Here is a 115,343-nt window from a genome sequence, read left to right as displayed (position 1 = left end):
ATTTATTCCTTCAAAATCTAAATGCTTTTGCAATAAAGGCTCCACAATGATTCCGTCTAAGTAAGGCTCTTTATTTAACTCTTCAAATTTCTTTCCTATCACTTTGCTATAGAAAATTGCCTGTTCAAAACTATTGTTCTTATCGTTCAATCCTTGTTCTAATCCAGCCATGTGAATTAGTACAATCTTAGCAGATATACGTTTTGCAATTGTTGCGCCTACTTCAAGAGCTTTGTGACTAGTTTTTGAAAAGTCTATAGGAATAAGGATGGTCTTCATGGTGTTGCTATTTAATTATTTAACAGCAACAAAATTATGTGAGATGATCTGTTTAAAAGATGACAATAATCAACTTTTCAAATAAATCTAGAAATTATAAAAATGTTTACTATCTCTTTACAATCCAAGCAAAGAGTAATCAAAGTCACTTTTAGGTTTGTCAGTTTTTTTCAAAACCCATAAACCTTCGGCAGGTGGGATTTCTAGATCAAGTTGTGATTCTATCTCGTTTTCCATATACCACAAACCATGCATCGCTTTTTTCTGGAAATCTATCGTACCATTATAGTTAATAGTAAATTCGTGTTCTATTTCTTCAGTGGTAAAACCGTCTTCTAGAAATACTGGGTTTGTAGAATACTGAACCTGAAGTGAAATCAAAAAATCTTCTATGATTCCATTTATAGCAACCGTTTTGCCAGTTGAGAATGGCCCTTTTTCTTCAGTTAACGTTCCTATTATTTCGGTTTCATCAAAGCTTAGTTGTGCATTCATTTTAACTCGCTCACCAAAGAAAGGCAATTCAAAACCCAATCCATAAATAAAATATCCTTCCCAATAGCCGCTTAGTTCTTGCATTAATTGATTGATTTTTTTGATATTGAAAAGTTGATACTCTATTTTTTAATCAATTTATAAACTGAATTTTGATTTGTGTTCAATTGTAAAAAGTATATTCCTGAAGTCAAATTAGGTGTTTCCACCTTAATTATTCCAGATTCATTTATTGGATAGCTTTTAGTTAAAACAGAAGCTCCATTCATATTGTAAAGCGTTGCTTTAAGTGTATTGCTATTGCTATTAGAATATCTTATTTCAAAATTATTTTCATAAAATGGATTTGGATAAATAACAAATGCATCTCTTGTTATAGAATCTATACTTAATGTTACAGTACTTTCTAAAAAATCAGGAATACCACTTCCATCTGTATCATCATCAGTAGGGTCTCCATTGCCGTTGTAGTCTTCATCTTCAGTGAGTACTCCATCGCCGTCATCGTCATTATCTAAATAATTTTCAATACCATCGCCATCTGTATCAATAAAAGTAAAATTGGTTCCTCTTGCGCCTACACCAGAAGTCTCCACAGCTGTAGGGACTCCATCGCCGTCGTCGTCGTCATCTAGATAATTAGGAATTCCATCACCATCTGTATCATCATCAGTCAAATCTCCATTACCATTAAGATCTTCACTTAAATCTGGAATCGTATCGTTATCAGAATCTGTCACTGGTTGATTAGTTAAAATCAAATCAAAGTCAACGATTACATTTTGACAAAGTAAGTTGGAATTGTTTACCGAAGCATAAATAGTTTGCGGATTTGTAGTGTTTGCAAAAGAATCAGTGTTAAAAATAGGATTGCTTTGGTTTTGAGCATCTGCGAGTGTGTTGTAGTAAGTAACGGTTGTAGTCGCAGCGTCCATATTGCCTATTAAACGATCTGTATTAAAATCTAGATTAAAATCCTCAGTTCCATTTGCATCGCTGTCATAAATATAAAGATCTACAGTTGGAAAATCAGTTTGAGGATCGCGTACCTCGATGCAATATTGATTAATAAATGTACAACCGCTGGCATCTGTAGTAGTATAGTCATAACAGTTAATACCAGTTTGTGAAGGAGTTATGGTAACGCCACCAGTAGATAGTACGGTAATGTCTGGATGTGCAGCCCATGACTCACTTACTATTATAGGAGAAGTATAGCCAGTAGTAAATTCTAAATTGGATCCAAATTTCATAAACCAACTGAAAATATAACCGTTATCAATAAGCAAATTATCTGTTATTCTTAAACTCCATGTTCCATTTAGAGGAACACCTAGTAGATTGCTGAATGGATCACTGGTGCTATAATCTCCAGCAGGGATAGTAGTATTTCCGCTCGTAGCATTTGCAAAACTTTCTAGTGCGTCAGTAGTAAAACAATAGTCGTAACCTATTCCTGGACTTAGATCATTATCATCGTCTATAGGTTCGCCCAAAAATACATTACCTCCAAAATTGTTAAATAATAAGGTTAGTACCGTTCCATCAGGAGCAATAAGCTCGATGTCCAGATCACCTGCATAAGAGTGTTCTATATTCATACAAACTCCTAAAAAACTAGTCGTATTATTTAATACAGAACCATCAGGAAAACAATCTATATTGATAGAAGTCTCATAACTTACACCGCTTCCATCTGGTAGAAATGTCGTGCCAGCCACAAAATCAGCATCATTACAAACTAAAATAGGTGCATTTGAACTCTCTGGAATAATATCTAAAGAATCTCCTAAGCATATTACAGGAGCGTCTATTGAGTCATAATTGATATCTGGATCTTCAGAAACAACAACCGTAACATAGTCTACAGGATCGCTAGGACAAGCATTTTGATCTGTGGTTAAAAGTCGTATAAAGTAACCACCAGACTCATTAAATTGTTGCGTAACTGTGCGGCCAGTTTGTGTTCCCAAAGATTCAAAGTCCCAAGTGTAGTTATAGTTAGGATCAAAAACTGCTGTAAATGTTACTGAATCGTTGGGGCAAATCTCTATGATATTATTTACGGTAACTGGTGATGTAGTTTCAATTTCTGATAACACAGTCGGACACTGTCCAAAAGCATTTGCGGTAAAAAGTGTAAATACTATAAAGTAAAAGTTTTGCATAGATAATAAATTAAGGTCTTAAAAATTAAATATAGGTTTTACATTTTTAGAAAAAAAAAGATATAATTTCAAAAGGAATGAGCTTTATAAGGTTTCTAAATATTACCCTTTTTACAAAGCCTTCTTTACCACTATCTTTAATTTCTAACTTCAACCATTTTTAGCTATTGTTTTTTTGAAAAACAATTCAGCTAATAAGTTATAAACGATGAAGCATACGAATTGCAATAAGGCCAGATTTATATAATTTTCTATATTACCTAACCTAATTTCTATTCCTAAGATGTAGCTAACACTAAAAGTAAAGATTCCCGCAATACAGTAATCAATATACCAAGCGATCGCTCTACGAATAATCAATGGTCTCATCAATCTTCTTCCTTCTCAATCACTAAGTAATCCAATTGCAGCTTATTAAAAGCTTCATTAAATTTTTTAATATCAGAATTTAAAACCTCATCAAAAATACTAAGCTGCTTTTCAATCTCAGCTGTCAGTTCATTTTTCACTTGAATACTTTGTGAAGTAGGAGCAAAGTCGCCTATTTGTGCGAGACTGTTTAAATGTGCTAGTTTATTTGTTAATCGAATAGGGAAATTTAAAGGATCCTGACCACTTCTGTTTTTAGTCTGGTACAAGGCTTTTTCTACCTCGCTAAATTTCTCTTTCATTTCCTTCGACATCTTGATCATGTCTTTGATTCCTTTTTCTTCACGATCGCCGTAGAGAGATTCAAAAGCGCTGAGTTTTTTATTAAATGCACGTATGTTTTTAATGGATTTGTGCGCTTTATCTACTGTTGCGTTCACTTCTTTTACAAAATCAAATTGCGCCTGCATGTCTGCAACACTAGCCTCTGCATTAGGAGCTGGTATTATTGTAATAGGTTGTGATTGTGTCTCACCATTTACGGTAAGTTGTACCTTGTAATTACCAGGAGTCGCTTGCGGTCCAGAAAGATTTGCCCACCAAAGGATCATTCCAGGAAGTTTTTCAGCACCATCGTATTGTGTGTCCCAATTGAATAAATTAGCTCCTTTTTTAATTTTCAATTTATCTTTCTTATTATAACTGGCGTATGTTTTTATCAGTTCATCTTTAGCATCATAAAAACTTAAGGAAACACTGTCTTTCTTTGTTACTTGTGGTAAATAATAATGCACTTGCACACCAGCTGGATGGTTTGCTCCAGCCGTTAATGATCCAGCACGACCACTTCCGCCCATGCGATAAGCTGTTTTAGGTTTAAAGAGTTGGTTGCTGTTTTGCTTTCGCGAAAGCGTGCTACTAAAAGCATCTCTTACAAGTCCCAAATCATCATGAATCCATAAACTTCTTCCTTGGGTTGCTATTACTAGATTATTGTCTTTCACTGCAAGGTCTGTAATAGGTACGATAGGTAAATTCATCTGGAAGGATTTCCATGTTTTTCCATCGTTTGTAGAGATATATAATCCAGTTTCAGTTCCTGCATATAACATTCCTTTAACCTGATCGTCTTCTCGTATCACACGACTAAAATGCTCAGCAGGAATTCCATCGGTTATCTTTTTCCAGCTTTTACCGTAGTCGGTAGTCTTATATAAATAAGGAGCAAAATCACCTAATTTATATCGAGTAGCAGCCATGTAGCAAGTTGCGGCATCATAACGACTCGGCTCGATGCTATTGATTTGTGCCCATTCTGGTAAACCTTTAGGAGTAATATTGCTCCAGTTCTTACCGCCATCTTTAGATAAGTGTACAAGACCATCGTCACTTCCTACCCAAAGCTCGCCAGCTTTTAAAGGTGATTCTGCTGCAGCAAAAATGGTACAGTAATATTCTACACTGGTGTTATCTTGTGTAATCGGTCCACCACTAGAAACTAATTTAGTAGGATCGTTTCTAGTCAAATCTGGCGAAATGGTTTCCCAACTCTGACCTTCGCTTGTGGTCACATGCACGTTGTTTGAAAAGGCGTATAATTTATTAGGCTCGTGCTTAGAAAACAGAATCGGGAAATTCCACTGAAAGCGGTATTTCATTCCTTCGGCGCCATGTCCCATTGGATTGTCAGGCCAGACGTTTATTGCACGTTGTGACTTTGTTTTATGATTGTAACGCGTTAAATAACCGCCATAACTACCGCCGTAAACGATGTCATTGTCCTTAGGATCTACTGCGATGTGCGCGCTCTCGCCACCAGCAGTTCCTTCCCAATCGTTATCTGTAATACTGCGACCAGTTGTACGATGTGGGATTCTAATCGTCCCATTATCTTGTTGTGCCACATAGATTCTATAAGGAAAAGAATCATCAGTGGTAACACGATAATATTGTGCCGTCGGCTGATTGTGATACGTACTCCAAGTCTCGCCACCGTCATAAGTGACCTGCGCGCCACCATCATCTCCCATAATCATACGGTTAGGATCTTCTGGTGCGATCCATAAATCATGATGATCGCCATGTGGTGCTCTTGCGCCTGAAAATGTTTTACCACCATCAGTACTTTTATGATAATTCACATTTACTACGTAAAGTTTATCGATGTCTTCCGTATCGGCATAGATTCTAGTGTAATACCAGGCTCTTTGTCTTAGACTTCTAGAATCGTTTGTTTTTTTCCAGGTGAGTCCAGCGTCGTCACTTCTATAAACTCCACCTTGATCTTTGTTTTCTACAATGGCATATAATCGGTCAGAGCTTAGTGGCGATACGGTAATTCCCATAATACCTAAAGTTCCTTTGGCAAAACCTTCATTAGTAGAAATCTCTTTCCATGTTTCACCATAATCGGTACTTTTCCATATCGCACTGCCGTCGCCACCACTTGATAAACTATAAGGAGTTCTTTGTACACGCCATGTGGTAGCATATAAATTACGAGGATTACTAGGGTCAATGATTAAATCTACTGCACCAGCAAGATCGTTTGAATACAATTTTTTAGTCCATGTTTTACCTCCATCGGTGGATTTGTACACACCACGATCTGTGGTAGGTTTATAAATATCTCCTAAAACTGCTGCATAAACGATGTTATGGTCATTAGGATCAATAGCTATTCTAGGGACGTGTCTACTTTTAGGTAACCCAGCTTGCGTCCATGATTTTCCTGCATTTTCTGTTTTCCAGATGCCGTAACCGCTCGATACGTTACCGCGCAGTGTCTTCTCGCCACCACCTACATAAATCACGTTATGATCGCTAGGCGCAACACTTACTGCACCAATAGACCCACCAAAATAACCATCAGAAATATTACTCCACGTGCGTCCACCATCCATCGTTTTCCATACGCCACCACCAGTACTACCAAAGTAGAACAAGTTGGGTTTTCCAGGTACACCAGTCACTGCTGCACTTCTTCCGCCTCTAAATGGACCTAATTGTCTGAACTCTTGTGATTCATAATACTTTTGCTCTTCTGGTGGCTCTGGTAATTGCTGTGATTCCGCTTTCGCGAAAGCGAGAACAGCAAAAACGATAAGTAGATAATAGAGTTTATTCATGGTGAGATAATTTGTCATAAAGATAAAGGATGAAATCCTATTTAAGAAAAAGAATGAATATTGATTGCGCATTTTAAATTGCTGAAAAATGAAAGGCATGGTCCTTGATGAATGCAAATGACCAATCTCATGCTATGAAAAAGCTTTTACTTTTATTATTATTCGTTCCATTAATAGGTTTTTCTCAAGGAAAATTAAGTGGTGCTAAGGAAAATTTATCTTCTAATTCTTCCTCTTCTAGCAGCTCTAGTTCTAGCAGTTCTAGCTCAAGCGATGACGATGATGATTTTGTAGGTGGATTGTTTGCAGAAATATTTTTGGATCTTTTTCTTTTTATAGGTTATGAAGGACTTTTTGGTAGTCTAGAGGAGCGTCACTTTTCACCATATCCGTATTATTATGATAATGTGAATGGCGAGTATGATTTTGGAGCATTAAAAGGAGATAAAAGAAGTCTTGTGAAAGTTAATGCTAACTATTTTGCAGCCAATTCTATTCGAGGTTTTGAAACAACTATCAATTATCGCTTTATACCTATTCTAGGACTAGGAGTATCGCATACTAGTTTATTTGAAGATAATCTTTCTGGTAATACGGATCACTTTAATATGTCTTCTTTGATGCTCAATTATTATCGCATTAGAGAACGATCTGTCACTGGATATTGGGGAATAGGAGCGACCTATGTAGGAGATGATGTGAATACTACTGGTTTTTCTTATCAAGTAGGACTAGAGGTATATGCTTTTAGACCAATAAGTCTGCACGGTTCTTATCAGCAGTCTTTTATTAATGATAGTAGTATTGATCAGCTGCAGTTGCAGGTTAAATACCATCGAAAGAAGATGGCTTACTTTGCTGGTTACCATGATTATTCTTTAGGTGGTGTTAGTGTGAATGGTTTTGTTTTAGGTGCTGAGATTAGGTTTTAGCGTTATATCATGCATAAAATTGGGCGCGATTACACATATGTATTCTTGTTACTTTATTAAGTATGCAAGCGATTTATTTAGGGAATAATCAACCAGCAATCAGGAAAAAACTTTCTGTTTTCAACTTAATAGATGCCGCATCTTTGTCATGTCCTAAGGGATTAAAAATAATAATAATTTAATTTATATATCATGACAACATTTAATGTACCGAGTAGAGCAGAAGTGAATGAAGTAAATCAAGGGATTTTTGATCATCTAGAAAAGCAAGTAGGTTTTGTGCCTAATTTGTATGCGACCTATGCACTTTCAAATAATGCCTTAAACAACTACCTAACTTTTGCAGGATCTAAAACATCACTTAATAATAAAGAAAAAGAAGTGGTTAATCTTGCGGTAAGTGAGGTCAACGGTTGTTCTTATTGTCTTGCTGCGCATACGGCTATTGCAAAAGGGAATGGTTTCACAGAAGAGCAAATCTTAGAATTAAGAGCTGGTAAAGCTTCTTTTCAAAGTAGTTATAATGCACTAGCACAATTGGCAAAAAACATTACAGAAAATAGAGGTAAAGCAGATGAGGCTGTTGTAGATGCCTTTCTTGCAGCTGGTTATACTCGAGAAAACTTGATTGATACTATTGTTTTAGTTGGTGAAAAAACAATTTCAAATTACATCCATAATCTTACGGATATACCAGTAGATTTTCCAGCAGCTCAAGCTCTAGAATTAGAAAAAGCATAAAAAGTTTAGAATTAGTTTTTCAAAGTTGGTTAGTTAGAAACAGGTTGAGTCTTTTAGATTCAACCTGTTTTGTTTTATCTTTAAATGACTGAATTAAAAAGATGAAAAATACGATAATTACTTTATTTGCTTTTATTGTTTTAACCGCTTGCGGTTCTCAAAAGGCAATGGTTTCTAAAAAGCCTAATGAGACATCATCCAGTAATGGGAAACATCCTCAAATTCTAGTGAATAGTTATGCTTTTCTTGTAGAAAAGTATGCTGATGACAAAACCTACGGATTTGAACCACAAAATGCCATTAAAGTAGGTGGAGCTGCTGAAAGTGAAGGCCCAACAAATGAACGCAGGTTTCTCAATGCGCTGGCAGGTCCTAATGGTGAGGAATTAGATTATCATAGATTAGGTAGTTGCTGTCCACAACCATCAAAGAACTCTTCCTTTGGTCAGGCAATGCTCGATAAATATGCTTTGTACTATGAAGGTAGCAACGATACTCTAGTTATCTATATTAATATGTATGATTCTGAAAAATTAATGATTCCTAAAGGGTTTAAAGCAAGGAATTTTCCTAATTAAGACTTCCTAAATGTAAGAGGAGAAGTTCCTGTTTGTTTTTTGAAAAATTTAGAAAAGTGACTAGGTTCATTGTAACCTAAATCATATGCTATTTCTTCTGCACTTTTGTCTGAATATAACAGGAGTCTTTGAGCTTCAGCAGTAATGCGTTCATTGATAATTTTTAACGGTGATTTTGCATCGTGCTTTTTAAAAAAATTGGATAAAGTCTTAGGAGACTTGAAAAGCATCTCTGCATAATCTGCAACTTGATGTTTTTCTTTGAAATGTTGTTCTACTAATATGTTATATTTTCTAATTAGATCCACCTGTTTTACGGTAAGTTCTTCAGTGTAATTGTCGTTTTTTATAAGTCTAGTTGCGGTGATTAACATTCTCTTTAATAGGGTGCGCAACATTTCTCCTTGAATATGATCTTTAGTTTCAAACTCTTCTTGAAAAAGAGTAAGCATCGCATTAAAACTTTTGACATGCCTTTCACTTAAATTTGCAATAGGCGCATTGGAAGAACCATAAAATAACATTCCCATGCAGGAAACTTCAGAATCATTGTGCTGTATGCAGTAAAATTCTCTGTTAAAAACAAATGCAATCAACCCAAAATTATCAGTAGGAACATCCACCACATTTACTGGTGTACAAAAAAGAACCTGGTTTTCTTTAAGAGTCACTTCATAACCGTCGACAGTTAATTGTGTTTCTCCTGTAGTACACCATATAATTTTATAAAGTTCTTTTTCTTGTAGTAGTTGAAGTGATGGACCGCACTGAAAACTAGTGACTATAAAACGGCCTTCATCCTTAATGTTATGGTATTCTAATTTCATGCATTAAAAATAGGAATAATATATAATTAAAGTATCACGATTTCAAATGCTTTTTTACAGTTCCTATTCCCATTGCGTTTACTACTTTAAATCCATTTGATTTTAATTTGCTAGCAGCAACATTACTTCGTCCACCCATTGCACAATAAACGATTACTGGTTTATTCTTATCAAGTTCCTTCATTTTTTGATCTATCGTTTGAAAAGGAATGTTGTGAGAACCTTCTATATGACCATTGTTAAATTCAGAAGCTGATCGCACATCTACTAGTTGTGCTCCTTCTTCTAGATATTTTTTTATGGTTTCATTTTTCTTACTCTTAAATAATCCGAACATAGTTTTCTTTCTTAAGACGTTTCTTCATGAATTACTTACTTGCAATTTAAATTAATAATTGGTGTGGTGTTCCGCTTTCGCGAAAGCGGAATCATTTATTTGATAGCAACATTAAAAATACCCCAATCCATTATGATCAGTCCAGTAATGTTTTGATTAAATAAAAGTTACTAGATGATTTGTATATCATTAGAACATATTAAATCGATGTTTAATAAATTACTAATATCACTATGAGCAGCATAAAACTAAAATAATAAAAGTTATGATTAAAGATGATTTTTATTTTTAGGTTCAAAAATATAGAGCCTTATTATTGAATTTGTGGATCCTATTTAAGTTGGCAATAAATTAACTATTTTAGTTCAATGGATAATTGGTTTTTTTACGTTGTTTTAGGCTTGCTTATCGGTGGTATTATAGCTTTTGTATGGGAAGAATTGAATCATTCTGGTGCATGGAGCGATGCAAAAAGTAGAATTTCTATAGTAAGGCAGCAAAGAATCGATATTTTAAAACAATTAGATCAGAAGCCTCCAGAAAAAACAGATATTAAAAATGAGGCCGTTACACTAGTCTATAAATTTGCAGCATCTCAAAACCACTTTAGTTTAAAAGATATAGAAACTTTTACTAGGCAAATTCAAAATTATTATTTGAATAATTTAAATAGTCCTTCCACCTTCAAAATGAACTTTCCAGAAAAGAAATTATTAAATTTTGATCCCGCACAAACTTTAATGCTTTTAACCATAATAAACGAAGGACTTCATAATGCAGCCCTTTATTCAAATGCAAATTTTATTTTTAACATCGCATACATAGAGGATGATAAGCTACACATAATTACTCATGATAATGGAATAGGTTACGATCGAAATAAAAATATAGATGCCGGCGGAATCAACAAGATTCTAAAAGCAATCACAACGCTGAAAGGTGATTTAAAATTAACGAGTACAGCTGGAAATGGTACGGTGGTAAACACACAAATACCGCTTTCTTAAATTGTGTTAACTTATTAATTCCTCAATTTCTTCAATCAATAACCATTGTTCTGGATAATCAGATGCCACTTCATTCTTTAACTTATTGAGTAAAGGTTGATTGATTTTATCTTCTTCTCTAAAGTGGCGCACTTTCTCATATAAACCTTGAATTAGGATCTCTCTTTTTGAGAAAACAGGTTGAATCGTTTTAGTATCACTTTCATGAAAAACCAGGTCAAAACTGTAATAATCTGCAGGACCTGCATAAGCGCTTACTATTTCTTTACCTACCGCTAGATTTAACATGCCGTCGTCTGGAGAGAATAATACTTCATCTTTATAAGTTACCGTGCAGTCGGTAAACTGTATGAGCATCAATTTACCATTTATATTACGTTGTCCTGTAACGTTTAAGCCTTCTACTCTTATACCACTCTCATAAGTGAACTCAATGCGCTCATTATCATAAAAATTATAAGCTTGTAAATCACGAGGGCCCATATCTTCTATAGCAAGATTGATTCCTTTAAGTTTTCCTAGAGGTGATAAAAATCCTTGTTTATGAGTAGCTCTTCCATGACCTATCAACTCTTTTTCCCGATAAGCAAGAGCACTTTCTCCAGTAGTTTCAAAATATACCACATCATTATCATCATTAGTAATCATGCGTGTAAAAACACCACTCACTTGCAATCCTGTACTTATTTCTATCGTTCCTAAAGACTTAGAGTTAATCAATTTTTGTAGCCCACGATGTCCACCTTTACGCACTGCCATAGTGTTTGCAAACTCTTCCAGTACTTCACTTAAATGCGCAAAATTAGGCGTTACGTAGAGATGTGGTTGCTTGCGTGTAATGTCAAAATCTTGATAAGCCGCATCAATAGAATAAGGTCTTTTTTCAACCTCTGGTTCGAGACAACTTTTGCTTTCGCCTAAACTAGAGAGTAATCCAGCACCATAAAGTTTTGGGTTTTCCAGTGTTCCTACCAGTCCATATTCTACCGTCCACCAGTGTAGATTTCTTATGAGAGACATTTCACTAGGTTCTACTTTTTTGTTTTGTAGGCGTTCTATATCAGCTTCGGCAGCTTCAATTTCGGCATCTAGTGCGGCATCTTTTTTCTCGCTACACACTTCTTTAAGAATAGATATTTTGCGCACAGCTTCATACATCTCATGATCATGAGCACTAGAAATAGCTTTGCTTCCTATTTCGCCAAAACGTCTCAAATATTCTGCATAATCTGGACTTGCAATGATAGGCGCATGACCAGCTGCTTCGTGAATAATATCTGGCGCAGGAGTGTATTCTATATTATCGAGCTTTCTAATATCTGCAGCAATAACTAGAATTTTATACGCCTGAAACTCCATAAACGCCGCTGGCGGAATAAACCCATCCACAGCCACAGCAGCCCAACCTATTTCTTTTAAAATGCGATTCATTCCGTACATGGACGGAATATTATCTATAGAAATCCCTGTTTTTTTCAATCCAGCGAGGTAAGAACCATGCGCTACTTTGCTCAAGAAATCAACATTCTTGCGCATTACATGTCGCCATACCGCTTGATCTTGATAGGTGTAAAGCTCATAATTTTGAGGCTTTATGAACTGTTTCAAGTGTGGTGGTAATCTTTCAAGAAGCGGATTAATTTCTATATTCTCTAGCATTATAATAGGGTAAAGTCCAAAGCTAGTCTAAAATCGATAATTTTAATATGTAAGCTTGTTTTTTTAATTAATTTTAAGATAGTAAGCATCTATTATATTTGCAGTTCATGACACGCAAAAAACAGATCTTACAAACAGCAGCGCAACTTTTCAAAGAACGTGGTTATAGCGCGGTAACCATGCGTGATCTTGCTGCAGCTATGAATATGAAAGCAGCAAGTTTGTACAATCATATTTCTGGTAAACAAGAGATACTCGCAACGCTTATTTTAGAAGTAGCTCATGAGTTTACGGCAGGAATGGATGCGGTAGAGGCGTATGATAAGTCCGCTTTCGCGAAAGCGGAACAACTCATACTTCTTCACATTACAATAGCTCTTGAATACACCAATGCACTTGCAGTATTAAATACCGACTGGATGCACCTTGAAGGAAAAGCTTATCAAGAATACATACTGTTGCGCAAAACCTACGAGCTGGATTTTAAAAAGATTTTACAAAGTGGTATTTCTACCGGCGAGTTTAAAAATATAAGTGTAGAAACCATGCTTTTTAACCTCTTGAGTACGTTAAGATCCATATATTTATGGATACCAAAAAAGTCGACTACCGAAGTAGCCGACCTTAAAAAAGAGTTGCCTCAAATATTGCTTACAGGTATTAGCTCTTAGCTTTTTCTTCTTTTAATGTGGGATAATCAGTATATCCTTCACGTCCTTGAGAATAAAACGTTTCTTGATTCCAGTCTGCAGTGTTAGCATTCAATTCAAAACGTTCAGCTAGGTCAGGATTAGAAATAAATAACTTTCCATAGGCTACTAAATCTGCATGTCCATCTTCTATCACTTGATTACCTGACTCGCGATCAAACTCATTATTGATCATAAGATTTCCTTTGTAAATAGGACGGTAATGTTTTGCAATGTCTGATTCTAAAAAGTCAACACCACTCACATCTGTAAAAGGTTCTGATAAATGAAGGTAAGCTAGATCGCGATCATTTAATTTGTTTACGAGATAATCAAAAAACGGAATGGTATCTGGTGTTCCATCGATTCCAAAAACGCCGTGCAAGGATGGATTTAATCTACAACCTATTCTGTTTTCTGGGAAAGATTCTTTTACTGCTTCTATAACTTCAAAGAAAAAACGAGCTTTGTTTTCATTACTACCGCCATAATCATCTGTTCGTAAATTAGATTGATTATTGAAAAATTGATGAATTAAATATCCATTAGAACTATGGATTTCAACCCCATCAAATCCTGCTTTTTTAGCATTTGCAGCTGCATGACCAAATTCTCTTACCGTTTGTTTAATTTCTTCAACGGTCATCTCATGAGGTACTTCTGTCATTTTTTTTTCACCGTATTGATTGCGCAGTTCTGCCTTTGGATTTACAGCACTTGGCGCCCATGGCAGTTGTCCGTTGTGGTAATCAGGTAAAGAAGTACGTCCTACATGCCATAATTGGAGAAATATTTTTCCATCTGCTTTGTGTACACTATCTACTACTTTTTTCCAGCCTTCTACTTGAGCATCATTGAAAATTCCTGCTACAAATGGATAACCTCTCGCTTTTTCTGATACTTCACTTCCTTCTGTAATGATTAAACCTGCTCCTGTACGTTGTGTATAATAATCAATATGTTTTTGATCTGGTGCTTGATGTTCGTTAGTTGCTCTGCATCTGGTCATAGGAGCCATGATAACTCTATTCTTTAATTCTACTGCTCCTATAGTTATAGGTTGTAATAATGGCTGACTTTTACTCATAATAATTTTTATTTTAAAAGTAATACCATGTGAATAGATTAAGGTTAAATAGCCGTTAATTACATTTTTTTTAGAATTTTAAATCCTCAAATAAAAAAGCGATGATATCCATATTTTAGATATCATCGCTTGAATAAATTGCAGAATAATTTAATAGTACTATTGATGCCTTGTAGCTAGTTCAGCTTCAATATCTTTTAATGAAAAACCTTTAGCTTTCAATAAAACTAGGTAGTGATACATCAAATCACCAGCTTCATATAGAAAATCTTCTTCTTTACCATTAATGGCATCGATTACCGTTTCTACAGCTTCTTCACCTACTTTTTGAGCTACTTTATTAATCCCTTTTTGAATTAAAGAATAGGTGTAAGAACCTTCCACTTGATCATCAATACGCTGGTGGATGATCATTTCTAAATCGTTGATAGTAAAATTCTTCTCGCTTTCGCCAAAGCGAGATTCATCACCATCATCAAAACAACTTACCGTACCAGTATGACACGTAGGACCTTGCGCATTTGCTTTTATAAGAATGGTATCTTGATCACAATCGATTTTGATATCGACCACATCCAGAAAGTTGTCAGAAGATTCTCCTTTAGTCCAAAGTCGTTGTTTACTGCGTGAGTAAAAAGTAACACGATTTTCAGTTTGAGTTTTTTCAAAAGCCTCTTCATTCATATAGCCTAACATTAACACTTCTTTACTAGTAGCGTCTTGTACAATTACAGGCAATAATCCGTTCTCTCCTTTATTCCAATCTAATTTCATATCTGTTCCCACGAAAGTGGGAATCTCTTCGATTCAACACTTTCGATTTTATTTGCGCAGGCAGAAATTCTTATTTTCCCACCGCAATGTTTTTATTTTGTCAAGCTGTCGTAGGACGGCTTTGCTTTTGTTTTCCGCGCAGGCGGTAATCTTTAGTTTTAATCGTAAAGCTAGTTACTAACCAGCTAGATTCCTGCATTTGCAGGAATTCTCACAGCAACTCCAGCTGCCGTCAGCTGTTTTTTCAATTCTGGAACGGGCAACTCTCCAAAATGAAAAATACTCGCAGCTAGTCCAGCACTCGCTTCTGTGTCTTTGAAAAGTTCTTCAAAATGAGCACTAGTTCCTCCACCACCAGAAGCAATGATAGGAATGTTTAACTTTCTAGAAATAATATCAGTAAGTTCTAGAGCAAATCCATTTTTAGTTCCATCGTGATCCATGCTGGTAAGTAATATTTCTCCAGCGCCTAATCTTTCAATTTCTTGACACCAAGAAATAGTTTCTAGTTCTGTTTCTACACGTCCACCAGCTACATAGACTTTGTTTAAATTCTCGCGTACGCGGGAATCTGCAGGTAAGGAATCGCTAGCCTTATCATTTGAATCAGCTAGATTCCCACTTTCGTGGGAATATTTTGTATCCACCGCAACCACCACACATTGACTACCTAATTCTGCCGCTAATTCACTAATTAGCTCAGGTCTTTTAACAGCTGCGCTGTTGATAGCAATTTTATCAGCACCAGCTTTGATGATTTCTTTGGCAAGAGCTACGTCGTTAATTCCGCCACCTACGGTAAACGGAATATTCAACACCGCTGCGATTTCTTTTACAAGTAGTACTAAAGTGTCACGTTTTTCAATAGTAGCAGTAATGTCCAGAAAGCACAATTCATCAGCTCCTTGCTGTGCATATTGTTTTGCCAGTTCTACAGGATCACCAGCATCTCGCAATCCTACAAAGTTGATTCCTTTTACCGTACGTCCATCCTTAATGTCTAAGCATGGTATGATTCTTTTTTTTAAACTCATAATGTCAAGCCGTCGCAGTACGGCTTCGCTTATTTTAAATTCAATCTAAATAAATTCTCTCAATTCCTTAAATGTAATTCTACCTTCATAAAATGCTTTTCCTACAATAGCTCCTTCACAACCCATTTCTTTCAATCTGTGTAAATCATCAGCCACGGCAACACCACCAGAAGCGACGAGTTTAATTCCTGCGTAGGCAGGAATCTCATCCTGCAAAGCATTGTCTTCATTCAACGCAAGTATCTCCTTATACAATTTATAACTAGGACCAGCAAGCATTCCATCTTTTGCAATATCGGTACAAATGACGTATTCAATTTCTTTTTTATTCCATTCTTTAATGAACTGAACAACCTCAAGTTTGCTACTTTCTAGCCAGCCGTGTGTCGCGATCATTCCATCCTTAGCATCAGCGCCTAGAATGATTTTATCACTACCGTATTTAGAAATCCAGCCTTCAAAAGTGCTAGCATCTTTAACCGCAATACTGCCACCGGTGACTTGTTTTGCACCACTTTCAAAAACGATTTTAATATCCTCATCGGTTTTCACACCACCACCAAAATCTACTTGTAATCCTGTTTGTCCAGCGATGCGCTCCAGCACTTTCCAGTTCACCACGTGACTACTTTTTGCTCCATCAAGATCTACTAAGTGCAAGTGTTTAATTCCATTTGCTTCAAACTCTTTGGCTACTTCTAGTGGGTCTTCATTATAAACCGTTTTCTGATTATAATCGCCTTGTGAAAGTCGTACACACTTTCCATCTATTATATCTATTGCTGGTATTATTCTCATAAGCCAAATTCCTGCGCAGGCAGGAATCTCTTTGAATCCTTCACCTACATTTAATTTATTGTCATTCCGCTGCATAGCGGAATCGGTTATTGTAATATCTAAAGCCAGTTAACAAACCAACTAGATTCCTGCGTTCGCAGGAATTTTTATAAAGTTCTCTAATATCTGCTCACCTATTCCTGCACTTTTTTCTGGATGAAACTGCGTGGCGTAAAAATTATCTTTTTGTAATGCGCTACTGAAAGGTAATATGTAATCACAAACAGCAATACTATTCTCACAAACATCTGCGTAGTAGGAATGAACGTAATACACATCTGAATCAGACGTCAAGCTAACTAATAGTTTAGAGTTTTGAATTTGCTTATTTCGGTGTTCATTATTCCCTAATCGAAATTCGTTATTTAAACTGTTCCATCCCATGTGCGGTACTTTCATACCGCTAGTTTCAGGGAACATTTTTACATCTGTATCAAAAATCCCAAGACATTCTGTATCACCTTCTTCACTGTGATTGCACATGAGTTGCATACCTAAGCAAATTCCTAACACAGGTTGTTTTAGGTTCTTGATCACTTCATCTAGACCACGATCTTTCAAGTATTTCATAGCGGTTCCCGCTTCGCCTACACCAGGAAAAATCACCTTATCAGCATTTTGTAATTCTGCAGGATCATCTGTGACTTTGTTTTCCACACCTAGTCTATTCAGTGCATTAGTCACACTTCCTATATTACCAGCGTTATATTTTACAATGGCGATCATAGTGTTCCTTTTGTGCTAGGTAATTTTCCATCACCAGTTTGTTTTACGGCCATTTTTATGGATTTAGCAAATGCTTTAAACAAGCTCTCAATCTTGTGGTGTTCATTATCGCCTTCTACTTTCATGTTGAGGTTACATCTGGCAGCATCGCTAAATGATTTGAAGAAGTGAAAGAACAATTCGGTAGGCATATCGCCCACATATTCCCGTTTAAATTCGGCTTCCCAAACGATCCATGGTCTACCACCGAAGTCTATTCCTACCTGTGCCAGCGAGTCGTCCATAGGTAGCAAAAAGCCATATCTATTGATTCCTTTTTTTGAAGATAACGCTTTCGCGAAAGCGTCACCTAAAGCAATCGCCGTATCTTCTATGGTGTGATGTTCATCTATTTCAAGATCGCCATTTACTTTAATATCTAGATCTAATGATCCATGACGTTGCAACTGTTCCAACATGTGATCATAGAACTTCAAACCAGTATCTATTTTTCCGTTTCCAGAACCGTCAAGGTTTAAAACGATGTTGATATCGGTTTCATTTGTCTTGCGACTTACAGTGACCTTGCGAGGTTGACCTCTTAAAAACTGGAAAATCTCTTTCCAGCTATTTGTTTTGAGCACTACAACCTCATCATCAAATTCACTATCATCAGTAATGCTAGGCAGCTGGATTCCTTTACAACCTAGATTTTTGGCTAGTTGCATGTCGCTATTGCGATCACCTATGACAAAACTGTTTTCAAGATCATAATTACCTTTAATGTAATGCGTTAAGAGGCCAGTTTCAGGCTTGCGTGTAGGTGCATTTTGCTCAGGAAAAGAGCGATCAATCAATACCTCGCTGAAAGTTACGCCTTCATTTTCTAGCACATTCATCATTAAATTATGAACAGGCCAGAAGGTATCTTCTGGAAAGCTGTCAGTTCCTAATCCATCTTGATTAGTCACCATAACGAGTTCATAATCCAGCTCACGAGCGATCCGGTGCAACTGTGTAATTGCCATAGGCAAAAACTCCAGCTTTTCAAATGCGTCCAGTTGATAATCTACTGGTGGCTCTTTTACGATGGTGCCATCGCGATCTATAAATAATACTTTTTTCATGCTTCTATACCTGCGCAGGCAGGAATCTCTGTGAGTCCATCACCTACTTTTGATTTATGCCATCTTATTGGATGGCTATTTTATTAGTTAAGCCATCTCACAACGGCTTTGTTTTATTACTTTCTCTTTGTGATCTTCTAATATTTTTTCAACCAGCTAGATTCCTGCGTTCGCAGGAATTTGTCTCAACGCTGTAATCAGCGCTTCACACTCCATTCTCGTCCCAACCGTAAACCTTAAGGTATCCTCAATCTGACTGCTACGATTACGGATGATGATTCCTTGATCACGCAAGTAATTATATACTTGTGTTGCGTTTTCTACTTTAGCAAGTATGAAATTTGCTTCACTAGGATAAACTTCCGTTATAAAGTCAAAATTACTTAATTGCGTTGCAAGAACATCTCTATTGTTGATGATCTCTTGAATATCAGTTTTTGTTTGTTCCTGATGTTCCAGAGCTTTTAAAACTGCCTGTTGAGACAATTCGTTCACATTATAAGGTGGCTTTGTTTTATTAAACAATTCAATAATTTCTGGCGATGCAAATGCAAAACCAACTCGCGCACCTGCAAGACCTTGAGCCTTAGACATGGTTTGTAAAACAACCAGATTAGGATAGTCTTCTAATCGTTTGATGAAACTCATGTTTTCTGTAAAATCTTGATAAGCTTCATCCACCACAATGATCCCATTAAAATTACCAAACAATCGATCTAACTGTCGTTGATTTTCTAATAATTCTGCTTCAAATTGTGGTGCAAATGGCATATCCATCATACCGCCACGCGTATAGTTTTGCGCTTGCCAGTCGTGTTTTAAATCTGCTTTAAGTATGGCATTTCCTGTAGGGTTGTTAGGTGAACATATCCAGAGGATTTTGATACCATTGTCATCCTGAACTTGTTTCAGGATCTCTTCTACATCTAACGCAAAATCACTATTCAAAGGCACTTTCAATACTTCTACATCATTAATTCCAGCACTTACTTCATACATTCCATAGGTAGGTGGACATATCAATGTTTTATCCTTTCCAGGTTCACAGAATATGCGGTACAGTAAATCAATAGCCTCGTCACTTCCATTACCTACAAATATTTGATTCTTAGCGACTCCTTTTTGTTGCGCTAGTTCTTCCTTTATAGCAGATTGTAATGGATCTGGATACCTATTTAAGTCATGAGTTAAGAGTTCAGAGTTATGAGTTGCTGAACTCTGAATTCTGAACTCCGAACTATTATTTGGATTCTCGTTTGCATCTAACAAAGTCAGATCATTCTTTCCAGAACTGTATAAATCAAATTCACTGCGCGCACTAGAATAAGGCTTCAAATTCCAGATGTTCTTGCGGACTATATTCTCTAAGTTAAATTCCATTTTTGTTATGTCATTCCGTCGCAGGACGGAATCGCTTATTAATTATTCTCTATACTTTTCAATCGCACACTCACTGCATTTTTGTGCGCATCTAGACCTTCGGCAGTTGCCATTATTTCAACGGCTGGCCCTAGGTTTTTCAATCCTTGTGGCGTTACTTTTTGATAGGTCACTTTATTCACAAAACTATCTACAGAAACACCGCTATAATTACGCGCATATCCATAGGTAGGTAAAGTGTGATTCGTGCCACTAGCATAATCACCTAAACTCTCGCAAGTGTAAGAACCTATAAAAATGGATCCAGCAACTTGAATTTGTTCTGCTACATTATCGGCATCTTCTGTATTAATAATCAAATGTTCTGGTGCATATGCGTCTGACCATTTGATGCATTCTTCTATGTTTTCTAGAACGATTGTTTTACTGTTTTCTAAAGCTTTTTCTGCTGTTTGCTTTCGCGAAAGCGTGCTCAATTGAACTTCCAGCTCTTTATTCACAGCATTACTCAATTCAACCGAATCCGTCAAAAGAATCACCTGAGAGTCTGGTCCATGTTCTGCCTGTGCGAGAAGATCCGATACCACAAAAGCAGGATTTGCATTAGCATCTGCAATTACCAAAACCTCTGATGGTCCAGCAGGCATATCAATAGCGACACCTTGTTGTTGAGCCAGTTCTTTAGCACGAGTTACAAAGGCATTCCCTGGTCCAAAAATTTTATCTACTGCTGGAATACTTTCTGTTCCATAAGTCATAGCAGCAATAGCTTGCGCGCCACCAGCTTTATAGATTTCAGTAACCCCACATAAGTTAGCTGTGAAAAGTACCGCTGGATTGATGTTGCCACTTGAGTCTGTAGGACTACAAAGAACCACACGTTTATTGCCGGCAATTTTGGCTGGAATAGCGAGCATTAACACGGTAGAAAAAAGAGGAGCAGAGCCACCAGGAATATATAAACCTACTTTTTGAATAGGTAAAGATTTTCTCCAGCAAGTCATGCCAGGCATGGTTTCTATAACCGGATAATCTTTTGTGTAACAAGCCTCATGGAATTTGTAAATGTTTTGATAAGCAGTTTGTATCGCTACTTTTAATTCAGGAGAAACGAGTGTTGACGCCTGTTCAATTTCTTTTTCTGTAACTCTAAGAGTGTCTAATTTTGCTTTGTCAAATTTTTCTGCAAAGGCAAATAATGCTTGGTCACCATTTTCTCTAACCAGCTGTATAATATCATTTACAGCTGTTTCTACATTAGCACGTTCTTGTTGTGGACGTTCTAACAGCTCTTGTTGTTGAGAATAATCTGGGTTAGAAATAATTTTCATTATGCAATCAATTTTTCAATGGGACTTACTAAAATACCTTGTGCACCAGCATCTTTTAATTGGTCAATGACATTCCAGAAATCATTTTCTTCAATAACCGAGTGTAAGCTGGACCATCCTTCTTCGGCAAGTGGTAAAACAGTTGGGCTTTTCATTCCTGGTAATAAGGCAGATATTTCTGCTATCTTATTATTAGGCGCATTCAATAAAATGTATTTGTTTTTTTGTGCGTTTTGCACGGCATCTATTCTGAAAGTAAGCTTTTCAAGGATTTCTTTCTTCTCTGCACTTAAGTTAGGATTAGAGATTAAAACAGCTTCACTATACATGACTGTTTCAACTTCCTTAAGACCATTCATGATAAGTGTTGATCCTGTAGAAACGATATCGCAAATACCTTCTGCAAGGCCTATTCCTGGTGCAATCTCTACAGATCCGCCTATTTCTTCTGTCGTTGCATTAATACCTTTGTCAGCAAAGAATTTTTTTACAATAGTTGTGTAGCTACTAGCTACTTTTTTACCATTGAACCACTCTATTCCAGTATAATCAACGTCTTTTTGAACGGCTAGACTTAAGCGACAGCCTGCAAAACCTAGTTGTTTGATAACATCTACATTTTGATCTTTTTCTTCAACTTCATTAAGTCCTAGAATTCCAAGGTCTGCGACACCATTTGCCACATATTGTGGTATATCATCATCTCTTAAGAAAAGAATTTCCATAGGAAAGTTTTTTGCCTGAGTGGATAATTTGCGACCACCATTGTCAAATTTGATTCCGCAATCTTTTAAGAGTTGCAAAGATTTGTCTGATAGTCTTCCTGATTTTTGTACTGCTATGCGTATACCTGCGAAGGCAGGTATTTGTTTATTATTATCCAAATCTTTTGAATTTAAGTCGTTGTTCATTTTTTTATTAGTTATTCTGAATCAGGTAGTTTAGGCTCTTCATTTATGAGATTTCCGCCTGCGCGGAAACAAAAAAAAACCGCCTGAAACAGACGGTTTTTAAAATATGTTTGAGTTACATCAATACATTTTTAGCTCGCCTGACGGTAAGTGAAAAAATGATGATGATGTAAGTTTAGTGTTTTCATTGTGATGCAAATGTAAGTGGTGTTTTGCTTTCGCGAAAGTGAAACACTTAAAAATCACATTTAATTAACTTTTAATCAAATTTACATATTGAGTTGCTGCAGCTGTTATATCATCAACGTCCGTGATCTGTCTTATGAATTCACTGCCTATGATCGCGCCATCCACATATTTACAGGCGTCTTCAAAGTTCTGTTTGTTTTTAATGTTAAAGCCTGTAAGAACAGGAGTCTTTAATTTCATATTCTTCAGTTTTCCCAAGTAATCTGCCGCTGCAGAAAAGTCTGTTTTTGATCCAGTTGTACTTGCAGAACTCACCGCATAAATGAAACCGTTAGAATTTGTGTCTATCTCTCTTATACGCTTTTCAGAAGTCTGTGGTGTAACTAAGAATATATTGCTGATGTTATATTTTTCAAACACCTCTTTAAATTCTGTTTCATAAATGTACATAGGTAAATCAGGAACTATTAACCCATCAACGCCTACTTCCTGACACTTTTTACAAAACTTCTCTAATCCATATTGCATCACTGGATTCAAATATCCCATCAAAAGAACAGGTACTTTAGGGGTATGATTCTCTAATTGAGAAAATAATTTTTCTATGGACATTCCATTCTCTAAAGCAATTTTACTGCTTTCTTGAATAGTAGGGCCATCTGCTAGCGGATCACTAAAAGGAATTCCTATTTCCACTAAATCTACGTTTGCATTTTCAAGTGCATTTAGTAGAGTAGTGGTGTCTTCTAATTGAGGATAACCAGCGGTAAAAAATATATTCAACAAGTTTTGAGGCTTGTTTTTAAGTAGTTCTGTGAGTTTATTTTTCATAGTATTCCTGCGCAGGCAGGAATCTCTTTAAGATAATCACCTGCGACTGATTTATACAAGCCTCATAGTCTTGCGGACATTTCCCCATAGGGGAAACTTGATTAGACTAGCGTTGCTTCTTTTATTATTTTAATTTTAAAGTAAATTCAGCTCTTCCATATACGTATTCATATCCTTATCACCGCGACCAGATAGGTTGATGACTACACGATCTGTAGGTTTTAAGTCTAGGTCTTTTAATACAGAAAAAGCATGAGCGGTTTCTAATGCAGGAATGATTCCTTCCAGACGACTACATTCTACAGCAGCTACGAGAGCATCTGCATCTGTAACGGCCATATATTGTGCTCTGTCAGATACTTTTAACCAGGCATGTGCTGGTCCTATTCCGGGATAATCCAGTCCAGCACTGATACTGTGAGGTTCTACCACCTGGCCATCTTTATCTTGCATCATTATAGAACGACTAGCATGCAAAACACCGGGAGTTCCTAGGGTTAATGTAGCAGCTGTTTTATCAGTGTCAACACCTAAACCAGCCGCTTCTACACCTATTAATTTCACATCCTTATCATCTAAAAAATGATAAAAAGCTCCCATGGCGTTAGAGCCGCCGCCTACACATGCAATCACATAATCTGGTAAACCGTCCATTTGATTCTTGATCTCTTCAGAAATTACAGATTGATATCTTGCTACCATGTCAGGATATGGATGCGGTCCCACAACAGATCCTATAATGTAATGTGTGTCATTTGGATTATTGATCCAGTCACGCATCGCTTCATTTGTAGCATCTTTTAAAGTTTTAGAGCCACTAGTTGCTGGTCTAACTTGAGCTCCCAACATTTTCATGCGGGCAACATTAGGCGCCTGACGTTCTATATCTTTTTCACCCATGTAAACAATACACTCAAGACCTTTTAGTGCACAAACAGTTGCTGTTGCTACACCATGCTGTCCAGCACCAGTCTCTGCAATAATTCTTTTTTTACCTAATTTTTCAGCAAGTAAAATTTGACCTATGGTATTATTAATTTTATGAGCGCCGGTGTGACATAAATCTTCGCGTTTTAACCAGATTTCTGCACCATACTTTTCGGATAGTCTCTTAGCTAAAAATAGTGGAGTAGGACGTCCTACATAATCTTTTAGTAATTGATGGAATTCTTCTTGAAACTCTGGAGATTTTTCGATCTCAAGGTAATTTTCCTGTAATTCTTCAATATTAGGATAGAGCAATTCTGGAATGAATGCACCACCAAATTCTCCATAAAATCCTTTTTCATTTACTTGATAGCTCATTTTCTTAACTTTTCTATGAATGTTTTTATTTCTTCTATGTTTTTAACGCCTGGTTCTTTCTCAAATTTTGAGTTGAGATCCACTCCTAAAAGCATGTCGTGTTTAATTTCTTTTACTGCTTTAGCGTCATCTTTTGATATGCCACCGCTTAATAAAAAAGGGACTTCTCCATTATAGGAGTCGAGAATAGACCAGTTAAATTTCTTACCGCTACCTCCATAATTAGGAGTTGCCGTGTCAAAAAGGAAAAATAGTTTCCCTGTAAATTCAGAAGCTAACTTTTCCCATGGTTCTAAGCTCTTAAAATCAAATGTTTCATTGATTTGAAACGCCTTGAAAACTTTGATGTCTATTTCTAGTAACGCTTTCGCGAAAGCGGGATCTTCATCACCATGTAACTGAATAACATCCAACTGTAATGGAATAAAATCTTGTAAAATATTCTCTAAAGTCTCGTTGACATACACGCCAACGGTTCCTTTATTCATGGTTTGCAGAGCAACTTTTTCTTTTTGAGAATCATCCACAAAGCGCTTTGATTTTGAGTAACGAATGATACCCATAAAATCAATATCCAGTTCTTGTAACAGGTTGATGTTTTCTATGTCACGCATACCGCACACTTTAATCATCATGATTGTATGGCTTTTATAAATTGGTCACAACTTGTTCCTGGAAGATCTGTTTTCATGAAGTTTTCTCCTATTAAAAAACCTTCAAAACCTAACTTTTTAAGTTCTTTTACTATGTCAGGATCAGATATACCGCTCTCTGATATGGCTAGCACATCTTTTGGGAAATGAGGTAAAAGGTTTTTACTATTTTGAATATCTGTTTTAAATCTCTTTAAATCTCGATTGTTAACACCAATCACATATTTTGAAGCATTGAAGGATGCTGTTACTTCTTTGACACGATTCAGCTCTTCTAGATCATGGACTTCAAAAAGAATTTCTAAACCAATATTCATGGCCTCTAACGACATTGTTTTTAACTCTTCGTTATTTAAACAGGCTGCGATTAAAAGTATGGCATCTGCCCCATAAGCACGTGCTTCATGAATTTGATATAAATCAATCATAAAATCTTTGCGTAGAATAGGGATGTTGACCGATTTTCGTGCATCAAGTAAATCTTTTAAAGTACCACCAAAAAACGGCTGGTCAGTCAAACAACTTATCGCGCTTGCACCAGCTGATTCGTACCCTTTAACCACATCTTGCAAACTAGCTGGACAATTAAAAGATCCTTTACTAGGACTTTGCCTTTTATGTTCAGCAATAATACCGCTGCTGTTTTTTAAACTTGTATGAAATGAAACTGTTTTTCTATCGTAAAACGGCATCGCTTTTAAGTCAGAAATAGAAGTTTTATCTTTTCTAGCCTTTAAGTCTAGGGTAGTTTGAGTTGTTATTTTCTTTAGTATGTCTTCCATGAGAACTTGAAATTGAACTTTAAATGCAATTTTGAATTGATGATTAAATTAGGCTTTGAGTTTCATAAGTTTTTCAAAGCTTTTCAAGGCCTTACCAGATTCTAAAGATTCCCTTGCTACAGCTATTGCTTTTATTATAGAGATATCTTTTGCGACCGAAATAGCAGTCGATGCATTTGCTATGACTACATTTTTTTGTGCTTCGGTCGCTTTGTTTTCTAGTACTTTCATGAATATTTGTGCAGCTTCTTCTACAGTTTCACCACCGTAAATATCAGATTGCATTAAGGGTTTCATCCCAAAATTAGCAGCAGATAAATCGCTAACGCCATTATTTCTTGCTAATCTTACTTTACCGGTCAGACTTACCTCGTCATAGCCTTCATGAGCATGAAGAATAGCATATTTCTTATCACTTTCAGACTGAAATAAGTACTCGTAATTACGAGCCAGTTGTAAATTAAAAACACCAACACTTTGTAATCTTGGTTTAGCTGGATTTACTAAAGGGCCTAACATATTGAAAAAAGTTTTTACACCTAATTGTTTTCTAATAGGTGCAACAGCCTTCATCGCGGGATGAAAAAGTGGTGCGTGCAAGAAGGTAATATTTGCCTCAGTGATTTGTTTTCTTAAGACCTCATGATTGTTTGTAAATGTAAATCCTAAATACTCCATCACATTACTAGATCCACTAACTGAGCTTACTCCATAATTACCGTGCTTTGCTACTGGTATTCCAGCTCCCGCGGTCACAAAACTTGCTAGCGTACTTATATTAAAAGTATTCTTTCCATCACCACCAGTTCCACATAAATCTATAGGATTAAAATCAGATAGGTCAATTAGGTTTGCTTGCTCGAGCATTGCGTCTCTAAAACCAGCTAATTCTTCAACGGTTATGCTACGCATTCCATAAACAGTTAAGAATGCTGCTATGTGAGCGTTATTAACTTCTCCACTAGTAATAGCCGTTAGAATGTTGTAAGCTGCTTTACGCGATAGCGTACCATGATTAAATAATTTGTTTAGAATTTCTTTCATTCTATAAAGTATCTATAAAGTTTTTAAGCATTTGTTTTCCTTGTGGTGTCATGATGCTTTCTGGATGAAATTGTAAGCCATAAATAGGCAACTCTTTATGTTTAAGAGCCATGATTTGACCGTTTTCATCTGTAGCCGTAATTTCTAGTGTGTCTGGAAAACTACTGCTTTGAGCTGCCCAAGAATGGTATCTACCTGCTTCAAAGTGAACATCAACATCATTGAAAATATCGTTACCAGAATGTGTCATTTGCGTGGATATGCCGTGATAGACTTTATCAAGGTTGATAATTTCACCACCAAAAACTTCAGTAATCGCTTGATGTCCTAAACAGATACCCAAAAGAGGCTTTTTATCTTTAAGAAAATCAATAATCGGTAACAAATTACCAGCCTCACTTGGTATTCCTGGTCCAGGAGATAGAACTATTGCGTCATAATCAACACATTCTTGAGGTGTGATTTTATCATTACGTACAACGGTAACATTTACATCGAGATCCTCCAGATAATGGACTAAATTGAAGGTAAATGAATCGTAATTATCGATGAGTAAGATGCTTTTATTCATTTTCAATAAGTTTAATACTTCCATCGTTTTCAATTTGAGCTACCGTTTCGTAACCTTCTGGACAGGTTGTAATAATTTTTAGATCGGAAGTCACTTTTCCTTCACAACGTAAGTCCCCAGAAGAAGATGCTATTACTTTTTCATCTTTGATTTTACCATCTTTGGTATAGGTTCTCACTAAAAAACCAAATTCATTGGAATCACCCACAAAAGTTTTCCTTACAAAAACTCGTACTTTAAATACGTCATTTTGAAAAATAGGAGGAGACACTTTAATTTCACTAGATAAGATTCTATAATAATCTTGTTCATCAAATAAGAACTGTGCACTATCGGTTACTACATTAAAAGCTGTTCTTGGTAACACGTTGAAGTTGTCAAGTCCGTTTTCTTCAAAAATAGTTATGTCAATTAGTTCTTTTTTTTCGTTTTGACATGAAAAAAATAAAGATGTAAAAAGTATAAGCGTTGTTGTGATTTTAATAGTTTTCATAATTTTAATTTGCTTGATTAATAGCGCTTCTCAGTGCGTTAGTTTTGTGATAAACTTCTTGTGTTTCGTTTTCTATATTGCTTTCTACTACCACTCCTGCGCCAGCTCTGAAAATCAATTTATTTTCTCTTGATAGGATACTCCTGATTATGATAGCATGGTTAAAATTACCGTCAAATCCTAGAAAGCCGATGGCGCCACCATAAAATTCTCTGGAAGATTTTTCATATTGATCGATAATTTGCATTGCTCTATACTTGGGCGCACCACTCAACGTGCCAGCAGGAAATGTATCACCTATCAATTGAATTTTATCTTTTTCATTAATGATACCGCTCACTTTGCTTACCATATGAATTACATGAGAATAAAAGTGTATGTTTTGGTAATCTTCTACTTGGACCTGTCTAGCATGACGGCTTAAATCATTTCTAGCAAGATCTACTAACATAATATGTTCTGCAGCCTCTTTAGGGTCTTTTTTTAATTCTTCAGCAGCTTCTAGATCTGCAATATCATTACCTGTTCTTTTATATGTTCCTGCTATGGGTTGTATACTTGCTTTTGCACCTGAAATTAGCAATTGAGCTTCTGGGGAAGAACCAAAAATCTTAAAGTTTCCATAATCAAAATAAAAAAGATAGGGGCTGGGGTTTATAGCTCTTAACTGTCTGTAAACCTTAAAATCATCACCTAGAAAAGGTTGCTCAAATTTTCTAGAAAGCACGATTTGGAACACATCACCTCTACGACAGTGTTCTTTACCTTTTTTTACTAGTTCCCTGAAATCATCATCCTCCATTTCTGACGATTCTTCTGTGGTACATTTAAAACTGTAATCTGCTACATCACGATGATTAATAACAGCAATAATCTCTTCTAGTTTGCTTTCATAATTTTCATACTGATTATCAAAAACGTATAGCTGATTATGATAGTGATCAAAAATCATCACGTTTTGAAAAACTTGATAATGCGCTAAAGGGATGTTGTTAGTCTCGCTTTCGCGAAAGCGAAATTCTAAATCTTCAAACAGTTGTACAGCATCATAACTTAAATAACCAAAAAGGCCTTCTGTGGGAAAAGGAAAATTATGGAGATTTTGTACAAAAGAATTTTTGAAAGCATTCAAGCCAGAGGTCAGGTCATAGGCAGAATTAAAACCTTGAGCCGTGGTTGTACCATCAGGAAAACTAGTTGCTATTTCTTTCTTATTCACTTCAAAAGTAGCGACTGGATTACAGCAAATAAATGAATAGCTATTACTGCGCTGTCCATATTCATTACTTTCTAGAAGAATACTATTGGGATACTTATCACGCAGTCGCATATAAATAGCTACCGGAGTGAGTGTATCTGCAAGGATTATTCTATGTGTTGATTTAGACGTGTATGTTTTTTTATTTGTACTCATTCCTGCAAAGGGTTTCAAAAATAGTTAAATGAAAAAAGGTCTACCGTTAAGTAGACCTTTTTGTTTATGATTAAACACACGGGCGACTTTACGGCTGTTGAGCTGTATTATTCCACCACCAAGTATGATTAGTATTTTTCATCAATTACAAAAGTAAAGCTTATTATGTGCAGATACAAATAATAAAATGTTATAGAAATCAAAATAAATCTTATTTTTTTGATGCAAATTTATTTTTATGCATTTAGTAAACATTGTATATTTATGAAATATTAAACCAATTTAAATACTTATTTATGAAAAAAATTTCAATTTTAATTCTTTTGGCATTATCATTATCTTTAGGAAGCTGCTCAATGAGGCTAGTTGATTTTACAGTTATTAGCTCAAAAAACGTAAATCTTAATATAGATAAAACTCAAGGGAAGTCAGTAGAGGCTAGCCAAGGTTATTTCTTAGGTATAGGATGGAACATCAAAGATGCTATGGATAAAGCACTTGAAGAAGCAGGGCCAGGATATGATTTGTTAGTTGACGGTGTTGTGTCTTATTCTAGTTATCCTTTCTTTGCGTCAGTTAAAGTTAAAGGTACAGCAATGAGTACCAGTAAAATGAAAATGAGCATGACAGAAACTGAATACCAAGAGTGGTTGGCAGGGCTTAATATTTTAGATCCTAACACTGCTGAGGTGGTTACTGAGGACTAAAAATCTCTTTTTAAATTGCAAATAAAAAGGCTGCCATTTGGCAGCCTTTTTTTTGATCTCACTAATAACTTTCATCATGAACACCGCTAACAGCGCGTCCAGATGGATCGTTTATATCCTTAAAGGCTTCATCCCATTCTAATGCAACAGGAGTAGAGCAGGCTACTGACTTTAATGAAGGTACACAGTTTGCTGCCGCATCACTTGGGAAATGTTCTGAAAAAATACTGCGGTAATAATATTCTTCTTTATTTTGTGGTGGATTGATTTTAAATTTGAATGCAGCTGCATTCATCATCTCGTCAGAAACAATCCCTTCAACAACTTCCTTAAGTGTGTCAATCCAGCTGTATCCTACGCCATCACTAAATTGTTCTTTCTGTCTCCATGCGACACGTTTAGGAAGATAGTCTTCAAATGCCTCTCTTAAAATATGTTTTTCCATTTTGCCGTCACCGCACATTTTATCTTTAGGATTAAGACGCATTGCCACATCCATAAATTCTTTATCTAGAAAAGGTACACGACCTTCAATTCCCCATGCAGCGAGAGATTTATTTGCTCTTAAATTATCATAAAGGTGTAGTGTATCTAATTTACGCACAGTTTCTTTATGAAATTCTTCTGCATTAGGTGCTTTATGAAAATATAGGTAACCTCCAAAAATTTCATCGCTTCCTTCTCCAGAAAGTACCATTTTAATACCCATAGATTTGATGACTCTTGCAAGTAAATACATAGGGGTAGAGGCTCTGATGGTAGTCACGTCATAAGTTTCTAAATAATAAATCACATCTTTTATGGCGTCTAATCCTTCTTGAATGGTAAAATTAACACTGTGATGAACTGTTCCTATATGATCTGCTACTTCTTGTGCAGCCGCAAGATCTGGGCTTCCATCTAGTCCTATAGCAAAAGAATGTAATTGTGGCCACCATGCATCTGCATGATCGCCTGACTCTACTCTACGGGCAGCATATTTTTTTGCTACAGCACTTACTATAGAGCTATCTAGTCCACCAGAAAGTAAAACACCATAAGGAACATCACTCATTAAATGCCTATGAACTGAATCTTCCATTGCTTGTTTCAAGTCTGCGACAGAACTTATATTATCTTTTACTTTCTTGTAATCTTTCCAGTCTCTATTATACCATTTTGTCATTTTTGCTGTTTCACTACAATAATAATGTCCTGGAGGGAAAGGGCTTATTTCATTGCAAGTTCCTTCTAGTGCTTTTAATTCACTCGCAACATAAAATTGACCCATTTCATCATAACCATAATATAGAGGTATCATTCCTTGATGGTCCCTAGCGCATAGAAAAACGTCTTTTTCACTGTCGTAGAGTGCAAAACCATACATTCCTGTAAGTTGATCCATAAAGTCTACACCTTTATCTTGATATAGAGCAAGTATCACCTCACAGTCTGATCTTGTTTTAAAATTATAGGTGTCTTGATAATGGTTTCTTATCTTTTGATGATTATAGATTTCTCCATTTACAGCAAGAACTATTTTACCATCTGGACTATATAGTGGTTGTCCACCAGATTGTGGATCTACAATAGTCAATCGTTCGTGAGCCAGAATAGCATTCTCTCCACAATAAATTCCCGACCAATCTGGTCCTCGATGCCTTAATTTTTTAGATAATTCTAAGACTTTTTCTCTTTGATCTTGGCTGTCTTTTTTTAGCTGAAACACACCTACAATACCGCACATACTTTATTTTTTTAAATGAAAAAAGGCCTACTTGATAAGTAGACCTTTTAAATATTTTAAATATCAGAGACTACCCTACATGGTTAGAGGATTATTATTAATAGTTCTGAAATTATTGTTTTGTAACATAACAAGACAAACTTAATTGTTTTTCTAAAGTAAACAAGTATTTACTATTTTTTTTAATCAAATAAAGTAACTACATCGCTTTCGAGAAAGCATTAATGCAGCCCTTATTTAAAAGTTTATCAATTTAAAAATTTTGTCACTTGTTTTTGTCAACCGATTTAAAGTTTTGAGAATTAATGTTTTGCACTTTCCTTAATTACTTCTGGCATTTTTGCAGCAAATCTTTTAAATCTTGGGATGGAAACACCTCTAATGTATCCTTGCGTAGGATGCAGTTTTGCATAGTCTTGATGGTAGTCTTCTGCAATCCAGAATTTTTGAAATGGCTTTACTTCAGCTGCAACTTTGTATCCTTCTTTTTCTAATGTAGCAATTTTAGTTTCAATCACTCTCTTTTGATTGTCGTTTTGATAAAAGATAATACTTCTATATTGAGAACCATTATCAGGACCTTGCCCGTTAACTTGTTCAATATTTTGAGATGCAAAATAAACATCTACTAGGGTTTTAAATGAAACGACCTTAGGGTCATAAATAATCTCATTTGCTTCAGCATGTCCAGTTTTTCCAGTATTGCTATCTTCATAAGTAGGGTTTTCTGTATGACCTCCAGAATATCCAGAAATAGACTCTTTTACTCCTTTTACTCCTTCATAAATCTCTTCCACACACCAGAAACAACCACTTGCAAAATAAGCTTTTTCCATTCCCTCTTGACTAGGTACTTCAATAGGGTCGATGTTAATTGTTTGTTCTGTTTCGGTTTTAGATTCGTTACAGTTAGATGTTATTAGCAACATCATTAGAAAAGATATGATTTTCATATTAAAATTTTTAAGGAGTCCAAAAATATGCCTCGCGTGCCATGTTGTGTATTAAAATAGGGTTAAATAAAAAATCCCTTTATCTAATCAGATAAAGGGATTTTATAAAGAGTTTGCGGTCTGCTATAATTTAGCAAATACTTTTTCCATTTTTTCAACCTGTTCATAAGCTAATGCAGCGTCTACAAGAATTCTTCCTGAGTGTTCGTCAGTTATAATCTTTTTTCGACTTGCAATTTCTACTTGAACCTGTGGTGGGATAGTGAAGTAAGAACCTCCAGAAGCACCTCTTTCAATAGGCACGACTGCTAGGCCATTCTTTACACTAGATCTTATACGGGTATAAGCTTTAATTAACCTAGGTTCTATAGATTTTGCATGATCATCACTCATTTTCATAAGTGCTTCTTCTTCTTTTTGAGTTTCTTTTAGAATTTCATCAAGTTCAGATTTCTTATGTTTTAAGTGTTCAGATCTATCAGCAATACGCTGTTTGCTTTTATCGATCACTTCTTTTTGTTGATCAATTTGAGCTTTGAATTCACGAATGTGTTTCTCTGCAAGCTCCATTTCAAGTTCTTGAAATTCAATTTCTTTAGAAAGAGAATTAAATTCACGATTATTACGTACGTTCTTTTGTTGCTCTGTATATTTTGCGATAAGGGTTTTAGATTCTTCGATCAAATTCTTCTTATCCTTTACTTTTTGTGTAAGTTCTTCAGAGTGAGCGTCTAATTTAGACATACGAGTTTTTAATCCTTCCACTTCATCTTCAAGATCTTGTACTTCTAGAGGTAATTCACCACGCACATTGCGTATCTCGTCTACTCTAGAGTCGATTAATTGTAGATTGTAAAGTTCTCTTAACTTATCTTCTACAGTAGCCTCGGTCTTTTTTGCCATCTTTTAAAAATAATTAACTGGGTTTGTTCGCGCTTGTGCACAAAGGACTGCAAAATTACTAAATTTTTCTCTAAGATATTCATGTAAAAGGTTTTTTGTAAACTGCTCGCTTTCATAATGTCCCACATCGCATAATAGGATGTCTTGACCTTGAAAGAAATCATGGTATTTCAGATCTGCTGTTATGTAGGCGTCAGCACCTGCTTGCAGAGCATTTTTAATAGCAAACGCTCCAGATCCGCCTAGTAAAGCCACTTTTTTTATTTCTCGCTTTCGCGAAAGCGAGCTTCTTACTACACCTGTTTTAAATACAGACTTTGTTTTTTCAAGGAAATCTGGTACGATTAAACTATCATTTAATTCTCCTATGACACCCATTCCTATGTTTTGATAACTGTTTTCTAGAGTAGAAACTTCATAAGAAACCTCTTCATAAGGATGTGAAGCCATTAAAGCTGCCTTTATTACATTCTCTAAATGAGGTAAAAATGTTAAGGAAAGTGATTTTTCTTTTAAGGTCTTTCGTTCTAAACGTTGACCTATTTGTGGATTACTTTCTTCATTGCCTTTAAATGTTCCAGTTCCTAATGTGGCAAAACTACATTCTGAGTAATTACCTAATTTACCTGCGCCAGCCGCAAATAAAGCTTCCTTTACTTTTTCAAAAGCATCTACTGGAACATAAGTAGTTAGTTTTTTTATTAATTGTGATTTAGGAATTAAGGTTTTTATATTTTTAAGTCCCATTTCTCTAGCCATTCTATAACTGACACCATCTTTTGCATTGTCTAAAGCTGTATGTGTTGCATATATAGCTATATCATTTTTTATAGCTTTAACTATAGTCTTACGGACATAATCATTAGGTTGTAGATGTTTGAGTCCAGAAAAAATTATAGGATGGAAGCTAACAATAAGATTGCAATCATTTTCTATAGCTTCATCAACCACGTTTTCTAGGCAGTCTAGAGTAACTAATATTCCTTTTAGAGCAGTAGTTTTTTCTCCTGTTAGTAGTCCAGTATTATCAAAATCTTCTACATAGAAGCGTGGAGCGAGCACTTCTAAATATTCAATAACATCTTTAATCTTCATAATTATTCATTTATCTCTGTTGTAAAATTAACCTACTTTTGAGCTCATGCAAGAATTAAGACTTTTATTATATCCGTTTTCTATTATTTATGATGGCATTACTTCTTTGCGCAATTGGGCATTTGATAGTGGTATTCTTGATCAACAAGAGTTTGATGTGCCTATTATTGCAGTGGGCAATTTAAGTACCGGTGGCACAGGTAAAACGCCTATGATAGAGTACTTGATAAATCAACATGTTGAGAAAAGAATAGCTGTTTTAAGTAGAGGATATGGTCGTAAAACCTCTGGTTATATTGAATTATCAGTTGATGATTCTCCAGAAAAAGTTGGCGATGAACCATTGCAAATTAAACGTAAGTTCAAAGATTTGATTATTAGTGCTGTTTGTGAAAAAAGAGTTGACGGAATAAAACGATTATTAAAAGATCACTCCATTGATCTTATTTTGTTAGATGATGCCTATCAACACCGACATGTAAAAGCCAGTCATTATATCTTGTTGACTAGTTATAATAGTTTGTACGTTCATGATTATTTATTACCAGCAGGTAACTTGAGAGAGTCTCGCAGCGCAGCAAATCGCGCGCAAAGTGTTGTTGTAACTAAATGTCCAGAAAATATTTCTAAAACAGAAAGAATTGCTATTGAACAACGATTAAAATTATCCTTGAATCAAAAGCTTTACTTCTCTTTTATAGGTTATGGAAACATACTTCATGGAATTAATGAGAATATTCACCTGGCAGATATTGAAGGTCAAGAAGTAACCGTTGTTACTGGAATTGCAAAACCAAAACCTTTTGTAGACTTTCTAGTAAAACAATTGAAAGTAGATCACCTAGAATTTAATGATCATCATGACTTTACCACCGCACAAGTAGAGAATATTAGGAATAAAAAATTAGTAATTACGACAGAGAAAGATTTTATGAGGTTAAAAAGCTATCGCCTTACTAACCTCTTTTATTTATCCATTGAAACTAGGTTTATAGATAGTTCCCCAGTTTTACAGAATCTCATAATTTGAAAAGGCAGTTTGAATTTTTTCAAAAAACTCATCCATTTTAAAAGGCTTAGGTATGATATCATCAAAACCTATCTCGTAAAACTCTTTATCTGATTCACTTAAGGTCACCGCTGTTAATGCGACAATAGGAATCTCACTGTCAAAACTTCTGATTTCTTTTGTAGCTTCTTTTCCGTTTTTAATGGGCATATGAATGTCCATTAGAATAAGGTCGTATTTTTTGCAGCGTACAGCGTCAATGGCTTCTTGTCCATTATTTGCTACATCGCAAGTGAAATTCCTTGCTTCAAGAATTTTTCTTGTGATCATCTGGTTGATCTTGTTATCTTCAGCGATAAGTATCAACTTTTTAGATAATTCTGCAGGAGTAGCAGGTTTAGAGCTTATTACTCCTTCTTTCATCGCTTCATTTTTTATAAATTTATTTTCTAGACTCTTTGAATTGGGTAATGATTTTAGCTCTTCTTTAATACTTTTATTTTTGATATCCACGTTTTCTATGGTTGAACTGGTTGATTCTTCAATAGAAGTGCATGGCACATGTTTTTCTGTAAAGAATTTATTCGAGTTTGGAAAATCAAACCATATGTCAAAAGAAAATTTACTGCCTTTACCTACCTCACTTTTTAGTGTAATGTTACTACCCATCAAAGTAACTAGATTCTTTACAATAGCGAGTCCTAATCCAGTGCCGCCGTATTCTCTTGTAGTGTTATTTCCTTCTTGTATAAAGTTTTCAAAAATAGCTTCTTGCTTCTCTATAGAGATTCCTTTACCGTTATCTTCTATTTCAAAATTAACCAGACATTTGTCAGAAGTCGTGCTTACCTTATTTGTCCGTATATAAATATCACCATCCTTAGTAAACTTGATAGCATTACCGATTAAATTAATTAAAATCTGAGACACTTTAACTGGGTCGCCTTGAAGTATTGAAGGTATACTAGAATCGTATTCTATATGGATTATGTTATTTTGATCTGAAGCTTGACCTTTAAGAGATAAACCTATGTCGTTCATTCTTTTATTTAAATCAAAAGGAATAGTTTCTAGTTCTACTTTATTAGCCTCTAATTTGTTGTAGTCTAGAATATTGTCAATAAGAGATAATAGGTAATCTCCAGATGATTGTAAAGTTTCTAAATATTCTTTTTGATCTTTTCTAGGTTTTGTTTCTAAAAGTAAGTAAGTAAGCCCTGTTACTGCGTATAACGGAGTCCTCAATTCATGAGTAATCGTTGAGAGAAAATCTGCTTTTACTTTAGCTGCATCTTGGGCTCTATCTCTTTCGTCGATAAGGGCAGAATTTTTATCCTTTAAAACATTATTGCTTTTTGCCCTTAATTTGTTGTTTTTAAACAATGATAGAGTAAGTAACGATAATAACGTGATTAACACATAGAGTAAAATATAAGTTGTATCTATACCTTTAAGTTCTTTAGTTTTTTCTTTGTTTGAATCGAATAAGGTTTTATGTTCTTTCTTTAATTTATCTAATTCTAGCGATGCAGTCAGATTTGCTAATAGTTCTTCCTCCATTTTAACTAAGTCTGTATATTTTTCTAAATAGAACACACTGTTTTTAAAATCGCCTTCTATTTTATACATTGTTGCAAAAAGTTGGTAACTTTCTTTGAGTAAGAGGTTAAGTCCAATTCTTTCAGAAATACCTATACTTTCTGTTAGATAGGCTTTAGAAAATTCGTAGTCTTTGTTATCGTATGCAATATTAGCAAGATGCAAGCCTACCTGTGCTGCAGAGTAAAATTGACCTTTATTAATTAATGACGGCAACAATTCTTCAAAAGAAGCTTTTGCTTTCTCATAATTTTTAATTTTTAAGTTAAGTTGTGCTTTAACTAACTTTACTTCTTCATTTAGATTATTATTTTGGCTAGTGATAAGAATCAATTGAGCCTTAGTAATTGCCATGTCAGCCTCTATAATTAGGCCTGATTTAATAAGCACGTCTGATTTTAAGAGCAATAATTTAGCAGCGTTTTCAGAGTCTTCTTTAAAGTAAGGAGCGATTAAATCTATCAGGCCTAAAGCTTCCTCTAGTTGTTGTGTTTTTGAAAAAAAGGAAACTCTAACCAGTTGTGTTTGTGCATAAATTGCAGAGTCTTTTGCTATCTCTGTCGCACTAGAAACTAACCTGTCTGCTTCTTGAAATCGAGCACTTTCTATTGCGTGTTGAGCCCTTTCTAAAATTATATCTACCGCCAGGCTTTGACTTGATTTAGATACATAGAAATTTTGTCCATAAACGTAGCTTTGTACGCTTATAATTATAAAGAATATGAATATTTTATTTAAATCCCGAATACTCAATAGACTATATTATATTGCAAATATATCTTTTGTTCATAGCATTTCTAAGAAATATGGATAATTATCTTCATAATCACGTTGTTAACCAGTATTTACACTAATATTCTTATTTAAAGTGTTAGCATATATGATTATGTCTTTTAATCGATTAGAATAGCCACTTTCATTGTCATACCATCCTATAATTTTCACCATTTTCCCGATAACACTGGTCATTTCAGAATCGTAAATGCATGAATAAGGGCTACCGGATATATCAATGGAGACTAACGGGATATTTGTGAAAGAAAAGGTTTTAGGGTTCGCTTTCGCGAAAGCGAGAAAAGCATCGTTAATCTCTTCAACGCTTACATCTTTTTTTACATTAATCGTGAGATCTGTTAGACTGCCATTAGGAACTGGTACTCTAATACCACAACCACCTATAACATCACTTAAGTCTGGAAATATTTTAGTTAATGCTTTTGCTGCTCCTGTAGTGGTAGGAACTATGGATTGACCAGCAGCGCGAGCACGACGTAAGTCTCTATGTGGCTGATCGTGCAGACTTTGATCTGTTGTATAGCTATGCACGGTGGTGATATAGGCCTGTTCAATACCACAAAGTTCTTGCATTACTTTTATGAGTGGTGCAGCGTTGTTAGTAGTACAACTGGCATTTGAGAAAATCAAGTCACTGTCTTCAAGAATGTGTTCATTAACACCCAAAACAACAGTTTTAATATCATCCTCTATAGGTGGTGCGCTTAAAACCACCTTTTTTGCACCTGCTGTAATATGTTTTTGTAAATCTTTACGAGTCTTAAATTTACCAGTAGATTCTAATACTACATCAACATCTTTCCAATTAAGATCTTCTAAGTTTTTATGATGGGTGAAGGATATAGGGTTATTATTAACTATTATAGAATGGTCATCAAAACTAATATTTGCATCTAGAACACCATGAATAGAATCATATTTAAGTAAATGTGACATAACTTCAGTAGAGGCAAGGTCGTTTATTGCTACCACATCGATATGTGGATCATTAAAAACCGTTCTCATAAAAGTACGTCCTATACGTCCAAAACCGTTTATAGCTACTTTTATTTTTACCATGTATCGTGTAAATTGGTTTTGATGTTACGCTGTTTACTATTGAAGTGTTGATCTAGAGTAACACCTATTGCCATACCTATAAGTAAACCAAATAAAATGCTGATTCCAGAAACTAATGGAAGCAATAACCCTCCAAAAGTGCCTATTGTCGTATATTGAAGAGAATCTTTAATATGAAGCATGTTTTTTAAAAAGCTCAAGGTAGACCTTAAACTCTCTTTGATTACCTTTTTATCTTGCCTAGCGCTCTCTATGCGTTTCATTTGGACATCTAATTCATTTTCAATTAAACTTTGTTCTTTGTAAGTCATTTCTAAAGCATTTAACTCTAGGAGTAACTCATTCCATTTATCCAGTAGTTTAAGAGATTTTGAATCTGTCGTTATGATTCTGTAGGAATTGATTTTTTGTAATGCTTCTTCAATGCTCATAGTAATGTTTTAATTCATGAGTAGTTAACTGAAATTACTTGTTACATTTCAATCTCTTATAATTAGAGTAAAAGTGAAAACTGCAACATATACCAGAAATTAATATACTCCAGAATACGAAACCAAATTCTCTAAAAATTTATTAATGATCCTGTTAGAAACATAATCAAACCTATTAAAGTTATGATCAATAACAGATAGTATGTTCTAGCAGTAAATTTTATGTTATTACAAAATATGCTTGTGTGCTTTGTAAGAACTTCTCACCAATGCACCACTTTCTACATGTCTGAAGCCCATTTCTAGACCAGCAATTTCATATTTCTTAAACTGTTCTGGCGTTATAAATTCTTTAACTGGTAAATGCTTTTTAGAAGGTTGTAAGTATTGGCCAATGGTAACAACGTCTACATTGTTATCATGTAAATCGCGCATAGTTTCTAGTACTTCTTCCTCAAGTTCACCCAATCCTAGCATGATTCCTGATTTAGTTCTATTAATACCTTGTTGCTTTAAATAACGCAATACTTCTAGACTGGTATCGTATTTTGCCTGGATACGTACTTCTCTTGTTAAACGACGGACAGTTTCCATATTATGAGAAACTACTTCTGGATTTGCTTCTACAATACGATCTATATTTCTAGTATTTCCTTGAAAATCCGGAATCAATGTTTCTAAAGTTGTTTCAGGATTCATACGTCTAATAGCAGCAACGGTTTCTTTCCAGATGATGGATCCCATATCTTTTAAATCGTCTCTATCCACACTTGTTATAACACCGTGTTTAATACCCATCAATTTAATAGAACGCGCCACCTTTTCAGGCTCTGCCCAGTCCACAGTTTCTGGGCGACCTGTTTTTACACCACAAAAACCGCAAGATCGTGTACAGGTATTTCCTAATATCATGAAAGTTGCAGTTCCTTCTGTCCAGCATTCTCCCATATTTGGACAGCTTCCAGAGGTACAAATGGTATGAAGGTCGTATTTTTCTACGGTACTTCTAAGTTCTTTATATTTTTGACCAACTGGTAACTTAACACGTAACCATTTTGGTTTTCCTTTCGCAGGTGGCGCGACTGATGTTTTTACTGATTCCATTATACAAAGTTAGTGATTAAGTAGTCGTATCAATAAAGATAACTAACTAGTTCCATTGTTTCGGTCGATGGACCATGTTAGAAACATATAGTGCTAATTGTGTTCCTATTAATAGTATTTCTAAAAAAGGAAGCAGGATAATGATATCGCTTTCGCGAAAGCGAAACAAACCCTTACCAACAACGATCCAAAAAAATAAATATCGCAACAAAACAACACTTAAAACAAGTATCCAATTCATTCCAAATAGTAATGCTAAAATAGCCGAGACTAAAAAGCCAATTTGAGAAAAATAGAATAAGCCTAATAGTAGTTTATGTTTGCTTTTATAATGACTTGCAGTATTGATATGCCGTTTTTTCTGTTTCCACCATGTGGACCAACTTGTTTTAGGTTGACTTACTGTAAATGATTTTTCATCTAAGGAAACGGCTGTGTTAGTTTTAGTTGCAGCCTCATTAACAAATAAATCATCATCGCCACCCATAATTTTCATATGACTCATAAAACCGCTAGAGGAATAGAACTGAGTAGCTGTATAAGCAAGATTACGACCTACGCCCATATATGGATTACCGCGCATGGCATAACTAAAATATTGTATGGCAGTTATTCCTGTTTCAAAACGAATTAATGCATTAATAAGAGAGTTTTTGATTTTTTGATATCCACCGTACCCTAATACTATACTTTTTTGTTCAGATAAATGCATTGCCATGCTAGATAACCACTCGTTACTGTTAGGAACGCAATCTGCATCTATAAAAACCAAATGGTCATTTACCGCCTTTTTGATTCCTAGGGTAAGTGCATATTTTTTATTTCCCCAGAAGCTCTCGTTGTTGACAACGTTCACCATTTTTACTCTTGTGTCTAGTGCCATAAAATCTTCAATGACATCTCTAGTATCATCATGGCTGGCATCATTTATTAAAATGATCTCAAAGTTAGGGTGGTTTTGTTCCTGTAATAAAGGAACTAAAATTTTGAGGTTTTCTTGTTCGTTTTTGGAACACACAATAACAGAAACAGACTGGTTTAGATTACCAGTAGGTTGATCTATTTTGCCAAAACCTACTTTTGATAAAAATAAATAATATATGATATTAATAAGGGCAAATCCTGCCAGAACATAGAAAAAAACGCCTATTTCCATCTAAATGATTAGGCTTTTACTTGATCGTTTTTACACTCTTGTTCTTCAGGTAATTTACCGCACATGCCGCAGGCTTCACCATTTTTATTAAGAAAAGGACTTTGACTTGCACAGGTTCCGGCAAATTTACCATCCTTTTTACCCCATATTTTTATAGCTATACCGGCAAAAGCAAGGCCTAGTACTACAAACGTGATAAGAATAAGTTTTAAATCCATGCTGCAAAGATAAGGTTTGGGAAACTCTATTTAGAATCTGATTAGATAATTTTAGTAATTGATCTAGATGTTCAAAATACTGATTATTGATCGATTAAATTGACCTCTGTATCGATGTTTATACCATAACGATCTTTAACCGCTTTTTGCACTTTATGGGCAACAGCTAGAATCTCCTGACCAGATGCATTTCCGTGATTTACTAGAACAAGAGCTTGTTTATCATGAATGCCAGCATCACCATATCGTTTGCCCTTGAATCCTGATTGGTCGATTAACCATCCTGCAGGAACTTTTACATGATCTTGATCAATATCATAAAAAGGCATTTCTGGATGCATTCTTACTAGATCTTCATACAGTTTTCTTTTGATAACAGGATTTTTAAAAAAGCTACCGCTATTTCCTATTACCTTAGGATCTGGCAGTTTACTGGATCTAATGTTTATAATTGCTTGTGAAACCTTTTGAATTGATAATTCTCCATCTAGTCTTTTCAGTTCTTCTTGAATAACACCATAACTAGTTTTGAATGGATAATCATTTGATTTACTAAGATCTTTTAATTTAAAGGTTACTGAAGTTATGACATACTTACCTAGCGCTTCATTTTTAAATATCGAATCGCGATATCCAAAATTACAATCATCTAGAGAAAGTGTTTTTTCTTCTAGTGTTTTTATATCTATGACGTCACAGCTGTAAAAACTATCTTTTAATTCTACACCATATGCACCTATATTTTGAATAGGCGATGTCCCAACATTTCCAGGAATGAGAGATAAATTTTCTAGCCCTGCAAAGTTGTTTTCAATAGAGTAAAGAACAAAGTTATGCCAGTTTTCTCCTGCCATAACTTTGATCCAAACATTGTCATCTTCGGTTTTTGTAATCTCTATCCCTTCCAGTAATACATGTATTACTGGTTTTTGTACATCATTAATAAGTAGCATGTTACTTCCGCCTCCCAAAAGAAATACCTCTTCATTATGGTAGAATCCTAATGCTTCTTTGAGTTGTGGTAAAGATTTTGTTGCTGTGTACGCTTTCGCGAAAGCGGAAATACCAAAAGTGTTATGCTTCTTTAATGAAAAATGATGTTGTATCTCTATCATGCATTATAAGCTTTCAAAGCATGATCTAAAATACGAACAGCCTTCTTAAGAGATTCTTTTTCAAGAACGTAAGCAATTCTTATTTGATTCTTACCCATTCCTGGTGTGCTGTAAAAACCTGCTGCTGGTGCAACCATAATAGTCTCGCCATCTAGATCAAAGTGTTCGAGTATCCACTGTGCAAAAACGTCTGTATCTTCTACTGGAAGTTGTGCAACGCAGTAAAAAGCACCACCAGGATTTGCCACTTCTACACCTTCAATATTTTTAAGACCTTCTATCAAAATATCTCGTCTTTCAATATATTCTCCTATCACCTCGTTAAAGTATTCTTGCTTTGTGTCTAGTGCAGCCTCGGCAGCGATTTGAGCAAAAGTAGGTGGGCTTAATCTAGCTTGTGCAAACTTCATAGCAGTTGCCATCACTTCTTTGTTCTTAGAAACCATGCAACCTATTCTTGCACCACACATACTATATCGTTTTGAAACAGAGTCGATCATAATGGCATGATTTTCTAATCCTTCAATATTCATCACAGATAAATGCTTGCGCCCATCATATGCAAATTCTCTATATACTTCATCAGATAAAAGGAATAAATCGTGCTTTTTTACTAAAGCAGTTAATTGATTCATTTCTTCTTGTGTATATAAATAGCCAGTTGGATTACCGGGATTACATATAAGAATAGCTTTGGTTTTGTCCGTGATCAACTTTTCAAATTCACTAATAGCTGGTAGGGCAAAGTTGTTTTCAATGGTTGTAGAAATAGGCTTAACTGTTACACCACTAGCGGTTGCAAATCCATTGTAATTAGCATAAAACGGTTCTGGTATAATTACTTCATCTCCATAGTCACATATACTTCCCATAGCAAAGAGTAAAGCCTCGCTACCACCAGTAGAAACAATAATGTCTTCACTGGTCAGATTCATGTTTATCTTATTGTAATATTTAGCTAGTTTATCCCTGTAGGTTTGGTTACCAGCACTATGGCTGTAAGATAGAACCTGCATGTCAGTGTTTTTAACGGCACTAATAGCTTGCTCTGGAGTTTTTATATCTGGTTGACCGATGTTTAATTGGTAAATATGAATTCCACGATTTTTTGCAGCTTCTGCATAAGGAACTAATTTTCTAACAGGAGAGGACGGCATTTGAAGTCCTTTTTCAGATATTTTCGGCATGATAAATTTTTGATTGACAAATGTAATACTTGAGTAAGGATGTGCAATACACTTTGACAAAACCTTATATTAGGCATATGAAATTTATTAAACTTTTTTTAATCGCTTTCTGTATTCCAGTTTCAGGAATTGCACAAGAAGGCTTTATTTTTAAAGAAGGTTATACAGAAGAAAAAATTTCTTTTGAGCAGCATTCTAACTTAATCGTTGTACCAGTAAAAATTAATGATGTTGATTTTAATTTTTACCTAGATACTGGTTCTTCCCGTACTGTTATTTTTAATTTAAAAGGTATCGATTCATTAAGTATCAATAAAGGAAAATATATTAAGCTATCTGGATACGGCGATAACGAGCCCTTGTCTGCATACTACTCTTCTGGAAATAAGATACAAATAGGCGATCACATCACAAATGATGTTGCTGAGGTGATAGTTTTAAGTGATAGTGAAATTGATTTGTCGCCTAAATTGGATATTGAGATTCATGGTATTTTAGGAGTTGATTTTCTAAAAAATTTTGTCACACATATAGATTATGAAAATGGTTATTTGAAGTTGTATAGAGATTTTGAGCTGCTCCCGTCAAAATTGCGCAATGGAAAACAATTTGATTTAATCTTAAATAACGGCAGGCCTTTTGTAAATATAAAAATGGATAATGATCTTATTCAAGGTGATTACAATATGCTTATTGATACTGGTAGTGGTGATGCTTTATGGATTCTTAATGAGATCGATACTACTTTTGTAATAGATAACAGTTTTGAAGATTATCTAGGTTTTGGAATAAATGGAGAAATTTTTGGATTGCGTACAAAAGTTAATTCTATAAACCTGTTCAATTATCAAATGTTCAAAGTAGCGGTTTCTTATCCTTATAAGAAGTATCATAATATTAATAAAACAGATTCTTCTCATGATGGTAGTATAGGAGGAGAGGTTTTAAGAAGGTTTGATCTCGTTGTTGATTATAATAATAAAAAGATGATAATGCTCCCTAATAAAAGTTTTAAGGAAGGTTTTTATTATAACATGAGCGGTTTAGGAGTTAAAAAAGGTGAACTAGAATTGTTTACAGAAATAGATAGAGATTTTAGTAAACAAGAAGGAGATAGGCTTAATCCATCTAGTAGTAAAATTACCTTATCCAGTTTCTCTAGAGTATCCTACGAGTATATTCCCAAAATATATGTTGATTATGTGAGGGAAGGCTCGCCAGGAGATAAAGCTGGAATCAGAATAGGAGATCAAATTGTATCTATAAATGGTTATAAACAGAAACAGCTCACTTTGAATAGAGTAAGTGAACTTTTTTATAAAAACCCTTATAGAAATTTAAAGATAAAATTAAAGAGGAATGGAGAAGAATTTAAAGTTAAATTTAAAAATATTCCTTTAGTCTTTTAATTTTCTATTCTGATTTTGTTAGAACTTCACCCTTCAGACGTAATGTGAATAATTTATTTTTAAGGTTCGCATTTCCGGTAATTGTTTTAACAATAGGACCTACTTTTTGTGTGTCGTATTTCACTTTAATGACCCCAGTAGCTCCAGGTGCTACAGGTTCTTCTGGTTTGGAAACGATATCACAATTGCAAGAAGAGTATATTTGGTAAATTTTAAGTGGATAATTGCCAGTGTTTTTAAAAATAAAAGATCTAACGCCATCGCTTCCTTTTGCTATTTTACCAAAGTCTATAATTGTAGATTCAAACTCTATAGTTGTGATAGGGTCTAAAGAAGAATTATTTTGGCCTACTATACTGTTAGAAAAGATTCCAGTAAACAAGAATAGGAGTAGCAATTTTTTCATCATTTTATGTTGTAAGTAATAAAAGTAAACTATCGAGCTTAAAGTCACAGTTAATGCTGTGTAATTTTTAAGTTAATAGTACTTTTGTTTTTGAATTTCAAAAATTAAGCCAAACATGTCCTTAGCATCAAAATACGATTCTAAAACTACCGAAGAAAAATGGTATAACTACTGGATGGAACACGATTTCTTTACATCTGTACCAGACGAAAGAGAAAGTTATACGATCGTAATTCCACCACCTAACGTGACAGGAGTATTGCACATGGGACACATGTTAAACAATACCATTCAAGATGTATTGATACGCCGTGCTCGTTTAAAAGGATACAACGCTTGTTGGGTTCCAGGCACAGACCATGCATCTATCGCTACAGAAGCTAAGGTGGTAAAGAAATTAAAAGAGCATGGAATTGATAAAAATGATCTTTCTAGAGAAGAGTTTTTGAAACATGCATGGGATTGGACAGATGAATATGGTGGTATTATTTTAGAGCAACTCAAAAAATTAGGAGCTAGTTGTGATTGGTCTAGAACTAAATTTACTTTAGATGACGATATGTCTGCGTCAGTAATTAAGGTTTTTATCGATCTTTATAATAAAGGTTGGATATATCGCGGTTACCGTATGGTAAATTGGGATCCAGAAGCTAAAACAACTTTAAGTGATGAAGAAGTTATTTATGAAGAACGCAATGGACATCTATACCATTTAAGATATCAAATTAAAGGAACTGAGGAGTTTATTTCTATAGCTACAACACGTCCTGAAACTATTTTAGGAGATACGGCTATTTGTGTACATCCAGAGGATAAGCGTTATACTAACCTTGTAGGTAAAACGGTAATTGTACCTATTGTAAATCGCGAGATTCCTGTTATTGCAGATGAATATGTAGATATGGAATTTGGTACAGGAGCATTAAAGATTACTCCTGCACACGATGAAAATGATAAGAAGATAGGAGAAACGCATCATCTTGAGGTCATTGATATTTTTAATGCAGATGCTACTTTAAATAGTTTTGGACTTCATTATGAAGGCAAGGACCGCTTTGTTGTACGTAAGGAAATTTCTAACGAACTAGAAGAAAAAGGGTTTTTGATTAAAAAGGAGGATCATGTCCATAAAGTAGGTACTAGTGAGCGCACAAAAGCAGTTATAGAACCTAGACTTTCAGATCAATGGTTTTTAAAGATGGAAGACCTGGCAAAACCTGCAATCGACGCCGTAAGAAATGATATTGTAGAATTGCTACCACCTAAATTTAAAAGCACTTATTTTCACTGGATGGAAAATGTGCGAGATTGGAATATTTCTCGACAATTGATGTGGGGACAACGTATTCCTGCTTACTATTTTGGTGATGGAAAGGATGACTTTGTAGTTGCAAATAGTCTAGAAGAGGCTGTTACGCTTTCGCGAAAGCGAACTAATAATCCAAACCTAAACCCAGAAGACCTACGTCAAGAAAATGATGTGTTGGATACCTGGTTTTCTAGTTGGTTGTGGCCTATCAGTGTCTTTAATGGAGTGCTAGACCCAGAAAATGAGGAGATCAATTATTATTATCCTACACGTGATCTTGTTACTGGACCAGATATTTTATTCTTTTGGGTAGCTAGAATGATCGTTGCTGGATATGAATTACGTGATGAAAAACCATTTGATAAAGTATATTTAACTGGATTAGTAAGAGATAAACAACGTCGTAAGATGTCAAAGTCCCTTGGTAATTCTCCAGATGCCCTAGGATTAATTGATAAATATGGTGCAGATGGCGTACGTGTCGGTTTACTTTTAAGTGCCGCCGCCGGGAATGACATTATGTTTGATGAGGATCTTTGTCAGCAAGGTAAAGGCTTTGTGAAAAAAATGCACAGTGCTTATTTTGGTTTAATTGACGCATGGAATGTAGATAAAAGCCTACCACAACCACAACATAGTGCTCAAGGTATTGCGTGGTATAGAAGTCGTTTCAATGAAACTCTAGCTACTATAGAAGATCACTATTCTAAATATAGAATAAGTGATGTATTAATGACTTCATATAAATTGATTTATGATGATTTTTGCGGTTGGTTGTTAGAAATTATCAAACCAGAATATCAAAAACCTATCGACGCACAAACACTTGCACAGGTTATTGAGCTCTTTGAAGATAACTTGAGGTTAATGCACCCATTTACTCCATTTATTACGGAAGAAATCTGGCAATCCATCTCTGATCGTAAAGTGAAAGAGGCATTGTGTGTCAATACATGGCCTGAAGGTGGCGCTGTTGACCAAGACTTATTGTCAGATTTTGAACTCGTACAAGATGTGATTTCTGGAATCAGAACGGTTCGTAAAGAGAAGCAAATTTCTTTCAAGAACGAGATAGAGTTAAAAAGTATTAATAACGAAAACTTAAGTGAAAACTATAATCCATTGATTCAAAAAATGGGAAATGTTTCTAGTGTTGAGGTTATTGACGAGCAGCTGTCTGGTGCAGCAAGTTACCGTGTAAAATCTAATGAGTATTTTATACCATTAGAAGGAAATATTGATGTTGCTGCCGAGCTTGAAAAACTGGCTACCGAATTGAAAAGAGCAAAAGGTTTTTTAACTGGCGTGCAGAAGAAATTGGGTAACGAGCGTTTTGTTAGTAGTGCTCCAGAAGCGGTTGTGGCAATAGAGAAGAAGAAAGAAGCAGATGCTCTTGCAAAAATTGAAACAATTGAGGCAAGTATGAAGGCTTTAAATTAATGTGAAATGAATTCTTTAGATATAAAAGCACTAATCATACTAGGTGTATCTATATCCTTTTGATCCTCTTGATCAAAAGTATGATTAGTTATATGAATTATCTATTGAATAAAAGGAAGTAATTTATGAATCCATTAGTAACCATAGTCATTGTCTTAGGAGCAGTTGTTTTATGCTTAATAGCATTAGCAATTTATATTCTTAGAAAAAAATAGCAGCTCTGTTTTTAATTAAATTTAAAAGCCTCAAAAGAATAGTTCTTTTGAGGCTTTTAGATATAACAAAGAAATCACCAAGGCTTAGGGTAAAGTTTCTCTATTATTTCAATGTATTTGCGTTTAGCTTCTTTTTTTGATATGGTTTGCACTTGAATCAATGCATTCATTTTGAAAGCGCTCCTCAAATCATTAGATTCAAAACTTCTATTGCTTACATACGGTTCATCTATAGCTCTTTTATAATATGCATAGAGATGTAGTTGTAGGTCTGGTGGCACTAAAGATTGTTCTTCAGAGGACGCTTTCGCGAAAGCGTTATTAAATTCTATATCGAGTTCTTTATCTGACATTTAGAAATGAGCAAGTACGGTTTCTCCTCCTTTTACTTTTTGATCTAAAGTAACAGAAACTGGAGTGTCTATAGGAAGGTAAACATCCACACGACTTCCAAATTTAATAAATCCGCTCTCACTTCCTTGTACAATAGTGTCTTTTTCTTGAGCATAATTCATAATACGCTTTGCAAGAGCACCTGCTATTTGTCTGTGCATGACTTGTTCTCCGTTTTTATGATCTACGACCACGGTGGTGCGTTCATTCTCTTCACTGGCTTTAGGATGCCATGCCACAAGGTATTTACCTGGATGATATTTGCTATAAGAAACTTTTCCACCAATAGGATATCTAGTTACATGCACATTTATAGGTGACATAAATACAGATATCATCAAGCGTTCACCTTTGAAATATTCGTTTTCTTGAACCTTTTCAATGACTACTACTTTTCCATCTACTGGTGATACGATTGAAGAATCACTTAAAATGGTATTTCTTTTAGGATTTCTAAAAAATTGAAGAATAATAAATAATAACCCTATGGATACTACTGATAAACCTATTTGTAACCACTGTGGCATCTGTATAAGCCATATAGCACTCATGGTCACTATGGTGAAAATGAAAGCAATTATAATGGAAGCTTTTCCTTCTTTATGAAACATAATTGATAATTAAAAAAGTTGCGTAGGCAAATGGTGCTGCAAATATAATACTGTCCATACGATCAAAAATACCACCGTGTCCAGGCATTATACTGCCACTATCTTTTACTTCTGCCTGACGTTTTATTTTACTTTGTATTAAATCTCCAATAGTTCCAAAAAATGCAACTACAAAAGCTACAATCATCCAGTCCCAAATAGTATAATTTATAATACCTATGGATTTGAGGTAATAATACAAACCTGCACCAGCTGCTATAGCCATGACTAAACCTCCTAAAAAACCTTCAATAGTTTTTTTTGGAGAAATACGTTTCATGAGTTTGTGTTTACCAAAGTTTTTTCCAAAAATATAAGCAAAACTGTCATTAGTCCATATAATTGCAAAAATACCAATGAGCAACTCTGGTTGGTAACTAGTGGTTACTAAATCTAAGTGTAAGACTACATCTGGAATAAGGGCTAGAAATAAACTACTCCCTATTAGATATAATAATGCAATGACGTGCTTTTTAGTATTAAACAATGCAATGCGATCCACTAGAACAAGGTCTCTAATTAAATATATGTTTACTAGTAACGTCGCTCCTAACAGAGCATATGTAAATTCGATGGATACACTTTTCCAAACTATAAAATAATAAGCAATAGGGAGAATAGGGTAGATGAGCCATTGCCTTAACCTTATCATAGGCATTAATTCTAACAAGCAAATGAATGCAAATGCACAGAATAATAATATAAAAACATCTCTAGAATACAAAGCGCTTAATACCACAAGAGATACATAAACGATTCCAGATATGGAACGAGTAATTAATTCTCTCATGTTATAAGTCTTCTAGAAGTAGTAGGTATAACCTTTTGTTAGGTGCTCCGTAATTCATTAAGTCTTTCTCTTGTTTAGGAGCAGTTTCTTTGAAATTTTTTAATGTTGTAATGTTTGTAGGTATGTGTCCTTTACTTTGATGTTTAATACCTCTTAGACCTTCGCCTATAGATTCTACAATCTGGCTTGTACTTGCGAGAATCACATAAGTCCCTGGTAAATCTGCAGGTTTTGTCTCCTTTACTTGTCTCGAAGAAAATAGTATTGCACCATTGTTGGATATTACATATTCACAAGTTCCTAAAAAGAACTCTGATCTCAGCTCGTTATTGGAAAAATTAAGATTAAACCCATCAAAACGTTTGCTAAGTTGTTCATCAAAACATAAAACATTCTTTTCAAAATAATCGTGTTCTACGAGAATGTCTTCAAAATGTTGCTGAATTTCATTTTCATTAATAGCATACAAAAATCTACCACCTTGATGCTGAAAGTTGTGAATAAACTCCTCATCAAGAGGTGGCTTTTCATCTGGCATATATTTAGAGCGCTCTTTTCCAGAACTCTCAATAGATTCAGAATCAGAAGATTTCTTAAAGAATTTTTTAAATATGCTCATTGCCTTTAGACAGCATTTAATTTAGGGTCGACGTAAATATACTTACTTAAATCAATGCTAGCAAACTATTCTTCTTCATCAGCAGGAGTAGCACCATTTAATACAGGTCTGGTAGATGATTTTAATGCAACAGCTTCTTCTTTAATAAATGTTCTTTTTCCAAAAATTTTCTCTAAGTCATCTTTAAAAATTACCTCTTTCTCAAGAAGTATTTCTGCAAGTTCTGTAAGTTTATCTTTGTTTTCTTCTAGAATACTTATGGCTCTTTGGTATTGAGCTTCTATAATCTTTGAAATCTCTTCATCAATAACTACAGCGGTTTGCTCGCTGTATGGTTTAGTCATAGAATATTCTGACTGGCCGCTAGAATCATAATAAGTAATATTACCTACTTTTTCATTTAATCCATAGATGGTTACCATAGCCCGCGCTTGCTTAGTAACTTTTTCAAGATCACTTAATGCGCCTGTAGAGATATTATTAAAAATAACTTTCTCTGCAGCACGACCACCCATAGTAGCACACATTTCATCTAGCATTTGCTCTGGACGCACAATTTGTCTTTCTTCAGGTAAATACCATGCAGCACCTAATGATTGACCACGTGGTACTATGGTCACTTTAATTAATGGCGCAGCGTGTTCTGTCATCCAGCTTACTGTGGCATGTCCGGCTTCATGAAATGCAATTGTTTTCTTTTCTGAAGGTGTAATTAATTTATTCTTTTTTTCAAGTCCACCTACTATACGGTCTACAGCATCTAAGAAATCTTGTTTACCAACGGCTTTTTTTCCATTCCTTGCAGCAATAAGAGCCGCTTCATTACAAACATTTGCAATGTCAGCACCAGAAAATCCTGGAGTTTGCTTTGCTAAAAAAGCAGTGTCTAATTCATCTGCTAACTTTTTAAGAGGTCTTAGATGTACTTCAAATATTTCTTCACGTTCTCTTACATCTGGAAGATCAACATAAATCTGTCTGTCAAAACGTCCTGCACGCATTAATGCTTTATCAAGAATGTCTGCACGGTTAGTTGCAGCAAGTACAATCACATTAGTATTGGTACCAAATCCGTCCATTTCGGTTAGAAGCTGGTTCAATGTGTTTTCTCTCTCATCATTAGATCCTGACATGTTTGATTTTCCACGGGCACGACCTATTGCGTCTATTTCGTCAATAAAAATAATCGCAGGAGATTTTTCTTTTGCTTGTTTAAATAAGTCACGCACCCTACTAGCACCTACACCTACAAACATTTCTACAAAATCAGAACCGCTTAAAGAAAAGAAAGGAACTTTTGCTTCACCTGCAACAGCTTTTGCTAGAAGAGTTTTACCTGTTCCTGGTGAACCTACTAGTAAAGCGCCTTTAGGTATTTTTCCACCCAAAGAAGTATATTTTTCAGGATTTTTAAGGAAGTCAACAATTTCTTGTACTTCTTCTTTTGCTCCTTCCAGACCGGCTACATCTTTAAAAGTAGTTTTAACGTCTGTTTTTTGATCAAATAGCTTTGCTTTAGATTTACCTATGTTAAAGATTTGGCCACCGCCGCCGCCAGCGCCGCCGCCACTCATGCGCTTCATTAAAAATAACCAAATACCAATTATTAATATAAAAGGTAAAATAGAAAGAAGTAAATCCATTAAGCCTTCATCTTCTCGATCAAAAACAAGTTTGGTCTCTGGACTATAATTATTTATAGCAAGTTTCAACTGCTCTTCAAAAGCTTTTGCATCACCAAATTCTACTGTATAATTAGGCAACTTAATACCGCCGAATGAAGGCTTTTTTCTACTCGCCTTATGTTCTGCTAGAGCAAGTGCCTCTTGTGTCATGTAGACTTGAGCAACACCTCTGTTACTTACCACTACAATACTATCCACTTCTTTATCTTCTAAAGCTTCAAAAAATGCGTTGTAGTTTAATTTTTTAGTCTGATTAACAGAACCGTTAAACAAATAATATCCTACAAATAGCAACGCAATAGGAGCAACGATCCACCAAATATTAAATTTAGGCTTTCCTGGTCCGGGCATTAAATTAGGACGTTTTTTATCTTGATCTTTATTTTTATTTTCTGACATGGTGCTTGTGTGATGTGGTTAATATGTACTTTCTATGACAGTAGACTTTGCATCACCCCATAGCTCTTCTAAATCGTAGTATTCTCTAATGTGCTTTTGGAAAACATGGACTACTACATTGACATAATCCATAAGAACCCATTCACCTTGACTTGTACCTTCTACATGCCATGCGTTTTCTTTAAGTTCTTTGCTTACTTTTCTTTGTATTGAATTTACTATCGCATTTACTTGAGTATTTGAAGAACCGTTACAAATAATAAAGTAACTGGTTACGGTGTTTTCTAACTCTCTTAAATCTAATATAGTGATGTTGTTACCCTTTACATCTTCAATACCAGCAATGATTTGTGATATAAGTGCGTCGGTAGAAACTTTTTCTTTAGTCATTAAATATTTTTTGTATTCACAAATTTATTCTTTTTTTGAGCTTGTTTTATTAAATAACCCATAAACTCGCAAATAAATCTTCCTTTTGAACATAGTCAAATTACATGCCACTACATCTACTAATGATGAGTTGAAAACTCGCTTTCGCGAAAGCAAACTGCCACATCTAACTACAATTTACACTATTGAGCAAACTCAAGGTAAAGGACAACAAGGAGCAAAGTGGATTTCTGAAAAAGGCAAAAACCTGACATTTAGTATTTTACTTTCTGATTTGCCATTGAAAATCACTCCTTTTCAAATAAACAAACTGATTTCTGTAACAATAGTCGAGTGGTTAAAAATTCAATTACAAATTCAGGCAAGGATTAAATGGCCTAACGACATCCTGTCAGTACAACACAAGCTTGCAGGAATTTTAATTGAAAATAGCTTTTCAGGAAGTCAACTATCACATGCTATAGTCGGAATAGGTTTGAATGTAAATCAAGAAGTTTTTGACGGTTTACCTAAAGCAATTTCACTTAGAAATCTTACAGGAAGAGAATTTGACCTAGAAGAACTTCTGATCTCTTTCTTAAATATGCTCGAAAACAATTTGCGCAACTCATCAGAAGTCGCGCAAAATTATAATAATTACCTCTTTAAGTTTAATCAATCAACTTCATTTCAATCTAAAAAAGGAATATTTGAAGGTGTTGTTAAGGGAACAGACGAAGAAGGGAAACTTATTTTGGAAGTCCAAAATGAGCGTCTCACTTTTGCTCTAAAAGAGTTGAAATGGATTTATTAGAGTTGATCTAATCCGTTTGCTAGCTGTTCTAAAAATTTATTGATGGGTCCCTTAATCATCATTGCCATCATGGCATTAAAGTCACCATCAAATAATAATTGTGCCTCAGAGCCATTACCATCTGGTTTTATATTACACGTTAATGTAAAGGCAAGTTTGTCACTAGTAGATCCTAATACCACTTGAGAATGAGGTGTTTTATCTTTAAGTGATAAAGCTATTTCTGGCATTCCTTTTAGCCCAAAAAGAAATTTGTCTTCTCCTTTTAATTCAAATTTGGTGTCTTCAGGCATTAATTTTTTAAAATTCTCTACTTGTGTTAGGAAATTATAAAGTTCTTCTGGGTTTTTTTGTGTTTTTGCTACACGACTTTCTAAATTCATTTTACAAATTATGCGTTCCAGTTGCTAGGATCTTTTCTCCAGCTTTTTAATAATTCTATTTCTTCTTCTTTAAAATGGCCAGCTTGTTTAGCTTGTTCAATAAGATGGTCGTAATCACTTAATGTTGTTAGTTCCAGATCATACGTTTTAAAGTTCTCTACAGCAAAATCAAAACCATAAGAGAATAAGGCTAACATTCCTTTTACGTCTGCACCAGCAATCTTTAAAGCATCTACGGCGTTTAAGCTGCTTTTACCAGTGCTTATAAGATCCTCTACAACAACCACTTTTTGTCCTTTTTCAAGATGGCCTTCAATTTGGTTTTGACGGCCGTGCTTTTTTGCTTCTGGTCTTACATAGATAAATGGCAAATTCATATAATCTGCTACTAGCATACCTATACCTATTGCACCTGTTGCTACACCAGCTATTACATCTGGTTTTCCATATAAATCTTCTATGCGTGCAGCGACGTGTTCTCTTAAAAAGTTTCTAATCACTGGATAAGAGAGTGTTACTCTATTATCACAGTAAATAGGAGAATTCCATCCACTAGCCCATGTAAAAGGTTCTTGTGGTTGCAATTTAATTGCTTTAATTTGCAACAATAACTCAGCAGTTTTTATTGCTATATCCTTATCTCTTACCATGGGACAAATGTATAAAGTTTTTGTGAAAGAGGTTGCCATTATCGTAACCTCTGATAAAAATGCTTTTAAAGATCATAATACCTTTAATATTAAAAAGGTAAACTTTGAAGATCTTATTAAAAAGATTGAAAAGAAAGAAATCACTAACGTGGTTTTATATTCAAAAAATGAATCTAAGCTTTTAAAAAGACTTCATAAGCTTCTTCCAGTAGTAGTTGCTGGTGGTGGATTAGTACTCAATCAGGATAACGATTTTTTATTTATACATCGCAATGGGAAATGGGATTTGCCTAAGGGGAAAGCCGAAAAAGGAGAGTCCATCGAGCAAACATCAATTAGAGAAGTAGAAGAGGAGACAGGTGTGCGCCGTTTAGAGATTACTAATTATTTAGGGCATACTTATCATACTTTTTCAAGAAAAGGAAAGGTGAAATTAAAACTTACGCACTGGTTTATCATGGAAACGGATTTTAATAAAAAGCTGAAACCACAAAAGAAGGAAGGCATTGATAAAGCGGTATGGTTGAATAAAGAAATGGCGACCATTGCCTTAAAAGAATCTTATGCAAATATAAGAGAGCTTTTTCCTGACGATATGTTACTCGATAATGTTAGATAGTTTTAAATAATGAGTTAACTGATAGGCATCTATTTCTATCACAACAGTATTGTTTAAAAATTCAAAGCCTTTAGGTAAATCAACTTTTTTAGCAAGTCTTAGGTTTTTTGAAATCTTGCTGTTAACTTGAAAAGAAAGATCACAAGTTTTAAAATCTTCTGGATCAAATTGAAAAGCCGTGTTATTTAAGTAAACGATAAATTTATCTCTTAATTCACCAGTTGGTATATCGGTAATCAGATTTGCTACCGCTTGCTGTAAGTTAGCATTAAAAATAGTTAATACGTCATATTCTTTTCCCTCAGGAATAAGGTCTGCAAGCTTAATTTCTTTCATATCTGGTTTTAGGAATGTTTTTAAAACTCTTCCTTTATGATCATTACGTGTAAATTCAAGTTCGTAACCAATAAATTTTTCAGTGTCCGAAACAAATATGGTTTTTACATCTAGTAAACCTTCATTTTTACTTTCTTCACATAAAACACGCTCTCTTCTATTCAAGAAGGTTTCATAAATAGAATTTAGCGACGCATCTTTCTGATAGGTAAGATCAATAAAATCTTGAGTTATTAATTTTGTGATATCATAATTTAGCACTTTGTCTGCATCTGTTTGAGAGGTAAAGTTAGGTATGGAGAATGAATAGTTTTTATCTCCACAAGAGACTTTCTTGTTCAGAATGTCATGAGAAACACCAGAGGTTATAGAAACATTTACTACTGGTTTTTCAGTGCTTTTTTTTGAATCATTACAAGCTATAAAAGCAATACAACTTAAAACTAAAACACTCTTTTTTATTATTTGTTCCATTTAAAAATAGGGTAAGTTAAATGTGCAGGTTCATAGTTAGGACTGCGTTTATGAATCCAATTCAATTGTTGGGAATTACTTTTTCTGAAATTGTCATTTGTTCTTTTCAACGAATCAAACTCTTTTTTCAACGCTTCATCTTTATTTAAAAGTTCTCTAGCCGTCGATTCAAAAACATAGCTTGAAAAACCTTCTTTTTGTTGAAGTATGGTGTCAAAATAATTCCACTTAAAGAAGGAATCTTGTCCAGTAGGTTCTAGTGTTTCTAAAATATACTTGAATCCTGGTTGATCCGTTGGAATAATGATATCGCTTTCGCGAAAGCGTAACTCCACAACTTCTTCTTCTACATGAACATTAGAATGTGGATAATGTCCTTCGTAAGCGTTTTTTGACGTGTCGTAACCAGCAATACGGTATTTAGAAACTGTTAGTGTAGTGTCTTGCGTTAAAAATTCCATTTGAATCTTGTTATGACGCATTAGTTCTAGTACTTTCCACTGGCCTTGTGGTATGACATAATACTTGGGAACGACCACGCTGTCCGTTCCTTTGAAGTAATTTTGGAAAGGCGTTTTTGTGTTAAATGGCTGGTTGCGATCATAAGTCATTAAATCGTTTCCAGTAAGTTCATTTTTACTAATGACAGCTTCATAACCTAGAAAATCTAAAGTATCTGCTTTTGACCTATCCAGTTGATAATTCATTGTATAATGAGATGAATTTTTAAAACCTTTGAAAGAGTCTGACCTTGCTTTTTTAATATCAACAATGTTTTCAGATCCTATAGAAATCATTTCTTCCATGATCGCTTTGGTGCCTAAAACGCGGTCTTTGTAAGGCTTTAACATATGTGTTTCTACCATCATTCCTAGTGTATTCCAAAGACTGGTATATCCAGTAGAATAACGAGGATAATCCATAAACTGAGAGAAACCTTTTTCTGGCGAGTTGTTCCATACATTTACGTAAGGAGTTATGGGTAAATCTCTTTTGGCAAGTCTAGATTCTAGCTCTGGTTGTAGCTTTGTATGCAAATATTGACCAGCTGCACCACCTAATTTGTTATGTTGTGTAAATAAATGAGTTAAGGTGTATTGATAATCTGCGCCATTACTTACGTGGTTATCAATAAAAATATCTGGATTAATTTTATGGTAGACTTCATAGAAAGCGATCGCATTACGAGAGTCTGCTTTTATAAAATCACGATTAAGATCATAATTGCGCGCATTACCTCTGAAGCCGTAAGATTCTGGCCCATTTTGATTGGTTCTAGTAGAGGTATTGCGATTTAAAGAACCACCTACATTATAAACAGCTATTGCGCTAAATATTAAATTTTCAGGCGCTTCTATTTTTCCGGTTGCCAGATCTCTCATGAGCATCATGGTAGCGTCTATTCCGTCACTTTCTCCTGGATGGATACCGTTATTGATTAGAATTTTAATTTTATCTTCATTTGCACTTGACCAGTTGATGGTGTTTTTTGAGTAACTAATCAAATGCAATGGTTTACCGCTATCAGTTTTACCTACTTCTTCTATTTCAATGTTAGAAAAACCTGCTGCAAGATCTTGATAGAAATTAATCACTTCTTCATAGGTTGCTGTTTGATTACCATTGCCATTTTCAAAAGGTGTTGTGTACTCTTTGGCTTCTTGGATAGCTTGTTTTTTAGAATTTTCTTTACATGAGAAGAGTAGAAAAATACAAGATAGTAATAGGATAGTTTTTTTCATATTATATTCTAACTGTGTCAGGTACTAAACTGGTATAATCACCATTATTTCTAATCACATCTCTTACAATTGAAGAAGAGATATAACTTTTTCCTGAACTGGTGAGTAAAAATACTGTTTCAATTTCAGATAGTTTTCTGTTAGTGTGCGCGATTGCTTTTTCAAATTCAAAGTCGGCTGGATTGCGCAAGCCCCTTAGAATAAAGGCGGCATCTTGTTCTTTACAAAAGTCGATAGTAAGACCAGAATAGGTCATGACTTTAATTTTTGCATCTTCTCCAAAGGCTTCTTCAATAAAGCGTTTGCGTTCTTCAAGAGAAAACATATATTTCTTATCTGCATTGACGCCTATTGCAATAATTATCTCGTCAAAAAGACCCAAACCTCTCTCAATTATATCGTAGTGACCTAAGGTTATTGGGTCAAAGCTTCCTGGAAAAACTGCTCTTTTCATGATGTATGGTGTTTAATAGTGTTTTCTATTATATATGTTAGCACGTTTTGTAAAGAAGCTCCAGAGGCTTTTATTTGTTGTGGTATGATACTTTCTTTGCTCATTCCTGGATTAGTATTTACTTCTATAAAATGTGGTATTCCTTTATGAAAGATAAAGTCTGCCCTTGCGAGGCCTTTTAATTTTAATACCTGATAAATCCTTCTGGTTGTTTCTTGAACTGCCAGCATGTTTTCAGGGGTAATTCGTGCAGGAGTAATTTCTTGAGATTTACCCTCATATTTTGCCTCATAGTCAAAGAAATCATTTTCGCTAACTATTTCTGTAGGAAGCAGTACATTAATTTTATCATCTATTTGATAGGCACCTACAGAAACTTCAACGCCATTTAAAAAAGATTCAATAATAATTTCTTCATCTACTTCAAAGGCAGCATCTAGAGCGGCATCCATTTCTTTAACTTTATAAACCTTAGAAACGCCAAAACTACTACCGCTGCGATTAGCCTTTACAAAACAAGGTAAGCCTATGTTTCTTGCAATCATCTCTGCATCAATTACATCACCTTGGTTAATATACAAGTGTCTTCCAGTAGTTATATTCCATGGTTTTAGCACAGCGATACAATCACGTTTGTTAAAGGTAATGGCACTTTGATAAGAGTCACAAGAGGTTTGAGGAATTTCTAAAAGTTCTAAATAGGCTTGAATTTTTCCGTCTTCTCCAGGAGTACCATGAATAGTGTTATAACAGCAATCAAAAAGGATTTCATGATCATTAATGTTTAAACTGAAATTGTTTTTATTGATTTCGTGTCTACTATCCATGCCATCTATGTAATACCAGCCATCTTTTAAAATATGAATGGGATATACATTATATAAGGAAGTATCTAGATTTTGAGAGATGACCTCGCCACTCTTTAAGGATATTTCCCATTCATGAGAATAGCCACCCATTAATACTGCGATGTTTTTCATTAGTTTCGTTTTCACCTTGAGCTGTTTTAAGGTCTGTATTTATTTCTTAAAAGTAAAATAAATGCACGACAACAAAGTTAAAAAAGATGTCGTTCAAAGAAGGTATTCTATCCTTATCTTTGGACTTATTATTTACAGCTTATAATTAGTACTTTTTAAGGCTTTTTAAATCAACAAATCCCTATGAATTTCTTTAGATTCATTTTTACCAAAACATTTTGGATTCAAGTAGTTATCGCTGCTGTTGTAACTGTTGTACTTTGTTTTGCCTACTTGTTTTGGTTAGACTGGTACACAAATCACGATCAAAGAATCCAAGTACCTAATCTAGAAAAACTTTCTTATTCTGATGCAAAAAAGCAACTAGAAGATCTGGATTTGCGCAGTAAAATCATTGATAGTTCTAGTTTTAATCCAGCTTATGCGCCTAGAACAGTTATCGAACAGGATCCACTAGCAAACAAATTTGTTAAGGAGAACAGACAGATTTATATCAAATTAAATGCATCCGGTTATGGAAAAGTAACGGTTCCAAATTTGATTTATAAAACTAAAAGACAGGCTATTCCTACATTAGAGGCGTTAGGGTTTAAGATAGGAGAGATCACTTATAAACCTAATATTGCAGAAAATACCGTATTAGAAATGCGTTATAAGGGAGAGAAATTAGAACCAGGAACACAATTAAGCAAGACTTCTACAATTGATCTTGTTCTAGCAGATGGTAATAATCCAGATGCTGTTGTACGACCTAATGATAATGAATAACGAGGTGGAAAACGACGAATTAGAAGGACAACAAAAGCACGAACATTATCATTTTGTTGCTGGTAGTGGTCAGGACCCTTTGCGCATTGATAAATATTTGATGAACTTTATCGAGAACGCAACTCGTTCTAAGATACAACAAGGTATTAAAGAAGGCGCTGTTACCGTTAATGGAGACGTTATAAAGTCCAATTATAAAGTAAAGCCCAACGATGATATTAGGGTTTCTTTTGATCATCCACCACACGAGTCGTTGCTAGTTGCAGAAGATATTCCATTGAATATAGTTTATGAAGATGATTATTTAGTCGTCGTGAATAAACCTGCCGGTATGGTGGTACATCCAGGACATGGTAATTACTCTGGAACGCTAATTAATGCGTTGATTCATCACTTTGAAAACCTTCCTAATAATTCTAGTAATAGACCAGGATTAGTACATAGAATAGATAAAGACACAAGTGGTTTACTGGTTGTTGCTAAAACAGAAGAAGCAATGGCATACCTGTCTGCTCAATTTGCTGCAAAAACTAGTGAACGAGAATACATTGCTATAGTTTGGGGTAATTTTAATGAGAAATCTGGAACTGTAGAAGGTAATATAGGACGTCATCCTAAAAATAGATTACAAAACACGGTATGGTTAGATGATGATTCCTATAAAGGAAAGCCTGCTGTTACTCATTATCAGGTTACAGAAGATCTAGGTTATGTGTCTGTTATTAGTTGTCGTCTTGAAACAGGTCGTACGCATCAGATACGTGTTCATATGAAATTCATAGGTCATACACTGTTCAATGACGAGCGTTATGGTGGTGATCGTATTTTAAAAGGAACTAATTTTACTAAATACAAGCAATTTGTAGATAACTGTTTTAAGGTATTACCGCGACAGGCTTTGCATGCAAGAACTTTAGGTTTTGAACATCCGCACACTAAAGAATGGATGAGTTTTACCAGCGACGTCCCTCAAGATATGGTAGAATGTATCGATAAGTGGCGTGTTTATGCAGAGAATTCTAAGGATATGTAGAGAGAGTTGGTGTAGGTATCGCTTTCGCGAAAGCGGAATCATAACCACTAATTTTTTAAGTTCCAGTTCTATTTATTTTTATAAACACCTTGCACAAGGTGCCATGATGATTCTAGGATCGAGAAAATTCATAGTGATATAAGTAACTTAACTAGATTTTGAGACAGATTCTCTATACTCCATAGTATTTTTACTCTTTTAAATGAGTTTTTATGAAAATCTTACTTTCTCCAGCAAAATCTTTAGATTATGAAACGCAGTTGCCTACAAAAAGAGGCACGCAACCCATCTTTGCAGAAGACGCCTTGCAAATCAATGCAAAATTAGAGCGCATGAGTAAAAAGGAAGTAGGAGAGTTGATGCATATTTCTGATTCTCTAGCTGACTTAAATTATCAACGATATAAGGATTTTAAGGAAAATTTTACAAAAGAAAATGCACGTCCAGCGATCTATGCTTTTGCAGGAGATGTCTATACTGGTTTTGATGCTTATTCTTTGCAAACAGATCTTTTAGATTATGCTCAAGATACTGTCCGTATTCTTTCTGGTATGTATGGTTATTTAAGGCCTCTTGATTTATTACAACCGTATCGATTAGAGATGGGAACTAAATTACCTATTGAAAGAAATAAAAACCTTTATGAATACTGGAAGGATAAAATCACTCCAGCTTTGAATAAAGAACTTAAGAAAGATGAGTTGCTTGTTAACCTTGCCAGTAATGAATACTTCAAAGCAATAGATAAGAAAAACCAAGAAGGGAATTTAATAACCCCAGTTTTTAAAGATTACAAAAACGGCAAGCTTAAAGTTATTTCTTTCTTTGCAAAGAAAGCTCGAGGTTCTATGGCTAGATATTTAGTAGAGAATAAGGTAGATTCTCGAGAAGGAATTCAAGGTTTTGCCATAGATGATTATAAATTTTCTGAACAAGAAACCAGTAAAGAAAACGAACCAGTTTTTGTGAGATAAACTCTATCTTTCGTTCATGGAAGAAGAAAACTCCCATTTTTCAATTAAAGACTGGTCATTGAGTGACCGACCGCGTGAAAAGCTTTTACATAAAGGAAGCGCATCACTCTCTGATGCCGAGTTAATTGCAATACTTATAGGTAGTGGTACACGCAAAATGAGTGCCGTAGAATTGAGCCGTATTATTGTAAATGATGCTCAAAACTCTCTAAATAGTCTCGGTAAAAAAAGCTTAAAGGAATTGATGAGGTATAAAGGAATAGGAGAGGCAAAAGCCATTACTATTGCGGCAGCTATGGAATTGGGAAAACGTCGCGCTATGGAAATGCCTGTAGAACTTCCTAAAATAAAATCTAGCAATGACGCATTTAGAATCATGCAACCTGTGTTAGGTGAATTACCACATGAAGAGTTTTGGGTAATGTTGCTTGATAATAGTCATAAAGTTCTAGAAAAGAAAAATATAAGTATAGGTGGCATCACAGGAACTTTAGTAGATACTAGGTTGGTGTTTAAGAAAGCTATTGAAGCTGGTGCTGTAGCAATGGTGCTTGCTCACAATCATCCTAGTGGGAATTTAAAGCCAAGTATGCAAGACAAAGCCTTAACCATGAAACTGATTGAAGCAGGTAAATTGCTTGACATTAAAATTTTAGATCATTTAATTATAACACAGCAAGGCTTTTATAGCTTTGCAGATGAAGGCTTGATGTAATGATTTTAGTTTATTGTTCAAATATTACCACAAGAAAGGAATATATTTTCAAACATATCTTCCGCAGGTTGATGCATCAAGAATTTAAATTTACTACAGATGTTAGTGAGTTTGTAAGTCACTCTGGCGTTAAATTAAGTTATGGTATCAAACCATTAGGAGAAGAGTTCTTTATTTGGTCTCAAGGTTTATTAGATGAGAATGGAATAGATGATCATGATATTGAATTTTATAAATGGGACGATCTTCCAATGTTTTTTAAGGCACCAGAACGTAGTGATGTTCCTTTTGATGTTTTTTCAGCTTCTTTTTATTTAATTACTAGGTATGAAGAATACTTACCACAAGTAAAAGACGATATAGGTCGTTACAGTTCTAAAGAAAGTATTGCTGTTCAAGGAGAGTTTATATTGTTACCACTTGTTGATTTATGGGTAAAAAAACTACTAGGATTATTAAATAGAGAATCTAATACATTAATCAAAAAAGTACAAAAGGTTAAAACTACTGTAGCTATTGAAGTTACTTCATTTTTCAAATATAAAAGTAGAGGTATAGTAGACAACGGTCATTTTTTTTATGGTGATCTAAAAAGATTCAAAATTCGTAATGCTTTAACGCAGATCATAGTTTTACTTGGTTTTAAAACAGATCCTTTTCAAAACTATGATTTGCTCATAAATACGATTAGAAGTAGGTGGCAACACGGTCGTAAAATGGCTTCTTCATTAGATAATATGATTTTCTTTTTTCATTTAGGAAACTATAATCGTGTTGATAATGGAATAAGTTTTAGATCTAGAAAGTACCGAGAAGCCATTAAGCAAATAGGAGATTATTTAGATATTGGTCTGCGCTATTCTTTTCATTGTAATGATAAAGAAGTTAAACAGCAAGGAAAGAAGTTTGAAGAAATTTCAAATCGTCCGTTACAAAAGACAATGGTCGCATATTCAAAAATATCAACACCAGGTCACTATAAAAGATTGGTAGATCTAGAAAAGCTAGAAGACTATAGTATGGGATATGAGAGTATGCCAGGATTTAGGGCTAGTACCAGTCACCCTTTTTATTTTTACGATTTGGATTATGAAGTACAGACTCCATTATTGATTTATCCTTATGCCTTGCATTATAAAAGCATAAGCGGCAAGATGCTTAATGGACAAAAGCAAATTATACAACAATTAAAAAGAAGCATAGAACAGGTGTCTGGTCATTTTATTACAATGTATGATTATGCACAATTTGAGCAAGGCTTAAAAAGTCATGCGACAACCATCTTAGAATATATATATGAGAAAGAAGTTTAAGAATATCGAGCATATATTTTTTGATCTAGATCACACTCTTTGGGATTTTGATTTGAATAGTAAATTAGCTTATAAACAGATTTTTGAGGAGAACGGTATCACGTTGGACCTAGATAAGTTCATAAGTATTTATGAGCCATTGAATTTAGAATTTTGGCGCATGTTCAGAGAAAATAAAATCTCTAAGGAAGATTTGCGATACCAAAGACTTAAGACTGCATTTGATGCTTGTGATTATGAAGTAAATGATGATAAAATCAACCTATTTGCAGATTTGTATATAGAGTATTTACCTAATAATAATCACTTGTTTGAAGGATGTGTGGACTTATTAGATCAACTACAGGATAAATTTCAGTTGCATTTAATCACTAATGGTTTTAACGGTGTACAACAGGATAAAGTTAAAAACGCAGGGCTTTCTAAGTATTTTAAAGTCGTGTTAACTGCCGAAACTGCAGGTATAAAAAAGCCAGCGCCTCAAATATTTCATCAAGCTTTAGATATGGCAGGTGCGACTGTAGATAATAGCATTATGATAGGTGATAGTTATGAAGCAGATATAAAAGGTGCTCAAAATGTAGGTTTATCTACTATCTGGTTTCATATTACAGATCAAGAGATTCCTCAAAATGAGGTAGTAGTTCACCGTTTAAAGGATATTTATCCTTTATTATCATAATCATAGTGATTTTTCCATCGTTTCTGTAAAAATTCTTTTTGCGCATTTTCTCTTGGATTATCACCTGGTTCGTAGATTTTGGTCTTACTTATTTCGGTTGGTAAAAAATCATAATGTGCAAAATTACCAGAATAGTCATGAGCATATTTATACTCTTCGCCGTAACCTAACTCTTTCATAAGCTTTGTAGGAGCATTACGTAACCCCAAAGGTACAGAAAGGTCTCCTGTCTCATTTACAAGTCTCTGTGCATTTCCTATCGCCATGTAACTAGCATTACTTTTTAATGAGGTGGCAAGATATATCGCGCATTGGCTTAGAATAATCCTTGATTCTGGATATCCAACCGTAGAAACAGCTTGAAAACAATTATTTGCCATGATTAATGCAGTAGGATTTGCGTTTCCTATATCTTCTGAGGATAAGATCAACATTCTACGAGCTATAAATTTAAGATCTTCGCCACCTTCAATCATTCGGGCAAGCCAGTAAACAGCTCCATTAGGGTCGCTGCCTCTTATGGACTTGATAAATGCACTTATTATATCGTAATGTTGCTCGCCAGTTTTGTCATATCGTGCTGGGTTAGCCTGCACTTGAGAATAAACTAGATCATTTGTAACTGTAATTTTGTCGTCTGTTTGAGAATTGACAACAAGTTCAAAAACATTTAATAATTTCCTAGCATCTCCACCACTTATTCTTATAAGCGCTTCTGTTTCCTTAATAGAGATATTTTTTTTAGATAATAGTTCGTCTATTTTTACTGCTCTGTGAAGTAAGTTTTCTAAGTCCGCTTTCGCGAAAGCGTCTAAAATATAGATCTGGCAACGTGATAGGAGTGCAGGGATGACTTCAAAACTAGGGTTCTCTGTGGTAGCCCCAATTAGGCTAACCCAGCCTTTTTCTACTGCTCCTAGAAGAGAATCTTGTTGGGATTTACTAAAACGATGAATCTCGTCTATGAATAGAATAGGGTTTTTGGCAGTAAACAGTCCTCCTGAGCTTTTTGCCTTGTCAATGACTTCTCTTATATCTTTTACTCCGCTATTAATAGCGCTTAAAACATAAAATGGGCGTTTACTTTCTTTTGCTATAATATTAGCCAGAGTAGTTTTTCCAGTTCCAGGTGGTCCCCATAAGATAAGAGATGGAGTAGTGCCGTTAACAATGTGTTGCCTTAAAGTCCCTTGATTGCCTACGAGATGCTGTTGACTCAAGTATTGATCAAGATTATTAGGTCGTATTCGTTCTGCCAAGGGTATATGTTGCATAGTGTAAAATTAAAGATAATTGAAATGACCTACAATGAAAGTGTTCTTAGTATTACTTATTCTGTCATGACAGCTTTACCATGTGTAAAACTGGTTCTTTTTTTGATATATTGTAATTAATGAAAGATTCTGACTATTTTACTTTTAATTTATGGACGGTTTTACCTGGATTGGTATTTGTCTTTATGATGTGGTTGGCCTATTGGCTTGAGGTTAAATATAGTTTTAGATTCACAGATAATGGTATAAGACCAGATAGGTTTTCAGGGCTGCAAGGAGTAGTGTTTGGCCCTTTCATCCATGGTAGCCTGAAGCATTTATGGAGTAATACGCTGCCTTGCTTCATTCTCATTACAGCTCTAAGTTTTTTCTACAAAAATATCAGCTTTAAAGTACTTGTTTTAGGAATATTAATTACTGGTGTTTTAACCTGGTTCATAGGACGACCATCTTATCATATAGGAGCCAGCGGTGTTGTATATATGTTAGCAGCATTTCTTTTTTTTAAAGGTGTGCTTACAAGACATTATAAAATGCTTTCTTTAAGTTTTTTAGTGGCTTTTTTCTATGGTAGTTTAGTTTGGTATGTGTTACCAATTAAAGAAGGAGTTTCTTGGGAAGGACATTTAAGTGGTGCTATAGCAGGTATTGTTCTAGCTATTGTTACTGGTAGTAGTTTACCAGAGAAAAAAAAATACGCTTGGGAATTGGAACAGTACAATGAAGATGAAGATCCTTTTATGAAACATTTTGATGAAGATGGTAATTTTATAGAATTCATTGATGAAGAGGAGTAGACCAATTATAATCTTTGTCTTACTGCCTCATAAAGCATTGCTCCACATGCTACTGATACATTTAAGGACGCGATGTCTCCTTGCATAGGTAATTTGACAATATGGTCTAAAACTTTTAAGGTAGACGGATTGATACCTCTATCCTCGCTACCCATAACAATCGCAACCGGAATATTAAGATCTACATCATAAAGTAAATTAGAGGTCTTTTCATTTGCGCCTACACTTTTTATTCCAAAAGCTTGTAACAAATAAATAGCATCTTTGATATGGTTTACTTTACATATGGGTATGTTAAACACTGCACCAGCACTAGTTTTTATGGTAGCAGCATTTATTGGAGCACTTCCCTTTTCTGAAACGACTATGGCTTTAACACCAGTACATTCGGCAGTTCTTATGATTGCACCAAAATTTCTTACATCAGTAACTCCATCAAGTAATAGGAATAAAGGATTAATCTCTATATCCGTATTTTCTAAAACAGTCTCTAGATTGTGAAATTTTACTGGAGATATGCTTGCTGCTGCACCCTGATGATTTCCTTTTGCGAGGTGGTCTAATTTCTCGACAGGCACATATGATACGGCTATATTATTTTTGCGTGCTGTATTTTTTAATTGTTGCATTAAAACGCCATCAGCGTCTTTTAATAAGTACACTTTAGCAATTTCTTTTTTACTTTCAATAGCTTCTATAATTGCTCTAATACCGTATATATAAGTTGTCTTTTCCATACTGCAAATGTAGTAGTAATTATTTGAGATTATACCATAAAAAAAACCCAAGCTCAAGCTTGGGTTTTATAATTATTAGTCTATGTAAAGGCTATTATTGACCAACACAGAAGTTAACTACATCGTCTCCAACAAATGCTCCACCACCTGCTGCAAATGTAAGTATAGAACAATCAATTGACCAGCTACCAGTCGCTACAGTAGAACCAAAATTACCATCTGATACTTGACCGTCATTAAACTGATCTGTCATTGTTGCTGTATAACAACCATCAGCTAAAAAGATATCTGCTGTAAAAACTTGTTCTCCTTGAGCTAATGTTCCTTGTGGAAATCCGAATACTTCGTTTCCTGAAGAATCTACGATACTAAAACCTGTTTCTTCAGCCCAAAAGTCAGTAATTATTGTTAATGTAGCATCATTACAAACAACAGCTTTGAAATATTCAATCTCTAGTTCTGTTCCAAAAATATCCGTGTTATCACTTTTTGCTCTTATAGTAAATGTGTCAGTTTCACCATCTCCTAGGTTAATTGCATCAAAGTCAAAATTAACAGTGGCAGTTCCATCATAAGAATCTGCTGGTACAGTAATGCTTCCTAAAGAAACACCGCCTGCTGCAGGTGCATCACCTACAAATTCCAGACTAAAAGTTCTTGCTTCTGCTGATGGAGAAGTAATTGTAACTGGAAAAGTTTCTGATGTTCCAGTAGTAGGAACTGATACTTGTGCATTTCGTTGATCTAGTCCAACTGCAGTGCCGTTATATATAACAGCATCTTCTTCACAGCTCGTAAATAATACTGCCGCAATTAGCGTAAATGTTATTAATATTTTTTTCATTGTATTATATTTTAAAAATTAGTAACCTGAATTTTGAGTGATTCCTGGGTTTCCTTGAATTTCATTTAAAGGAATTGGTAAAGCACGAGCTCTAAAATCAGTAACACTTAAATCACATTCTGCAGAAGGATATAGGCTACAATCAGTCTCGTTTCTATCGTAGTTCTGATTTGCAAGAGTACCTAATCTCTTCATATCAATATAACGATGTCCTTCAAAAGCTAGTTCTATCTTACGCTCTAACAAGATATCAGCCCATGCTTCTGTAGCACTAGCGTAAGTAGGAAGTGGCGCTGGAGTAGTATAACGTGCGTCTCTAACTATTTTTATCTGAGTTGCAACATTACTTAATTGATTTGCTTCTGCTGCTGCTTCTGCAAGAATGAAGTGCATTTCTGCAGTTCTAAACACTTTCTGATCGTTTGTTAATCCACCGGTTAATCCAGGTAGTGCAGGATCTCCAGGGTACTTGTCAACTACCAGACGGTCATTGAAAAGTGGATTAGGATCATTGTCATAATCTGCCACAATAGTTGAACTTGCATCGATGAACACATTGCGACGAATATCTCCGTTACTTGTAGAATTATCTTCTAATGTTTGATATAAGTTACGGCTTACTTCATATAGAGGTGAACCTGCAGCTGTACTATTATTAGTGTTGTAGATGGATCCAATATTATTTCCATTAGTCAAAGTATTATTGAATTTGAAAATAACTTCGTTATTAGTTCCAGCCCCAGCAACATCTTGCCAAACTTCTCTATAAGAAGCTTCATTAGCACTTGTTGGTAATGAAAATTGTGCTAAAACATTGTTTGCAGAACTAGTCGCAGTTGCATAATCACCAACGTATGCCGCAACTCTTGCTCTTAATGCTCTAATAAATTGAATAGATACAAAATCATTCGTATAAGCAGTACCTGCACTAGTTAAAAGTGTTTCAGCTTGAGTAAGATCATCATTAATCTTTGCAACAACTTCGTCTACAGTATTACGTCTAGGAGCAAATGATGAACCTGGTACGTTGTCAAAAATTGGAGTAGCTAAACTACTACCATCAGATAGATCTTGCGAAAAATAAGCTAATAACTGAGAATAAGCATATGCTCTCAATGCGTGATTTTCACCTAACGCTTCATCATATAAAGCCTGTTCTGCAGCATCAGCAGGTGTTACCTCTTGTGCTCCTATGAAAAGGATGTTTGCGTTTCGTATTACAGAATTGTAACTGGACCAAAGTCCAGTTGCAAATCCATCAGTAGGGTTTAGTTGTAACCTGTGTGTTGTTGAACCTTGGTTACCTGAGCTACCCAAAGCACATTCATCTGTGAAATGTGATGTAAAAGAGATTCCAGTTGTTACATTGGCGCTTCCATAAATCTGGAAAATACCAGATTTTACATCTTCTACACTTTGAAATGCAATACCAGCGTTAAATTCACTTGGCTGGGTTATTTCAGTCGCGTCCTCACAGCTTATAACTGCAAACGCAATGGCGATCGTTAAAAATATTTTTTTCATTGCTTTTTTTTTAAAATGTTAAATCAAGTCCTACACTTATTGTTCTTGGAGTAGGGTATCTATTATATTCAGATATTCTTTGACTCTCTGGATCACTACCTAACCATTCTGTCCACGTAATTAAGTTTTCACCGTTTACATAGATTCTAGCAGAGTTTAAGAATGTTTTATCTAACATTACACTGTCAAAATTGTAACCGAATTGTAAAAATCTTAATCTCACAAAGTCTGAATCTTTTAAGAAACGGTCTGTCGCAACACCAGGAGAAAGATTTGTAGCTGTAAGACTAGGTATATCAGTAACACGATTTGTAGGAGTCCAAGCTCTGTCTAAATCGCTAGATAGATTAAATATACCTAAACTTGAGATGTCATAGTAATCAGCAAGGTTGTTGTCAAATCTTTGTAACCCTGTCATGAAATTGAATTGTGCTTCTAAAAAGAAGTTTTGATATTGTACGTCAAAACCAAATCCTCCTTGGAAATCAGGCACCGTATCAGTCCCAGTCAATCTTCTATCATCAAGAGTAGGGTTTTCAGTTAGGTTACCATTAATATCTTCAAACAATAAGTTACCATTTGCTGGGTTTACTCCTCTGTATGGTACAACGAAGAATTCGTTTAATTGAGCTCCTTCACCAATAATAGTAGATCCGTTGTCTTGTCTTCCATCAGGAACATCAACAAAAGTTACTTCATTTTTATTGTAACTTACGTTAGCAAAAATATCAATATCCACTTCGTTTTTAGATCCTGCAACTAATAAATCATATCTTAAACCTAATTCAACACCTTGGTTGAACATGTCTCCTAGGTTAGCGTTAATTTGACCACTTGGGGTAACTAAAGGTGATACAAATCTATTAAAGAATAAATCGCTTGTTTCTCGTTTGTAGTAATCCAATGAACCTCTCAGTCTTCTATCTAACAATTGGAAATCAACACCAACGTTTGTAGTTGCTATGGTTTCCCATCTTAAATCTGTGTTACCTAATTGAGTTCTGAAGAATGTTAATTGATCTTGGTAAGCATTACCTGTACCGAATAAAGTTCTCGTGTTGTTCAACGATCCGTAGTAAGTTGACCCAATTCTTTCGTTACCAGTGGTACCATAAGATGCTCTTAATTTTAGATCATTAACCCATGTAATATCTTTCATGAAGTCTTCTTCAGTAAGATTCCATCTACCTGCAACAGACCAAAACGTTCCCCATTTATTATCTCCTGTAAATCTAGATGATGCATCACGACGAATGGTCCCTGTAAAACCAAACTTATCAGAATAATCATAGTCAAATTCTCCAAAGTAAGAGAATAGCCCTGTAGATGCTTTCGAAGAATTTACAGTTGGTACAAATTCATCATTTGCGGCGTTATCGTCAACAAATGCACCACCATCGTTTCCAGGTGAAAAAGTTCTTGGGTTCAAACCAGTCTGTGAAAAGCCAAAGCTTTTAAAGTGTGCCTTTACATATTCAACATAACCATTTGCAAGAATTGTATGACCACCTTCACCATTCTCATCTGCACCAAAAGTTTTATTGTAACCTATGCTTGCTGTAGAGTTGAATCTAAAGTCTCTGAAGAAAGATTCAGTTTGAAACCCTTCTACTTCTCCTGGTCCGATAAATGAAGCTCTCACTCTAGCTAAAGCAGAATTAGGACTAGCAAATCTTAAAAATGTCTCTTGAGTATAGTCCATACCAATGTTATATCTAGCGGTCCAATTTTCAGAGATTTTGTAAGCACTATTAGCACCAGCAACAATTTTAATCTCATCTTCTTGATTTCCGTTTTGACGAACGTTGTCCAATGTTACAAATGGAGAGTATCTAGCCTGAAGTGTACTTTCCCATGCAGCTAATTCTGATGCTATATTATTCGGATCAAAATAAGGTAGACCGTTATTAGAGTTGAAAATAGAGTTAAAATAAATTGCATTGTTCCTAGTTTCTGGCTCTTGTTGACTTAAGTTTTTAGAATACCCTACTTGTAAAGAAGTATTCATTGTGAATTTTTCGTCTTTTGATCTTATATTCAAGTTGTTACGAACGGTAAATCTTTCAAGTTTTGAAGCTAACAAAGAACCTTCAGTACTAGTGTAGTTAATAGAAGTAAACTGACTTAAATTTTTACCACCAGAACGAAATCCTAAGTTATGCAACTGACTTACACCTGTGCGGTAGAAAGTATCACTCCAATCAGTATCAACCGAAAAGTTTGCTATTTCTGCAGCAGTTAAAGTTGCTCCTAAACCTGTGTTTCTGCTGTTCTCAAGAGTCAAATACTCTCTGGCATTGTAAAGCTCATATTCTGTATCAATCAATTCAGTAAAAGCAGTTTGAGTCGTATAGCTTACCGTTAAAGGCTGATCAAATGAACCACCTTTAGTTTTTATAATGATTACACCGTTTGCACCTCTATTTCCGTATATCGCAGTTCCAGCTGCATCTTTCAATACAGTTGTACTATCAATATCTAAAGGGTTGATAGTTCTAAATGCGTCTTCATCTACTGGTATACCATCGATAATGATTAATGGCTCTGTGTTACCGTTGATAGAACTTACACCTCTGATTTGAATCAAAGAGTTTGCACCAGGTTGTCCTGTAGCTGTTTGCACAGTTAATCCAGGAACCTGACCTTGTAATCTTTGAATAGCACTTGCATTAGGTCTATCTTCAATTTGCTTTGCTGTTATAATAGATGAAGCAACGTTACTACGTTTTGTGGTTGTAGTTCGGTAAGCTTGTATCACAACTGTATCTAAAGCATCTGTTTTTAATTGAACGTTGATGCTTGTTTGATTTCCAACAGTAATTTCTTGCGTCGTATAACCGGTGTAAGAAATAACTAAAACACTTTCTGGTGATGCTTGAATGGAGTAATTACCATCAAAATCAGTAGAAGCGAATGTTGAAGTACCTTTTACAGATACAACAGCACCTATTACTTCGTCCCCATCGGGACCAGTTACTTTTCCAGTAACAGTTTGTTGTGCAAAAGCTACTTGCACAACTAACGCTAGTAAAAGCGTCAAAATTCCATTTAATTTTGTTTTCATGTTTAGATTTATTTGAATTAGCCAGCTCCAAAAATCAAAAAAAGAAGTTAATAAAACAACTTTTTGAGACTCTATTTATACTATTTCTTAAGATCGGCTTAACTATTAGCTAACATTCTAAAAGTAAATTTTTAAATTAATGTGAGCTACTGTACTGGATAGGTCCACTTTAGCTTTGTTGAATTTGCCGTTTGCAATACTTAAATTTAATATACCAGCCTGTGTTAAAATAGCAATTCCTCCTCCATAACCGACTAAACTTTCTGTCTTTTTTGTGTTAAAATTCTCAAATATCCCAAAATCAAGAATGCTGTGAACATAGATTTGATCGTTTAAACGGTATCGGTACTCTGTTGCGAGCGTCGTGTAAAAAGAGCTGTCTATGCTATTTTGGTTAAAACCTCGTATACTTCCTAAACCTCCGAATTGATAAAGTTCGTTGAATTGAATAGTATTTGATTCTAAATAGTGAGTTATCAGTCTGTTTAAAACTTTACTTCTACTGTTTAGATGCCATAGTTTTAAAAAGGTTGCGTGAAAGTTGAATTGATTTTCTGATTTATTCGAAAGTTCTCTTTTGTTAACTCCTACTGATGTGTTTAGATATAAATCTTCTGGCATGAGTTGATTTGTTGTTTCTTTTCTTACTTCATAAAATAATTCGATTCCATTTTTAGTAAAGTCTTCATTATCTATTGTTTCACCTGTTGCGTTAGATGTTGTGTTGGTATAGTTGATACCTACATTACTTTGCCAGTTGGGTTTGTAAAATAATCCAGTTTTGAATTCAGTACGTTGATAAGTGCTATCTCTTCTTTGGATATTAAGATTGGATTTATTTCCTAATGGACCGTTCCACAAATACGGTATGCTTAAACTGGTACTAATTAGTGTTTGATCGTTGTTATCGTTTCTATACTGTAGAAGGAATGTTTCAGCTCGGTTTAGGTTGTTTTGTAATTTTAAATTAATAAACCCATTTAATTCCAACTTTCCGTTATCAGAGTTGTTGAATCCTATAAGCCCATCAGCTGTGTTTGTGTTTATTTTTTCTAGGTATAAGAATATTTGCGTGCTATCTTTTTTAAATAAAACTTCTGATTCTTTAATCTTTTTGACAAAAGGCATGTTAGCGATACTTTTTTCTAGTTTATTAGTTATTTGGTTATTGAAGGTGTTTTTGTTGTTTGTGAAATTTCTCAATAACGAGATCGGAAATTTTTTGTAACCTTTTATAACTATTTTGTCTATATGTCTTTTGTTCGAGATATTCGTATTGATTTGCGCTTCGATGGTGTCGCTAGCAGTGATTTTGATTCGTTCTAAATTTATTTCGGTAAAAGAATATCCTTGTTGAGTCAGTTCTTTTTTTAGCTTATTTAAATAATTCTCAATATCATTTATTGGGATGATGTTTCGCTTTCGCGAAAGCGAGAATAGATTATTTGTGTTCCTTTTGGTTTTTATATACTCATTTATTTTGATATGCGTGTATCTTTTGTTGAGCGTGAATTCATACCTTATAACACTATCATTTCTTAGTGTTTTTTTTAATAAATGGTCGTAGTACCCTTTTTTTAATAATTTATTTGCGATGCTATCTGTTTTGAGGTTGTGGTTATCTTTAGGTATGTTCATATATGTTGTAGAGTCAATAGGTGATTTTATACTGTTTTTATAGATCACTGCTATCTGTTCATGTTGACCTGAAGCAGGTATAGAAATTAGCATATATATAATAAGGACAAGACCTTGTTTCACGGTGCAATTATTTTTGTTGGATTAAACCTAAGGAATAACGTGTGGTTTTATGTTGTTCTTATTCTTTTTTTTAAATATATTCTAAATATTTGAAACTGAGGTTTGAATAACTCAATTTTATTCATACCTTTGCCGACCCTTAAAATAGGGATTAATTTATTAGCGTAAAACAATATGCCAACGATTTCACAATTAGTACGTAAAGGAAGAGCCAAAATAACCAAGAAGAGCAAATCGGCTGCCTTAGATTCTTGTCCTCAACGTCGTGGAGTGTGTACTCGTGTTTACACTACTACGCCTAAAAAACCTAACTCAGCAATGAGAAAGGTGGCGCGTGTTAGACTTACCAATGGTAAGGAGGTAAACGCATACATTCCAGGAGAAGGACACAATCTACAAGAGCACTCGATAGTATTGGTTAGAGGTGGAAGGGTAAAAGATTTGCCAGGAGTTAGATATCATATCGTGCGTGGGGCACTGGACACCGCTGGTGTTGCAGACCGCACACAACGTAGATCTAAGTATGGTGCAAAACGCCCAAAGAAGTAAACAATTTTTAAAAAGTCTAAGCATACTTTGTTTAGGTTTTTTTAATTAACAATTTCAACAAGAAGAAATGAGAAAAAGACAGGCCAAGAAACGTCCTATCCTTCCGGATCCACGTTTTAACGACCAGCTAGTGACACGTTTCGTTAACATGATGATGTTACACGGAAAGAAGTCAACTGCTTTTAAGCTTTTCTATGATGCAATGGACATCGTAGAAGAGAAAAAACAAGATGAAGAAAAGACTGCATTAGAGGTGTGGAAAGATGCATTGTCTAATGTAATGCCGCATGTAGAAGTACGAAGCCGTCGTGTGGGTGGTGCTACTTTTCAAATTCCAATGCAAATCAGACCAGATCGTAAAATATCTACCGCTATGAAGTGGTTGATAGGTTATTCTCGTAAGAGGAATGAGAAGTCATTTTCTGTACGTCTAGCATCAGAAATTCTTGCAGCTGCAAAGGAAGAAGGTGCTGCTGTAAAGAAAAAAACAGACACACATAAAATGGCCGAGGCGAATAAGGCGTTTTCACACTTTAGATTCTAAGGAAATGGCAAGAGATTTAAAATTAACAAGAAACATAGGAATTGCTGCTCATATTGATGCTGGTAAAACAACTACAACTGAGCGTGTTCTTTTTTATACAGGGGTTTCACATAAAATAGGTGAAGTGCACGATGGTGCTTCTACTATGGACTGGATGGAGCAAGAAGCTGAAAGAGGTATCACAATTACTTCGGCAGCTACAACATGTGAATGGGTTTTTCCTAAAGAAAATGGCGAGCCTACTCCAGAAGCGCAAGAGTATCATTTTAATATTATTGATACTCCTGGTCACGTAGACTTTACTGTAGAGGTAAATAGGTCTTTACGTGTACTTGATGGTTTAGTATTTCTTTTTAGTGCAGTTGATGGTGTTGAGCCTCAGTCTGAAACTAACTGGAGATTAGCTGATAATTACAAAGTGCCACGTATTGGTTTTGTAAATAAAATGGATCGTCAGGGAGCTAATTTTTTAGAAGTTTGTTCTCAAGTGAAGACAATGCTTAAATCAAATGCGGTGCCTATTGTTTTAAATATAGGTGAAGAGGATGGTTTCAAAGGTATTGTAGACCTTGTGAAGAATAGAGCCACTGTATGGCATGAAGATAACTTTGGGTCTACATTTGATGTTGTGCCTATTCCAGAAGACATGAGAGAAGATGTTCGTAAATATCGCGCAAATCTCATTGAAGAAGTAGCTAGTTATGATGAAAATCTTCTAGAGAAATTTATGGAGGATGAAGATTCTATTACAGAAGAAGAAGTGCACAATGCATTGAGAGCTGCTGTAATGGATATGGCTATTATCCCAATGGTTTGTGGTTCTGCATTTAAAAATAAAGGCGTTCAGTTTTTGTTAGATGCTGTATGTCGTTATTTGCCATCTCCATTAGATAGAGAGAGTGTAATAGGTACAAATCCTGATACTGATAAAGAGGAAAGGCGTAAGCCAAGTGTAAAAGAGCCTTTTTCAGCTCTTGCATTTAAGATTGCAACCGATCCTTTTGTAGGTCGTTTAGCTTTCTTCCGTGCTTATTCTGGCCGTTTAGATGCTGGTTCTTATATATTAAACAACCGTTCAGGTAAAAAAGAACGCATCTCTCGTATTTATCAAATGCATTCTAATAAACAAAATGCAATTGATTTTATAGAAGCAGGTGATATTGGTGCGGCTGTAGGCTTTAAAGATATTAAAACTGGAGATACCATGTCGGATCAAGATCATCCTATTGTTCTTGAGTCTATGGATTTTCCTGATCCTGTAATTGGTATAGCTGTTGAGCCTAAAACTAAGGCTGACGTTGATAAGATGGGTATGGCTTTGGCTAAGTTAGCGGAAGAAGATCCAACGTTCCAAGTTAGAACTGATGAGGCTTCTGGCCAGACCATCATTTCAGGTATGGGTGAGCTTCACTTAGATATTATTGTTGACCGTATGCGTCGTGAGTTCAAGGTGGAACTTAATCAAGGTGCACCTCAGGTGGAATATAAAGAGGCTATAACTCGTGCGGCTGATCATAGAGAAACCTATAAGAAACAATCTGGTGGTCGTGGTAAATTCGGTGATATCGTTTTTACTATTGAACCTGCAGAGGAAAATGAAGATGGTAAAGTAGAAGAAGGACTTCAGTTTATCAATAAAATTAAAGGTGGTAATGTTCCTAAAGAATTTATACCTGCTATTGAAAAAGGTTTTCGTGAGGCAATGAAAGCAGGACCCTTAGCTGGTTTTGAAATGGATAGTATGAAAGTAACCCTTACAGATGGTTCTTTCCACCCTGTGGATTCTGATGCCTTATCATTCGAACTTGCTGCAAAGATGGGTTATAAAGCAGCTGCTAAGTCTGCAGGAGCCGTTATTTTAGAACCTATGATGAAGCTTGAGGTAATTACTCCAGAGGAAAATATGGGTGATATAGTAGGGGATTTGAACCGTCGTCGTGGTCAAATGAATGACATGGGTGACCGTAATGGTGCTAAAGTTGTAAAGGCAGATGTCCCTCTTTCAGAAATGTTTGGTTATGTAACTACATTACGTACATTGTCTTCAGGAAGGGCAACTTCTACAATGGAATTTTCTCATTATGCGGAAACTCCAAGTAACATTAGCGAAGAAGTAATAGCTGCAACAAAAGGTAACAACTAATTTTCAAACGATGAGTCAAAAAATCAGAATTAAACTTAAATCTTACGATTATATGCTGGTAGATAAATCTGCTGAAAAAATCGTAAAAACTGTAAAGAGTACGGGAGCTGTTGTAACTGGTCCTATTCCTTTACCTACGCATAAAAAAATATTCACTGTATTAAGATCTCCGCACGTGAATAAAAAATCTCGTGAGCAATTTCAATTAAGTTCATACAAGAGACTATTGGATATTTATAGTTCCTCTTCTAAAACAATTGATGCTCTTATGAAGCTCGAGCTTCCTAGTGGAGTTGAAGTAGAGATTAAGGTGTAGAGTTACGTTTCAATTTAAATTTGTAAGGTTCCGCTTTCGCAAAAGCGGAATTTTACTAAAGTATTATAAACAATAATTAATTTTATAAATATGTCTGGGTTAATAGGAAGAAAAATCGGAATGACTAGCATTTATGACGAAAATGGTAAAAATATACCATGTACGATTATAGAAGCAGGTCCTTGCGTTGTTACCCAAGTCAGAACTGAGGAAGTAGATGGTTATGCTGCTTTGCAATTAGGTTTCGATGACAAATCAGACAAGAATGCTTCTAAAGCTGCTCAAGGGCACTTCAAGAAAGCAGGAACTGCTGTCAAAAGAAAGATTGCCGAATTCAAAAGTTTTGATGAGGAGTACAAATTAGGTGATTCGATCACTGTGGATATGTTCACTGAAGGTGAGTTCATTGATGTATCAGGTACATCTAAAGGTAAAGGTTTTCAAGGTGTTGTTAAACGTCACGGTTTTGGTGGTGTTGGACAAGCTACTCATGGTCAACACAACCGCTTAAGAGCTCCTGGTTCTATAGGTGCTGCATCTTACCCTGCACGTGTATTCAAGGGAATGCGTATGGCAGGTCAAATGGGTAACGAAAAAGTTAAAGTTCAAAATTTAAGAGTTTTAAAGGTAGTTTCTGAAAAGAATCTATTAGTTGTTAAGGGTTGTATCCCAGGCCACAAAAATTCTTATGTAATCGTACAGAAATAATGAAGGTAGCAGTAATAGATTTAAAAGGAAAGGAAACTGGACGTCAGGTAGAATTATCTGATGATATTTTCGGTATCGAGCCTAGTGAGCATGCTATATATTTAGATGTTAAGCAATACTTAGCTAATCAACGTCAAGGTACTCACAAAGCTAAGCAACGCGCTGAGATTACAGGTAGTACGCGTAAGATAAAGAAACAAAAAGGTACAGGTACTGCACGTGCTGGATCTATCAAGTCTGGTGTTTTTAGAGGCGGTGGACGTATTTTTGGACCTGTGCCTCGTAGTTATTCGTTTAAATTGAATAAAGGTCAGAAAAGGTTAGCGAGAAAAAGTGCGCTCAGCAAAAAAGTTTCAGAAGGTACATTATCTGTTGTAGAGAATTTCAATTTTGACTCTCCAAAAACAAAGGATTTTATACAAGTTTTGAATAGTTTAGGACTTAATAATAAAAAATCCCTTTTTGTGTTGGGTGAATCAAATAATAATGTATATTTGTCTTCGCGAAATTTAAAGGGTACTGAAGTTATAACTAACTTGGAATTAAGTACTTATAAGATATTAAACGCAACAAACGTAGTTCTTTTAGAGGGTTCTCTAGAAGGAATACAAGAAACTTTAAGCAAATAGTCATGAGTATTTTAATAAAACCTATTATAACTGAGAAGGCAACTAGAGATAGTGAATTATTAAATCGTTTTGGTTTTGAAGTTTCTCCAAGGGCTAATAAAGTTCAGATTAAAAAAGAGGTTGAGGCGACTTATGGTGTAACTGTTTTGAAAGTTAGAACTATGAATACTCGCATTAATCGAAATACAAAATATACTAAATCAGGGATTCAAGTTGGTAAAATAAGTGCTCGTAAGAAGGCGTTTGTACAGCTTAAAGATGGTGAGACCATTGATCTTTATAGTAATCTATAATTAAAAGACAATAATGTCAGTAAGAAAATTAAAACCTGTAACTCCTGGACAGCGATTTAGAGTTGTAAATGGCTACGACGCCATTACAACTGATAAGCCGGAGAAGAGTTTACTCGCTCCGAAAAAACGTTCAGGTGGTCGTAATGCTAGTGGTCGTATGACTATGCGTTACAAAGGTGGTGGTCATAAAAGACGCTATCGTATTATTGATTTCAAAAGAAATCGTCATGGAGTTCCTGCTACTGTTGCTTCTATTGAGTATGATCCTAATCGTACTGCGTTTATAGCGTTAGTGAATTATCAGGATGGAGAAAAGAGTTATGTTATTGCCCAAAATGGTTTAAAGGTTGGCCAGAATATAGTTTCTGGTGATGCTGCTACTCCTGATGTTGGTAACGCAATGAAGCTTTCGAAGATTCCGTTGGGTTCTATCATTAGTTGTATTGAGTTAAGACCTGGACAGGGAGCTGTTATCGCTCGTAGTGCCGGTTCGTTTGCTCAGCTAATGGCAAGGGATGGTAAATATGCTACTGTCAAGATGCCTTCTGGTGAAACAAGGTTGATATTGCAGGAATGTCTCGCCACTATCGGTGCTGTTTCAAATAGTGATCATCAACTTGTTGTTAGTGGTAAGGCGGGTAGATCTAGATGGTTAGGTAGAAGGCCTAGAACTCGTCCGGTTGTTATGAATCCTGTTGATCATCCAATGGGTGGTGGTGAAGGAAAATCTTCCGGTGGGCATCCAAGATCTCGTAATGGTATTCCTGCTAAGGGTTATCGTACGCGTGATAAGAATAAAGCTAGTACTCAATATATAATAGAACGTAGAAAGAAATAAATTATGGCTCGTTCACTTAAAAAAGGACCTTACGTATTTCATAAACTTGAATCTAAGGTGGCTCAAAATGTTGAGTCTGGAAAGAAAACTGTTATCAAAACTTGGTCGCGTTCTTCAATGATTACTCCTGACTTTGTAGGTCAAACGATTGCTGTTCATAACGGTCGTCAGTTTGTTCCTGTTTATGTTACGGAGAATATGGTAGGGCACAAGCTAGGTGAATTTTCACCAACTAGATCTTACAGAGGTCATGGTGGTGCAAAGAACAAAGGTAAAAAATAAGCTAAGCTATGGGAGTTCGTAAAAGACAAACGGCTGAAAGGCTGAAAGAAGAAAGAAGTAAAGTGGCTTTTGCTAAATTAAATAATTGCCCTACATCACCTCGTAAAATGAGGTTGGTTGTTGACAATATTAGAGGTAAGAAGGTTGAAGATGCGTTAAATATCTTGAAGTTTTCATCGAAAGAGGCTGCTAGAAGACTTGATAAATTAGTTCTTAGTGCTATTTCTAATTGGCAGGCTAAGAATGAGGATGCTGATGTCGCCGACGCAGGATTATTTATTAAGGAGATAAGAGTTGATGGCGGCTCAATGTTAAAAAGGTTGCGTCCTGCGCCACAAGGTAGAGCGCATAGAATAAGAAAAAGATCAAACCATGTAACTCTTGTTTTGGGTCAAACTAATAAAACAGAGGCTAACTAATTTATTATGGGACAAAAAACAAATCCAATAGGAAATCGATTAGGTATCATCAGAGGATGGGAGTCTAATTGGTATGGTGGAAATGACTATGGAGATAAGTTAGCTGAGGATGATAAAATACGTAAGTATATTCATGCTCGTTTATCTAAGGCTAGTGTTTCACGCATAATAATAGAGCGTACTTTAAAGCTAGTGACTGTTACTATTACTACTGCAAGGCCAGGTATAATTATCGGTAAAGGTGGTTCGGAAGTTGATCGTTTGAAGGAAGAGCTTAAGAAAATATCAGGTAAGGATGTTCAAATTAACATTCATGAAATTAAGAGGCCTGAATTAGATGCTCACTTAGTTGGTTCTAGTATTGCTCGTCAAATTGAGAATCGCATTTCTTATAGACGTGCGATCAAGATGGCTATTGCTGCCGCCATGAGGATGAATGCTGAAGGTATTAAAGTTCAGATTAGTGGTAGGTTAAACGGAGCTGAGATGGCTCGTTCTGAGTCCTATAAGGATGGTCGTATTCCACTTTCCACATTTAGAGCGGATATTGATTATGCTCTAGTCGAATCTCATACTACCTATGGAAGAATAGGTGTGAAGGTTTGGATCATGAAGGGTGAAGTTTATGGAAAGCGTGAGTTATCGCCATTAGTAGGTCTTGCTAAAAAACAACAAGGAAATAAAGGTGGTGGAGCCAGCAATCGTGGTGGTAATCGTCGTCGTAGAAAATAATAATAGCTAGAAATGTTACAACCTAGAAAAACAAAATTTAGAAAACAGCAGAAGGGCCGTATGAAAGGTGATTCTGGTCGTGGTAATCAACTAGCCTACGGTACCTTTGGGATTAAATCTTTGGATTCTAATTTCATCAACTCTAGACAAATTGAGGCTGCACGTATTGCCGCTACTCGTTTTATGAAGAGAGAGGGGTCTTTATGGATTAAAATTTTTCCGGATAAGCCTATTACTAAGAAACCACTAGAGGTTCGTATGGGTAAAGGAAAGGGTAATGTTGAATATTGGGCAGCCGTTGTGAAGCCTGGTAGGATAATGTTTGAAATTTCTGGTGTTCCTCAGGCTGTTGCTCAAGAGGCTCTTAGGCTTGCCGCTCAGAAATTACCTGTTAAAACTAAATTTGTAGTCGCCCGCGATTATCAAGAATAGATTTGAGTTATGAAACAATCAGAAGTTAAAGGATATTCCCAAGAGGAATTAGTAGATAAACTTGCAGAATCGAAGGCAATGTATGGTGAACTGAAAAGGTCTCACAGTATGTCTCCACTTGATAATCCGTCACAGATAACTAAGTTGCGTAAAACTATTGCGAGGATTAAAACTGCTATAAATAATAAATAGTACGATAATGGAGACTAGAAATTTAAGAAAAGAACGTGTAGGTGTCGTTAGAAGTAACAAAATGGACAAAAGTATTGTTGTTACTGAGGTTAAAAGACAAAAACATCCTATGTATGGTAAGTTCGTTTTGAAGACAAAAAAATATGTTGCTCATGATGAAAAGAATGAATGTAATGAGGGCGATACTGTCCGCATTATGGAAACTCGTCCTTTGAGCAAGTCCAAGAACTGGAGATTAGTGGAAATAATAGAAAGAGCTAAGTAATGGTACAACAAGAATCTAGATTAAGAGTAGCCGATAATACCGGTGCAAAGGAAGTGCTTTGTATTCGTGTGTTGGGTGGTACTAAGAGAAGGTATGCCTCCGTAGGTGATAAGATAGTTGTTTCTGTAAAAGAATCGACACCTAATGGTAACATTAAGAAGGGTGCCGTGTCTACAGCTGTGGTTGTTAGGACTAAGAAAGAGGTAAGAAGACCTGATGGTTCGTACATACGCTTTGATGACAATGCTTGTGTCTTACTTAATCCTACATCAGACATGAGAGGCACTCGTGTTTTTGGACCGGTGGCGCGCGAATTACGCGACCGTCAGTTTATGAAAATTGTTTCATTAGCTCCCGAAGTATTATAATATTATGGCAAAGTTGAAAATTAAAACAGGAGATATCGTAAGAGTTCTTGCTGGTGAGCATAAAGGTTCGGAAGGTAAAGTTTCCAAAGTTTTTATAGAAAAAAATAAGGCTATCGTTGAGGGTGTAAATTTGGTTTCTAAGCATGAGAAGCCTAGTGCTACAAACCCACAGGGTGGTATAAAAGAAAAAGAGGCTCCACTGCACATTTCTAACCTTTCTTTAATAGATGGGAATGGTAAAAGTACCAGAATTGGATATCAGTCTAAGGATGGTAAAAATGTGCGTTTTGCTAAAACAACTAAAGAAGTTATATAAACATGTCGTATTTACCAAGACTAAAAGGAGAATATAAGGAACGTATATCTGCGGCTCTTCAATCTGAGTTTGCATATAAAAACGTTATGGAAATTCCTAAGCTGCAAAAGATAGTACTAAGCCGTGGTGTTGGTGGTGCCGTTGCGGATAAAAAATTAATCGATTACGCGCTTGATGAGTTCACAACTATAACTGGTCAAAAGGCGGTGGCGACTTTATCTAAAAAAGATGTTGCGTCTTTTAAGTTACGTAAGGGTATGCCTATTGGTGTTAAAGTAACACTTAGAGGAGATCGTATGTATGAATTTTTGGATAGATTCGTCACTGTTGCTTTACCAAGGGTTAGAGATTTTCAAGGCATTAAGGCTAATGGTTTTGATGGTAGAGGTAATTATAATTTAGGTATTACTGAACAAATTATTTTCCCTGAAATTAATATTGATAAGGTTAATAAGATCTCTGGTATGGATATAACGTTTGTTACCAGTGCTAATACGGATAAGGAAGCAAAGTCTTTGCTTTCCGAGTTAGGATTACCTTTTAAAAAGAACTAATAAGAGATGGCAAAAGAATCAATGAAAGCGCGTGAGCGCAAACGTCAAGCCCTAGTAGACAAGTATGCTGCTAAGCGCAAATCACTAAAGGAGGCAGGAGAGTACGAGGAGTTACAAAAGCTACCTAAGAATGCTTCCCCTGTACGTTTGCATAACCGCTGCAAGTTAACAGGTCGTCCAAAGGGTTACATGAGACAATTTGGTATTTCGAGGGTAATGTTTAGACAAATGGCAAATCAAGGTTTAATTCCAGGTGTTAAAAAGGCTAGTTGGTAATAGCTTAAAGATATAATTATGAATACAGATCCAATCGCAGATTATCTAACTAGAATTAGAAACGCTGTTAGAGCAAATCATAGAGTTGTTGATATTCCAGCATCTAGAGTTAAGAAAGAGATAACTAAGATCTTATTTGATCAGGGTTATATTCTTAGCTATAAGTTTGAAGATAATTCAGCACAACAGAATATTAAGATCGCCTTAAAGTACGATCGTGATACCAAGGAATCAGTTATTAAGGATTTACAGCGTCTATCGAAGCCAGGTTTGCGTAAGTATGCTGGTGCTGGTGAGTTGCCAAGGGTTTTAAACGGCCTTGGTATAGCTATCATATCTACATCTCGTGGTGTGATGACTGATAAGCAGGCTCGTTCGGAGAATGTTGGTGGGGAAGTTCTTTGTTACGTTTATTAATAAAAAGTTATGTCAAGAATAGGAAAGAATCCAGTTGCAATACCTTCAGGTGTTTCAGTGAAAGTGGAGAATAATGAAATAATTGTGGAGGGAAAGTTAGGTAAATTGTCTCAATCTTTTTCCGATGTTTCAGTAGATGTGGACGGTGATACTGTCATTGTTAGTAGACCTTCTGACGCTAAGGATCATAGAGCAAAACACGGTCTTTACAGGTCGCTTATTAGTAATATGGTATTAGGTGTTAGTAAAGGTTGGACCAAGAGTTTGGAATTGGTCGGTGTTGGTTATAGGGCATCAAATCAGGGTCAAAAGTTGGATCTAGCATTAGGCTTCTCTCACAATATTGTTCTAAATATAGCACCTGAGGTAAAGGTAGAAACGATATCTGACAAAGGTAAAAATCCAATTGTTAAATTAACTTCACATGACAAACAGCTTGTAGGTCAGGTTGCGGCAAAAATTAGAGCGTTCAGATCACCGGAACCTTATAAGGGTAAAGGTGTGAGATTCGTAGGAGAAATAATAAGAAGAAAAGCTGGTAAATCAGCATAATTTATAACATTATGGCAATTTCAAAGTCAGCACGTAGATTAAAAATACGAAAGCGTATTCGTAAAACGGTTAATGGAACATCATCGCGTCCTAGGTTATCTGTTTTCCGAAGCAATAAGGAAATTTATGCTCAGATTGTGAATGATGTTGATGGTGTTACCATCGCTTCATGTTCGTCTAGGGAGTTAAAGGTTAATGGTCCAAAAATTGAAGCTGCAAAACAGGTTGGTAAAGTAGTTGCGGAAAAAGCGGTTGCCCTTGGAGTGGACGCTGTATCATTCGACAGAGGTGGTTATTTGTATCATGGCCGTATACTATCACTTGCAGAAGGTGCTCGCGAGGGAGGTTTAAAATTTTAATTAGAAACATTCAATATAATGTATCAAAAATATAAAAATGTAGAAACAGTGAAGCCAGGTGGTCTAGATCTTAAGGATCGTCTTGTTGGTGTTCAACGTGTAACTAAGGTTACGAAAGGTGGTAGGGCTTTTGGTTTTTCAGCGATTGTTGTAGTAGGGGATGAGAATGGCGTTGTAGGTCATGGTTTAGGAAAATCTAAGGAGGTATCTGAAGCGATTTCCAAATCAGTAGAGGATGCTAAGAAAAATCTTATTCGTATTCCTTTAAGAAACGGTACTATTCCTCATGAGCAAAAGGGTAAATTTGGTGGTGCAAGAGTGCTTCTAATGCCTGCTTCTGCTGGTACTGGGGTTATTGCTGGTGGTGCGATTAGAGCGGTGCTTGAGGCTGTTGGTGTTCATGATGTTTTAAGTAAAAATCAAGGTTCTTCCAACCCTCATAATGTTGTTAAGGCTACATTTGATGCTTTGTTGCAATTGCGTAATGCTGAAACAGTTGCAAAACAGAGAGGGATTTCATTAGATAAGGTTTTTAACGGTTAATTGTATATTATGGCTAAGTTAAAGGTAAAAAAAGTGCGTAGTGCTATCAATAGAACTGCTAGGCAAAAAAGGACTCTTGAATCCCTAGGTTTAAGAAAAATGAATCAGGTTGTAGAGCATGAGGATAATTCTGTTATTCAGGGTATGATTTCTAAAGTTCAACATCTAGTCTCCGTCGAGAAGGCTTAAATATATTTATAATGAGTTTACATAATTTAAAACCAGCTGAGGGTTCAGTTAAAAGTTCTGCTAAGATTATTGGTCGTGGTCAGGGTTCTGGTAAAGGTGGTACTGCTACTCGTGGTCACAAAGGTGCTAAGTCGAGATCTGGTTATTCTAAGAAAGTTGGTTTCGAAGGCGGTCAAATGCCACTTCAGAGACGTGTCCCTAAGTTTGGTTTCACCAATATTAATAGAAAGGAATATGCTGGTGTTAATCTTGATGTAATTCAGGCTTATCATGATGCAGGTCGTTTATCGGATGAAATCACAATTGAGGATCTTGTTGCTGAGAGGCTTGTTGGCAGGAAGGATTTAGTTAAAATTTTGGGTAGAGGTGAAATTAGTGCCTCTATTAATATTTCTGCAAACAAGTTCACAGCATCCGCTAAATCGGCTATCGAAAAAGTGGGTGGTAAGACACAAACAGTTTAATATTTTCCAATGAAGTTATTTGATAATTTAAAAAACGTCTGGAATATAGAGGAATTGAGAGATCGTATAATAATGACTTTCAGTTTGCTTCTTGTTTACAGATTTGGTGCTCAAATTACTCTTCCTGGTATTGATTCCACTCAGTTGGTGGGGTTAGCTTCGAATTTTAAAGATGGTATCGGAGGTATTCTCAATGCGTTTACGGGAGGTGCGTTTGCTAAAGCTTCTGTTTTTGCGTTGGGTATCATGCCATATATTTCTGCCAGTATTGTTGTACAGTTAATGGGTATTGCTATCCCTTATCTTCAAAAGTTGCAAAAGGAAGGAGAGTCTGGACGTAAAAAGATTAATCAAATTACTAGATGGTTAACTATTGGTATTTGTTTAATCCAAGCCCCTAGTTACATGTTGTCACTTACTTCACTAGGAGTACCTGAATCTGCTTTTATGATGCAGGATCAACAAACTTTGTTTCTCGTTCTTAGTACTATAATTTTGGTAACTGGTTGTGTTTTTGCAATGTGGCTTGGTGAAAAGATAACAGATAAAGGTATTGGTAATGGTATATCCTTATTAATTATGGTCGGTATTATAGCTACACTACCTCAGGCGTTCATTCAAGAGATTGGTTCGAGAGTTGACGGTGTTGGTGGATGGTTTCTTATCATCGTTGAGATAGTGCTCTGGTTACTGATTATAGCTGCATGTATCATGTTGGTTATGGGTGTTAGAAAGATTCCTGTGCAATATGCAAGACGATCTGCCACTGGTGGATATGAAAAGAATGTATTCGGCTCTCGTCAATACATACCATTGAAATTAAACGCTTCAGGTGTGATGCCTATCATATTTGCTCAGGCAATTATGTTTGTTCCTTCTGCTATATCTCAAATTGATGCTTCGTGGGCTAAATCAATTGGTAATGCTTATTCAGATATTTTTGGGTTTTGGTATAATCTTACTTTTGCTTTATTAATCATTATCTTTACATATTTTTATACGGCGATTACAGTGCCTACTAATAAAATGGCTGATGATTTGAAAAGAAATGGTGGTTTTATACCGGGAATTAGACCTGGGACAGAAACTTCTGAATATTTGGATCGCATTATGTCACAAATCACTCTTCCCGGTTCTTTATTCTTAGCGGCTGTAGCGATTTTTCCTGCTGTTATTTCGTTGATTGGGGTTACACAATCGTGGGCTCTTTTCTATGGTGGTACTTCGTTACTAATAATGGTTGGCGTTGCTATCGATACGATGCAACAAATTAATTCCTATTTGTTAAACCGTCACTATGATGGTTTAATAAAAACTGGCAAGAATAGAAAAGCGGTAGCATAATGGCAAAACAATCGGCAATAGAACAAGACGGATCAATCATAGAAGCTCTTTCCAACGCCATGTTTAGGGTAGAGTTAGAGAATGGACATGTTGTAACAGCGCATATATCTGGTAAAATGCGTATGCACTATATTAAATTATTACCAGGAGATAAAGTAAAATTAGAAATGAGTCCTTACGATTTATCAAAAGCAAGGATAACTTATAGATACTAATATGAAAGTAAGAGCGTCAATTAAAAAAAGAAGTGCTGACTGTAAGATAGTCCGCCGTAAGGGTAGACTTTATGTCATTAACAAAAAGAATCCTAAATTTAAACAAAGACAAGGTTAAGCTATGGCTAGAATTGCAGGGGTAGATATACCTAAAAATAAACGTGGAGAGGTTGCTTTAACCTATATATATGGTGTGGGAAGAAATCGTGCCAAGGAAGTTCTTTTATCAAGTGGTGTTAGCATTAACAAAAAGGTTAGCGACTGGGATGATGATGAGATTGGTAAGATCCGTGCTGCTATTGGAGAGTTTACCATAGAGGGTGAGCTTCGTTCGGAAGTCCAACTTAACATTAAACGTCTTATGGACATTGGTTGTTATCGAGGTATCCGTCATAGATCTGGCCTTCCATTAAGAGGTCAACGTACTAAAAATAATTCTCGTACACGAAAAGGAAAACGTAAGACTGTTGCTAACAAGAAGAAAGCAACTAAATAATTAAGTAACTGATATGGCAAAGTCTAAAACAGTAGCTAAAAAGCGCAAGGTAATTGTTGATAGTGTTGGTGAAGCACATATTTCATCATCTTTCAATAACATTTTGATATCGCTTACAAATAAGAAGGGTGAAGTGATTTCATGGTCATCTGCAGGGAAAATGGGTTTCCGTGGCTCAAAGAAAAATACTCCTTACGCTGCTCAGTTAGCAGCAGAGGATTGTTCTAAGGTTGCTCACGAGGCTGGTTTACGTAAGGTTAAGGCTTATGTGAAAGGTCCCGGTAATGGACGTGAAAGTGCGATACGATCAATCCATAATGCTGGTATTGAGGTAACTGAAATAGTAGATGTTACACCTTTACCGCACAATGGTTGTCGTCCACCAAAGAGAAGAAGAGTTTAAAAATATTTAATTTTAATATCGAAAGATTACCAGATCATCGGAGGATACAGACCTGAATTCATGATACATCTTTCAAAATACATAACAAATGGCAAGATATAGAGGTCCTAAGGCAAAAATAGCTCGTAGATTTAGAGAACCAATTTTTGGCCCTAGTAAAGCTTTGGAGAAGAAAAATTATCCTCCAGGTATGCACGGTAACGCAAGGCGCCGTGGAAAAGAATCTGAGTATGCAGTTCAATTAAAAGAAAAGCAAAAAGCTAAATATACTTATGGTGTATTGGAAAAGCAGTTCAGGTTAATGTTTGAGAAGTCGGTTCGAAGTACAGGCATTACTGGTGAGGTATTGTTACAATTATGTGAATCACGCCTTGATAATGTTGTTTACAGAATGGGATTGTCAAGAACTCGTAGAGGCTCCAGGCAATTAGTTTCTCACAGACACATCACTGTTAATGGACAGCTTGTAAACATTCCTTCGTACCAATTGAAACCAGGTGATGAAGTAGCGGTTCGTGAAAAATCAAAATCCTTAACTGCCATTGATGACGCATTGTCTAGTAATGATCGTGTTTACGATTTCATTACTTTTAATAAGTCCTCATTAAAGGGTACTTTTGTAAGTGTTCCAGAACGCCTACAGATTCCTGAAAATATAAAAGAGCAGTTGATAGTTGAATTGTACTCTAAATAATAACCAACACATTAAGTAATCTTATGGCAATATTAAATTTCCAAAAGCCGGATAAAGTGATCATGATTGATTCAACTGATTTCGAAGGTAAATTCGAATTCAGACCGTTGGAACCAGGTTATGGACTGACCGTTGGTAATGCACTTAGAAGAGTACTTTTATCATCGTTAGAAGGGTTTGCTATTACTTCGATTCGTATTGAAGGTGTAGATCACGAATTCTCAACAATTGAAGGTGTTGTAGAAGATGTTACAGAAATTATTCTTAATTTCAAACAAGTACGCTTTAGAAGACAAATTGACGAGGTAGATAGTGAAGTAGTGAATGTTTCATTTTCAGGTAAAGACCAGTTTACTGCTGGTGATTTGCAAAAGCATATTTCAGGCTTTCAAGTATTGAATCCAGATATGGTAATTTGTAATACAGATTCTTCAGTTAGTTTAAATCTTGAGTTAACGATTGAGAAAGGTCGAGGATATGTTCCTGCAGAAGAAAATAAGAATAGTAATGCTGCAATTGGAACGATTGCTATAGATTCTATTTTTACACCTATCAAGAATGTTAAGTATAGTATAGAGAACTATCGAGTTGAGCAGAAAACTGATTTTGAAAAATTGGTTTTTGAAATTGTTACAGATGGTAGTATTCATCCAAAACATGCGCTTACTGAGGCAGCAAAAACTCTGATTCACCACTTTATGTTATTCTCTGATGAGAGAATAACTTTAGAGGCTGATGAAATAGCACAAACTGAAACTTATGATGAGGAAAGTTTGCACATGCGTCAACTTCTTAAGACTAAATTAGTAGATATGGAGCTTTCAGTTAGAGCTTTAAATTGTTTAAAAGCGGCGGAAGTAGAAACACTTGGTGATCTGGTTTCTTATAATAAAAATGATCTGATGAAATTCAGAAATTTTGGTAAGAAGTCATTAACAGAATTAGAAGAGTTAGTAAATGTTAAAGGTTTAAACTTTGGTATGGATCTAGCTAAATATAAATTAGACCGTGACTAGGTTCAACCTAGTTCAAGAATACTATATATAATGAAGCACGGAAAGAAAGTAAATCATTTAAGCAGAAAAACAGCGCATAGAAATGCTATGTTATCTAATATGAGTTGTTCTCTAATTGAGCATAAACGTATTAATACAACTGTCGCTAAAGCTAAAGCTCTTAAACAATTTGTTGAGCCTCTAATTACTAAATCTAAAGAAGATACAACTCATAATAGAAGACTCGTATTTTCTAAACTTAGAAGTAAGGAAGCTGTTACAGAGCTTTTTAGAGAAGTGGCATCTAAAGTAGGTGATCGTCCAGGTGGTTATACTAGAATTATCAAATTAGGGAACAGACTTGGTGATAATGCAGATATGGCAATGATAGAGTTAGTGGACTATAATGATGTTTACAAGTTAGATGCTGGTACAAAAAAATCATCAACACGTCGTAGTAGAAGAGGTAAATCAAGTAAAGCAGCTCCTGCTACTACTGAAAACGCCACAAATGAAGAAGAATAATTTTCTTTATAAATTTTAATAAAAGGATCAATGATTTTTTCATTGATCCTTTTTTTTTAAATTATTTTTGAATTTTAATAGATTATGGGTTACTTAGAAAAAAAAGACGCTATTGTTTTGCTGGAAGATGGAACTATCTTTCACGGTAAGGCAGTTGGTAAAGGCGGAACTGCTACAGGAGAGATTTGTTTTAATACTGGTACTACTGGTTATCAAGAAATTTTCACAGATCCCTCTTATTTTGGTCAAATTATGGTTACCACAAATGCACACATTGGTAATTATGGTGTGTCAAGTAAAGACGATGAATCTGATTCGATTAAAATCGCTGGCCTAGTTTGTAAAAACTTTTCAGAAGTTTTTTCACGTGAACTTGCAGATGGGGATCTTCACTCTATGTTGCTTGAAAGCGAGCTGATTATCTTGTCAGATGTAGATACACGTGCTCTCGTTTCTTATATACGTGATAATGGAAGTATGAATGCTGTCATTTCTACTGAATTTCATGATTTAAAATCTTTAAAAAAACTTCTCAGTGACATTCCTTCTATGAAAGGTTTGGAACTTGCCTCCAAAGTTTCATGTAAAGAACCTTATTATTTTGGTGACGCAGATGCTGCAATTAGGATTTCTGCATTAGATTTAGGTATCAAGAAAAATATATTACGAAATTTGGCTTCCAGAGGAGTTTATGTCAAGGTGTATCCTTATGATTCAACATTTGAGGATATGAAAAAATTCAAACCAGATGGATATTTTTTATCTAATGGACCTGGTGATCCAGAACCTTTGACAAATGCAATTCAAACGGCCAAAGATATTATCTCTGGTGGAGAGCCTTTATTTGGTATTTGTTTAGGTCATCAAGTAATCGCTTTAGCTAATGATATTTCTACTTATAAAATGCATAATGGTCATAGAGGTATTAATCATCCTATTATGAATGTGGAAACTGGGAAAGGCGAAATAACTTCACAGAACCATGGTTTTGCTATTGATAGAAATGATACAGAGGCTAATCCCGATATTCTTATAACCCATTATCATTTAAATGATAACACAGTAGCTGGTATTAAACATATTTCAAAACCTTTTTTTTCAGTCCAATACCATCCAGAAGCTGGTCCAGGTCCTAATGACGCCACCTACTTGTTTGATGAATTTATCAATTTAATTAAAATTTCAAAAGAAACTAACATATGAGTACAATAATAGAAGTACACGCAAGACAAATATTTGATTCAAGAGGAAATCCTACGGTGGAAGTAGATGTGTTTACATCTAATGGAGTAATGGGTAGAGCTGCCGTGCCATCAGGAGCATCAACTGGAGAGCATGAAGCTGTGGAGTTAAGAGATGGTGGTAAGTCTTTTATGGGCAAAGGAGTTTCAAAAGCCGTAGATAATGTGAATACACTTATTGCACAAGAGCTTCTAGGAACCTCTGTTTTTGAACAAGCTTATATCGATCAATTAATGATCGACCTAGATGGTACCGCCAACAAAGCAAAACTTGGCGCTAATGCAATTTTAGGCGTATCGCTTGCATGTGCAAAAGCAGCTGCGATAGAACTAAATCAACCATTATATAAATATATAGGTGGGATAAGTGCTTGTACACTTCCAGTTCCAATGATGAATATTATTAATGGAGGATCGCACAGTGACGCACCTATTGCATTTCAAGAGTTCATGGTGATGCCTGTAGAAGCTGAAAGTTTTTCTCATGCTTTACAAATGGGGACAGAAATATTCCATCATTTGAAGAAAGTTCTTCATGACCGTGGTCTTAGTACGGCAGTAGGCGATGAAGGTGGATTTGCTCCTGCCTTAGAAGGTACTGAAGATGCTCTAGATACAATTTTATTATCCATTAAGAACGCAGGTTATACTCCAGGAAAAGATGTAATGATCGCTTTAGATTGTGCAGCAGCAGAGTTTTTTGTAAATGGTAAATACGACTATACAAAGTTTGAAGGTAACAAAGGTGTTATACGTACTTCAGAAGAACAGGCCACCTATCTTTCTGACCTTGCAGATAAATACCCTATTATTTCAATAGAAGATGGTATGGATGAAAACGACTGGGATGGATGGAAATTCCTCACAGAAAAAGCAGGACATAAAGTACAACTTGTAGGAGATGATCTTTTTGTTACTAATGTGGAAAGATTATCTAGAGGTATAGAAAACGATATTGCAAATTCTATTTTGATTAAAGTAAATCAAATTGGTACATTAACAGAGACTATAGCTGCTGTCACTATGGCTCATAAAGCAGGATACACATCCGTTATGTCTCACCGTAGTGGGGAAACTGAAGATAATACTATTGCAGATCTTGCCGTAGCACTTTCTACAGGTCAGATCAAAACAGGTTCTGCGTCTCGTTCCGATCGAATGGCAAAATATAATCAATTACTGCGTATTGAAGAAGAATTAGCAGGTTCTGCATACTATCCTGGAAGAAAGGCTTTTCAACTGTAAAGTACTTTTATATCTTACCGCTTTCGCGAAAGCGAGAACAACAAAAGCCACCTTGTTAAGAGGTGGTTTTTTTACTTGTAAAGCATACTATAATTAGTGATTTTCATTTAATCGAGCTGAATAAGTTGATTTGTAAATAGTGATTAGTTTGAAGGTAATGAATCAGAACAATGATGCAAATGGTATCAAATAGCATCAAGTATCACTTTAAAAAAGCACTTTATTGTTACTTTACGACACGGTAAAATAACATTAAAATTAATTTACCATGTTAATTTTATGACTGTTTATAATTAAATCAACTCTAACGATGTATTAAAAACTAAATTTTTCCTAAAGTGATCAAGATCATATCTCAAATTTTATGAAAATCACTAACTGTGGCGTATTTTCGTATTAATTAAATCCAAAAATTAAAAATGGCAGACAAGGCAACATTAGAGTTTGATGGCAAGAAATACGATTTTCCTGTAATCACGGGCTCAGAAAATGAAAAGGCAATTGATATTAAAACGTTGAGAGGTGCAACAGGTGGGCTTACCACTATCGATCCTGGTTATAAAAATACAGGTAGTTGTACTAGTGCAATAACGTTTTTAAATGGTGAAGAGGGAATTCTAAGATATAGAGGTTATTCTATTGAAGAATTAGCAGATAAAGCAGATTTTCTTGAAGTTGCTTATTTATTAATATTTGGAGAGCTACCTACTGCTGCGCAATTAGAGAAGTTTCATAACGATATAAAAGCACAGTCCCACGTAGATGAAGATGTAAAGAAAATTTTAGACGGTTTTCCAAAGTCTGCTCATCCTATGGGCGTTCTTTCTTCATTAACAAGTGCATTGATGGCTTTTAATCCATCTTCTGTAAATGTAGATAGTGAAGAAGATATGTACAATGCTATTGTAAAGATTATGGGTAAATTCCCAGTTCTTGTTGCATGGGCATTAAGAAAACGCACAGGACAACCGCTTGATTATGGAGATGACAACCTAGGCTATGTAGATAACATCTTAAAAATGATGTTTAAAAAGGCTAATAGTGAGTATAAAATTGATCCTGTTGTTTCTAATGCATTAGATAAATTATTAATTCTTCATGCAGACCATGAGCAAAACTGTTCTACAAGTACAGTGCGTATCGTTGGTTCTTCACATGCAGGTTTATTTGCAAGTTTAAGTGCAGGTATTAATGCTCTTTGGGGACCACTTCATGGTGGTGCTAATCAGGCAGTACTTGAAATGCTAGAAGCTATCAAAGAAGATGGCGGAGATACTAAAAAGTATATGGCCAAAGCAAAGGATAAAGAAGATCCTTTCCGTTTGATGGGCTTCGGTCACAGAGTTTATAAAAACTTTGATCCACGTGCAAAGATTATTAAAGTTGCTGCAGATGATGTCCTTGGAGCTTTAGGTGTTGAAGATCCTATCTTAGACATAGCTAAAGGATTAGAGCAAGAAGCTTTAAATGATCCTTACTTTGTAGATCGTAAACTATATCCTAACGTAGATTTTTACTCTGGTATTATTTATAGAGCTATGGGAATTCCTGTAGAGATGTTTACGGTAATGTTTGCATTAGGACGTCTTCCAGGATGGATCGCACAATGGAAAGAAATGCGCGAGAATAAAGAACCAATAGGTAGACCACGTCAGGTATATACTGGTGAGAACCATAGAGCTTTTAAAGAAGTGTCTGAAAGATAGTTTCTTTATATCTCAAATAATTTTAAAACTCCCTAAAGCTTCTATTTTAGGGAGTTTTTTGGTTTCAATGCCGATTTGGCGTTTGAAAAAGAGTTCATAAAACGATTGCGTAAAGTATAACATATCATAGTCTTAATTCCTAAATTCGCAGTATGAATAAACTTAATCTTAACGTAAGTGATGAGACCTCGCGATTACGTGCGGTCATCTTAGGAACAGCAGCCAGTAATGGTCCGGTTCCAGCTGTAGAAGATGCTTATGATCCTAAATCTCGCAAATACATCTTGGCAGGAGAATATCCTACTAATGAAGATATGGTAAAGGAAATGGAGGCAGTTAATGTTGTATTTAAAAAGTATGATGTAAAAGTGTACCGTCCTAAACATATAGAAGATTGCAACCAGATTTTTACCAGAGACATAGGTTTTGTCATTGATAATACTTTTGTAAAGGCAAATATCCTTCCAGATAGAGAAGAGGAGATAGAGGCGATTCAATACGTGATTGATCAAATAAATCCTGATCAAGTGATACGTCCACCAGAAGAAGTTCATATTGAAGGTGGTGACGTCATGTTGCACGGCGATTATATTTTTGTAGGAACTTATAGAGGTGAAGACTATGCAGATTATATCATTGCGCGCACTAACCTAGAAGCCATAGACTGGTTAAAAGATACCTTTCCTAATAAAAAAGTCGTTTCTTTTAATTTGAGAAAAGACAACCTCGATCCTTATAACAATGCGCTACACCTGGATTGCTGTTTCCAGCCAGTGGGGAAAGATAAATGCATCATTCATAAAAACGGATTTTTACAAGAGGAAGAATACCAGTATCTGGTGGACTTTTTTGGAAAGGAAAACTGTTTTCAAATAACACAAGAAGAGATGTATGCTATGAATTCAAACATCTTTTCTATTGCACCAGATGTGGTAATTTCAGAAAAGAATTTTACCAGATTGAACAATTGGCTGCGCAGTCATCATATTACCGTAGAAGAAGTTCCTTATGCCGAAATTTCTAAGCAAGAAGGCCTTCTTAGATGTTCTACACTTCCCTTAATTAGAGATTAAATGAAACAAATTACCGATACCGTTTTTATGGTACGTCCTACTCAGTTCCGTTTGAACGAGCAAACTGCTGTAAATAATTATTACCAAGATGAAGGCGTTAAGATCTTAGATCAAAATCAAAAAGCGCAAGATGAGTTTGACGCTTTCGCGAAAGCGTTACAAGAAAAAGGAATCAACGTCATTATCATATCTGATGATGTTAAAAATGATACGCCAGACTCTATTTTCCCAAACAACTGGATTTCTACACATGAAAATGGTGATGTTGCCTTATTCCCAATGTTTGCCGAAAACAGGCGTTTAGAAAGAAGACCAGAAGTACTGGATAGAATCGAAGAAGAAGGTTTTAAAATTGAAAATATTGTTGATTATACCAGTGCTGAAGATGAAGGTTTTTTCTTAGAAGGAACAGGAAGTTTGTTACTAGATCGTACTCATCAAAAAGCCTATTGCAGTATCTCACCACGCGCAGACGAGGAGTTGATGATAGAATTTTGTGAAGATTTTGAATTTACTCCTGTAATTTTTACCGCATATCAAACAGTAGAGGAGAAGCGCTTACCCATTTATCATACTAATGTGATGATGGCGCTAGGTGAAAATTATGCTGTAATCTGTCTAGATTGTATTGATGATAAAAAAGAACGTAAAAATGTTTTGAAACATCTTAAAGAAGATGGTAAAGAAGTAATCACCATCACAGAAGATCAAGTCAACTCATTTGCAGGAAATATGATGCAAGTTCATAATTCAAATGGAGATCGTTTACTAGTCATGAGCGATCAAGCATACAATTCTTTAACTGATGCACAAATAAGTAAATTAGAAAAGTATAATGAAATCTTGCATCCATCCATTTCTACCATAGAAACTTTAGGTGGTGGCTCTGTAAGATGTATGATGGCCGAGGTGTTTTTGCCTAAGAGTTAAAACTTTTAGCCATTTATTTATTTCAAAAGAGGCAGAATTAATTCCGCCTCTTTTGAGATATATACTTTTTCAATTTCTTCGTTATTTACCGGTAGCGATATGCCGCAACATTCCAGCAAAAATAAAGTAGTGAAACGGTAACATAGAAAACCAGTAGAGTCTTCCCCAAATTCCTCGTGGTCTAAAAGTTGCTGTTTGATGCACGACGTCATTCTCATCTATTTCAAATTCTAACCAGGCTTCTCCTGGTACTCGCATTTCTGCAAAAAGCAACAGTCGTTTTCCTTCACGATCGGCAACAAGAACACGCCAAAAATCCAGCGCATCACCTGAATATATTTTATCTGGATTAGTGCGACCTCTACGCAAACCAACGCCACCTATTAGCTTGTCAAAATAGCCTCTTATTTTCCAAAGAAAAGTTGCGTAGTAATATCCATTTTTTCCACCTATAGACCATATGCGTTCTAAAGCCGCAGCTGGATCTTCAGTTTTAAGCTTTTGACCATCTTTTAAACAACCATAACTAGGTACTTTTTTATATTTGTTCAGGTTATATTTAAAACGACCACTTACCATACTGTCTTTCCAACTGCTTACTACTTGATTTTGTTCAATCTTAGCAAAAGCCATATCCAGTGCTTGTTGGTAATCATAAATCTCAATACCTAATCTTTCTGCGAGGTTATTTTTTGAAGCTATCACTTCTATTGCCATACTGTCCACCAGATTTTGAGCGAGTTTATAAGAAGTGCTCGTCACAAAATACAGCCAGTAAGAACTCAATTTAGGAGTCATCACTGGTACGGTAAAAATATAAAGTTTTAGACCTCTATTTTTAGCATAACCGGTCATCATTTCTTTGTAAGTTAGTATACTTTTGCCTCCTATATCAAAGCTTTGATTATAGCAATCATCGCGACCTAAAACACCTATTAAAAAACTCATAACGTTACGTATGGCTATGGGATGTGTTTTAGTATTGACCCATTTTGGAGTAATCATTACTGGTAGTTTTTCACATAAATCTCGTACGATTTCAAAGGAAGAACTACCACTACCTACTATTATTCCCGCGCGCAAAACCGTCAGATTATATTTGCCTGTATAAAGTATGTCTTCAACTTGCTTTCGCGAAAGCAAGTGTTTACTCAGTTTGTCCTCATTTACAATTCCAGAAAGGTAAATAACCTGCTTACAATCTGTTTTAGTAATGAGTTTTACAAAGTTTTGAGCGCTTTCTGCTTCCATATGATCAAAGTCTTCTGTGCTGGAAGACATGGAATGGATCAGGTAATAAGCCGCATCTATATCCTTGGGCAATTGATCTGCCTCGGCTATTTTGAGAAAATCAACTTCTACAATTTTGATTTGATCTCTGATCTCTTGTGGGACAGATAGCCTAGCAGCACTGCGCACGGCACAGACTATTTTATGATCTTCTTTTAGAAGTTCATAGAGTAAACGAACTCCTATATAACCGTTTGCTCCTGTTAATAATACTTTCATAGGTTTAAAGATAGTATTCACAGCGATTAATCAATGCACAAGTTTGTTAAAACAAAAATCGCCATCTGTTGAGATGGCGATTTTGAATATATTGTAGAGAAAATGAATTAAGCTTCTTCTTCTTTGTCTTTTGCTTCTTCTTTATCCTTATTGTTTGTTTCACTTACTTTTTTACGATTGTCGCTGGTTCTCCTATCGATAAGTTTGTAGTAAGGATCTATTCCTACTTCTATTGGCTTTTTAGAAACCATGATAGAATGGTTATTTTCAATTTCAGTAATCTTCAACTTCTTCAAGTATAAAACATCTTCTTCTCCAGTCTCTGGATCTTCCTCGCCAAAGATTCCTATTTCTATATAATCTGCAAGTGGTAAAGAGGAGATTGCTTCCTTTGAATCCTTAGGTGTAAAACTCAAACTGTCACCTGATATGGATGTATAGCTTTTTTTACCTTTTTTATAAGACCTGTATTTACTTACTAAACTGTTTATGTTCACTAAATATTGATCATCACTTACTTTAGAATAAGTAGCATCAGTTACCTCATTGTCATAAAGAGTAATGGTTTCAAACATATCTTTGATTAAATATTGCAAAGAATCTGGTGTTACTGCTCTTATATCATTTACAAATTCTGGAGCAGTAGGGTAAGGCGCAGATTTAAATTGATACTTCTCTGCAAAGCGTTTTGCTACGTCGTTAAACTTTTTTTCTCCTAGATAATCACTCATAGCATACAACACAACAGAGCCTTTTTGGTAATGAATGTATTGCTGGTTTTCATTATACATCAATGGATTTTCTTTAATAGTTTCTCCAGTACGACCACTTAAATAACCTTCCATAGATTCCTTCAAAAATTTACGCATTTGGTTTTTGCCATATACTTTTTCAAGAACCTTAAGCGAGCTGTATTCTGACATGCTTTCAGAAAGTAAAGTCATACCTTTTGCCTTTGCACCTATAACTTGATGTGCCCACCACTGGTGTGCCAGTTCATGAGCTGTGATAGCAAGGGCATAATCTACCGCATCTTTCTTTTTTTCATCTACATCTGCAATGAAACCTACTCTTTCACTAAAAGGAATCGTGTTTGCAAATGCTTGTGCAAAACTTCCATATTGTTTAGGGAATTCAATAATACGCGCTTGTCTATGCTGGTATGGTGTATAATTATCATTATAGTAGTCGAGTCCTTGCTTTAACCCATCCATCATGCGATCAAGATTATAGGTGTGATCTGGATGATGATAGATCTCTAGTTTGATACCATTATGGGTTTCTCTTTTAACATCGTACTTACCACTTAAAAATGAATAAAAATTCAGAATTTTTGAATCCATTTTATAATGAAAATACCTGCGTCCATTTTCTTCCCATTCTTTCATCAGATATCCAGGGGCAATAGCAATTTGATCTGGACTTGTGCTTACTGTTGCTTCAAAATCGATCCAGTCGCTAGCACCACCTATATAATTATTATCTGTTGCGCCGGGCGCATCTGGAGCTGGTAACCTGTCTTTAGGAGGTAAATTGTATTTCTCTCTTACCTTGACATTGCGCAATTCAAAAGCATCACTATATCCTATAGAAGGAAATAATCCTTGATTAACAAATGTTCCATTGGTATTGATAGGTGACTTGTTATCTAAAAATTTATTGGGCTCGTTTTCAGTAGTGAATTTGAAAATTAAAGTGTCACCAGGTTGTAAGGCTTGTTCAAAAGCATACATACGGTAATTATAATCTTCATTATCATAAACGATTTTTGCTTCACGATTCAGCGTTATTTCAGTTGGATAATCAGTAAGATTTACATGTAAAGTATCTATGGCGCTACTGCTTTGATTTGTCATCGTGTAAGTGGCACCAGCTTTAAAATCTCTAGTTTCTGGAATCATATCCATAAACGTATTTACTGCTATTAACCTAGGTTGAGGGATTCCATCATATTTCCCTAAATCTTTTTCAAGATTTACACGCAACTCTTCTACTTCTTTACCAGATAAATTTTCATTGTCTACATTGTTTATTTTCCATATATAACCTCCTATGGCAAAAAACCCTACTATCGATATCGTTGCAACTGTATTTAAGGCTTTTGTTGATCTCGCTTTCGCGAAAGCGAGACGTCCTTTAACATCTGTACTCATACCACGTCTGTAGAAAAGTAAAGCAATGCAGGTAAGTATGATCCCGAACAATATCCAGTAAACACGATAGGTATAATACTGTGGTAAAGCATTTCCAAAGCCCATAAAGTCTGACGCGCTGGGAGCACTTACTGAATTGAAGTCAAAAATTGCTTGAGTAACACCTGCCGCTCCTTGAATTAATGGAATTGCCACGGCTATTATCAATAATACTGCCAGTCCTAACCATTTGTTTTTTATTAAGGTATGAATCATCAATGCCATTAAAATCCACGGAATAAAACTCCATACATTTAACATAAAGGTCTGGAATAGATATAAATCCAGCTGATAATCTGTAAAGTTACTTATAGTTTGATAGGTTAATCCACATGCGATAAGGACTACTTGTAAACTGGCTACCATTAGAAACAATGCAACAAATCTTGAAAGCAAAAACACCCAGTTTTTTGTAGGAGTTACATCTACTATCTGATTGATATGTGCAGCTTTAGAACGATCCATTAAGAATCCAGAGTATAAATGAATCAACAGGTAGCTAAATAGAGTGATGTAACTAGCAGGCTCTGCCAGCATGACCCACGTTTTAGGCAAAATACTAGTGTTGAATAAAATTCCAGTATTGAACATTAAAACCATGGTTAAGACAACTGCTAAAAATGAGATGATGATAAACGGCCAGCCGTAAATAATGTATTTGGTATCACTTTTTGCGAGATGCCATAGGGTTTTCAGTTTTCCTAAAAAAGAAAAATCAGTTTTGGCAATAGGCATGATTACTTTGTTAATACCACTGGTATTCTCTTTAGTCATGCGTTGTGCTTTACTCTTGAATAGACTAATAGTTATTGCATTTTGAGCAAATTTAAATCGAGCAATAACCCATCCTAAAACAAGTAATGCAATTCCAGCCCATAGAAAACGATTCCATAGGATCATACCAGAAAAAGGAATCATTAGTTCATTTTGTTCGGCTGGTGTCCAGTACTTAGTAGCTTCACTGATAGCTACATTCCCTAAAGGATCTGCCATAGCCAGCCAGAACGGATCATCTACTTGTTCTACATAAGAAGTGGTAATAAGCTGTACGATTATCAATGTAAGAACGGTCATAAAACCTATGTTCATATTACGTGTAAATACTATAATCGCAAAGACGATGGCACTATAAAAAAGTACATTAGGAATAATAATTACAAGAAATGGTTGTAGGTAATTCCATACGTGAAAAGGTCCTAATAATTCTGGATTTGAACCTGGAAGATAACTACCTATCATTAATCCTAAAACCAAAGCACTTATCACTAGTAAATTGATAGAAAAACCAGCTAGAAATTTAGCAAGCAAATATTCTATTTTTTTAATAGGGTAAGAGTACAATACATTATGCATATTGTTTTTAAAATCTCTGTGTATGGTAGCACCTGTAAAGCTAGGTATCAAAAGATAGGCAAGCAGTGCTATTTGAGAAATAAGTCCTGATATGCTGTACGGACTATTGAGATATGAATTACTTGTTACAGTTACGTTATCACTACTAAAAACTCCAGTAGCGGCTGCCATAATAATACCACCTAAAAGAAAGAAGATCGCTGCAAATATGTAAAAAAGAGGTTTTTTAAACCACGTTTTTATCTCGTGTGAAAATATGGTTGTAAACATGATTATGCGATTTCTGGTTGTACAATATCACTATTGCGATTTAATGTGGTGAAATACACATCTTCCAATGTTGCAGTTGCTGAGGTAAATTCAGCGCCTGGACTACTTTCACCATAAACACGCACGTCTAGATTGTTATCTTCATTATAACTAGAGGATATTACATTGTGCGTGCGCTGCATTTCTTCAATGGCTTCACGATTAACTGTTGTTGTCCACACTTTGCCAGCAAGTGTAGCAACCATTTGTTTAGGTGTGGACTGCGCCAGTATTTTACCGCCGTTAAGAATGGCCATGTCGGTACAAAGTTCTTTGACATCGTCTACAATATGCGTAGAAAATATCACGATATGGTTGGTTCCTATTTCTCTAAGAACGTTTAAAAATCGGTGACGCTCTGCAGGATCCAGTCCAGCAGTAGGTTCATCAACAATGATTAACTTAGGGTTGTTCAATAATAATTGTGCAATACCAAATCGTTGTTTCATACCACCAGAATAACCAGCAACATGTTTATCTTGAACATCACTAAGATTAGTTACTTCAAGGGCCTTTTCTACTATTTTATTACGTTCTGATTTACTCGTGATTCCTTTGAGACTGGCAAAATAATGTAGTAAATCTTTGGCGCTCATTTTAGGATACACACCAAATTCTTGTGGTAAATATCCTAGTGTTTTTCTAAACTCGATCTTATTGTTTAAAATGTCTAATCCATCAAGATGAATACTTCCAGAATCTGGAGATTGTAAGGTGGCGATAGTACGCATCAAGGAAGATTTCCCTGCTCCGTTAGGGCCTAAAAGACCAAACATTCCAGCGTTTATATCTATCGTTACATCATCAAGTGCTTTAACACCGTTGCTATATGTTTTGGAAACATTCTTTAAACTAAGAATCATGTAATTGAATTTTTATGGTTTGAAGTGTTAGTGTTCCATTAATTCAATATGTTACATGTTTTTAAACTTAAACCAAAATTAAAGTCTAAGCTTTCTGAACAGTTTTTCAATTATGACAGATTATTGTCAAACGGCCACAAATAAATGGAACTCTATTTTACAAATTATCCCAGCAAATTACTCTAATTCAAATACCTCTAAAGCAGGAGTTGCTTTATAGTCAAAATTAAACAACGCCATATTTTCCCAGCTGCTGCCGTTCATAAAGCTATCAACTCCTCTATTATGCGCCACCCAATCTGGCGACCAATAACAATAGCCTAGACCTTGATCATTAGGTAAGTTCTTCATTAAATCATGGATGCGTAACATAAAAGCATGTTGTCCTTCAAGAGTTGCAGGAAATCCAGAAGACAATTGGTTGTTAAGTCCTATGATGTTGTTTAGGTTATCATTCCACGCTATGGTAAAAGGATATGCTGTTTCTACAATCATTATTTTTTGGTTGATACCAGCAGCAAAAGATCTCAACTCATTTTCTGAGGTGGTAATATCAGAACCATGCCACCAAGGATAATAACTTAATCCTGCGATATCAAAATCAATATTTCTAGAATTTAATTCATCAAAAAAGTAAGCCGAATCACTTATTCCTGCTCGATGAATCATTATTTTAGTATCTGGCGAGACTGTTCTTACAGCGTTAATAGCTGCATTTGTAATCAATAGATAATTATCAAAATTTTCTATTGGACCAGTGTAAATTTGGCCTACTGGCCATAAAAATCCATTGTTAGTCTCGTTTCCTATTTGAACAATCGCAGGCTCTGTTCCTTGAACTTTTAATTCTCTAAGAACATCAGTCGTGTAGCTAGCAACCGCAATGGAAAGTTCTAAGGCGTTGAGGTTTTGCCATGCTGCAGGAGTTTGTTGAGACCCAGGATCTGCCCAAGTATCTGAATAATGAAAATCTAACAAATAGTCCATTCCAGCTGCCTTTAATTTTAAGGCTTGAGCTTTTAAATTATCTAAGTGATAAGCTTCATCGGTATGGTCTATCCACAACCTAATGCGCACGAGATTTACTCCACGATTAGCTAGGTAACTATAGTTGTTGGTAATAACTCGATTATTTTCATCTTTGAAAACAACTCCTAAAGATTCATTTTCTGGTAAAAAAGAGAGATCCATTCCTTTATAGAAAGTACCAGATTCAAAAGCTTCTTCTTGTTTACTATCTTCAGGATTACAACTATAAACTAAAGTTATAAGCAATAATAAAGACCACATTTTTTTCATTTGACGAATATAAATTAGATTAGCACAAAAATCTACTTCAAGAGTTTATGTTTCTAGTTGCCTTTTAGGTGTACTGTATCAAGAGACAATAACATTGTAGCTTAAAAGCAGCGTGCAAATTACTACAAGATGTATTTTAACTGCCGCCCTCAATTAAGAACAGCCTATTTAAAAGACGGCTTCTATTCAGATACTGGTTTCTAATTAAAGATCATCAATATACTCAAATCCTTGATCTGTTTTGAGCTGCGATAGCTTTTCAAAAAACTTATGGATTCTTTTGTGATCTGCCTTAATTTTCACAAAGTAATTATCCTTATGAATACTATATTCCTGGGCGCGACCTTTATAAATAGTCAGTTTATAATAGGGAATAGGTAGTGCGTAGGTTTCTAGTAAGGATCTAAAACGTACTATTATCCCATTTTGTCTAATTTCTATATTACAAGTATTTGCATTGATATCGAGCACCATGAGATTGTGAATCTGTATGCTAGAACTGTTCATGATTAACTTAGGCGATCCAGAACCCTTTAATTTCCACCTTTCCTTTAAAGTAAGAACAGCACCTACTTCTTTTAAGATTTCACGTTCTATTTTTGGGTTATTGTATGAGACATTGTGCAGCATATAGTAAAGGTGCTTTTTAATACTATTTATATTTGTTATTAGTTCGCTAGATTCTAAAAGCCTTTCATAATCCTTATCTTTGCAGGCTTAAATTTTTATTACGATGACGCTGTTTCAACAATTAGAAAACGCTACTAAAGATGCTGTAAAATCTATTTTTTCTGTAGAATTAGAAAATGTGGAAATTACGCTTACGCGAAAAGATCAAAATGGAGACCTTACCATTATGGTTTTTCCTATGCTGCGTCATATTAAAGGTAATCCAGCTGTAATAGGGCAACAAATTGGAACGCATTTATTAGAAAACAGTAGTTTAATAACAAATATTGAGGTAATCAAAGGCTTTTTAAATGTAAAAGTTTCTTCTACAGCTTTTTTAACCGATTTCAACCGAATTCTAAGTGATCAAAATTATGGTATAAAGGAACAAGATGGCAAACAACCTGGTGTGATGGTAGAATACAGTTCGCCTAATACAAACAAGCCATTGCATTTAGGACATGTAAGAAATAACTTGTTAGGTTACTCTGTAGCAAATATTATTAAAGCAACTGGTCGTAAGGTTAACAAAACACAGATCATTAATGATCGAGGGATTCATATTTGTAAATCCATGCTGGCTTGGGAACGTTATGGTAATGGAGAAACTCCAGAATCTACTGGATTAAAAGGTGATAAGCTAGTAGGTAACTACTACGTTAAGTTTGATCAAGAATATAAAAAGGAAATTGCGACTTTAATATCCGACGGGAAAACTGAAGATGAAGCAAAAAAAGAAGCTTCATCCTTAATAGCAGCTCAAGAAATGCTTCAAAAATGGGAGCAAGGTGATGCTGATGTGGTTGCGCTTTGGGAAAAGATGAACGGTTGGGTTTATAAAGGTTTTGAAACCACGTATAAAAATCTAGGTGTTGATTTTGATAGTTTGTATTACGAGAGCAATACCTATTTATTAGGAAAAGATGTGGTACAGCAAGGGCTTGATAAAGGAGTCTTTGAAAAAGATCCAGATGGATCGGTATGGATTGATCTTACAGAAGATGGACTAGATCGCAAAATTGTATTGCGCAGTGATGGAACCGCTGTATATATGACGCAAGATATAGGTACTGCGATACAACGAGTAAAAGATCACAATATAAATTCTATGGTGTATACTGTTGGTAATGAGCAAGATTATCATTTTAAAGTATTGTTTTTGATACTTCAAAAATTAGGTTTTGATTGGGCAGAGAACTTGTATCATTTAAGTTACGGAATGGTAGAACTTCCTTCTGGTAAGATGAAATCTCGTGAAGGAACCGTTGTAGATGCAGACGAGCTGATGGAAGAAATGACAGCAACTGCAAAAGCAATAGCCCAAGAACAAGGGAAACTAGAAGGGCTGTCTGAAACAGAAAAAGAAGAGCTTTACAAGCTTATAGGTTTAGGTGCTTTGAAGTATTTCATGCTTAAAGTAGATCCTAAAAGAAGCATGATGTTTGATCCTAAAGAATCTGTAGATTTTCAAGGAAATACTGGGCCTTTTATTCAATATACACATGCACGCATTAAATCCATACTACATAAAACTAATTTTGATTCTAACCAACTACAAAGTGCTACAAATCTTGAATTGACTGATAAAGACACTGCTGTGATTATGTGTCTACAGCAATATCCAGAAATGATTCAAAATGCAGCAGATAAGTATAGTCCTGCTTTGATTGCTAACTATGTTTATGAACTGGTAAAAGAATTCAATTCGTTTTATCAAAACGTGCCTAAAATAGTAGAAGAAGAAAATGCAGATTTAAAACAATTCCGTTTGTTGTTATGTTACAAAACTTCTGCAGTAGTAAAAAGTGCTTGTGCTTTATTAGGAATTGAAGTTCCTGAGCAAATGTAAAGCTGTTCTAGTGTTATCATTTTAGATCTTTTGTAGAACATTTAATAGGATATGATCTTTACGATCATTTATTTGAAGTCCAATCAATTTTGAGAAACGATCCGTTTTTTGAAAAACTGTCTTCTAATTGATTCATAATTTTTTATGATGCTAATTACGATTGGTTCAGTTATCATTTCAAAAATGTAATCATGTTACTTTATTAATGCGTTTTTTAACTTGATTACTATTTGTCGTTAAAATAAGCTCAAAACAGGAGTAATTCGTGGTTACAAATTAAATGTCGATTTTTTTCATGACAACTTACTTAAACTTTATTAACATTAGTTAAGGGTCTTTTCTTGACTGTTTTTTTTTAAACTACTTTTTTGTTTTTTATCCGAAATACGTAGTGTTTGTCGACTTGTCGCTTTTTTACATAATCTGATTAGCCTTTGCTCTTATTTTTGTGAAAAATTTGTGTACAGGCATAAACCTAGCGCATATTTTTTGCAATCAAATTTTAAAAACATGATAAATAATTACAACACAACCTTAAAATTAACCCTTACACTCTTCTTATTAACTGTGTTTGCTAATTTTGTAGCTGGACAAAATATTTACTATGTGAGTCCTACAGGTAATGCTTTAAATGATGGTAGTCTTGGTTCTCCTAAGGATTTGATTAGCGCCAATAATGATGCTTGCTCAAATAATATTGATGAAATCAGATTACTTTCAGGAACTTATAATCTATCGCAAAAATTACAGATTACGTGTGCAGACATAGAAATAAGCGGTAATTGGATAGATATAATGGGCGTAGCAAGTCAGTCAACTTCTGTTACCACTACGCTAAATATAGACTCCTCTTTAGAAGAAGTGCCACATCAATCTGGTGGTATACTAGTAGGTGTTTATAAAGGTGTAGAAGCTATTAATGTGGATGATTTTGTTCTTGAAAATTTGATATTTAACGTTAAGGATGGTGGAATGTCCGGAGTAGCTTCTGGCACGACTGGTAATAGAGGACGAAGTGTCTATGGTTTCTATTTCAATGGTTCAAATGGTTGGGATGTAAGAAACTGTGTAATGAATGTTGGAGAAGCTACTCAAGGAGCTAACGGTATAGATGGTGCTTCGGGATCAAATGGGGTAAATGGTGGTACAGGTACTGCAGCCGATTGTAATGATGACTGTACAACTAATAGAGGTGGAAACGGCGGACACGGCGGAGGTGGAGTCTCTGGCGCACCAACTAATATTGACGGCAGTTGTCGCAATAGTGGACAAAATGGTAGTAATGGAACATCAGGAAATGCAAGGCAAGGAGGAAGCGGTGGTTCTGGAGGAAGTGGTGGAGCTGAAAATAATCGTGGAGGATTCGGAGGCAGAGGTGGTAACTCAGCTACTGCAACTGCAGGAAATGGTGGTGCATTTGGTAATGGTAATGGTAGTACTAGCCCAGGTAACTGCTCTACAGTTAATGCTTTAAACGGTACAAGTGGAGCAGATGGAAATGACGGAACAAATGGAGTGACCGTTTCTACTTCTACAACTTACGAAGATTACTGGTTACCTTCTGATAAAAGTACTGATGGAACGGATGGGACTGGTGGTGCCGGCGGTGGCGGTGGCGGCGGTGGCGGCGGTCAAGGATGTTTCTTTTGTACTGATGGAACTGGTGGTGCTGGCGGTGGCGGCGGTGGCGGCGGTCAAGGCGGTGAAGGTGGTCAAGGCGGCTATGGTTCTGGAGGTGCTTTTGCACTTTACGCAGCTGGTAGCGATGGAAATGCAGTTAATAATAATTACAATATCCCAACAGTAGCTCCAGGAAGTAATGGAGGTTTAGGTGGTTTTGGTGGGAACGGAGGAAATGGAGGCGGAATTGGTGGAACCAGCGGAGGATTACTTGGTTGTAGTACATGTGAAGTTGGTCGAGGAGGTTTCGGAGGTCGCGGTGGAAGTGGTGGTCGTGGTGGAAATGGCGGCCCTGGAGCAAGCGGAATATCTGAAGATGTAAGAACAGTTTATGGATCAATTATTACATCAATTTCCATAGATGATGCCTCTTTTACATATGCAGCGACTAGTTATTGTGTTGATAGTGCTGACCCAACTCCTACGATAACGGGAGAGACAGGTGGTACCTTTAGTTCTACAGCCGGTTTGGCAATTAATAACACTTCTGGTGCGATAGATATTTCTATGAGTACGCCAGGTTCTTACATAGTTACATATACTACCCAAAATCCTAATCAGAATTCAAGCACACAAAATATAACGATCAATGAATTAGACGATGCAAATTTTAGTTATTCTGTTGCTGCATATTGTGCGGATGCAATTGATCCAATACCTACTATTACAGGTCTTACAGGTGGAATATTTAGTGCTAGAACTGGATTGAGCATCAACGCTTCTACAGGAGCAATAGATGTATCAGCATCCACAGCAGGAAGTTATATTATTACCTACATGACAAATGGAACTTGTTCGAATAGTTCTACAGCAGCGGTAACGATTAACGCTTTAGACGATGCAGGTTTTAGTTATTCAAACGTATCTTTTTGTCCAAATTCACCAGATCCTACTCCGACGATCTCTGGTTTAACTGGAGGAGCATTTTCAAGTACTACTGGATTGTCGATTAATAGTACTACTGGAGTAATAGATTTGAGTGCTTCAACTCAAGGAGTATATACAGTAACTTATGCTACAGCTGGAATATGTCCTAATAGCACACAAGTTTCATTGACGGTTATTGATAATGAAGCTCCTACACCAGGTATTGGTGCACTTGTAGATGTTACCGCTCAATGCGAAGTAACTAGCTTAACAGCACCAACAGCAACTGATAATTGTGCTGGAACGGTAACAGCAACAACTACAACGACCTTACCTATTACTGCCCAAGGCACAACAGTAGTGACTTGGACCTATGATGATGGAAATGGTAATACCTCTACACAAAATCAAAATGTGATCATTGATGACACAACACCACCTGTTCCAGATGTGGCTTCTTTACCAGATGTAACGTCACAATGTGAGGTAACAACGTTAACACCACCTACCGCAACAGATAATTGTGGTGTTACGGTTACTATTACTAACAACGCTACGCTGCCTATCACAACACAAGGAACGACGGTAGTTACTTGGACTTATGATGATGGAAATGGAAATACTTTCAATCAAACACAAAATGTAATTATCCAGGATGTCACTGCGCCATCAATCACGTTACCATCAGAAATTACTGTTGCTAATGATTCTGGAAGCTGTACAGCAGTAGTTGACTATGCAGCACCAATAGTATCCGATAATTGTGTTTTTCCTGATGAAACAGTAGCATTTTTAGATCGACCTAGTTTATTTTCAGGAAATGCGAGAGGCTATACTTTTGTTGTCCCACAACCAATGGTCATTACAGGTTTGAGAGTGCCAACAGGCGCTTCTACTGGACCACAAAGCATTCAAGTTATGCGATTTGCAAATCCAATATCTAGTTTTCCAACCACTAATAGCTATTCAGAATTACTTTTTTACACTTCAAGAGATCCAATAGACGGATTCATACCAGTCAATATTACTCTTAATACAGGGGATATTATTGGGATATTAGGGGTCAGAGATAATGTGAATGCATATAGTTCTTCGAATTCCATAACTATTGACGGAAGTCCTGTTCAAATAACAAGATTTGGTACACAAAATCCTATTGATCAAATTGAGGCACCTCAAAATACTTTTTGGACAGAGGCTTCTGGTTCAGTCAGTCAAGTGGATTTTACGTACAATCTATCAGCCAATCTATCAGCACCAGTTATAAATCAAACTGCAGGTTTGCCATCAGGATCTAGCTTTCCCGTAGGAACTACTATCAATACTTTTGTAGCTACCGATATTTCAGGAAATACAACAACACAATCTTTTAATGTAACTGTTAGCGATAACGAGGCTCCAGTAGCAGATATAGCCATACTAGCAGATGTAATAGCAGAATGTGAAGTAACCAGTTTAGTGGCGCCAAGGGCGACGGACAATTGTACAGGAGTAGTAACCGTTACCAGCGATGCTGTTTTACCTATCACAGGAGAAGGAACTACTACGGTAGTGACCTGGACTTACGATGATGGAAATGGAAACACTTCTACACAGACTCAAAACGTTATTATAGATGATGTTACAGCTCCGGTGGCGGAGGTAGCGACATTGTCAGATGTAACTGCAGAATGTGAAGTAAGTAGTTTAGTGGCTCCAACCGCCACAGATAATTGTTCCGGCATCATTACTGCAACCAGCGATACGACCTTACCTATCACAACACAAGGGACAACAGTAGTAACTTGGACTTATGATGATGGAAATGGAAACACTTCTACACAGACTCAAAACGTTATTATAGATGATGTGACTGCTCCTGTGATTACATGTCCTGCTAATATTACAGGCAACGCACCGGTAGTAACATTTACTAACCCAACTGCTATTGATAATTGTGATACGATACCTTTCGGTGGCGTCGCAAATAATGATCCTATTCCAGGATTGACTTATTTAGGTTTCTTCGGAGGTAAAAATTTATATGTTAGCGATAATCCTTTTACAGGTGCCGCCGCATTTGCAAATGCGCAAAGTTTAGGCGGTCACCTAGTGACAATTACAGATGCTACTGTTAACTCTCAAATAATAACAGCATTGAATAATTTAGGTATATCAGATGCCTTCATCGGATATTCTGATGCGGCTAACGAAGGGACATTTGTATGGCAAGACGGTAGTACGTCTAATTATGAGAATTTCAACTCAGGTGAGCCTAACAATTCAGGATCTGGTGAGGATTATGTGCATATATTTGGCAGTGGGCTTTGGAATGATACAAGTAATAATTCAAGCTTTGTTTATATTTTTCAATCGGCGAATAATCGATTTTATCAATCTGCTGGATTACCTTCGGGTGCCACTTATCCATTAGGAGCAACCACAAACACTTTTATAGTTACCGATGCATCAGGAAATGCCAGTACTTGTAGTTTTGATGTTGTATTATCAGACACAACTGCTCCTGTTCCTGATGTAGCTATGTTGTCAGATGTGACTGCGCAGTGTGAAATGACCTCTTTAACAGCCCCTACAGCGACTGATGATTTCTCTGGAGCAATCACTGGTACAACTACTACAATCTTACCTATCACAACACAAGGAACTACAGTAGTGACTTGGACTTATGATGATGGTAATGGAAACACCTCGACGCAAACCCAAAATGTGATTATTGATGATGTTACGGCTCCAGTAGCAGATGTCACTACTTTGGCAGATGTAACGGCAGAATGTGAAGTGTTAAGTTTAACAGTACCAACAGCAACTGATAATTGTGTAGGAACGGTAACAGCAACAACTTCAACGATCTTCCCTATAACTTCCCAAGGAACAACAGTAGTAACCTGGACTTATGATGATGGAAATGGAAACACTTCTACACAGACACAAAATGTGATCATTGATGATATAACAGTACCAGTACTTGATGCTGTTTCATTATCAAACCTTGTATTTAATTGTGAGGTAACTAGTTTAACAGCACCAACAGCAACAGATAATTGTGCCGGAGTGGTTACAGGAACGGCCACGTTCCCTATTACTTCTACGTCTGTAATCACATGGACCTATGATGATGGTAATGGAAACATAAGCACGCAGGACCAGTTA

The 115,343-nt window shown here is 35.5% G+C and carries 118 protein-coding genes (1 of these 118 running past the window's edge); 57 read left to right on the top strand and 61 right to left on the bottom strand.

Features of this window, described 5'->3' with window-relative positions; all coding sequences use genetic code 11:
- The 5 genes from ACTF54_RS00590 to ACTF54_RS00570 all read right to left on the bottom strand — a co-directional run.
- A protein-coding gene (locus ACTF54_RS00590) for a universal stress protein (protein WP_347197601.1) crosses the window boundary here: on the bottom strand, nucleotides 1-279 show its start. Its footprint begins 555 nt before the window's first position; 279 of the gene's 834 nt are visible here — the first part of the coding sequence; the start codon lies at nucleotides 277-279; its stop codon lies off the left edge, out of view.
- A 117-nt stretch (nucleotides 280-396) separates the two neighbouring features.
- Complete coding sequence (locus ACTF54_RS00585) at nucleotides 397-858, bottom strand: hypothetical protein (RefSeq protein ID WP_347197602.1); 462 nt, start codon at nucleotides 856-858, stop codon at nucleotides 397-399.
- A 38-nt stretch (nucleotides 859-896) separates the two neighbouring features.
- Nucleotides 897-2,942, bottom strand: coding sequence for a T9SS type A sorting domain-containing protein (locus tag ACTF54_RS00580; RefSeq protein ID WP_438968502.1), 2,046 nt, complete (start codon nucleotides 2,940-2,942; stop codon nucleotides 897-899).
- A gap of 150 nt (nucleotides 2,943-3,092) precedes the next feature.
- Complete coding sequence (locus ACTF54_RS00575) at nucleotides 3,093-3,311, bottom strand: RDD family protein (RefSeq protein ID WP_438968501.1); 219 nt, start codon at nucleotides 3,309-3,311, stop codon at nucleotides 3,093-3,095.
- The gene (locus ACTF54_RS00570) at nucleotides 3,311-6,439 is read right to left on the bottom strand and encodes a WD40/YVTN/BNR-like repeat-containing protein (RefSeq protein ID WP_438968500.1); all 3,129 of its coding nucleotides are present in this window, start codon (nucleotides 6,437-6,439) and stop codon (nucleotides 3,311-3,313) included. The genes ACTF54_RS00575 and ACTF54_RS00570 overlap by 1 nt, the downstream gene beginning before the upstream one ends.
- Nucleotides 6,440-6,573: 134 nt before the next feature.
- Between ACTF54_RS00570 and ACTF54_RS00565 the strand changes: the two genes are divergently transcribed.
- From ACTF54_RS00565 to ACTF54_RS00555, 3 genes are all read left to right on the top strand, one after another.
- A complete protein-coding gene (locus tag ACTF54_RS00565) occupies nucleotides 6,574-7,371 on the top strand; it encodes a hypothetical protein (protein ID WP_438968499.1) in 798 nt (265 codons plus the stop codon).
- Nucleotides 7,372-7,563: 192 nt separating this feature from the next.
- The gene (locus ACTF54_RS00560) at nucleotides 7,564-8,112 is read left to right on the top strand and encodes a carboxymuconolactone decarboxylase family protein (RefSeq protein WP_438968498.1); all 549 of its coding nucleotides are present in this window, start codon (nucleotides 7,564-7,566) and stop codon (nucleotides 8,110-8,112) included.
- Nucleotides 8,113-8,213: 101 nt separating this feature from the next.
- A complete protein-coding gene (locus ACTF54_RS00555; protein WP_438968497.1) occupies nucleotides 8,214-8,690 on the top strand; it encodes a 2-dehydro-3-deoxyphosphooctonate aldolase in 477 nt (158 codons plus the stop codon).
- Here ACTF54_RS00555 and ACTF54_RS00550 read toward each other — a convergent pair.
- The gene (locus ACTF54_RS00550; protein WP_438968496.1) at nucleotides 8,687-9,517 is read right to left on the bottom strand and encodes a helix-turn-helix domain-containing protein; all 831 of its coding nucleotides are present in this window, start codon (nucleotides 9,515-9,517) and stop codon (nucleotides 8,687-8,689) included. The genes ACTF54_RS00555 and ACTF54_RS00550 overlap by 4 nt on opposite strands.
- Nucleotides 9,518-9,551: 34 nt before the next feature.
- Nucleotides 9,552-9,854, bottom strand: coding sequence for a rhodanese-like domain-containing protein (locus ACTF54_RS00545; RefSeq protein ID WP_347195378.1), 303 nt, complete (start codon nucleotides 9,852-9,854; stop codon nucleotides 9,552-9,554).
- Nucleotides 9,855-10,222: 368 nt separating this feature from the next.
- Here ACTF54_RS00545 and ACTF54_RS00540 point away from each other — a divergent pair, with 368 nt between their 5' ends.
- On the top strand, nucleotides 10,223-10,861 hold the full coding sequence (locus tag ACTF54_RS00540) for a histidine kinase (protein ID WP_347195379.1): 639 nt from the start codon (nucleotides 10,223-10,225) through the stop codon (nucleotides 10,859-10,861).
- Between the two features lie 6 nt (nucleotides 10,862-10,867).
- Here the strand turns inward: ACTF54_RS00540 and ACTF54_RS00535 are convergent, their stop codons facing one another.
- Entirely contained in the window at nucleotides 10,868-12,520 is a 1,653-nt protein-coding gene (locus tag ACTF54_RS00535; protein WP_347195380.1) for an aromatic amino acid hydroxylase, read from the bottom strand.
- 107 nt (nucleotides 12,521-12,627) lie between these two features.
- On the opposite strand from ACTF54_RS00535, the gene ACTF54_RS00530 reads away from it, so the two are divergent.
- A complete protein-coding gene (locus ACTF54_RS00530; protein ID WP_347195381.1) occupies nucleotides 12,628-13,191 on the top strand; it encodes a TetR/AcrR family transcriptional regulator in 564 nt (187 codons plus the stop codon).
- Here ACTF54_RS00530 and ACTF54_RS00525 read toward each other — a convergent pair.
- The 17 genes from ACTF54_RS00525 to ACTF54_RS00445 form a co-directional block, all read right to left on the bottom strand.
- A complete protein-coding gene (locus tag ACTF54_RS00525) occupies nucleotides 13,181-14,296 on the bottom strand; it encodes an alkene reductase (RefSeq protein ID WP_347195382.1) in 1,116 nt (371 codons plus the stop codon). The two genes, ACTF54_RS00530 and ACTF54_RS00525, sit on opposite strands and share 11 nt — an antisense overlap.
- A gap of 159 nt (nucleotides 14,297-14,455) precedes the next feature.
- The gene (gene hisIE, locus ACTF54_RS00520) at nucleotides 14,456-15,070 is read right to left on the bottom strand and encodes a bifunctional phosphoribosyl-AMP cyclohydrolase/phosphoribosyl-ATP diphosphatase HisIE (RefSeq protein ID WP_347195383.1); all 615 of its coding nucleotides are present in this window, start codon (nucleotides 15,068-15,070) and stop codon (nucleotides 14,456-14,458) included.
- Nucleotides 15,071-15,255: 185 nt separating this feature from the next.
- Nucleotides 15,256-16,104, bottom strand: coding sequence for an imidazole glycerol phosphate synthase subunit HisF (hisF, locus tag ACTF54_RS00515; protein WP_347195384.1), 849 nt, complete (start codon nucleotides 16,102-16,104; stop codon nucleotides 15,256-15,258).
- Nucleotides 16,105-16,149: 45 nt separating this feature from the next.
- Nucleotides 16,150-16,902 (bottom strand): 1-(5-phosphoribosyl)-5-[(5-phosphoribosylamino)methylideneamino]imidazole-4-carboxamide isomerase, encoded by a 753-nt coding sequence (hisA, locus tag ACTF54_RS00510; protein ID WP_438968656.1) that lies wholly within the window; start codon nucleotides 16,900-16,902, stop codon nucleotides 16,150-16,152.
- A 120-nt stretch (nucleotides 16,903-17,022) separates the two neighbouring features.
- The gene (gene hisH / locus ACTF54_RS00505; RefSeq protein WP_438968495.1) at nucleotides 17,023-17,667 is read right to left on the bottom strand and encodes an imidazole glycerol phosphate synthase subunit HisH; all 645 of its coding nucleotides are present in this window, start codon (nucleotides 17,665-17,667) and stop codon (nucleotides 17,023-17,025) included.
- Nucleotides 17,664-18,773, bottom strand: a complete 1,110-nt coding sequence (hisB, locus tag ACTF54_RS00500) for a bifunctional histidinol-phosphatase/imidazoleglycerol-phosphate dehydratase HisB (protein WP_347195386.1) — start codon at nucleotides 18,771-18,773, stop codon at nucleotides 17,664-17,666. Before hisB ends, hisH begins: the two co-directional genes overlap by 4 nt.
- Before the next feature lie 156 nt (nucleotides 18,774-18,929).
- On the bottom strand, nucleotides 18,930-20,153 hold the full coding sequence (locus tag ACTF54_RS00495; protein WP_347195387.1) for a pyridoxal phosphate-dependent aminotransferase: 1,224 nt from the start codon (nucleotides 20,151-20,153) through the stop codon (nucleotides 18,930-18,932).
- Nucleotides 20,154-20,191: 38 nt separating this feature from the next.
- Nucleotides 20,192-21,484, bottom strand: coding sequence for a histidinol dehydrogenase (gene hisD / locus ACTF54_RS00490; RefSeq protein WP_438968494.1), 1,293 nt, complete (start codon nucleotides 21,482-21,484; stop codon nucleotides 20,192-20,194).
- Entirely contained in the window at nucleotides 21,484-22,395 is a 912-nt protein-coding gene (gene hisG / locus ACTF54_RS00485) for an ATP phosphoribosyltransferase (protein WP_347195389.1), read from the bottom strand. Before hisG ends, hisD begins: the two co-directional genes overlap by 1 nt.
- A 252-nt stretch (nucleotides 22,396-22,647) precedes the next feature.
- A complete protein-coding gene (gene trpA / locus ACTF54_RS00480; protein ID WP_347195390.1) occupies nucleotides 22,648-23,415 on the bottom strand; it encodes a tryptophan synthase subunit alpha in 768 nt (255 codons plus the stop codon).
- A gap of 135 nt (nucleotides 23,416-23,550) precedes the next feature.
- The gene (trpB, locus tag ACTF54_RS00475) at nucleotides 23,551-24,720 is read right to left on the bottom strand and encodes a tryptophan synthase subunit beta (RefSeq protein ID WP_347195391.1); all 1,170 of its coding nucleotides are present in this window, start codon (nucleotides 24,718-24,720) and stop codon (nucleotides 23,551-23,553) included.
- Nucleotides 24,717-25,355 carry a phosphoribosylanthranilate isomerase gene (locus ACTF54_RS00470; protein ID WP_347201996.1) on the bottom strand — a complete coding sequence of 213 codons (639 nt, stop codon included), beginning with the start codon at nucleotides 25,353-25,355 and terminating at the stop codon, nucleotides 24,717-24,719. Before ACTF54_RS00470 ends, trpB begins: the two co-directional genes overlap by 4 nt.
- The gene (gene trpC, locus ACTF54_RS00465; RefSeq protein WP_438968493.1) at nucleotides 25,352-26,155 is read right to left on the bottom strand and encodes an indole-3-glycerol phosphate synthase TrpC; all 804 of its coding nucleotides are present in this window, start codon (nucleotides 26,153-26,155) and stop codon (nucleotides 25,352-25,354) included. Before trpC ends, ACTF54_RS00470 begins: the two co-directional genes overlap by 4 nt.
- A 48-nt stretch (nucleotides 26,156-26,203) precedes the next feature.
- Nucleotides 26,204-27,199, bottom strand: a complete 996-nt coding sequence (gene trpD / locus ACTF54_RS00460; protein ID WP_347195394.1) for an anthranilate phosphoribosyltransferase — start codon at nucleotides 27,197-27,199, stop codon at nucleotides 26,204-26,206.
- 1 nt (nucleotide 27,200) lies between these two features.
- Nucleotides 27,201-27,770: an anthranilate synthase component II gene (locus ACTF54_RS00455; RefSeq protein WP_347195395.1), complete on the bottom strand. Its 570-nt coding sequence runs from the start codon at nucleotides 27,768-27,770 to the stop codon at nucleotides 27,201-27,203.
- Nucleotides 27,763-28,263 (bottom strand): hypothetical protein, encoded by a 501-nt coding sequence (locus ACTF54_RS00450; RefSeq protein ID WP_347195396.1) that lies wholly within the window; start codon nucleotides 28,261-28,263, stop codon nucleotides 27,763-27,765. The genes ACTF54_RS00455 and ACTF54_RS00450 overlap by 8 nt, the downstream gene beginning before the upstream one ends.
- A gap of 4 nt (nucleotides 28,264-28,267) precedes the next feature.
- A complete protein-coding gene (locus ACTF54_RS00445; RefSeq protein WP_347195397.1) occupies nucleotides 28,268-29,677 on the bottom strand; it encodes an anthranilate synthase component I family protein in 1,410 nt (469 codons plus the stop codon).
- A 356-nt stretch (nucleotides 29,678-30,033) separates the two neighbouring features.
- Here ACTF54_RS00445 and ACTF54_RS00440 point away from each other — a divergent pair, with 356 nt between their 5' ends.
- A complete protein-coding gene (locus ACTF54_RS00440) occupies nucleotides 30,034-30,384 on the top strand; it encodes a hypothetical protein (protein ID WP_438968492.1) in 351 nt (116 codons plus the stop codon).
- 61 nt (nucleotides 30,385-30,445) lie between these two features.
- Here the strand turns inward: ACTF54_RS00440 and asnB are convergent, their stop codons facing one another.
- The 4 genes from asnB to ACTF54_RS00420 form a co-directional block, all read right to left on the bottom strand.
- Nucleotides 30,446-32,110: an asparagine synthase B gene (asnB, locus tag ACTF54_RS00435; protein WP_347195399.1), complete on the bottom strand. Its 1,665-nt coding sequence runs from the start codon at nucleotides 32,108-32,110 to the stop codon at nucleotides 30,446-30,448.
- A 302-nt stretch (nucleotides 32,111-32,412) separates the two neighbouring features.
- Nucleotides 32,413-33,063, bottom strand: coding sequence for a peptide-methionine (S)-S-oxide reductase MsrA (gene msrA / locus ACTF54_RS00430; protein ID WP_347195400.1), 651 nt, complete (start codon nucleotides 33,061-33,063; stop codon nucleotides 32,413-32,415).
- Between the two features lie 123 nt (nucleotides 33,064-33,186).
- On the bottom strand, nucleotides 33,187-33,966 hold the full coding sequence (locus ACTF54_RS00425; protein WP_347195401.1) for a zinc ribbon domain-containing protein: 780 nt from the start codon (nucleotides 33,964-33,966) through the stop codon (nucleotides 33,187-33,189).
- Nucleotides 33,967-33,969: 3 nt separating this feature from the next.
- Nucleotides 33,970-35,061, bottom strand: coding sequence for a Nif3-like dinuclear metal center hexameric protein (locus tag ACTF54_RS00420; protein WP_438968491.1), 1,092 nt, complete (start codon nucleotides 35,059-35,061; stop codon nucleotides 33,970-33,972).
- 46 nt (nucleotides 35,062-35,107) lie between these two features.
- On the opposite strand from ACTF54_RS00420, the gene lpxK reads away from it, so the two are divergent.
- On the top strand, nucleotides 35,108-36,091 hold the full coding sequence (lpxK, locus tag ACTF54_RS00415) for a tetraacyldisaccharide 4'-kinase (RefSeq protein ID WP_347195403.1): 984 nt from the start codon (nucleotides 35,108-35,110) through the stop codon (nucleotides 36,089-36,091).
- Here lpxK and ACTF54_RS00410 read toward each other — a convergent pair.
- The 8 genes from ACTF54_RS00410 to ACTF54_RS00375 all read right to left on the bottom strand — a co-directional run bounded on the left by ACTF54_RS00410 (nucleotide 36,071) and on the right by ACTF54_RS00375 (nucleotide 44,734).
- Nucleotides 36,071-38,422, bottom strand: coding sequence for an ATP-binding protein (locus ACTF54_RS00410; protein WP_438968490.1), 2,352 nt, complete (start codon nucleotides 38,420-38,422; stop codon nucleotides 36,071-36,073). The genes lpxK and ACTF54_RS00410 overlap by 21 nt on opposite strands.
- An 81-nt stretch (nucleotides 38,423-38,503) precedes the next feature.
- On the bottom strand, nucleotides 38,504-39,523 hold the full coding sequence (gap, locus tag ACTF54_RS00405) for a type I glyceraldehyde-3-phosphate dehydrogenase (protein WP_438968489.1): 1,020 nt from the start codon (nucleotides 39,521-39,523) through the stop codon (nucleotides 38,504-38,506).
- Complete coding sequence (locus ACTF54_RS00400) at nucleotides 39,517-39,954, bottom strand: hypothetical protein (protein WP_347195406.1); 438 nt, start codon at nucleotides 39,952-39,954, stop codon at nucleotides 39,517-39,519. The genes gap and ACTF54_RS00400 overlap by 7 nt, the downstream gene beginning before the upstream one ends.
- A 228-nt stretch (nucleotides 39,955-40,182) precedes the next feature.
- Nucleotides 40,183-41,058, bottom strand: a complete 876-nt coding sequence (gene lipA, locus ACTF54_RS00395; protein ID WP_438968488.1) for a lipoyl synthase — start codon at nucleotides 41,056-41,058, stop codon at nucleotides 40,183-40,185.
- Nucleotides 41,059-41,104: 46 nt separating this feature from the next.
- The gene (locus tag ACTF54_RS00390) at nucleotides 41,105-42,214 is read right to left on the bottom strand and encodes a glycosyltransferase (protein WP_347195408.1); all 1,110 of its coding nucleotides are present in this window, start codon (nucleotides 42,212-42,214) and stop codon (nucleotides 41,105-41,107) included.
- Between the two features lie 8 nt (nucleotides 42,215-42,222).
- Nucleotides 42,223-42,432 carry a membrane or secreted protein gene (locus ACTF54_RS00385; RefSeq protein WP_347195409.1) on the bottom strand — a complete coding sequence of 70 codons (210 nt, stop codon included), beginning with the start codon at nucleotides 42,430-42,432 and terminating at the stop codon, nucleotides 42,223-42,225.
- A gap of 83 nt (nucleotides 42,433-42,515) precedes the next feature.
- Nucleotides 42,516-43,544 (bottom strand): UDP-N-acetylmuramate dehydrogenase, encoded by a 1,029-nt coding sequence (murB, locus tag ACTF54_RS00380; RefSeq protein WP_347195453.1) that lies wholly within the window; start codon nucleotides 43,542-43,544, stop codon nucleotides 42,516-42,518.
- Nucleotides 43,544-44,734: a pyridoxal phosphate-dependent aminotransferase gene (locus ACTF54_RS00375; RefSeq protein WP_347195410.1), complete on the bottom strand. Its 1,191-nt coding sequence runs from the start codon at nucleotides 44,732-44,734 to the stop codon at nucleotides 43,544-43,546. Before ACTF54_RS00375 ends, murB begins: the two co-directional genes overlap by 1 nt.
- A 77-nt stretch (nucleotides 44,735-44,811) precedes the next feature.
- Here ACTF54_RS00375 and ACTF54_RS00370 point away from each other — a divergent pair, with 77 nt between their 5' ends.
- Nucleotides 44,812-46,143, top strand: a complete 1,332-nt coding sequence (locus tag ACTF54_RS00370) for an aspartyl protease family protein (RefSeq protein ID WP_347195411.1) — start codon at nucleotides 44,812-44,814, stop codon at nucleotides 46,141-46,143.
- Nucleotides 46,144-46,147: 4 nt separating this feature from the next.
- Here the strand turns inward: ACTF54_RS00370 and ACTF54_RS00365 are convergent, their stop codons facing one another.
- Nucleotides 46,148-46,549: a DUF1573 domain-containing protein gene (locus ACTF54_RS00365; RefSeq protein WP_347195412.1), complete on the bottom strand. Its 402-nt coding sequence runs from the start codon at nucleotides 46,547-46,549 to the stop codon at nucleotides 46,148-46,150.
- Between the two features lie 115 nt (nucleotides 46,550-46,664).
- Here ACTF54_RS00365 and ACTF54_RS00360 point away from each other — a divergent pair, with 115 nt between their 5' ends.
- A complete protein-coding gene (locus ACTF54_RS00360; RefSeq protein WP_347203461.1) occupies nucleotides 46,665-49,298 on the top strand; it encodes a valine--tRNA ligase in 2,634 nt (877 codons plus the stop codon).
- A gap of 289 nt (nucleotides 49,299-49,587) precedes the next feature.
- Here ACTF54_RS00360 and ACTF54_RS00355 read toward each other — a convergent pair whose 3' ends face one another.
- The 6 genes from ACTF54_RS00355 to rsfS form a co-directional block, all read right to left on the bottom strand.
- The gene (locus ACTF54_RS00355) at nucleotides 49,588-49,866 is read right to left on the bottom strand and encodes an acyl-CoA-binding protein (RefSeq protein ID WP_347195414.1); all 279 of its coding nucleotides are present in this window, start codon (nucleotides 49,864-49,866) and stop codon (nucleotides 49,588-49,590) included.
- Nucleotides 49,867-50,517, bottom strand: a complete 651-nt coding sequence (locus tag ACTF54_RS00350; protein WP_347195415.1) for a phosphatidylserine decarboxylase family protein — start codon at nucleotides 50,515-50,517, stop codon at nucleotides 49,867-49,869.
- Complete coding sequence (locus ACTF54_RS00345) at nucleotides 50,507-51,346, bottom strand: phosphatidate cytidylyltransferase (protein ID WP_438968487.1); 840 nt, start codon at nucleotides 51,344-51,346, stop codon at nucleotides 50,507-50,509. The genes ACTF54_RS00350 and ACTF54_RS00345 overlap by 11 nt, the downstream gene beginning before the upstream one ends.
- A 1-nt stretch (nucleotide 51,347) precedes the next feature.
- Complete coding sequence (locus ACTF54_RS00340) at nucleotides 51,348-51,965, bottom strand: lactate utilization protein B/C (protein WP_347195417.1); 618 nt, start codon at nucleotides 51,963-51,965, stop codon at nucleotides 51,348-51,350.
- A gap of 65 nt (nucleotides 51,966-52,030) precedes the next feature.
- Entirely contained in the window at nucleotides 52,031-54,049 is a 2,019-nt protein-coding gene (gene ftsH / locus ACTF54_RS00335; RefSeq protein ID WP_347195418.1) for an ATP-dependent zinc metalloprotease FtsH, read from the bottom strand.
- A gap of 18 nt (nucleotides 54,050-54,067) precedes the next feature.
- Nucleotides 54,068-54,439 (bottom strand): ribosome silencing factor, encoded by a 372-nt coding sequence (gene rsfS / locus ACTF54_RS00330; RefSeq protein WP_347195419.1) that lies wholly within the window; start codon nucleotides 54,437-54,439, stop codon nucleotides 54,068-54,070.
- An 85-nt stretch (nucleotides 54,440-54,524) separates the two neighbouring features.
- Between rsfS and ACTF54_RS00325 the strand changes: the two genes are divergently transcribed.
- The gene (locus ACTF54_RS00325; protein ID WP_347195420.1) at nucleotides 54,525-55,232 is read left to right on the top strand and encodes a biotin--[acetyl-CoA-carboxylase] ligase; all 708 of its coding nucleotides are present in this window, start codon (nucleotides 54,525-54,527) and stop codon (nucleotides 55,230-55,232) included.
- Here ACTF54_RS00325 and ACTF54_RS00320 read toward each other — a convergent pair.
- The gene (locus ACTF54_RS00320; protein ID WP_347195421.1) at nucleotides 55,229-55,615 is read right to left on the bottom strand and encodes an SRPBCC family protein; all 387 of its coding nucleotides are present in this window, start codon (nucleotides 55,613-55,615) and stop codon (nucleotides 55,229-55,231) included. The two genes, ACTF54_RS00325 and ACTF54_RS00320, sit on opposite strands and share 4 nt — an antisense overlap.
- Before the next feature lie 8 nt (nucleotides 55,616-55,623).
- A complete protein-coding gene (gene pyrE, locus ACTF54_RS00315) occupies nucleotides 55,624-56,265 on the bottom strand; it encodes an orotate phosphoribosyltransferase (protein ID WP_347195422.1) in 642 nt (213 codons plus the stop codon).
- A gap of 7 nt (nucleotides 56,266-56,272) precedes the next feature.
- Between pyrE and ACTF54_RS00310 the strand changes: the two genes are divergently transcribed.
- Nucleotides 56,273-56,884, top strand: a complete 612-nt coding sequence (locus ACTF54_RS00310; protein ID WP_347203458.1) for an NUDIX hydrolase — start codon at nucleotides 56,273-56,275, stop codon at nucleotides 56,882-56,884.
- On the opposite strand, the gene ACTF54_RS00305 is transcribed toward ACTF54_RS00310, so the two are convergent.
- From ACTF54_RS00305 to ACTF54_RS00290, 4 genes are read right to left on the bottom strand one after another with little or no spacing between them, the layout of a single operon-like run.
- Entirely contained in the window at nucleotides 56,864-57,694 is an 831-nt protein-coding gene (locus ACTF54_RS00305; RefSeq protein ID WP_438968486.1) for a hypothetical protein, read from the bottom strand. The genes ACTF54_RS00310 and ACTF54_RS00305 overlap by 21 nt on opposite strands.
- The gene (locus tag ACTF54_RS00300; protein ID WP_347195425.1) at nucleotides 57,682-59,436 is read right to left on the bottom strand and encodes a M14 family metallopeptidase; all 1,755 of its coding nucleotides are present in this window, start codon (nucleotides 59,434-59,436) and stop codon (nucleotides 57,682-57,684) included. Before ACTF54_RS00300 ends, ACTF54_RS00305 begins: the two co-directional genes overlap by 13 nt.
- 1 nt (nucleotide 59,437) lies before the next feature.
- Entirely contained in the window at nucleotides 59,438-59,890 is a 453-nt protein-coding gene (coaD, locus tag ACTF54_RS00295; protein ID WP_347195426.1) for a pantetheine-phosphate adenylyltransferase, read from the bottom strand.
- Complete coding sequence (locus ACTF54_RS00290; RefSeq protein WP_438968485.1) at nucleotides 59,887-60,870, bottom strand: D-alanine--D-alanine ligase; 984 nt, start codon at nucleotides 60,868-60,870, stop codon at nucleotides 59,887-59,889. Before ACTF54_RS00290 ends, coaD begins: the two co-directional genes overlap by 4 nt.
- A 183-nt stretch (nucleotides 60,871-61,053) precedes the next feature.
- On the opposite strand from ACTF54_RS00290, the gene ACTF54_RS00285 reads away from it, so the two are divergent.
- From ACTF54_RS00285 to ACTF54_RS00260, 6 genes are all read left to right on the top strand, one after another.
- Complete coding sequence (locus tag ACTF54_RS00285; RefSeq protein ID WP_347195427.1) at nucleotides 61,054-61,638, top strand: PASTA domain-containing protein; 585 nt, start codon at nucleotides 61,054-61,056, stop codon at nucleotides 61,636-61,638.
- Entirely contained in the window at nucleotides 61,631-62,671 is a 1,041-nt protein-coding gene (locus ACTF54_RS00280) for an RluA family pseudouridine synthase (RefSeq protein ID WP_347195428.1), read from the top strand. Before ACTF54_RS00285 ends, ACTF54_RS00280 begins: the two co-directional genes overlap by 8 nt.
- A gap of 212 nt (nucleotides 62,672-62,883) precedes the next feature.
- Nucleotides 62,884-63,645: a peroxide stress protein YaaA gene (gene yaaA / locus ACTF54_RS00275; RefSeq protein WP_438968484.1), complete on the top strand. Its 762-nt coding sequence runs from the start codon at nucleotides 62,884-62,886 to the stop codon at nucleotides 63,643-63,645.
- A 16-nt stretch (nucleotides 63,646-63,661) separates the two neighbouring features.
- Complete coding sequence (gene radC / locus ACTF54_RS00270; RefSeq protein WP_347203456.1) at nucleotides 63,662-64,360, top strand: RadC family protein; 699 nt, start codon at nucleotides 63,662-63,664, stop codon at nucleotides 64,358-64,360.
- Nucleotides 64,360-65,673, top strand: a complete 1,314-nt coding sequence (locus ACTF54_RS00265) for a DUF7033 domain-containing protein (protein WP_438968483.1) — start codon at nucleotides 64,360-64,362, stop codon at nucleotides 65,671-65,673. The genes radC and ACTF54_RS00265 overlap by 1 nt, the downstream gene beginning before the upstream one ends.
- A complete protein-coding gene (locus ACTF54_RS00260; protein WP_347195432.1) occupies nucleotides 65,657-66,355 on the top strand; it encodes a YjjG family noncanonical pyrimidine nucleotidase in 699 nt (232 codons plus the stop codon). The genes ACTF54_RS00265 and ACTF54_RS00260 overlap by 17 nt, the downstream gene beginning before the upstream one ends.
- On the opposite strand, the gene ACTF54_RS00255 is transcribed toward ACTF54_RS00260, so the two are convergent.
- Complete coding sequence (locus ACTF54_RS00255) at nucleotides 66,337-67,629, bottom strand: replication-associated recombination protein A (RefSeq protein ID WP_438968482.1); 1,293 nt, start codon at nucleotides 67,627-67,629, stop codon at nucleotides 66,337-66,339. The two genes, ACTF54_RS00260 and ACTF54_RS00255, sit on opposite strands and share 19 nt — an antisense overlap.
- A 119-nt stretch (nucleotides 67,630-67,748) precedes the next feature.
- Between ACTF54_RS00255 and ACTF54_RS00250 the strand changes: the two genes are divergently transcribed.
- Nucleotides 67,749-68,426, top strand: a complete 678-nt coding sequence (locus ACTF54_RS00250) for a rhomboid family intramembrane serine protease (protein WP_347195434.1) — start codon at nucleotides 67,749-67,751, stop codon at nucleotides 68,424-68,426.
- A gap of 5 nt (nucleotides 68,427-68,431) precedes the next feature.
- On the opposite strand, the gene rlmB is transcribed toward ACTF54_RS00250, so the two are convergent.
- From rlmB to ACTF54_RS00225, 5 genes are all read right to left on the bottom strand, one after another.
- On the bottom strand, nucleotides 68,432-69,163 hold the full coding sequence (rlmB, locus tag ACTF54_RS00245; protein WP_347195435.1) for a 23S rRNA (guanosine(2251)-2'-O)-methyltransferase RlmB: 732 nt from the start codon (nucleotides 69,161-69,163) through the stop codon (nucleotides 68,432-68,434).
- 94 nt (nucleotides 69,164-69,257) lie between these two features.
- Nucleotides 69,258-70,007 (bottom strand): hypothetical protein, encoded by a 750-nt coding sequence (locus ACTF54_RS00240; RefSeq protein WP_347195436.1) that lies wholly within the window; start codon nucleotides 70,005-70,007, stop codon nucleotides 69,258-69,260.
- Between the two features lie 18 nt (nucleotides 70,008-70,025).
- Nucleotides 70,026-71,531 carry a RagB/SusD family nutrient uptake outer membrane protein gene (locus ACTF54_RS00235; protein WP_347195437.1) on the bottom strand — a complete coding sequence of 502 codons (1,506 nt, stop codon included), beginning with the start codon at nucleotides 71,529-71,531 and terminating at the stop codon, nucleotides 70,026-70,028.
- 10 nt (nucleotides 71,532-71,541) lie between these two features.
- Entirely contained in the window at nucleotides 71,542-74,595 is a 3,054-nt protein-coding gene (locus tag ACTF54_RS00230) for a SusC/RagA family TonB-linked outer membrane protein (protein WP_347195438.1), read from the bottom strand.
- Between the two features lie 117 nt (nucleotides 74,596-74,712).
- Nucleotides 74,713-76,356, bottom strand: a complete 1,644-nt coding sequence (locus ACTF54_RS00225) for a hypothetical protein (protein WP_438968481.1) — start codon at nucleotides 76,354-76,356, stop codon at nucleotides 74,713-74,715.
- Nucleotides 76,357-76,530: 174 nt separating this feature from the next.
- Here ACTF54_RS00225 and rpsL point away from each other — a divergent pair, with 174 nt between their 5' ends.
- The 37 genes from rpsL to ctlX all read left to right on the top strand — a co-directional run bounded on the left by rpsL (nucleotide 76,531) and on the right by ctlX (nucleotide 99,603).
- Nucleotides 76,531-76,905: a 30S ribosomal protein S12 gene (gene rpsL / locus ACTF54_RS00220; protein ID WP_015361172.1), complete on the top strand. Its 375-nt coding sequence runs from the start codon at nucleotides 76,531-76,533 to the stop codon at nucleotides 76,903-76,905.
- Between the two features lie 67 nt (nucleotides 76,906-76,972).
- Nucleotides 76,973-77,449, top strand: coding sequence for a 30S ribosomal protein S7 (gene rpsG, locus ACTF54_RS00215; protein ID WP_347195440.1), 477 nt, complete (start codon nucleotides 76,973-76,975; stop codon nucleotides 77,447-77,449).
- A gap of 4 nt (nucleotides 77,450-77,453) precedes the next feature.
- Nucleotides 77,454-79,592 (top strand): elongation factor G, encoded by a 2,139-nt coding sequence (fusA, locus tag ACTF54_RS00210; RefSeq protein ID WP_347195441.1) that lies wholly within the window; start codon nucleotides 77,454-77,456, stop codon nucleotides 79,590-79,592.
- 10 nt (nucleotides 79,593-79,602) lie between these two features.
- Nucleotides 79,603-79,908, top strand: a complete 306-nt coding sequence (rpsJ, locus tag ACTF54_RS00205) for a 30S ribosomal protein S10 (RefSeq protein ID WP_006795812.1) — start codon at nucleotides 79,603-79,605, stop codon at nucleotides 79,906-79,908.
- A gap of 90 nt (nucleotides 79,909-79,998) precedes the next feature.
- Nucleotides 79,999-80,616, top strand: a complete 618-nt coding sequence (rplC, locus tag ACTF54_RS00200; protein WP_347195442.1) for a 50S ribosomal protein L3 — start codon at nucleotides 79,999-80,001, stop codon at nucleotides 80,614-80,616.
- Nucleotides 80,616-81,245, top strand: a complete 630-nt coding sequence (gene rplD, locus ACTF54_RS00195; protein WP_347195443.1) for a 50S ribosomal protein L4 — start codon at nucleotides 80,616-80,618, stop codon at nucleotides 81,243-81,245. Before rplC ends, rplD begins: the two co-directional genes overlap by 1 nt.
- A 2-nt stretch (nucleotides 81,246-81,247) precedes the next feature.
- Nucleotides 81,248-81,538, top strand: coding sequence for a 50S ribosomal protein L23 (gene rplW, locus ACTF54_RS00190; protein ID WP_347195444.1), 291 nt, complete (start codon nucleotides 81,248-81,250; stop codon nucleotides 81,536-81,538).
- Nucleotides 81,539-81,551: 13 nt separating this feature from the next.
- The gene (rplB, locus tag ACTF54_RS00185; protein ID WP_347195445.1) at nucleotides 81,552-82,376 is read left to right on the top strand and encodes a 50S ribosomal protein L2; all 825 of its coding nucleotides are present in this window, start codon (nucleotides 81,552-81,554) and stop codon (nucleotides 82,374-82,376) included.
- 3 nt (nucleotides 82,377-82,379) lie between these two features.
- A complete protein-coding gene (rpsS, locus tag ACTF54_RS00180; protein WP_347195446.1) occupies nucleotides 82,380-82,658 on the top strand; it encodes a 30S ribosomal protein S19 in 279 nt (92 codons plus the stop codon).
- 8 nt (nucleotides 82,659-82,666) lie between these two features.
- A complete protein-coding gene (gene rplV, locus ACTF54_RS00175) occupies nucleotides 82,667-83,077 on the top strand; it encodes a 50S ribosomal protein L22 (protein WP_347195447.1) in 411 nt (136 codons plus the stop codon).
- A 6-nt stretch (nucleotides 83,078-83,083) separates the two neighbouring features.
- Nucleotides 83,084-83,809, top strand: a complete 726-nt coding sequence (rpsC, locus tag ACTF54_RS00170; RefSeq protein WP_347195448.1) for a 30S ribosomal protein S3 — start codon at nucleotides 83,084-83,086, stop codon at nucleotides 83,807-83,809.
- 12 nt (nucleotides 83,810-83,821) lie between these two features.
- Complete coding sequence (rplP, locus tag ACTF54_RS00165; RefSeq protein WP_347195449.1) at nucleotides 83,822-84,241, top strand: 50S ribosomal protein L16; 420 nt, start codon at nucleotides 83,822-83,824, stop codon at nucleotides 84,239-84,241.
- 9 nt (nucleotides 84,242-84,250) lie between these two features.
- Nucleotides 84,251-84,433 (top strand): 50S ribosomal protein L29, encoded by a 183-nt coding sequence (rpmC, locus tag ACTF54_RS00160; RefSeq protein ID WP_347195450.1) that lies wholly within the window; start codon nucleotides 84,251-84,253, stop codon nucleotides 84,431-84,433.
- 7 nt (nucleotides 84,434-84,440) lie between these two features.
- A complete protein-coding gene (rpsQ, locus tag ACTF54_RS00155) occupies nucleotides 84,441-84,698 on the top strand; it encodes a 30S ribosomal protein S17 (RefSeq protein ID WP_347195451.1) in 258 nt (85 codons plus the stop codon).
- Nucleotides 84,698-85,066, top strand: a complete 369-nt coding sequence (rplN, locus tag ACTF54_RS00150; RefSeq protein WP_104515654.1) for a 50S ribosomal protein L14 — start codon at nucleotides 84,698-84,700, stop codon at nucleotides 85,064-85,066. The genes rpsQ and rplN overlap by 1 nt, the downstream gene beginning before the upstream one ends.
- Nucleotides 85,067-85,070: 4 nt before the next feature.
- The gene (gene rplX / locus ACTF54_RS00145) at nucleotides 85,071-85,382 is read left to right on the top strand and encodes a 50S ribosomal protein L24 (protein WP_347196206.1); all 312 of its coding nucleotides are present in this window, start codon (nucleotides 85,071-85,073) and stop codon (nucleotides 85,380-85,382) included.
- 2 nt (nucleotides 85,383-85,384) lie between these two features.
- Entirely contained in the window at nucleotides 85,385-85,936 is a 552-nt protein-coding gene (gene rplE, locus ACTF54_RS00140) for a 50S ribosomal protein L5 (protein WP_347196207.1), read from the top strand.
- A gap of 6 nt (nucleotides 85,937-85,942) precedes the next feature.
- On the top strand, nucleotides 85,943-86,212 hold the full coding sequence (gene rpsN, locus ACTF54_RS00135; RefSeq protein WP_347196208.1) for a 30S ribosomal protein S14: 270 nt from the start codon (nucleotides 85,943-85,945) through the stop codon (nucleotides 86,210-86,212).
- Between the two features lie 18 nt (nucleotides 86,213-86,230).
- A complete protein-coding gene (gene rpsH, locus ACTF54_RS00130) occupies nucleotides 86,231-86,629 on the top strand; it encodes a 30S ribosomal protein S8 (protein WP_347196209.1) in 399 nt (132 codons plus the stop codon).
- Between the two features lie 9 nt (nucleotides 86,630-86,638).
- The gene (gene rplF / locus ACTF54_RS00125) at nucleotides 86,639-87,181 is read left to right on the top strand and encodes a 50S ribosomal protein L6 (RefSeq protein WP_347196210.1); all 543 of its coding nucleotides are present in this window, start codon (nucleotides 86,639-86,641) and stop codon (nucleotides 87,179-87,181) included.
- A gap of 11 nt (nucleotides 87,182-87,192) precedes the next feature.
- Nucleotides 87,193-87,540 (top strand): 50S ribosomal protein L18, encoded by a 348-nt coding sequence (gene rplR, locus ACTF54_RS00120; RefSeq protein WP_347196211.1) that lies wholly within the window; start codon nucleotides 87,193-87,195, stop codon nucleotides 87,538-87,540.
- An 18-nt stretch (nucleotides 87,541-87,558) separates the two neighbouring features.
- On the top strand, nucleotides 87,559-88,083 hold the full coding sequence (rpsE, locus tag ACTF54_RS00115) for a 30S ribosomal protein S5 (protein ID WP_347196212.1): 525 nt from the start codon (nucleotides 87,559-87,561) through the stop codon (nucleotides 88,081-88,083).
- A 9-nt stretch (nucleotides 88,084-88,092) separates the two neighbouring features.
- On the top strand, nucleotides 88,093-88,272 hold the full coding sequence (gene rpmD, locus ACTF54_RS00110) for a 50S ribosomal protein L30 (protein WP_347196213.1): 180 nt from the start codon (nucleotides 88,093-88,095) through the stop codon (nucleotides 88,270-88,272).
- Nucleotides 88,273-88,283: 11 nt separating this feature from the next.
- Nucleotides 88,284-88,736 carry a 50S ribosomal protein L15 gene (rplO, locus tag ACTF54_RS00105; protein ID WP_347196214.1) on the top strand — a complete coding sequence of 151 codons (453 nt, stop codon included), beginning with the start codon at nucleotides 88,284-88,286 and terminating at the stop codon, nucleotides 88,734-88,736.
- Nucleotides 88,737-88,745: 9 nt separating this feature from the next.
- A complete protein-coding gene (gene secY, locus ACTF54_RS00100; protein ID WP_347196215.1) occupies nucleotides 88,746-90,080 on the top strand; it encodes a preprotein translocase subunit SecY in 1,335 nt (444 codons plus the stop codon).
- Complete coding sequence (infA, locus tag ACTF54_RS00095) at nucleotides 90,080-90,295, top strand: translation initiation factor IF-1 (RefSeq protein ID WP_013549436.1); 216 nt, start codon at nucleotides 90,080-90,082, stop codon at nucleotides 90,293-90,295. The genes secY and infA overlap by 1 nt, the downstream gene beginning before the upstream one ends.
- 1 nt (nucleotide 90,296) lies before the next feature.
- A complete protein-coding gene (ykgO, locus tag ACTF54_RS00090) occupies nucleotides 90,297-90,413 on the top strand; it encodes a type B 50S ribosomal protein L36 (protein WP_015361145.1) in 117 nt (38 codons plus the stop codon).
- A gap of 3 nt (nucleotides 90,414-90,416) precedes the next feature.
- Nucleotides 90,417-90,791: a 30S ribosomal protein S13 gene (gene rpsM, locus ACTF54_RS00085; RefSeq protein WP_347196216.1), complete on the top strand. Its 375-nt coding sequence runs from the start codon at nucleotides 90,417-90,419 to the stop codon at nucleotides 90,789-90,791.
- Nucleotides 90,792-90,804: 13 nt separating this feature from the next.
- Nucleotides 90,805-91,194, top strand: coding sequence for a 30S ribosomal protein S11 (gene rpsK / locus ACTF54_RS00080; RefSeq protein WP_347196217.1), 390 nt, complete (start codon nucleotides 90,805-90,807; stop codon nucleotides 91,192-91,194).
- Between the two features lie 88 nt (nucleotides 91,195-91,282).
- Nucleotides 91,283-91,888, top strand: a complete 606-nt coding sequence (rpsD, locus tag ACTF54_RS00075) for a 30S ribosomal protein S4 (RefSeq protein ID WP_438968480.1) — start codon at nucleotides 91,283-91,285, stop codon at nucleotides 91,886-91,888.
- A 23-nt stretch (nucleotides 91,889-91,911) separates the two neighbouring features.
- Nucleotides 91,912-92,904 carry a DNA-directed RNA polymerase subunit alpha gene (locus ACTF54_RS00070; RefSeq protein ID WP_347196219.1) on the top strand — a complete coding sequence of 331 codons (993 nt, stop codon included), beginning with the start codon at nucleotides 91,912-91,914 and terminating at the stop codon, nucleotides 92,902-92,904.
- Nucleotides 92,905-92,934: 30 nt separating this feature from the next.
- On the top strand, nucleotides 92,935-93,408 hold the full coding sequence (gene rplQ / locus ACTF54_RS00065; protein WP_347196220.1) for a 50S ribosomal protein L17: 474 nt from the start codon (nucleotides 92,935-92,937) through the stop codon (nucleotides 93,406-93,408).
- A gap of 84 nt (nucleotides 93,409-93,492) precedes the next feature.
- Nucleotides 93,493-94,611, top strand: coding sequence for a glutamine-hydrolyzing carbamoyl-phosphate synthase small subunit (gene carA / locus ACTF54_RS00060; RefSeq protein WP_347196221.1), 1,119 nt, complete (start codon nucleotides 93,493-93,495; stop codon nucleotides 94,609-94,611).
- On the top strand, nucleotides 94,608-95,894 hold the full coding sequence (gene eno, locus ACTF54_RS00055) for a phosphopyruvate hydratase (protein WP_347196222.1): 1,287 nt from the start codon (nucleotides 94,608-94,610) through the stop codon (nucleotides 95,892-95,894). The genes carA and eno overlap by 4 nt, the downstream gene beginning before the upstream one ends.
- A gap of 419 nt (nucleotides 95,895-96,313) precedes the next feature.
- Nucleotides 96,314-97,600 carry a citrate synthase gene (locus tag ACTF54_RS00050; RefSeq protein WP_347196223.1) on the top strand — a complete coding sequence of 429 codons (1,287 nt, stop codon included), beginning with the start codon at nucleotides 96,314-96,316 and terminating at the stop codon, nucleotides 97,598-97,600.
- A 152-nt stretch (nucleotides 97,601-97,752) separates the two neighbouring features.
- On the top strand, nucleotides 97,753-98,673 hold the full coding sequence (locus tag ACTF54_RS00045; protein WP_438968479.1) for a dimethylarginine dimethylaminohydrolase family protein: 921 nt from the start codon (nucleotides 97,753-97,755) through the stop codon (nucleotides 98,671-98,673).
- Complete coding sequence (ctlX, locus tag ACTF54_RS00040; RefSeq protein ID WP_438968478.1) at nucleotides 98,674-99,603, top strand: citrulline utilization hydrolase CtlX; 930 nt, start codon at nucleotides 98,674-98,676, stop codon at nucleotides 99,601-99,603. It begins immediately after the preceding gene.
- An 81-nt stretch (nucleotides 99,604-99,684) separates the two neighbouring features.
- Here the strand turns inward: ctlX and ACTF54_RS00035 are convergent, their stop codons facing one another.
- From ACTF54_RS00035 to ACTF54_RS00015, 5 genes are all read right to left on the bottom strand, one after another.
- On the bottom strand, nucleotides 99,685-101,112 hold the full coding sequence (locus ACTF54_RS00035) for an SDR family oxidoreductase (RefSeq protein WP_438968477.1): 1,428 nt from the start codon (nucleotides 101,110-101,112) through the stop codon (nucleotides 99,685-99,687).
- Between the two features lie 107 nt (nucleotides 101,113-101,219).
- A complete protein-coding gene (locus ACTF54_RS00030; protein ID WP_438968476.1) occupies nucleotides 101,220-104,927 on the bottom strand; it encodes an ABC transporter permease/M1 family aminopeptidase in 3,708 nt (1,235 codons plus the stop codon).
- 2 nt (nucleotides 104,928-104,929) lie between these two features.
- Complete coding sequence (locus ACTF54_RS00025; protein ID WP_438968475.1) at nucleotides 104,930-105,829, bottom strand: ABC transporter ATP-binding protein; 900 nt, start codon at nucleotides 105,827-105,829, stop codon at nucleotides 104,930-104,932.
- A 177-nt stretch (nucleotides 105,830-106,006) separates the two neighbouring features.
- A complete protein-coding gene (locus ACTF54_RS00020; protein WP_347196229.1) occupies nucleotides 106,007-107,128 on the bottom strand; it encodes a glycoside hydrolase family 53 protein in 1,122 nt (373 codons plus the stop codon).
- Nucleotides 107,129-107,332: 204 nt separating this feature from the next.
- A complete protein-coding gene (locus tag ACTF54_RS00015) occupies nucleotides 107,333-107,758 on the bottom strand; it encodes a hypothetical protein (RefSeq protein ID WP_347196230.1) in 426 nt (141 codons plus the stop codon).
- Nucleotides 107,759-107,861: 103 nt separating this feature from the next.
- Between ACTF54_RS00015 and argS the strand changes: the two genes are divergently transcribed.
- Nucleotides 107,862-109,646, top strand: a complete 1,785-nt coding sequence (argS, locus tag ACTF54_RS00010) for an arginine--tRNA ligase (protein ID WP_438968474.1) — start codon at nucleotides 107,862-107,864, stop codon at nucleotides 109,644-109,646.
- 510 nt (nucleotides 109,647-110,156) lie between these two features.
- Nucleotides 110,157-115,343 (top strand): HYR domain-containing protein (locus ACTF54_RS00005; protein WP_438968473.1); only part of this gene is annotated, 5,187 nt, incomplete at its 3' end.

This window comes from Nonlabens sp. (assembly GCF_965657255.1).
GTDB lineage: Bacteria > Bacteroidota > Bacteroidia > Flavobacteriales > Flavobacteriaceae > Nonlabens.
The sequence above is the reverse complement of the archived record's forward strand: the minus strand, read 5'-3'. Positions and strand labels throughout refer to the sequence as shown.

Excerpts from the sequence above, each read along its gene's own strand:
- ACTF54_RS00260 (WP_347195432.1), top strand. The coding sequence starts at position 65,657 with ATGAGAAAGAAGTTTAAGAATATCGAGCATATATTTTTTGATCTAGAT.
- ACTF54_RS00560 (WP_438968498.1), top strand. The coding sequence starts at position 7,564 with ATGACAACATTTAATGTACCGAGTAGAGCAGAAGTGAATGAAGTAAAT.
- carA (WP_347196221.1), top strand. The coding sequence starts at position 93,493 with ATGGGTTACTTAGAAAAAAAAGACGCTATTGTTTTGCTGGAAGATGGA.
- rpsK (WP_347196217.1), top strand. The coding sequence starts at position 90,805 with ATGGCAAAGTCTAAAACAGTAGCTAAAAAGCGCAAGGTAATTGTTGAT.
- ACTF54_RS00310 (WP_347203458.1), top strand. The coding sequence starts at position 56,273 with ATGTATAAAGTTTTTGTGAAAGAGGTTGCCATTATCGTAACCTCTGAT.
- ACTF54_RS00400 (WP_347195406.1), bottom strand. The coding sequence starts at position 39,954 with ATGAGCATTGAAGAAGCATTACAAAAAATCAATTCCTACAGAATCATA.
- pyrE (WP_347195422.1), bottom strand. The coding sequence starts at position 56,265 with ATGGTAAGAGATAAGGATATAGCAATAAAAACTGCTGAGTTATTGTTG.
- rpsE (WP_347196212.1), top strand. The coding sequence starts at position 87,559 with ATGTATCAAAAATATAAAAATGTAGAAACAGTGAAGCCAGGTGGTCTA.
- ACTF54_RS00320 (WP_347195421.1), bottom strand. The coding sequence starts at position 55,615 with ATGAATTTAGAAAGTCGTGTAGCAAAAACACAAAAAAACCCAGAAGAA.
- ACTF54_RS00565 (WP_438968499.1), top strand. The coding sequence starts at position 6,574 with ATGAAAAAGCTTTTACTTTTATTATTATTCGTTCCATTAATAGGTTTT.
- ACTF54_RS00365 (WP_347195412.1), bottom strand. The coding sequence starts at position 46,549 with ATGAAAAAATTGCTACTCCTATTCTTGTTTACTGGAATCTTTTCTAAC.
- yaaA (WP_438968484.1), top strand. The coding sequence starts at position 62,884 with ATGAAAATCTTACTTTCTCCAGCAAAATCTTTAGATTATGAAACGCAG.
- argS (WP_438968474.1), top strand. The coding sequence starts at position 107,862 with ATGACGCTGTTTCAACAATTAGAAAACGCTACTAAAGATGCTGTAAAA.
- secY (WP_347196215.1), top strand. The coding sequence starts at position 88,746 with ATGAAGTTATTTGATAATTTAAAAAACGTCTGGAATATAGAGGAATTG.
- rpsC (WP_347195448.1), top strand. The coding sequence starts at position 83,084 with ATGGGACAAAAAACAAATCCAATAGGAAATCGATTAGGTATCATCAGA.
- trpD (WP_347195394.1), bottom strand. The coding sequence starts at position 27,199 with ATGAAAGAAATTCTAAACAAATTATTTAATCATGGTACGCTATCGCGT.
- lipA (WP_438968488.1), bottom strand. The coding sequence starts at position 41,058 with ATGGAATCAGTAAAAACATCAGTCGCGCCACCTGCGAAAGGAAAACCA.
- eno (WP_347196222.1), top strand. The coding sequence starts at position 94,608 with ATGAGTACAATAATAGAAGTACACGCAAGACAAATATTTGATTCAAGA.
- ACTF54_RS00455 (WP_347195395.1), bottom strand. The coding sequence starts at position 27,770 with ATGAATAAAAGCATCTTACTCATCGATAATTACGATTCATTTACCTTC.
- rplE (WP_347196207.1), top strand. The coding sequence starts at position 85,385 with ATGTCGTATTTACCAAGACTAAAAGGAGAATATAAGGAACGTATATCT.
- ACTF54_RS00030 (WP_438968476.1), bottom strand. The coding sequence starts at position 104,927 with ATGTTTACAACCATATTTTCACACGAGATAAAAACGTGGTTTAAAAAA.
- ACTF54_RS00550 (WP_438968496.1), bottom strand. The coding sequence starts at position 9,517 with ATGAAATTAGAATACCATAACATTAAGGATGAAGGCCGTTTTATAGTC.
- fusA (WP_347195441.1), top strand. The coding sequence starts at position 77,454 with ATGGCAAGAGATTTAAAATTAACAAGAAACATAGGAATTGCTGCTCAT.
- trpA (WP_347195390.1), bottom strand. The coding sequence starts at position 23,415 with ATGAAAAATAAACTCACAGAACTACTTAAAAACAAGCCTCAAAACTTG.
- hisD (WP_438968494.1), bottom strand. The coding sequence starts at position 21,484 with ATGAAAATTATTTCTAACCCAGATTATTCTCAACAACAAGAGCTGTTA.
- rlmB (WP_347195435.1), bottom strand. The coding sequence starts at position 69,163 with ATGGAAAAGACAACTTATATATACGGTATTAGAGCAATTATAGAAGCT.
- ACTF54_RS00285 (WP_347195427.1), top strand. The coding sequence starts at position 61,054 with ATGAATTTCTTTAGATTCATTTTTACCAAAACATTTTGGATTCAAGTA.
- gap (WP_438968489.1), bottom strand. The coding sequence starts at position 39,523 with ATGGTAAAAATAAAAGTAGCTATAAACGGTTTTGGACGTATAGGACGT.
- ACTF54_RS00575 (WP_438968501.1), bottom strand. The coding sequence starts at position 3,311 with ATGAGACCATTGATTATTCGTAGAGCGATCGCTTGGTATATTGATTAC.
- ACTF54_RS00530 (WP_347195381.1), top strand. The coding sequence starts at position 12,628 with ATGACACGCAAAAAACAGATCTTACAAACAGCAGCGCAACTTTTCAAA.
- coaD (WP_347195426.1), bottom strand. The coding sequence starts at position 59,890 with ATGAAAAGAGCAGTTTTTCCAGGAAGCTTTGACCCAATAACCTTAGGT.
- ACTF54_RS00020 (WP_347196229.1), bottom strand. The coding sequence starts at position 107,128 with ATGAAAAAAATGTGGTCTTTATTATTGCTTATAACTTTAGTTTATAGT.
- infA (WP_013549436.1), top strand. The coding sequence starts at position 90,080 with ATGGCAAAACAATCGGCAATAGAACAAGACGGATCAATCATAGAAGCT.
- ACTF54_RS00495 (WP_347195387.1), bottom strand. The coding sequence starts at position 20,153 with ATGGAATTTAACTTAGAGAATATAGTCCGCAAGAACATCTGGAATTTG.
- ACTF54_RS00360 (WP_347203461.1), top strand. The coding sequence starts at position 46,665 with ATGTCCTTAGCATCAAAATACGATTCTAAAACTACCGAAGAAAAATGG.
- ACTF54_RS00280 (WP_347195428.1), top strand. The coding sequence starts at position 61,631 with ATGAATAACGAGGTGGAAAACGACGAATTAGAAGGACAACAAAAGCAC.
- rplR (WP_347196211.1), top strand. The coding sequence starts at position 87,193 with ATGGCAATTTCAAAGTCAGCACGTAGATTAAAAATACGAAAGCGTATT.
- ACTF54_RS00340 (WP_347195417.1), bottom strand. The coding sequence starts at position 51,965 with ATGAGCATATTTAAAAAATTCTTTAAGAAATCTTCTGATTCTGAATCT.
- ACTF54_RS00370 (WP_347195411.1), top strand. The coding sequence starts at position 44,812 with ATGAAATTTATTAAACTTTTTTTAATCGCTTTCTGTATTCCAGTTTCA.
- rplW (WP_347195444.1), top strand. The coding sequence starts at position 81,248 with ATGAGTATTTTAATAAAACCTATTATAACTGAGAAGGCAACTAGAGAT.
- rpmD (WP_347196213.1), top strand. The coding sequence starts at position 88,093 with ATGGCTAAGTTAAAGGTAAAAAAAGTGCGTAGTGCTATCAATAGAACT.
- ACTF54_RS00015 (WP_347196230.1), bottom strand. The coding sequence starts at position 107,758 with ATGCTGCACAATGTCTCATACAATAACCCAAAAATAGAACGTGAAATC.
- ACTF54_RS00255 (WP_438968482.1), bottom strand. The coding sequence starts at position 67,629 with ATGCAACATATACCCTTGGCAGAACGAATACGACCTAATAATCTTGAT.
- ACTF54_RS00050 (WP_347196223.1), top strand. The coding sequence starts at position 96,314 with ATGGCAGACAAGGCAACATTAGAGTTTGATGGCAAGAAATACGATTTT.
- rplF (WP_347196210.1), top strand. The coding sequence starts at position 86,639 with ATGTCAAGAATAGGAAAGAATCCAGTTGCAATACCTTCAGGTGTTTCA.
- ACTF54_RS00235 (WP_347195437.1), bottom strand. The coding sequence starts at position 71,531 with ATGAAAAAAATATTTTTAACGATCGCCATTGCGTTTGCAGTTATAAGC.
- ACTF54_RS00025 (WP_438968475.1), bottom strand. The coding sequence starts at position 105,829 with ATGATTCTTAGTTTAAAGAATGTTTCCAAAACATATAGCAACGGTGTT.
- rplD (WP_347195443.1), top strand. The coding sequence starts at position 80,616 with ATGAAGGTAGCAGTAATAGATTTAAAAGGAAAGGAAACTGGACGTCAG.
- ACTF54_RS00470 (WP_347201996.1), bottom strand. The coding sequence starts at position 25,355 with ATGATGATTAAAGTGTGCGGTATGCGTGACATAGAAAACATCAACCTG.
- rsfS (WP_347195419.1), bottom strand. The coding sequence starts at position 54,439 with ATGACTAAAGAAAAAGTTTCTACCGACGCACTTATATCACAAATCATT.
- rpsL (WP_015361172.1), top strand. The coding sequence starts at position 76,531 with ATGCCAACGATTTCACAATTAGTACGTAAAGGAAGAGCCAAAATAACC.
- ftsH (WP_347195418.1), bottom strand. The coding sequence starts at position 54,049 with ATGTCAGAAAATAAAAATAAAGATCAAGATAAAAAACGTCCTAATTTA.
- radC (WP_347203456.1), top strand. The coding sequence starts at position 63,662 with ATGGAAGAAGAAAACTCCCATTTTTCAATTAAAGACTGGTCATTGAGT.
- rplO (WP_347196214.1), top strand. The coding sequence starts at position 88,284 with ATGAGTTTACATAATTTAAAACCAGCTGAGGGTTCAGTTAAAAGTTCT.
- ACTF54_RS00585 (WP_347197602.1), bottom strand. The coding sequence starts at position 858 with ATGCAAGAACTAAGCGGCTATTGGGAAGGATATTTTATTTATGGATTG.
- ACTF54_RS00390 (WP_347195408.1), bottom strand. The coding sequence starts at position 42,214 with ATGGAAATAGGCGTTTTTTTCTATGTTCTGGCAGGATTTGCCCTTATT.
- rplC (WP_347195442.1), top strand. The coding sequence starts at position 79,999 with ATGTCTGGGTTAATAGGAAGAAAAATCGGAATGACTAGCATTTATGAC.
- ACTF54_RS00070 (WP_347196219.1), top strand. The coding sequence starts at position 91,912 with ATGGCAATATTAAATTTCCAAAAGCCGGATAAAGTGATCATGATTGAT.
- ACTF54_RS00425 (WP_347195401.1), bottom strand. The coding sequence starts at position 33,966 with ATGGCAAAAAAGACCGAGGCTACTGTAGAAGATAAGTTAAGAGAACTT.
- ACTF54_RS00375 (WP_347195410.1), bottom strand. The coding sequence starts at position 44,734 with ATGCCGAAAATATCTGAAAAAGGACTTCAAATGCCGTCCTCTCCTGTT.
- ACTF54_RS00580 (WP_438968502.1), bottom strand. The coding sequence starts at position 2,942 with ATGCAAAACTTTTACTTTATAGTATTTACACTTTTTACCGCAAATGCT.
- rplX (WP_347196206.1), top strand. The coding sequence starts at position 85,071 with ATGGCAAAGTTGAAAATTAAAACAGGAGATATCGTAAGAGTTCTTGCT.
- ACTF54_RS00230 (WP_347195438.1), bottom strand. The coding sequence starts at position 74,595 with ATGAAAACAAAATTAAATGGAATTTTGACGCTTTTACTAGCGTTAGTT.
- asnB (WP_347195399.1), bottom strand. The coding sequence starts at position 32,110 with ATGTGCGGTATTGTAGGTGTGTTTCAGCTAAAAAAAGACAGCCAAGAT.
- ACTF54_RS00240 (WP_347195436.1), bottom strand. The coding sequence starts at position 70,007 with ATGAAAAAAATATTAATAACATTTACGCTAATTGCGGCAGTATTATTT.
- ACTF54_RS00350 (WP_347195415.1), bottom strand. The coding sequence starts at position 50,517 with ATGTTTCATAAAGAAGGAAAAGCTTCCATTATAATTGCTTTCATTTTC.
- rpsM (WP_347196216.1), top strand. The coding sequence starts at position 90,417 with ATGGCTAGAATTGCAGGGGTAGATATACCTAAAAATAAACGTGGAGAG.
- ACTF54_RS00355 (WP_347195414.1), bottom strand. The coding sequence starts at position 49,866 with ATGTCAGATAAAGAACTCGATATAGAATTTAATAACGCTTTCGCGAAA.
- ACTF54_RS00570 (WP_438968500.1), bottom strand. The coding sequence starts at position 6,439 with ATGAATAAACTCTATTATCTACTTATCGTTTTTGCTGTTCTCGCTTTC.
- hisB (WP_347195386.1), bottom strand. The coding sequence starts at position 18,773 with ATGAAAAAAGTATTATTTATAGATCGCGATGGCACCATCGTAAAAGAG.
- ACTF54_RS00305 (WP_438968486.1), bottom strand. The coding sequence starts at position 57,694 with ATGGAACAAATAATAAAAAAGAGTGTTTTAGTTTTAAGTTGTATTGCT.
- hisA (WP_438968656.1), bottom strand. The coding sequence starts at position 16,902 with ATGAGAATAATACCAGCAATAGATATAATAGATGGAAAGTGTGTACGA.
- rplP (WP_347195449.1), top strand. The coding sequence starts at position 83,822 with ATGTTACAACCTAGAAAAACAAAATTTAGAAAACAGCAGAAGGGCCGT.
- rplQ (WP_347196220.1), top strand. The coding sequence starts at position 92,935 with ATGAAGCACGGAAAGAAAGTAAATCATTTAAGCAGAAAAACAGCGCAT.
- lpxK (WP_347195403.1), top strand. The coding sequence starts at position 35,108 with ATGCAAGAATTAAGACTTTTATTATATCCGTTTTCTATTATTTATGAT.
- rpsH (WP_347196209.1), top strand. The coding sequence starts at position 86,231 with ATGAATACAGATCCAATCGCAGATTATCTAACTAGAATTAGAAACGCT.
- hisIE (WP_347195383.1), bottom strand. The coding sequence starts at position 15,070 with ATGAAATTAGATTGGAATAAAGGAGAGAACGGATTATTGCCTGTAATT.
- ctlX (WP_438968478.1), top strand. The coding sequence starts at position 98,674 with ATGAAACAAATTACCGATACCGTTTTTATGGTACGTCCTACTCAGTTC.
- hisG (WP_347195389.1), bottom strand. The coding sequence starts at position 22,395 with ATGAACAACGACTTAAATTCAAAAGATTTGGATAATAATAAACAAATA.
- rpsJ (WP_006795812.1), top strand. The coding sequence starts at position 79,603 with ATGAGTCAAAAAATCAGAATTAAACTTAAATCTTACGATTATATGCTG.
- ACTF54_RS00385 (WP_347195409.1), bottom strand. The coding sequence starts at position 42,432 with ATGGATTTAAAACTTATTCTTATCACGTTTGTAGTACTAGGCCTTGCT.
- trpB (WP_347195391.1), bottom strand. The coding sequence starts at position 24,720 with ATGAGCTATCAAGTAAATGAAAAAGGATTTTATGGAGAATTTGGTGGT.
- rpmC (WP_347195450.1), top strand. The coding sequence starts at position 84,251 with ATGAAACAATCAGAAGTTAAAGGATATTCCCAAGAGGAATTAGTAGAT.
- ACTF54_RS00540 (WP_347195379.1), top strand. The coding sequence starts at position 10,223 with ATGGATAATTGGTTTTTTTACGTTGTTTTAGGCTTGCTTATCGGTGGT.
- ACTF54_RS00300 (WP_347195425.1), bottom strand. The coding sequence starts at position 59,436 with ATGAAAAAAACTATCCTATTACTATCTTGTATTTTTCTACTCTTCTCA.
- rpsN (WP_347196208.1), top strand. The coding sequence starts at position 85,943 with ATGGCAAAAGAATCAATGAAAGCGCGTGAGCGCAAACGTCAAGCCCTA.
- rpsG (WP_347195440.1), top strand. The coding sequence starts at position 76,973 with ATGAGAAAAAGACAGGCCAAGAAACGTCCTATCCTTCCGGATCCACGT.
- ACTF54_RS00545 (WP_347195378.1), bottom strand. The coding sequence starts at position 9,854 with ATGTTCGGATTATTTAAGAGTAAGAAAAATGAAACCATAAAAAAATAT.
- rpsS (WP_347195446.1), top strand. The coding sequence starts at position 82,380 with ATGGCTCGTTCACTTAAAAAAGGACCTTACGTATTTCATAAACTTGAA.
- ACTF54_RS00345 (WP_438968487.1), bottom strand. The coding sequence starts at position 51,346 with ATGAGAGAATTAATTACTCGTTCCATATCTGGAATCGTTTATGTATCT.
- ACTF54_RS00525 (WP_347195382.1), bottom strand. The coding sequence starts at position 14,296 with ATGAGTAAAAGTCAGCCATTATTACAACCTATAACTATAGGAGCAGTA.
- ykgO (WP_015361145.1), top strand. The coding sequence starts at position 90,297 with ATGAAAGTAAGAGCGTCAATTAAAAAAAGAAGTGCTGACTGTAAGATA.
- ACTF54_RS00535 (WP_347195380.1), bottom strand. The coding sequence starts at position 12,520 with ATGCTAGAGAATATAGAAATTAATCCGCTTCTTGAAAGATTACCACCA.
- ACTF54_RS00440 (WP_438968492.1), top strand. The coding sequence starts at position 30,034 with ATGAGGCTAGTTGATTTTACAGTTATTAGCTCAAAAAACGTAAATCTT.
- ACTF54_RS00450 (WP_347195396.1), bottom strand. The coding sequence starts at position 28,263 with ATGAAAACTATTAAAATCACAACAACGCTTATACTTTTTACATCTTTA.
- rplN (WP_104515654.1), top strand. The coding sequence starts at position 84,698 with ATGGTACAACAAGAATCTAGATTAAGAGTAGCCGATAATACCGGTGCA.
- hisF (WP_347195384.1), bottom strand. The coding sequence starts at position 16,104 with ATGAGTTTAAAAAAAAGAATCATACCATGCTTAGACATTAAGGATGGA.
- rpsQ (WP_347195451.1), top strand. The coding sequence starts at position 84,441 with ATGGAGACTAGAAATTTAAGAAAAGAACGTGTAGGTGTCGTTAGAAGT.
- ACTF54_RS00420 (WP_438968491.1), bottom strand. The coding sequence starts at position 35,061 with ATGAAGATTAAAGATGTTATTGAATATTTAGAAGTGCTCGCTCCACGC.
- ACTF54_RS00445 (WP_347195397.1), bottom strand. The coding sequence starts at position 29,677 with ATGAGTACAAATAAAAAAACATACACGTCTAAATCAACACATAGAATA.
- ACTF54_RS00035 (WP_438968477.1), bottom strand. The coding sequence starts at position 101,112 with ATGAAAGTATTATTAACAGGAGCAAACGGTTATATAGGAGTTCGTTTA.
- hisH (WP_438968495.1), bottom strand. The coding sequence starts at position 17,667 with ATGATCGCCATTGTAAAATATAACGCTGGTAATATAGGAAGTGTGACT.
- trpC (WP_438968493.1), bottom strand. The coding sequence starts at position 26,155 with ATGGAAGACATACTAAAGAAAATAACAACTCAAACTACCCTAGACTTA.
- rplB (WP_347195445.1), top strand. The coding sequence starts at position 81,552 with ATGTCAGTAAGAAAATTAAAACCTGTAACTCCTGGACAGCGATTTAGA.
- ACTF54_RS00555 (WP_438968497.1), top strand. The coding sequence starts at position 8,214 with ATGAAAAATACGATAATTACTTTATTTGCTTTTATTGTTTTAACCGCT.
- ACTF54_RS00265 (WP_438968483.1), top strand. The coding sequence starts at position 64,360 with ATGATTTTAGTTTATTGTTCAAATATTACCACAAGAAAGGAATATATT.
- rpsD (WP_438968480.1), top strand. The coding sequence starts at position 91,283 with ATGGCAAGATATAGAGGTCCTAAGGCAAAAATAGCTCGTAGATTTAGA.
- rplV (WP_347195447.1), top strand. The coding sequence starts at position 82,667 with ATGGGAGTTCGTAAAAGACAAACGGCTGAAAGGCTGAAAGAAGAAAGA.
- msrA (WP_347195400.1), bottom strand. The coding sequence starts at position 33,063 with ATGAAAATCATATCTTTTCTAATGATGTTGCTAATAACATCTAACTGT.
- ACTF54_RS00250 (WP_347195434.1), top strand. The coding sequence starts at position 67,749 with ATGAAAGATTCTGACTATTTTACTTTTAATTTATGGACGGTTTTACCT.
- ACTF54_RS00045 (WP_438968479.1), top strand. The coding sequence starts at position 97,753 with ATGAATAAACTTAATCTTAACGTAAGTGATGAGACCTCGCGATTACGT.
- ACTF54_RS00290 (WP_438968485.1), bottom strand. The coding sequence starts at position 60,870 with ATGAAAAACATCGCAGTATTAATGGGTGGCTATTCTCATGAATGGGAA.